The organism is Shouchella phoenicis (genome assembly GCF_047238345.1).
Lineage (GTDB): Bacteria > Bacillota > Bacilli > Bacillales > Bacillaceae_D > Shouchella.
The window spans coordinates 737,359-852,701 of sequence record NZ_JBDFMQ010000001.1; the positions used below are offsets into that span (position 1 = coordinate 737,359).

Consider the following 115,343-nt stretch of genomic DNA (forward strand, 5'->3'; position numbering starts at 1 on the left):
CAAAATACGATCATTTGGTTTGGTGGAGTGGGTGCAGGGGTTACAACCTTATTGTTATTCTACGCACCTCAGCTATTTGATGGAAACTTAATCGTTATCACTATTATAGGAATGTTATGGGGCGCATCTTTATCCGCGTATGTTCCTTTATCAGCGCTCGTACCTTCTTTAGTAAAAGGGGACAAAGGAGCAGCGATGTCTATCTTGAACTTAGGCGCCGGATTACCGGTATTTGTAGGTCCAGCAATTGTCGGGCTGTTTATTGGACTTGTTGGTGATGTGGGTGTCATGTGGATTCTTGCCTTGCTACATTTTGCTAGTTCTATCATAACAAAGTTTATTACATTGCCAGATAAAATAAGTGAACAAGAAATTGCTTGACGTTTTAAAAAAACGATAAGTCAGGTAGAATGAGAGAAAACGTGTGAAAGTAGGGATTGCGATGTTGGCGATTGAAAGGAAGCGCCATATTCTTGAATATGTAAAACAGCATCAACTGGCTTCCGTATCTGAATTAGCGGTCGTGTGTAATGTCCACCAAGCAACGATTCGGCGTGATTTAAATGAACTAGAAGATGAAGGGTTACTGCAGCGAACCCACGGTGGGGTGATGGGCGCTCGTGACAATATTTCGTCTGAGCCTAGTTTTTCTGAGCGTGAACAAAAGCATCGTGAAGAAAAAGAACGAATTGGTAAACAAGCTGCTGCATATGTAGAAGATGGTGATACAATTCTTATAGACTCGGGTACGACCACATTTCAAATGGTGCCGCATTTACTGCAAAGAAAACAGCTAACAGTCGTAACAAACGACATTAACATCGCTGCTGCTTTCCGTCATGCTCATTCAATCAAAACGTTTGTGACTGGCGGTGTGCTATTCCACGATAGCTATATGTTAAATGGAACCTATACCGATGACATGTTGGCGAAGCTACATGTTCAAAAAGCATTCATTGGTACGCCTGCCATTCATCCTGAATTCGGGATTATGCATTTTGACGATTACTTAGTTTCTGCAAAGAAAAAAATGATTGATGCAGTCGAACAAGTTATGGTACTAGCAGATCATACGAAAATGGATCAGCTCTCCATGCATGAAGTGGCACCTTTAACTTCTGTACAAAAAGTAATAACAGGGACTGACTTGGATGAGCGTGTAAAGCATGCATTTGAAGAGAAGGGTGTTTCAGTAGATCTAGTTTAAGTGATAAAATCAAAAGAAAAAAGCACATAAAGCAATGTTCGTTGTTGCTATGTGCTTTTTTGAATGCTCAATAAGAAATTCACACAATTAGAAAAAAGATATTGCTAAAAAGAAATGAGCCATATATAATAATTTACGAAAGCGGTTTCGGGAAGCGTTTTCTTAAATTTGTTCCTTTTCTATTTAGTTCCACCGTTGTTAGCAGAAAGTATTAAAAGACAGACCGTTATTGAAAGCGCTTTATTTTAAGGCATTTCTCGAAAGCGCTTTATGTTTAGAGAAGTGTGGTAAAAAACGTACGATAAACATTCATTAAGGGGGAAGATGCAATGACAAAATGGTTGAAATTTGGTGCTGTTCCACTTTTATCTGTATCTTTATTAGCTGCATGTGGTGGTTCAGATGGTGAAAATGGTGGTAGTAGTGAAGGGGTAGAAAGCGAAACAACAAGTGAAACAATTGGGTCCGGTGAAATCGAGCTCGTGTTTTGGGAGTTTGGCAACACCGGCTATGATAAATTAATTGAAGAATATGTAGAAGAAAATCCAGACATCTCCATTAATCTACAGAATAGTGACATGAACGATATGCATGATAATTTATTTACATCCATATCGGCTGATACAGGAGCACCAGATATTGCCTTAGTAGAAGAAGCGCAAATTGAGCGCTATCGTACAGCTGAAGATTCATTTAATAACCTCTATGATTTAGGCGCTGGTGATGTGCAAGAGGATTTCCTTGATTGGGTTTGGCATAACGGTGAAAATGCAGATGGCGATTTTGTATTCGGATTGCCGACGGATATTGGACCTACCGTCATGTTTTATCGAACGGATGTATTTGAAGAAGCAGGATTCGATTCTTCTCCAGAAGCGGTATCAGAGTTAATTCCTACTTGGGATGCTTATGAAGAAGTCGCATTGCAAATTTATGAAGAGACAGGCAAACTGATGACAGACGCTGGTGAACTAATCTATAATGCTCGTCGTGACCAAGCGTCGGAGCAGTATTTCAATACAGATGAAGAATTGATTATGGATGATCATCCGGAAATTCGTGAAGCGTATGATTACACAGCAGACTTCTTTGACCAAGATTTAGCTGGTGATATTCCACTTTGGACACCAGAATGGTTCGCGGGAATGGATGATGGTTCGTATGCAACGATGCTTGCGCCAGCTTGGATGCAAGGTGTTATTAAAGATAACAGTCCTGAAGAAGGGATCTGGTCGATTACGACAATGCCTGAAGGGGCAGGAAACTGGGGTGGCTCATTCTTAACGATTCCAAGTGAAACTGAGCATGCTGAAGAAGCGTATGATTTCATCTCATGGCTAACTGCTCCTGAACAGCAGTTAAAATCATTCCAAGATTATGGGCTGTTCCCATCAACGCCAGCTGTTTATGAAATGCCAGAGTTTATTGATTATGAAGATCCATACTTTGGTGGAATTCCAACTGCACAAGTATTCTCTGAAGCAGCCCAGCAAGTTATCCCAGTTTATAAAGGGAGAAACTATTATGCAGTGGATGATGTCATGAAAGAAGCGATTGATAATGTGTCTGCAGGCGATGACCGAGATGAGGAATGGGAAGCTTCTCTTGATACAATTGATCGAATCTTAGCGCGGTAATTTATCTCGATTTATTTAGGAGGATGGCTCTCTTGCGGGCGAGTCATTCTTTTTTTATAGGAACATTATGCGCAACATATACGTGAGGAGGTCACACGTTGAAGACATCTCAAGCAACACAATCCGCTCCCAGAAACCGTCCAAAAGGGAATCGAGAAAAAAGACGTACAGCATTATCTGCCTATTTCTTTGTCTCACCTTTTTTCCTCTTATTTTTAATTTTTGGTCTTTTCCCGATGTTGTTTAGTTTTTATTTAGCGTTTTTTAGATGGGATGGGCTAGGGGAAATGACATATGTTGGCCTAGCCAACTTTGAATTTATCTTTAATGATCCTGTTTTTTATTCGTCTATTTTAAATACGTTTATTATTGGTCTATTAGGAACACTCCCACAGATTGTGTTTGCGATTTTAATTGCATTTGCACTTAATTCTGCCTTAATTAAGTTTCGCAATACGTTTCGGACAATTATTTTCTTACCTTACATTACGTCGGTTGTAGCAGTTGCGATTATTTTTGGAGTCGTATTTAATAATCAGCCGTTTGGTTTTGTGAACTACATATTAAGTTTGTTTGAAGTTGATCCAATTAGATGGAATGCGGAATATTGGCCAGTGAAAATTGCGATTGCGACGATGGTGTTTTGGCGTTGGGTCGGTTACAACACAATTATTTTCTTGGCAGGGATGCAAAGTATTCCAAAAGAATTGTATGAAGCAGCGAAAATTGATGGTGCTACCATTAGCCAGCAAATTCGTCTTGTCACACTGCCAATGTTAAAGCCGATTACATTATTTGTTGTGTTTACAGCAACAATCGGAAGTCTACAGTTGTTTACGGAGCCGCTAATCTTCCTTGGTCGTAATTTACGAGAAGAAGGGATTACCATGGTTGCTTACTTGTGGAGAGATGCATTTGTCTACAATTCCTTTGGCACAGCGTCTGCAGCTGCCATTGCATTGTTCTTCATTATCATTGTTCTAACGGTGATCAATTTGCTCATTACAAGTCGATTGGGACGCTCAAAAAAAGTTGGTTAGGGGGCTAAACGATGAGTAAAGAAAAACATACTGGAAGAAGGACGTTTTCATTGAAGAAGCTTTTTGTTTATCTTTTTTTAATTGCTGGTTCGTTGGCGTCCCTTTTCCCATTTTATTATATGTTTGTGATGGCAACACGAGTAAATCGAGAAATTAACCAAGTACCACCTCCGTTTACACCTGGAGCGGACTTAGTCTCGAACTTTCAAAAGGTGCTCAATAACATAGATTTCTTCGGAGCCATGTGGAATAGCTTTTTCGTTGCGACAGCGGTAACCCTTGGTACGCTCTTATTGTGCTCTCTTGCAGGATATACCTTTGCAAAGCTTGAATTTAAAGGGAAAACCATCCTGTTTACGGCCATATTGATTACGATGATGGTGCCGCCACAGCTCGGGCTTATTCCACAATATTATATTATTACAACCCTCGGCTGGTTGAATGATTTTCGTGCCATTATCATCCCTGGTTTAATCAACGCCTTTGGTATCTTCTGGATGAGGCAATATATTAAGGAAGCTGTTCCTTTTGAAATTATTGAAGCTGCAAGAATTGATGGATGCTCACATTTTCGAACGTATTGGAATATCGTTGTGCCGACCGTATTACCTGCATTTGCCACGCTCGGTATTATTGTGTTTATGACCGTCTGGAATGATTTCCTCTGGCCGTTAGTCGTGCTAAGAGATCCATCCATGCATACCCTTCAAGTCGCGCTGCGTTCATTAAATGATGCAAGACAGCTCGATTACGGAATGTTAATGTCAGGAACATTTTGGGCAACAGTTCCATTACTAATCGTCTTCCTATTATTTAATCGCTTGTTCATTCAAAGTTTGTCAGAAGGCGCTGTAAAAAGTTAAACAATAGGATGGCTTAAAAAGACAATAGAAGAGAATCTTCATGAGTGAGAAAGTGTCATTCATAAAGATTCTCTGTAAATGAGATAGAAACGTATACATGTAGAATGAACATAGGGAAAACATCTGTTTAATTGAGGTGGAAATGTGTCGAATATCTTTATGAAACTAGCAGAACTTATCTATAAATTCGTCGTGCTTAATTTGCTATGGGGCGTATTCGTTGTGCTTGGGCTAGGTGTCTTTGGCGTGATGCCTGCAACGGTAGCGTTGTTTCGCATTATAAGAGAATGGAACAATGGTAGAGAAGAGATTCCGTTAGTTCGTAGTTTTTGGGTTTATTATAAAGAGTCGTTTGTGAAAGCAAACCTATATGGTGCAATGTTTTTTGTGATGTTTTATATTATATATGTGAACGTACGGTTTGTTTCTTTCTTTTATGATGAGTCCATCCACTTCTTTCTATATATCATCATGTTTGCTGTTGGCTCGATTATCATCATGACGTTTCTAAACTTATTTTCTGTGATGGCACATTTTGATCATAAGATGTTTCAGTATTTGAAGTTAGCATTTGGGATGGTTTTTGCACACCCCTTTAAATCATTTATGCAGTTATTTTGGGTCGCTGCATATGTATTAGTAGCGATTTACTATCCAAAAGCCTTTCTTTTTATTGGTGTAAGCGTGTTTGCTTACGTCATTATGAGTATAAATTACGCGACTTTTAATCAATATAAAAAAGAGATTCCTGCCCCGTAAAAAGGTGGAGAGGAGCAGAGATGATTACGATTTACGACATAGCAAAAAAAACCGGTTTTTCAATCAGTACGGTATCAAAAGTGTTAAATAAACGCGCAGACGTAAGCGAAAAAACAAAGAAAATTATTAATGCAGCTGTTGAAGAATTAGGGTATTTTCCAAGTTCTAGTGCCAGGTCGTTATCAACAAAAAAATCTTGGACAATTGGAGTTGTTTTTGTTGAAGATGCAGGAAATGGCCTCGAGCATCCTTTTTTTAACGCAGTTATTGAAAATTTTAAAAAGGTTGTTGAAATTGAAGGCTATGATCTCTTATTTGCTTCAAGAAAAATCGGCAAAGAGAAACGCTCTTATTTAGATCATTTTATGTACCGAGGAGTAGATGGTGTTGCCGTTGTTTGTTCTAGCGATACACCAGAAATTCAAAAGCTAATTGAATCTGACATCCCGTCCGTCGTGATTGATTTAGATACGCGTGGCGTTAGTGTTGTTTATAGCGATAACTGTTTTGGAAGTGAACTTGCTGTGAATCACCTCGTTTCCCTTGGTCATCGTCACATTGCTCATATTTCTGGACATCAGAGGCTTTATGTTGGGGTGGAACGATTAGAAGGCTATAAGCAAACGATGGCAAAACATAACTTATCTATTAATGATGCATACATTGTAGACGGTGGCTATTTCACATATGAAGGTGGAAAGCGTGCGATGAATCAATTGCTAGAGCTGAAAAGTATTCCATCAGCTGTATATGTAGCTGGTGATTTAATGGCGGTAGGCGCCATTTCAGCCATTCATGAAGCGGGATTACGTGTGCCAGAAGATGTATCCATCATTGGATTTGATGACATTCAGATCGCTCAATATTTAAACCCTGCTTTAACAACGGTTCGTCAAGATACTGCGTTAATTGGCAAGACCGCAGCAAACTTAATGATGGATCAAATGGCGAATAAGAAAAAGCAACACATGGCAGTGAAAATTCCAGTCTCACTTATTGTAAGAGATTCCTGTAAAAGCGTGTAATCACGGATTAACAGGAATCTCTTTTTTTAATGATTTGGTGTATAGCGAACCCATTCGTATTGCGCGCTTGTTTCCTCACCTGTGTATCGGCCTGCCCACTCGTCAATGCCGTAGATGCTCATTAAGGTTGTTTTCAATATACTCATCCTCTCAAAAAGGTTTAATCATCCTTGATCAGTGTACGAAAACGAAAAGGGACTTATGTGTAAATCTGACAATAAAAAATCCCTACAACAAATCCGTTGTAGGGAACATCACATCGTTTACAATTTATCGAGTAAATTAAGTGCTTCTTTATTGAAAGCCGGTAAGTCGTCGGGAACACGGCTCGTTACTAAGTTACGTGATACAACCACTTCTCTGTCGACCACGCTTGCGCCAGCGTTCTCTAAATCTTTACGAACAGAGACGAAGCTCGTCATTTCGTGCCCTTTTAGTAAGTCTGTATCAACAAGAAACTGTGGCCCGTGACAGATCGCAAACACTGGTTTTTCTTCTTTCATGAAATGAGCGGCGAATTCAGCGTTTTTGGCGTCAATTCGTAATAAATCTGGAGAAAAGCCTCCTGGAACGAGCAACGCATCAAAGTCTTCTGGCTTTACATCTTTTACATGTTTATCTGTTTTAAACGTTTCGCCGTTTTTCCCCGTAATCTTATTATCGTCGTTGGAGTTTAATAATGTCACGGTATGCCCAGCTTCCTCATAAGCACGAGCAGGATCTGTTAATTCAATTTCTTCTACCATGTCTGTAACAAGTACTGCTATTTTTGCCATCTTGTATCACTCCTTGTACTCATTGTTTACCCGATTGATTTTGAGAGAAACATCTTTATTTAGGGTCCTTATCTTCAACTTTCATTTTTCCTGTGTGGAAGACACCTAGGCACCAGAAGGCAATCATCAAGACAGTAGCGACAATAAGAACAGGCACGGGACCAAACTGAATAATAAACGGTATCGATGCTGCTGTGACGAGCCCTCCACCTACGAGGGGTTCAAATAAGATTTGTTTATACCCGAATGCATCCAATGCAGGTGATTTGTTTTCAGGATCAACAATGCGCATGAGCATAATGCCGGTTGCCGCAACACCCATCCCTTGACCAAAATCCCCAATTCCTCGTTCAAACCAGTAGTTGGGGATCATTTTTGGTCCTAACCATAAGAAGAAAACAATGTTACTAATAATACCAGCTGCAGCTAACAGAATAAACGGCACGATGTTGTCGCCAATGACAGTTAATGATAGAGAGGCAATGGCGCTAATAATTAGGATATCTAAAGCCAATCCTTGAATGCGAGAAATGGTTTTTCGGTCTACTAATTTCCGCTTATCAAACTTTGCTAAGAATAACTGAAGGATAATCCCCCCAATCATAGCCATTGGGAATAGTGGGACATATTCAAATAAATAGATGTCATATGCTTGCCCATATGTGACGTCTTCTAACCAGACGAATCCTTCAAGGAGGAGGTAGCCTATAAAGATCGCAATGGCAATAAAGCCAACATGTAAAGCTAATGGTTCAATTGAAACCGGCGACGTTGTTTGAATGCCTGATGCTTCTCGTTTTTGCTCAGCTACGACACCGCTTTTTTGATCGACGGAAATGTCATTAGGGTGTTGTAACGTTCTTGATTTTCCTTTACGAGCAGCCCAGTTTACTAAGATCATTCCAATTACTACACCGGAAAGCATACCAACTGTAGCTAACCCAATCGCTAAGTCGTATCCCTCTTCAAAGCCAATGTCTTCAAATGTACCTGATAAACCAGCTGCTGTACCGTGACCACCGACAAAGCTAATTTCAATCAATGCCCCTGCGGCAGGGCTAAGACCAAACAACGGTGTAATAATGGTAATAGCTAATAAAATACCGATGACATAGTGTGCCCACGACATCGTGTAGCCTAACGCTACTTGCGGTCCACCTGTTTGCCAAATTTCCTTCGGTTTCGGTAATACAAAACCGATAAACAAGGAAGCGAATACAACGTTAATTAATAAACCTGGAAGTTCTCCCCAAATCTCAACGATGTTATTGGTAAAAAGACCGCCGTCTCCGAGGAAGTCACCGCCAAAGCGGCCAATGACCTCAGGTCCAAGAAGTAACGCAACGAAGCCACCAATTAATGAGCTTGGTAAAAAAAGACCTTGAAATAAAGGTACTTTTAAACGAATCCATTTTCCAATTGCGAGCATCATCGCAATAATAATAATGGCCATCCCAATAACTTCAAGACTCATAAACATAACTCCTATCCAGTTGAATGTTGAAGCGAATCTCTCTTTTTATAGCGACATCATGTGCAAATAGGAGAATCGTTCGAATCGTAATCTAATTACGTTTTTTACCCTAGAAAGAATGGAAGAAAACCTTTTTAGTCAAATTGGGTGATTTTGGGTATTTATGACCGTAAAAAAGACAACGCGTCTGATTTTAATGCGCTGTCTTCCATCATTACTGTTTAAGCGAATAAGCGTGAAGTGTATGTGTTGTGGCAAAGCCTACGGATTTATATAGTTGGATGGTTCTTTTCTCTTTTGCAGAGACAGTCAATTCAAGCTTTGAAAGGTTGTATTCGTCAAATAATAAGGTAATCGCATGCTGAAGGATGGCCTTCCCAATTCCTTTGCCACGTTCACTCTCTTTAACCGCAATGTATTCAATATTCCCTTCTTCATGATCAGGGTTTGCTTCTATAAATGCGTAGCCACAAACACGCTCATTGTCTTTATAAACGAGTAAACGCCTCTTATGATTTAGACGTTGTAGAATGGTGTCGCTATTGTAGTAAGTTGTAGGAAAAGCTTCATCATGGATTGAAGCAAATGCGTGTTTATCATGTTCATTGTATACATGGACTTTCTTGTTAAAGGCAGCGTGATAATCATCACGATGGAGTGTCATGGCAACATGCGTCCCGGTTTGACTGGCACCTAGGTTAGAAAGGAAAGTGTGGGTCGATGTATTCTCTTTATTAATGAAAAAGTCATACGTAACACCTCGTTTCTTTTTAGGATGGCCATGCCAAAGTTGAATAGCGAGTAATTCATTCTCATGTATATGTAGAAACGGCCCCCAGACATAAGCCTCTTCTTCGTCAAAATCAAAAAACAAAATGCCAACAACCTGATCATCTTTAGATGCTATAAGCGCTTCTGAGAATGGGATAGCCTCTTCATTTAATGAATGCTCAATTTCAGTAGCTTCCGATCCGCAATAGCCAATATGTGCTTCAACAGGTCGATTCAAGCTTTCTAGATGTTGTGCCAATGTATCAGCGCTTTTTGCCCATTGTATCGACAGGGTCGGCTCTGCTACGATAAATGCCATCGTTTGAACGGCATTCCTCTCAAAAGCTGAAGGAAGTTGTTCCTGTGGTTGAATGGCTGCTATAAGAGCACCAATTACTGGCGAAAGACTAGGTGTTATAAATACGTATTGATCTTTTTGCTTACTAAGTGCAGATTGAATAAGAGACAAGAAAATGGCATTGTGTTCAAAAAGACCTCCTGTTAAGACAACGGGAATAACGTCTTGAAACGTAGCTTTTTTTGTAAGTTTAATGAGATTACGAGCGATTGCTTTTGCTTCATTTGCCATGATCATTGTGGCAGTAGAATCTTTTTGTTCGTAAGCCTTAAACACAAGCGGGCTAAGTTGGGCAACTGAGTGATGCCCATTTTCCTTGTAAATAACAGGAATAACATCTGAAATAGAAGAAGCATTAAAATGGTTTGTAATGAGGGAATGAAGAATGCTAGGGTTGTCATCCTCGTCTAAGGTGGCGCGTAAAGCTGCTCTGCCAATGGAAAAACCACTACCTTCATCACCGAGCAAATAGCCCCAGCCCCCGACACGATGTTCGAGGTGTCTATCGTCAAGGGCATAACTAACAGAGCCGGTTCCGGAGATTTGGATGATTCCTTGATTGCCGAGTGTACCGGAATATAGGGCTGCAAGTGCATCATGATTGACAACAAGTGTACATTCTTTAGGTAAAAGGGGCATTAATGCTTGTGAGATTGTTTGTTGATAGAGAAGTTGACTAGCTCCTGATATTCCACAATAAACAGATTGCACGTGTTCATAAGCAGGGGTATGTTGAGCTCTTAATTGATGGAGCAATTGTTGTAACCGTGAGATGCTCGTATCTAAACCAACCCGATTCGGATTAGTTGCATGAATTGTTTGATAAGCGAGAATGTGCCCATCTGAAGTGCCAATAACGCCTGTTGTGCTCGTGCCACCGCCATCAATTCCGATAAAATACATAGGTATCATCCTTTCTAGCTCTAATCATAGCTGAAGAAAAGAGGAATTGCCACACTTAACAGATAATTCTAATTTAAGGATCGGTCGTTGTGTGTTTGACTAATTTAAAGGTAATGAAATCCATTTATTTTGTATGATTCACTATAGGCATCCACATGCAATCACGCTAGGATATAGATAATAAATCATGGAAGGGATGAATGAATGTGATTACGAAGCAAATGAAAGAAGCATTTGTTCAGATCGTTGGGAAGGAAAATTATCAAGATTCACCAGCAAGCAAATTGGTTTATTCATTTGATGCAACGCCTGAATTCCAAGCAATGCCTGATGCAGTCGTATCACCGAGAACAAAAGAAGAACTAGCACGTGTAGTGAAAGTCTGTCATACATACGGGATTCCAATTGTACCAAGAGGGGCAGGTACGAATTTAAGTGCTGGTACAACGCCTTTAGCTGGAGGGATCGTTCTTCTATTTAAACATCTAGATCGTATTATTGAGCTTGATGAAGCGAATTTAACGGTTACCGTTCAGCCAGGAGTCAACACTTTGGAGCTCATTCAATATGTTGAAGACCGAGGCTTGTTTTATCCACCAGATCCTAGCTCGATGAAAATCTCACAAATTGGCGGAAACATTAGTGAAAATTCTGGAGGGTTACGAGGGTTAAAATACGGCGTTACGAGGGATTATGTCCTCGGGCTTGAGATTGTTTTAGCAGATGGAGAGATCATTCGAACAGGTGGAAAACTGGCTAAAGATGTAGCAGGTTATGATTTAACCTCGCTAATGGTTGGTTCTGAAGGAACATTGGGAGTTGTTACAGAAGCCATCCTTAAGCTCGTCCCTAAGCCAGAAACGATTAAAACGGCGCTGGCTTTATTTGAGGATATGGACGAGGCAGCAAGAGCTGTTTCCAAAATTATCGCCAATCGAGTCATACCAGCGACGCTTGAGTTTTTAGATCGACCAACTCTTCAAGTCGTAGAAGAGTATTCACAAATTGGTCTACCGACAGATGTAGAAGCGGTCTTACTCATAGAGCAGGATGGGGTCTATGATCAAGTCATACAAGATATGGAGAAGATTGTTGCCATATGCAAAGAAGAAGGAGCGCGTTCTGTAAGCTTGGCGCAATCAGCTGAAGAGGCTGACCAACTGAGAACAGCTCGTCGTTCTGCTCTATCTGCGCTTGCACGCTTAAAACCAACAACAATATTAGAGGATGCAACGGTCCCCCGTTCAGAAATTGCAACAATGGTAAAAAAAATAAATGAAATCGCGCTAAAACATCGTGTGCAAATTTGCACATTCGGTCATGCAGGTGATGGTAACCTTCATCCGACTTGTCTAACCGATGCTAGAGATAAAGAAGAAATGGAACGAGTAGAATTCGCCTTGGAGGAAATTTTTACGGCGGCGATAGAATTAGGTGGAACGATAACAGGGGAACATGGGGTTGGCGCAATGAAAGCACCTTATTTGCACATGAAGCTAGGTGCAGAAGGAATTGCGGTTATGGAGGCCATTAAGAAGGGACTCGATCCAAAAAACATCATGAATCCAAATAAACTATTTGCAAAATCAAATCGAAAGCGAGTGGTGGTGGGGGTAGAATGAACCAACAAGTGAAAGACCGTGTGCAAGAAGGATTTAAAGAGCGAATGGACTACGATGAACTTTTGAATTGTATGCGTTGTGGGTTTTGCCTACCTTCTTGTCCGACTTATATTGAATCTGGCAAAAATGAGCTTCATTCTCCTCGTGGACGAATTGCATTAATGAAAGGTGTTGTTGACGGGGATATTGAACCAGACGAGGAAGTGAAACGCTCGCTTGATATGTGTTTAGGGTGCCGAGCTTGTGAACCTGTTTGTCCATCTGGAGTGAAATACGGTCACTTATTAGAAGAAGCGAGAGATATTATCTATCAAGAAGAGAAGCAATCTTTACCAGTAAAAGGCTTACGTCACCTTGTCTTTGCACAACTTTTTCCATATCAGCAGCGTATGGTTGGGTTAATGGGGCTTGTTCGTTTTTATCAACAAACAGGCGTGCAGTCCTTTACCCGAAAGCTGGGCGTCTTAAAAGCATTTCCAGAAACGATGCAAATAATGGAGCATGTATTGCCTCCTATTCCTAAGCGAAAAGACATCAAGAATCGTCCGACTCAGTTAAAGAGCTTGCACAAGACAAGAAAGAAACAAGTCGCTTTTTTTAGTGGATGCCTGATGGATACTGTCTTTATGCAAACGAATGAAGCGACGAAAAAGCTCTTGCAATATGCAGGGTGTGACATTGTGATTCCAAAAACGCAAGCGTGTTGTGGCGCTTTGCATGGACATAGTGGTGAAAAGGAGCGCGCTAAAGAAATGGCGAAGCGCAACATTATTGCATTTGAAGAAGCTAGCGTCGATTACATTATTACCAATGCAGGTGGGTGTGGGGCATTTCTTGTTGATTACGACCATCTTTTAAAAGCAGAACCAGAGTGGGCACAACGAGCACAAGCTTTTACGGCGAAAATTAAAGATGTAACGGCGATTTTAGTAGAGCTGGACTTCCATAAACAGCCGCTCCAGTTAGATGATGAGATCGTGACGTATCAAGATTCGTGCCACTTACGTAATGGACAAAAAACCTTTAAAGAGCCACGCCTGTTGCTACAATCCATCCAAGGAGCTACTTATGTAGAAATGAATAATGCGGATCGGTGCTGTGGATCAGCTGGGATTTATAATATGCTTGAACCTAAGATGTCTATGCAAATCTTGGATTATAAAATGACCCAAACGAAGCAAACGAAGGCGCAAACAATTGTTACGGCTAACCCAGGGTGCTTGTTACAAATGATGGTCGGAATTGAGAAGCATGGTGATCCAGAAACAATGCGGGCTGTCCATATTGTAGATCTTTTGTTAGAGGCTGTTGAAAACGCTCGAGACCGACAAGAAAAAGGGTCCGTTCATCGATAGAAAGGCACCTTTTTACTGTTCATCCAGAAAGACAAGAGCGAGATAGGCGATTGTCATTCCTTTAGGTGTTCTCACGTTTATGCCCATTCGCTCGCTTATTTGTTGCAAACGATAATGCAAAGTATTTGTATGAATATGTAGGGAGGCTGCTGTTTCTTTGATCGATTGATCAGAGTTTATGTAGCCTCTTAATGTGTGAAGTAAAGCCTCGTCGCTAACGAAAGAACCAATTGTACGGTCAACGTAAGCTTGTTTTGTTTTAAGTGTCGTTTCGTCAGTAATCATCTCTAATAAGAGTGAATCGTAAAAGACAACGTGTTGCTTCTTTTTTGCGACATTTAGTGCTTTTTCCGCTTCGTCATAACTTTTTTTTATGTGTTGCTGAGCGAGGCTATGGCTAATGCCAATCGCACATGTTGCTGTTGGGTATCGCTCAGTAAATGCCTGCTGAATCATTTTCCAGTTTTTTGATCGGCTGCGTTCTCGCTGATCTCCTTCTTTCATTAAAAATAGGAATTGATTTTTCCCCCACCTTATAAAGAAATCTTCTTTCATAGGAAGTAGCTGCATACGTAACCAATCATTTGCGTACAAATGAACAGGTTCATCTGTAGAAATTGACACGTCGATTTTAATGACTGTATAGGGTGTTTCAATCGAGATCCCGAGAACGTGTCCCCGTTGAATAAACCTTTTTTCTAGTAAATCTCCAGATGAAATCCATTCAGATACGAATGCTTCAACACCGCGCGACTGCCACTCCATTTGCTCTCTGTGGTACGTTTCATTGATAAGCAATTCCGTCATTTTCAGAAGGAGATCTGCAAATGGTTCGATGAGACGAGGCTTACCAGTAACACCAATGACGCCAATTAATTGGTGTTGAAAGGTAATGGGTAAGTTGATGCCATGTCTTGTCCCAGGTAATTGATGTTGATTGGCTTCAGTAATGTAAAGTTTTTTTCGTGTTTTAAAAACGTGTGCTGCACCTGCATGAAAGTGGCCAATCCGTTCTGTTTCTGTAGAAGCAATAATGGTTGAAGTCTCATCCACAATAATGAAATCCTCATCTAACACGTGTTTTACTTCTGATATTAGTTTATGAGCAAGACCTGGTAAAAGGCGCATGGCGTCCTCCTCCGTTAACGTAAAAATTCAATTGCAGCACGAGTTTCATTTAAATGGGTAACCGTTTTATCATATTGTGAAGAAGCGACACACATAAATAAAATATCAATAACTTGTAGTTGCGCAATGCGTGATGATGTAGCACCACTGCGGAACGTGGGCTCTTTTGTTGCCGATGTAAATAACGGAATGTCGGCTTGTTCAGAGACAATGGACTGGCCGTACTTACATAAACTAATCGTTTTTAATTCCTTTGATTTTGCAATTTCCAGAAACTGTTTGACTTCATTCGTTTGCCCAGAAAAGGATATACCGATTGCGACATCTTCTTCATTTCCCGTCGAGACGAGTGTAGATGCCAGATGTATATCAGAAAAAGCGTAGGCGGTCTTGTCAATTCGAAGAAATTTTTGCAAAGCATCTTGGGCGATAATACTGGATGCGCCAATGCCAAAAAAGTGTATTTTGCGAGCTTTATGAAGAACGTGTACGGCTTTTTCAAGTTGGCGTATGTCCAAAAGTTCCGCCGTTTCTTGTATAGTCTGTATCGAATTGTTCGTCATCTTATCAATAATCGAAGCAGCTGACTCGTTTGGTTCAATATCTCTTAACCCCGAATCATGGTCTTTCTGAAGATCACCTGCAATTCGAAGCTTTAAATCAGGTAATCCTTTTAATCCTAGTGATTTACATAGACGAATAACGGCGGCACTGCTTGTCTCACTTCGCTTTCCAATTTCATTTGCTGTTAAGGAAATAACTTCTTTTGGGTGTTTTATCATATAATCAGCAATCTTCTTCTCGGAAGGGGGAAGGGATGAAAGCATTTCAGTTAACATGACAAGGCCACCAGTCATAAAGGCCATTAAGATCAACTCTTTCTACTTATTCATTGCTTCTAGTATACTAAAATTTTTAATTACACAACATCTTTTCAAGATGAACCACTGTACCTCCTATTGATAAAGGAGGTACGGAGCTCTTTGCTTTAAAAAAGCAGCTGTTTCTTTGGTGCTTTCTGAAAAATAGGAAGAGAGATTATCCTTTTTTATAGCATTTCGTAAGGTGTCCGTTCCAGCAAGTAAATCAAACATGAACCGACCATTGGAAGATTCAACAAATGCAAAGTCGTTCGGATAAAGTTGGGCGATACGATGAATGATCTTAATGCCATTTGAAACAGGTTTGTAAACGTCTCGGTCAATAAGGTGTAGTTGGATGCCGTGGCATTGCTCGCTATCGTATTTTTGATAGGTTGGAACGAAGGATGCCTGCCTCGCCATAACTCCTGGGAGTTGGAGCGCGTTGATTTCTTTCGCTAGTGTATAGCCATCCATGTACGGAGCTCCAAATTGTTCGAATGGCTTGGTTGTTCCTCTCCCTTCTGATACATTTGTCCCTTCTAGCAAGCAAGTTCCTGGATATAGAAGCGCCATATCGAGGCTAGGAGCATTAGGGGAAGGCGGAACCCAAGCTAGACCAGTGTCGTCGTAATACATCTCCCGAGACCAGCCTTCCATTTTCACAATGTCGAGATCGCATGTGTACCCAAACTCTGTTTGAAACAGACCGGCAAGTTCGGCAACGGTCATACCATGGCAGTTCGTTATAGGAAGCAGTCCCACAAATGAACGAAAGGCTTCCTCTACCAAATTGCCCTCGACATGAAGGCCGCCAGAAGGGTTTGGGCGATCAAGAATGATCAGAGAGATGTCGTTCTCGCCGCAGGCTTCCATCACATACGCCATCGTGTAGATATACGTATAATATCTGGACCCAATATCTTGCAAGTCGAATAAGAGGACATCTACATTTGCTAACATGTCTGGCGTTGGTTTTCTCGTTTCGCCATAAAGGCTGAAGACAGGCAAACCTGTGTGCGGATCAGTGCTCGAATCAATTTGTTCGCCTTCTTTTGCATCACCACGAATCCCGTGTTCAGGGGCATAGAGAGAGACAAGGTTTACGTCAGGGTGTTGATGGAGAAGGTCAATGCTCGGCTCCAAATGTTGGTTGACCCCTGTCAAATTTGAGACGAGCCCAACTCGCTTTCCTTTCACCCGTGTATATTCTGACTGTAAGAAACGATCAATTCCAAGTTTCATGGTAAAATCGACTCCTTGTTCTAAAGGGTTACAGGAGATGATCCTGTTAAATGAATCTTTCCAAATAAAGCAGCTGCTGCCACTTCTAAAGCTGGATAGCTGAATTCATAGGTATTGATATAACTACAAATGCTGTTTGGTAGATGAAGAAGGTCGTATGGACTTCTCATGGCAACAACATGGACAGGGAGTCCAGTTTTTGTCAATTTCTCAACAAGCTGACGTTGCTCTTCTTGAATAGAAGCAGACAGAACGCCAACGATTATGGTGTCGAATTGTTTGTGAATGTCTTTAATCATATGGTCTGACAGAGGCATTTGGACAACCGTGACACCAGGTTTTAGACTGTGAATAGCTTGACCGATGGCAGCCTTAGCATGTTGAGGATCTTCAGCACCTGTTTGTGTCGATGCAGGTGGTTCAATGACTAAAATTCGAGATGATTCACTAGTAATCGGTAACTGCTCATTTCCTTTTTCAAGCGTAACACTTTTTTCGTAAACCGCTTTTGCTTGTCGCTGATGGTTTCCGAAATCTATAGGTGGTCGATTTTCCGATGTTAGCTTTTGTTTTACTTTTTGAATGCGACAGTACGACTCATACAAACGGTCTTCGCATAAGTGGGAGGAGGCAACCGCTTGTTCAATGGCAGCAAAGGTACGTTGCTGTACATCGAGGGTATGAGAAATCATGACTAAATCGACTCCAGCTCTAAGTGCTTCCACACAGCCTTGTTCGGTACCGATTGTTTTACGAATAGCATCCATTTCCATATCGTCTGTTGTCGCAACTCCATTGAAGAATAAGTCTCTTCGCAGCAATTCAGTCATAATGGCATAAGACATTGTGGCTGGCATTTGATTTCGTGCATCAAGGGCTGGAAAATGAATATGCGCAGTCATAATGACATCTGTGCCTTGTTCAATGCTTTTTTTGAAAGGAACGAGTTCGACCTCATGTAAACGTTCGAGTGAATGAGGGATAACTGGCATACCGAGATGAGAATCAACGTCTGTATCGCCGTGACCGGGGAAATGTTTCACAGCTGTAACCATACCGCCGTCCTGTAATCCTTTTAGAGCGCGTTCCCCAAACTGCATCACTTTGTGAGGGTCTTCACCAAAAGATCGAACACCAATTACGGGGTTATCCGGGTTGTTGTTTACATCAAGTACTGGAGCTAAGTTCCAATTAATTCCTAGCTCTCGCAGTTCCATAGCCGTCATCTTATACATATCGTATGCGTTCTGCGGGTCTTCAGTCGCAGCCAGTGCCATTGCGCCAGGTACGGTTGTGGTTCCCTCATCTATTCGGCGAACAATGCCATTTTCTTGATCAACAGCAATGAGCAGTGGTGTTGGTTGATCTGACTCTTTTCCAATTCGTTGCAAGTGCTTCGTAAGAGCTTTTATTTCAACAGGGCTCCCCATATTCCGTGCGAACAAAATAATATTTCCAATTTTATGCTGTTTAATAAAGTCTGCTGTTTCTTGCGGCACAGTGGTCCCATCAAAACCAACCACAAGGGTCTGACCAATCATTTCTTTTAAACTAGGTTTACTCATCACGAGCTCCTTTCTCTTTCATATTAAAAAGGGAGAGCAAGTTTACCCATTGAAATCGCTTTTTTTGCTCCGGTAGCTTTAGGAACGTTATTCGGTTGTTGTCTTAAAAACTCATTCCCTAAAATCGCAAAAGCAATCGCTTCTTTTGCATCACTCGAAATCTTAAGTTCCTCCATTGACAAAACAGGTCGGTTAAGAGACAGTTCTAAGTGCTTCATGATAAACGCATTTCGTGCGCCACCACCTCCCACATACACTTCTGTTGTCGTCACATGTGGATCTAATTGGGTTACGATTGTTTCGGCAATCGTTTGAACGGTAAAGGCAGAAACGGTTGCGACGATTTCTTCAAAAGATAGAGAGCGTTTTTGTCCTTCTTCCCAAAGTGCCTCTGCTTTTTGTTTGTTGTATACTTCTCTCCCTGTACTTTTAGGATAAGGAAGAGTCAAAAAGGAATCGGTCGAGATCAGGTGGCTTAACCAGTCTTGATCAATAGTACCTATTAAAGCGTATGCCCCGTTTTCATCATAATGCTTCTCGTGATTTGTCCCAATTCGCACGATTTCATCAATTAATACATTTCCTGGTCCGCTATCAAACGCGACAACGCCAGCATTGTTTGAGATGTCATGTTTTTTCGGTAAAACTGTAAGATTGGCCATTCCGCCTATATTAAGCAGAATTCGCCCAACATCTTTTCGCTGGAACAGAAGCTGATCCACAAAAGGAACGAGGGGGGCTCCTTGGCCACCAGCGGCTAAGTCACTTGGACGGAAGTCACCAACGGTTAATCTACCGGTCTCATGGGCAATGACTGCTAGTTCACCAATTTGTAGAGTGGCTCTTTGTTCTGGTAGATGATAGAGGGTTTGGCCGTGTGAACTAATAAAGTCAATCATGGAAAGGTCCATGCCATTTTTGCTTACAACGTTCTTTGCGGCTTGTGCCATTAACTCACCAAGGGTGACATTTAACTGACAAATGGTGGATACAGAAGACGTTTCAGGGTGACAGGAAGCAAAAATAGCCTCTTTCGTTTTCTCATTAAAAGGAAATGTCTCAAAACCGAGTAATTCTACTTTTGTGTGATAACCTGATCCTATTAGCTTAACAAGTGCAGCGTCAATGCCGTCGACTGACGTACCAGACATTAACCCAACGGCATACACACTATCTTTCTGTAAAGGGATTGATATCATAGTGAAAATCACGTCCTATCGAAGTTTTGTGGAGAGAAATTCGTATTCTTAACTTATATGAGATCAACTTGGACTTGAGTCCATTTCATAAAACGATGTTGAATCCCTAACAATCTAATTTATCATTCAATGAATCTGATAATTGAAGAGGGTATATGGTATATTGTTCGTGTAATAGACAATTTTATCGTTGAGGAGTGTAGCATGAAATCTATTATCTCTTTTGAAGAATATGATAATCAGCAAGCAAGTGAATATCTCACCTTATCAATAGTCGTAAAACGCATCTTAGGTTCCTTACGAGAAACTTATGGTGATACATATGAACTTTTTTCAATCAACGAGTTTCATTTTGAACTTTGGACATTGTTTGAAGAGGATTTAAGAGTGAACAGCGAGATCGAACACGTGGCTATGGTGTATGATCAAATGGAACGTCATACTTTTTCATATGATTCTGAAAGCGAAATGCCAATTTATAAAGTGCAGCAGGCATTAAGTAATAATGTCTATGCATATCCAGAACAAGGTATTGCATTTGCACAAATCCCAACAATGGAAGGTGCTCACCTTACTAATATTGAATGTATCTTTGCAACGAGCCCTTCCGCGATGGAACGCTTCTTAGCAACTGTTAAGGAACGACTATGGCAGAAAAGCCGTCATGAATTGTTGATCTTCACTGATGGGATGGATGGACTGAATCACGAACAACAACCAATCACAAAAACAGTTCACCGTGAAGATGTGTTGTTAAACACAGAAATGAAAGACGAAATCTATCAAATGCTTGATTACTTTTTTGAAGAGGATCGTACGTTTTTTGAGACGTACGACATTCCGTATAAAAGAGGGATCTTGCTTTATGGACCGCCTGGAAACGGAAAAACGACATTAGCGAAATCAATCGCCCACACGGTAGATGCGCCGGCTGCCTATTGGCAAATAACAGAATTTACTTCTAGTGAATCGATTTCTCAAGTATTTCAAATGGCTAATCGACTAGCACCTATTATTCTTATTATTGAGGATATTGATTCAATGCCAGATGGCGTTCGATCTTATTTTTTGAATACGCTTGATGGCGCAACGTCAAAAGAAGGAATCTTCTTAATTGGTACAACGAATTATCCTGAAGACATTGATCCTGGGCTAATGAACCGAGCTGGACGGTTTGATCGTGGTTATGAATTTGCATTGCCTAATAAACAACTAAGAGAACAGTACATTCAAGATAAGAACTTCGCTTTAGTTCTCTCTAACGAACAACATTCGTTGCTCGTCCATCATTCTGAAGGTTTTTCGTTTGCTCAATTAAATGAATTGTTCGTTAGCTGTGCATTGGAAAAGCATCAAAAAGGAGATGTTGATCTTTATTCATTAATCCAACGAATGAAGCAGGATCAGAAAAAAGGCAAGACTGGGCAGTGGCAGTCAGAAGATCATCAGATGGGTTTTTATGAATAACAGCAAAAGCTTTGGCAAATAGCCAAGGCTTTTTTTATTGAATAGAATTGACGTGTCACCTATACGCTGTTATGGTTATATACATAACTATATAACCATATTGGAATATGGATTGTTGGAGGTGCTAATGAACCCTTTAAATAATGGTGATAAGCCGCTTTATTTACAAATCAAAGAGTTAATTGAAGATCAAATTGTTAACGATCAGTTAAAAGAGGGAAATCAGGCGCCATCTACAAACCAACTTGTGAAGTTTTATGGACTCAACCATGTGACGGTAGCAAAAGGCATTAATAAGTTGGTAGATGACGAGATTTTATTTAAGAAACGTGGGATTGGCATGTTTGTTTCTGAAGGAGCGAAGAAGAAATTGTTAAACAGTCGTAAATCAGAATTTGTTGATAAATATGTGTTGAAAATGGTTCAAGAGGCGAATCGACTAGGAATTTCTGAAGACGAATTAATCGAGTATGTAAGGCATGTAAAGAAGGAGGAACTCTAGTGCGAATCACTGTAGAGAATGTAGGCTTTTCCTATCGAAACCAGATGGTCTTGTCCGATCTAACGACACAATTTGAAGCAGGAAAAATATATGGTCTGTTAGGAAGAAATGGTGTAGGAAAGACGACATTTCTTTCTTTATTAATAGGAGCAAGAATGCCAAAAGAGGGCAAACTATTTTTTAACGGAGAACCTTTATATGAAAATGAGCAAGCGATGGCTTCCATTGGAATGTTCTATCAGCGGAACGATTTAGATCGAGAGTCAGACAATACGAAAGTGGAAGATTTATTTAAAAAAGCGCACCGTTTTAGAGAGAATTTTGACTTTTCGTATGCCCATGGATTAGCGAAGAAATTTAATATTGATCCATCGAAGCGAGTAAGTAAATTATCGAAGGGGAGTGAAGCGGCTGTTCAAGTCATTATGGGGTTAGCTAGTCGCTTACCTATCACGATCTTTGACGAAGTTTATTTAGGGATGGACGCCCCATCACGAACACTTTTTTATAACGAACTGTTAGATGAGCAAGAACGATTTCCTCGAACGATGATCATTTCAACCCATTTAGTATCAGAGATGGAGCATCTATTTGAAGAAGTGATGATTTTAAATAATGGACGATTAATGATTGATGAATCGTATCAGCAGTTAATAGAAAAAGGGCATACAATTACTGGAGACGCGGAGGCAGTCGCAGAGGTTATACAAGGCTATCAAGTCATTGGGGAGCAACTACTTGGACCAACCAAAGCGGTATCGATATACGGTGAGATAGATGACCACATGAGGCTTGAATGCGAAAATCGCCAACTTCGGATAAATCAAATCCCTTTACAGGAATTATTTATTGCCTTAACCGAAAGAGGAGGGACGGACAGTGAACTTGTTAACAACAGAACTCTATAAAGAAAAACTTACCTGGCTAGTATGGTTTCTCATTGTTATTGTGTTTTTTCAAGCAGTACTTATCTTTTTGGCTGCTTATTTTGGTGGGAGCGTCGAACCATTTGTTTTGTTCTCTTTTCAACCGTCTCGCATATTCATGCTTGTTTTAGGCATTATGTCGGCTTATCGTTTCCTAGACTATTATTATCATTTAGGACAAACACGAAAGAGATATTTCAAGAGTTCACTTGCGGCAACAAGCTTATTAACACTTACAATGCTGGTGTTGTTTTTCTTTGTTTCTCTTGTTGAAAAAGGAGTGTTTAGGCTATTCGGGTTACCAGGTTCTATGCTAAGTGCAGAGGAAGGAACTAATATTGTTAATGAGAACGGGCACCTGGGTATTCATATGCAGTTTTCGACAGAGGGAGTTGGTTTACTCGATTCACCTACTCTTTTTATCCTCTTTTTTGCCATTCAGCTCTTGTTCTTCTACGGAGTAGGATGGTTGATTAGCGTGGGGTTCTACCGATACGGCTGGCTCATTGGATTAGGGTTTGTTTTACTAGCGCTCGTATTCCTATCTTTAAATGAATGGATTTGGTCTAATCCTGTACGTGAGGCGATACCAATCTGGTTTATTTATATGGGGAGCGTTGCAATCACAATGCTTGCGCTTCGTTTCGTTTATCGTTTTGTTAAAAAGACACCTATAAAAATTAAATAAAAATTAAGAGAACCTTGTAGATCGGAATCTACAAGGTTCTTCTTACGTGTTACGTTGTGGTTGTAATAAGTGTTCCAGAGAATCCAGATGCAAATCGGTAAATCGACACATGACCTGCGCTATTTGCTTCGTTTGGTGCGTTTGCAATTGTAACCGCAAACGTTGAAAGATTTGTGATTGTAAATGTGTCGCCAGCTACATAGTTTTGGACACGAATAACATTTGTCTGTCCCGCTGTTCCAGCCGATGCCGCTGGAGCAACTGGGGTCACGGTATTTCCATTTAAAATTAAGCCGAATGAAGAACCGGTTGTTGTGCCCGTCGCTTTGTTTAACGTGACGCCAATATAATAGAGTCCTGGTGTTAAAATCGTAAATGCTCCTGTTGCAGCATTATAGCCAATTCCCGCATACTGACTTGGTGTTAACTGCGTAACCGCTGCTCCTGCTGCGATTGTTTGTGGCTGAAGATTACTATTAAAGAATGGTTGCAGTGGAGACGCCCCAGTCGGTCCAGTTGCCCCTGCTGGTCCAGTAGCGCCAGTGCCAGCCGGTCCAGTCGGTCCTTGGATACCCGTTGCACCAGAAGGCCCTTGAATGCCTGTCGCACCAGTAGCGCCAGTGCCAGCCGGTCCAGTCGGTCCTTGGATACCCGTTGCACCAGAAGGCCCTTGAATGCCTGTCGCACCAGTAGCGCCAGTGCCAGCCGGTCCAGTCGGTCCTTGGATACCCGTTGCACCAGAAGGCCCTTGAATGCCTGTCGCACCAGTAGCGCCAGTGCCAGCCGGTCCAGTCGGTCCTTGGATGCCCGTTGCACCAGAAGGTCCTTGAATGCCTGTCGCACCAGTAGTGCCAGTGCCAGCCGGTCCAGTCGGTCCTTGGATACCCGTTGCACCAGAAGGCCCTTGAATACCAGTAGCACCAGTAGTGCCAGTGCCAGCCGGTCCAGTCGGTCCTTGGATACCCGTTGCACCAGAAGGCCCTTGAATACCAGTAGCACCAGTAGTGCCAGTGCCAGCTGGTCCAGTCGGTCCTTGGATGCCTGTCGCACCAGAAGGTCCTTGAATACCAGTTGCTCCTGAAGCGCCAGCCGGTCCAGTCGCCCCGGTCGCACCTGATGCAGCAAGTAAGGTGTAGTCAGGGGACGTATCTGGGGTGCCGGTAGGTGGAGCTGTATTTACGATATACGTGCTGCCTTCGTACGTGACAACCTGACCAACAGGGTACGAAGGTGCGGCAGTTGGATCGTACGCAACAATTCCTTCTAATCCGACCCCGGTTGCGCCAGTAGGCCCAGTTGCCCCTGTCGCTCCTACACTAGCAAGCAGGGTGTAATCAGGAGACGTATCAGGTGTTCCAGTAGGTGGAGCTGAGTTTACAATATACGTGCTGCCTTCATACGTGACAACCTGCCCAACTGGATAGCCAGGAGCGGAGGTTGCGTCAAAAGGCACTTCTCCTGCTAAGCCAACACCTGTCGCTCCTGTAGGTCCTGTTGCGCCTGGGGCAGCAATGAGGGTATAGTCGGGAGACGTATCAGGTGTTCCAGTAGGTGGAGCTGTATTAACAAGATACGTTCCACCTTCATACGTCACGACCTGCCCAACAGGATAGCTAGGAGCGGTCGCTGCGTCGAAAGGAACAACGCCTTCAAAGCCAACGCCTGTTACGCCAGTGGCACCAGCAGGACCAGTTGCGCCTGTTGCGCCAGGAGCGGCGATTAACGTGTAGTCAGGAGACGTATCCGGTGTTCCAGTAGGTGGAGCTGAGTTTACAAGATACGTGCCACCTTCGTACGTGACAACCTGCCCAACAGGATAGCCTGGAGCTGCTGTCGCGTCAAAAGGAACAACGCCAGCTAAGCCAATGCCTGTTGCTCCTGTAGGACCAGTTGCCCCTGCTCCAGCAATTAACGTATAATCTGGTGATGTTCCTGGCGTACCGGTAGGAGGAGCCGTATTGACAAGGTACGTGCTACCATTAAAGGTGACGACCTGCCCAACAGGGTACGTAGGTGCTACAGCAGCGTCAAACGGAACGACGCCTTCAAAACCAACGCCTGTTACGCCAGTGGCACCAGCAGGACCAGTTGCGCCTGTTGCGCCAGGAGCGGCGATTAACGTGTAGTCAGGAGATGTGTCAGGCGTACCAGTAGGAGGAGCAGTGTTAACAAGATACGTGCCACCTTCGTACGTGACAACCTGCCCAACAGGATAGCTAGGAGCGGTCGCCGCATCGAAAGGAACAACGCCTTGGAATCCAATGCCCGTTGCGCCCGTAGCACCAGCACCAGCAATTAACGTATAATCTGGTGATGTTCCTGGCGTGCCTGTAGGAGGAGCCGTATTGACAAGGTACGTGCTACCATTAAAGGTGACAACCTGCCCAACAGGATACGTAGGTGCTACAGCAGCGTCAAAAGGAACAATCCCTTCAAAGCCAACGCCCGTTGCGCCAGTAGGCCCTGTAGGACCAGTGGCACCAGCTGGACCAGTGGCTCCAGTCGTGCCTTCTCCAGCAATAAGCGTATACTCAGGAGACGTGCCAGGTATGCCAATAGGGGAATTGGTATTAACGAGATACGTACTTCCATCAAACGTCACAACTTGCCCTACTTCATACCCTGGTGCTCTTGTAACATCAAATGGTTCAATCCCTTCAAAGCCAATGCCTGTCGCCCCTGTAGTCCCTGTTGCACCTGTTCCAACTGCACCGGTCGGTCCTGCTCCAGCAATGAGGGTGTAGTCAGGAGACGTGCCAGGTGTACCTTGAGGCGAAGCCGTATTAACAAGGTATGTGCTCCCATTAAACGTTACGATTTGTCCAACTTGGTATCCTGGTGCCGCAGCTGGGTCAAAAGGAACAATGCCTTCAAAGCCAATGCCCGTTGCACCGGTCGGTCCGGTAGGGCCAGTCGGTCCAGTTATACCAGTTCCACCACCTCCATTACCAGGTCCGGTAGGGCCAGTAGGTCCAGTTGGACCAACGTTGTTTGGAGAACCCCCATTTCTAGCTGTTCGTCTAAAACGTTGGATGTTCGATGGACATCCATCGTAAGAATCAAACATTCATCATCAGTCCTTTTCTCTAATTAAATTCAATAACAATCTTTTTCAACGTATGCTAAGTTTTGAAATGTTGCGCATGATCGATTAGAAAAAAGGCAAATGATGCTGTGAAGATGACTAGTTAATAGGGGTTTTCTATCGATATAAGGTAGAGATGAGTGAAATTTTTGCTCATAGCGAAGATTTTCTATGTGTTGACATGTATACTAGTACCCATATATAATTTGATTATTCATGAATAATAGTGAGTTGAATAAAGTGAAAAAATTATCTGTGGAAAGAAAGACATTAGCTGGTGAAGCGTATCATTACCTCTATCAGCAGATTATTACGTTGAAATACAAACCAGGCCAAATGATTTATGAGAACGATATTGCAAAGGAATTAGGTATTAGTCGAACGCCTGTAAGAGAAGCAATTCACTTACTAGCTTCAGAAGAATTCTTAGCAATTAAACCGCAAAAAGGCATTCAAGTTCAGTACATATCTAAAAAAAAGGTGCAAGAATCGTATCGTGTTCGAGAAAGTTTAGAAGTAACAGCTTTTAAAGAAGTGGCAAGTAATTGGGAACAAGGACATGACACGTATGAGTTGGCAAAAAAAGAGCTTCTAAAGATTATTGCGGAACAGCGGTTTGCGGCAGAGCATGATTATGTTGATGATTTTTATCAATATGATGAAGTGTTTCATGACAAAGTGCTTGATATTTGTGGCAATCAAACGTTAAGTGCGATTGTGCGCCAAGTTCGCGGTCATGTAAACCGAATGCGCTATCTAGAATTTTTTGAAACGAGAGAAATGGATAGGATTATCGACGATCATGACCAGCTTGTATCCTTGCTTGAAAAAAGAAACGTAAAGGAAGTGGAAACGTTACTCGTCACCCATTTACGTAATGTGTCAAATTACTACGATGATATTATGAGGAAGTACCCAGATTATTTTAATACCCAATATTAATTGGGTATCTTTTAAACCAATACTTGTATACTAGTATCACGAAAGAGGGAGTAATGATGAAACTAGCTGTTTTTGGACTGAATCATGGTTTTAAATTTGCTGAAGAAATTAAGAAAATGAAAGGGATTTCTTTAGTGGCGGTAGCTGGAAACGATCTTCTTTCACAAGAGAGAGCATCTTTGTTAGAAGTGCCTTTATACACAGATTATCAATCATTAATAGCTGAAAATTCGTTAGACGGTGCGATTATTACACTACCCAATCAACTTCATCATGAGGCTGTAAAAATGTGTGCGGATGCGGGTGTTCATTGCCTTGTAGAAAAGCCGATTGCCGATACGGTTTCAGAAGGAAAAGAAATGGTAGATTATTGCAAGAAAAAAGAAATCAAGCTCTTAGTCGGCCATCATCGTCGATACTCTAGTAAGCTTAATGCGTTAAGACGATTACTAGATGAAAAGAAGATAGGACAGTTAATCAGTGTGAATATGATGTGGGTGTTAGCGAAAGACAAGCCTTATTACAATGAGGCGTGGCGAATTGTAAAAGGTGGAGGTCCTTTACTCATTAATGGAATACACGATATCGATAATTTGCGCTATGTTACGAATGCCGAAGTTGAAAGCGTTTACGCATTAGGAAGAAATTTAATTCGTGGAAACAACGTAGAAGATTCCTTGAGCGCGATGATGGAGTTGAATAACGGGGCAACGGTCAATTATTTTTTATCCGATGGTGTGCCTGCACCGTGGTCTTACGAATTTACGATGAAGGAAAACGGTAAGTATCCTACATATGAAGAGGATTGTTATTACTTCTTTGGAACAGAAGGAAGTATTGCTTTTCCGAGTATGCGTATGTATCGCTATAAGGAAGAATCTTATGGATGGGAACATGCCCTTGTGGAAGAGACGACTGAATTTGAAAACCTTGTTGATCCAATTGTTGAAGAGTTGGTTCATTTCATTAAGGTCATAAGAGGTCTTGAAGAACCAAGAGTTCCTGGTGAAGAAGGAGTAAAAACGCTGGAAGTCATTGAAGCAATACGCTGTTCTATAAATGAGGATAAAAAAGTACACATGAGTTTTATTGGTGAAACCAGTTCTAGTCAATCGTAACGATTAAAAGGGGGACGCAACATGAAGCGTATCTTACTTTTTATAAGTTGTTTAGTACCGTTAGCAGCGTGCACGGTAACAGGGCATGCCGACGAACAGAAGATCATGAGAATTGCAAACACAACACCTGAAGATCGTTCTCTTAGTCAAGCGCTTTACCAGTTTGCTGAACGATTAGGAGAGGAAACAAATGACTCCATTCAAGTAGAAGTTTATACAAATGGACAAATAGGTGGGGACCGTGAACTTTTTGAAGGTATGCAGTTTAATACGATTCAAGGGGCTACGATGTCGACCGGACCAATCGCACAATTTGTCCCAACCTTTAATGTGCTAGAATTGCCATTTTTATTTGAGGATGAAGAGAATGCGTATGAGCTTTTAGATGGGCCGATCGGTCAAGATCTACTAGAAGAATTAGAGCCACAAAAAGTAATTGGAATTAACTATTTTGAAAACGGATTCAGAGTGTTGACAAATAATGAAAAAGAGATTGAGACGCTTGAAGATGTGCAAGGATTGGACTTAAGAACGTTAGAAAACAGATGGCATATGCAAATCTGGAGTGAGCTTGGTGCCAATCCTACACCGATGAACTATGGAGAAGTTTATATTGGCTTAGAGCAAGGGACGATTACTGGTCAGGAAAATCCTATTGGAAATGTTGTAAATAGTCACTTTTATGAAGTTCAACAGTATTTAACAATGACAAATCATATTTATAATGCGAGTCCGTTTATGGTAAGTGAGGCTTTTTGGGAAACGCTGACCGAGGATGAAAGACAAGCTGTTGAAAAGGTAGCAGATGAAGTCCAATACAATCAACGATTAGCCAATCAGCAAGAAGCGGAGGAGAGTCGCAGATATTTAGAAGAAAGAGGTATAATCATTTCTGAATTAACGAATGAGGAGCGTCAACGTTGGATTACGGAGACGAACCCTGTACGGGAAAAATTTGAAAATATTGAAGGGAACTATGGTTGGATGCAGCGTATACAGGAACATATACAAGCGACTAATCAGGAATAGGGAGGGGCTATGATGAAGGTCTTCCGAATGGTCGAGCAGCATATAGAAGAGGTGTTGTTAGTTATCATTTTATCCATAATGGTTCTAGCAATCTCGCTACAAATCTTTATGCGCTTTGTTTTAGGCACCTCTCTTGGCTGGTCAGAGGAGTTAGCGCGTTACTGTTTTATCTATCTCGTGTTTATCGGCATTAGCTATGGTGTGAAAGAAGAGCGACATATTAAAATTGATGCGATCCTCTCATTTTTAAATGAGAAGAGGCAACTCGTTTTTAATTTAATTGTTTACGGGTTATTTCTTTTATTTGCTCTGTTTATCGTCATCTATGGAGGCGCAATGAGTTTAGAAATTATTCAGCTTGGCCAAGTTACGCCTGGATTAGGGATGAAGATGGGTTATGTGTATGTAGCTGCACCTATCGGTATGCTTATGACGAGTATAAGGATTATTCAAAAGATTAAACAAGAATTGGAAAATTATTATAGAGCCAACCAATCTACTCATAATGAAGAACGAGAGACGTATCCGTTTTACTCAAAACGGCAGGAGGGATAACTGTGACAGCAGCTGTGTTGTTCGGTAGCTTTGCGGGCTTACTCGCTTTAAGTGCGCCTATCGGAATTGCCTTAATCTTAGCTTCCATATTAGCGCTAATCGTGGCAGGAACAATGCCGTTGGAATTTACTGTTCAAAGTTTTATAACGGCAATCGATTCATTTCCTATTATGGCTGTACCATTTTTTATTTTAGCTGGTGAGCTCATGGCAAAAGGGGGATTGTCGAGACGGCTTTTCGAATTAGCAAAAACCCTTGTTGGAAACTATACCGGTGGATTTGCAATGGCAGCCGTGATTACGTGTTTATTTTTCTCAGCAATCTCTGGATCAGGCCCTGCAACGGTGGCTGCAGTAGGGGGAATTATGATTCCTGCTATGATTGAAATGGGTTACGACAAGCGTTTTGCAACGGCATTAATTGCGGCAGCAGGCGCTTTAGGTGTCATTTTGCCGCCAAGTATTCCATTAATTGTTTACGGCGTCACGAGCGGTGTATCTGTAGGGGATTTATTTATCGCTGCAGTTATCCCAGGACTGCTTGTAACGGTTAGTTTACTTGTATATTCCTACCTTTACGCAAAAGCAAAGGGATATAAGGGTTCTAAAGAAAGTTTTTCAATAAAACAGGTAGGGAATGCGTTTTGGGATGCAAAATGGGCGCTACTTGTCCCGGTCATTATATTAGGTGGTATTTATAGTGGCTTCTTTACGCCGACAGAAGCGGCAGCAGTAGCCGTTGTTTACGGCTTAGTAGCAGGATTTCTCTTGTACAAAGAATTAAAATGGAACCAACTATATGATATTTTAAAAAACTCAGCGTTAACGACTGCAACAATTTTATTTATAATCGCAGCAGCGACTGTATTTGGTCGAGTGATGACGATTGAACAAATGCCGGAAACGATTGCTTCAACAATTCTTGCTGTATCCGATCAGAAGATCATCATTATCTTGTTAATTACAGCCATGCTCCTGCTTATTGGAACCGTTATGGATACAACGGCTGCAATTATTATTTTTACACCATTGTTAGTGCCTGTAGGGATGGAGCTTGGGTATGATCCCATTCATTTTGCGATGCTTGTCATTTTGAATCTAGCAATTGGGTTTATTACACCACCAATCGGTGTGAATTTGTTTGTCGCATCGAGTATATCAAACTTATCGATTGTGACACTATCAAAAGCAATTCTACCATTTGTCGGGGTGATGATTTTTAATCTCCTGCTTGTCATTTTCATTCCACAGCTGTCATTGCTTTTACTAGATAGATAGTAGAAGAATAATGAAAGGTTGTGTTACAATATACTTGTATACAAGTATAATCTAAAAATTAAGTCAAAGGGTTGTGTTGGTATGGCAGGACGAAGTGCGTTAGAAACCTATAAACAAGGTGGCGCTTGGTGGGAAACAGACATAAGCGACATTAAAAAAAATGAAATTACCATTCGTGGGAAAAAAGTTGAAGATTTAATTGGCAACGTTTCCTACACGCAAATGTTGTTCTTCCTTTTAGTAGGTGAGGAGTTGACTGAACAAAAAGCAAAGTTGTTTGAAAGCGTTCTTGTAGCAGGAGCGGATCATGGTCCTAGGGCACCATCAATTGCTGCTGCTAGGATGGCAGCGACTTGTGGGGTGACGTTTAATTCAGCGGTGGCTACAGGTGTCAATATGCTTGGCGATGTACACGGTGGCGCTGTAGAGGATTCAATGGCTATTCTGTATGACACGAAGGAGGCAATGCACAAAGGCACAGGTGACGTTGCACAACAGCTAGATGAAATCTTAGAAGCAGGAAAGAAATTACCAGGCTTTGGCCATCAATTACATGACAATGATCCGAGGGTGAAACGCCTCTATGAATTGTCTCAGTCTCTTATTGATGATGGTGAGATTACCGGGGATTACTTAACGATTTTAGAACAATACCGGCATGAGATTTCAACTCGTAAAAATCGAACATTTACGATTAATGTAGATGGCATCTCTGCCGCTATTCAGTGTGAATTAGGCATCCCAGCCGAAGCGGCGAAAGGCATTTTCGCCTTATCACGGGGGATGGGGATCGTGGCGCATGCGTACGAAGAACTGCAAAAAGGTACCCTTATTAAGGGACCTTGTCCGAATGAAGAGAACCTTGTTCGCTATACGGGCAAAGCACTTGTTAAAGAGGAGGAATGATTAGGTTGAAAACAGCCACATCGTTTATAAATGGTGAATGGGTAACACCAGTTGAAAGTGAAGGAATAGAAGTCAGAAGTCCATATTTAAATGAATTAATCGGGCATCAATATGAAACGAATGAGCAAGGAGTAGAAGAAGCATTAGCATCGGCTATTACTCATAAAAAAGAGATTGCTAAACTAGAGCCAATTGAACGATCAACCATTCTCTATAAAGCGGCAACATTAATGGAAGAGAGACAAGAAGAGCTTGCAAAACTGATCTCTTCTGAAGTTGGAAAAGCCTTAAAGAATACCCGGGATGAAGTGGGGCGATCTATCGAAACGCTCATTCAATCTGCCGAAGAAGCGAAACGTCAATTTGGCGAGACGATTCCTGGTGGCGCATCGTCTAGAGGGAAGGGCTCAACAGCCATTACGTTCCGTGTGCCAGTAGGCGTTATCGCAGCCATTACACCTTTTAATGCACCACTTAATCTAATCTGCCATAAAATTGGCCCGAGTTTTGCTGCTGGAAATGTAACCGTTTTAAAGCCTGCACCGCAAGCGCCGTTGATTGCAGCTGCGCTAGTGGAACTCTTACTAGAAGCCGGGATGCCTGCCCAAGCCATCCAAATGGTGCTCGGTGGAAGAGAAGTAGGCGAAAAAATCGTTGAAGATTCTCGTACCAATCTGGTTTCGTTTACAGGTGGGGTACCAGCCGGTCAACAAATTAGCAAAATATCAGGCATGAAGAAAGTACTGCTCGAACTAGGTGGGAATGCAGGCACAATTGTCCATGAAGATGCGGATGTAGACCGAGCCGCTACACTAGCAACAAAAACCGCTTTTAGTAACTCAGGTCAAAGCTGTATATCGGTTCAGCGGGTTTATGTGCATGAATCAATCATCGAGCCATTTAGTGAAAAAATGAAAGAGAAAACAGCGAAACTTTATGTAGGTGATCCTCGTGATGAACGTACTGACATCGGTTGCGTTGTTGCAAAAGATACTGCCGAAAGAATTACGAGCTGGATTGAAGAAGCGGTTTCTGATGGGGCAGAGGTCATTCACGGCGGTTCTGCGAATGGCGCGCAAGTACAACCGACCATTCTAATGAATCCGAAAAAAGAAAGCAAAGTTGTGTGTCAAGAAGTCTTCGGACCCGTCGTAAGTTTAATTCCTTATCGCGACTTAGATTGGGCGATTAATGAAGTAAATGATTCTGAGTTTGGCTTACAAGCAGGCTTGTTTACAAAATCGTTAACGGTTGTGAAGAAAGTGACACAAGCTCTCGATATGGGCGGAATCATTATAAATGGAACATCGAATTTCCGTCTCGACCATTGGCCATACGGTGGGGTGAAGCATAGTGGAATTGGTCGTGAGGGTCCAAGATTTGCAGTAGAAGAAATGAGCGAAACAAAAATGATTGTACTTCAAGACTTTCTGACACTATAAGGAGCGATGTACGGTGAAAGAGATCTATCTAGATCAACCTCAAGTCATGCAAGTCAGAGATGCGCTCCCGTTGCCGAACATCCAACATGGAGAAGTAAAGATAAAGTTACTTTATGGCGGTATATGTGGGTCTGATTTATCCGTATATAAAGGTAGGTTGCCTCATGCGCAATATCCACTACGACCAGGGCATGAAATTGTCGGTGAGGTTATTGAGAGCCGAGCGGAACACATTAAACCAGGCGGTCGTATCGTTGTCACACCAAATACGTTTTGTGGACAGTGTGAGTTTTGTTTGAAAGGCAAACCAAATATTTGCAAAGAAAAACAGTCGATCGGTATCACGTGTGACGGTGGATTTGCAGAAGAAATAATTATCCATTCGCGCTATTGTTTACCTATTCCAGATGAACTGTCTGATGAGGCAGCTGTGTTAATTGAGCCATTATCGGTCATTGTCCACGGGATCAAACAAATTAACATCCAACCTGGTATGCGGGTGCTTGTTGTTGGCTGTGGAACAGAGGGCTTGCTTGCATCTGCGTTAGCTCATCATGTTGGAGGGAATGTAACCGCTATCGATATTAATGCAAATAAATTAGCATTATTGCAGTCATTTGATGACATTATCCTCGGTCATCCGATGGATATTGTCGGCGAAACATTTGATATCGTCATTGAAGCCGCAGGTACAAAACAGTCGGTAGAATCATGCTTTTCACACTTGAAACCAGGTGGAGAACTACTATTGATTGGAATTACACCAGAAGCAACCATTCCTGTCGCGCAAGTTGTTCGAAATGAACAGAAAGTTGTTGGCAGCATTATCTACGAATTTCCAGCTGATTTTCAGACAAGTGTATCGTACTTATTAGAGGAAACCTTTGACCCAACGATCTTCATTTCAAAAATCAAACCTTTTTATGACTATGAAGAAGCGTATCAAATGGCATTAAGCGGCAATTATGCAAAAATCGTACTACAATTTAAAGGAGCTGTTGTTTCATGAAGAAGCTAGTATCAGAACAACTTGTAAAGTATTTAGAAAGTCGTGGAATTGAACATGTGTTTGGTTTGTGCGGTCATACGAATATTGCCGTGCTAGCCGAATTAGACAAAAGCCCAATTAAGTTTATTAATGTTCGCCATGAGCAAATTGCGTCCCACGCGGCAGATGGGTATGCACGAGCAAAGCGTCAAACCTCTGTAGTATTGAGCCACCTTGGACCTGGTTTAACGAATGCCGCTACAGGTGTAGCGAATGCGGCGCTTGATTCCATTCCAATGGTAGTGATTGCAGGAGACGTTCCGAGTCACTATTACGGAAAGCATCCACACCAAGAAGTAAACATGCATGCAGATGGCGCTCAATGGGAGATTTATCGTCCGTTTGTAAAACGCGCATGGCGTGTGGATCGTGAAGATTTATTTCCAGAAATTATGCAAAAGGCGTTTCAATTAGCAGAAAGTGGCCGTCCTGGTCCAGTTCTTGTGTCTGTACCGATGGACATGTTTTCAAAAGAAGTGGAAGAAGAGAAGTTTGCGATGTTAAATCATCATACACAGACGGTTGAAAAACCATCACTAGATGAAGAGACAGCGGAACGTATTGTCGAGACATTGGCACAAGCAGAGCGTCCTGTCATTTATGCAGGTGGGGGAGTCATTCTTTCACAAGCAGAAGAGGAGTTAAGAGCGTTTGTTGACCATATGAACATTCCTGTCGCGCATTCCTTAATGGGTAAAGGTGTCTTGCCAGATGATCATGATTTAACTATTGGCATGACCGGGTTCTGGGGGACAAAATTTATTAATGACCAGACAAAAAATGCAGATTACTTATTTGGAGTTGGTACACGTTTTTCTGAAGCCGACTCTAGTTCTTGGTACCATGATGTCACGTTTAATTTTCCAAAAACAAAACTGATTCATATTGATATTGATTCAAGTGAAATTGGTCGTAATTATCCAGTTGAAATTGGTGCGGTTGCTGATTTAAAACGAGCTTTCGTTGCCTTAAATCGTGTGGCAAAGCGCTTGTATCCAGTTGGAATTGACCGCAATGCCACGTTGAAAGAAGAGATTCAAACCTATCGTCAATCTTTACGAGCATCTATTAAAGACAACGCGACAAGTGACGCATTCCCGATGAAACCTGAACGCATTCTTGCGGATGTTCGCGACGTATTACCAAGAGACGCATATATCACAACAGATGTAGGCTGGAATAAAAATGGCGTTGGTCAACAGTTCCCGATTTATACACCAGGCTCCATTTTAACACCTGGAGGATACGCAACAATGGGCTTTGGGTCCTCTGCTGCGCTTGGGGCAAAACTTGCACAGCCGAACAAAGTAGTTGTATCGCTAATTGGTGATGGTGGATTTGGTCAAAATCCAGCTGTACTTGCAACGGCTGTAGAAGAAAACATTCCAGTTGTCTGGGTAGTCATGAATAATAGTGCATATGGCACAATCGCAGGGTTGGAGATGGCTCATTACGATACAACATACGGAACACTTTTTAAGAAAGATGGAGAAAGCTACACTCCTAATTTTGCTGAAATCGCAAAAGGGTTTGGTGTAAAAGGGGTCAAAGTTAAATCGGCGGATGAATTTAAACAAGAGCTCAAAGCGGCTATTGAAGCGAACGAGCCGGTTGTGCTTGATGTCGCAATGCGAAATGAACCCGTTCCGACTGACGGTCAATGGAACATCAATGACATTTACTCACCTGATAGTGAAAAATCACATGTGAGCATCCCTTAAAAAGAGTAAATAAAGGAGTGTACAAAGATGAAAACACCATTAGAAGGCGTCAAAGTGCTCGATGTGTCTACAATGATTGCCGCTCCTTATGGGACTGCATTACTTGGAGATTTTGGAGCTGACGTAGTAAAAGTTGAAATTCCAGGAAGAGGGGATACGTCAAGAAGCGTAGGGCCTTTTAAAGAGGACGAACCCCTTCGCTGGCCAGGCTTATCAAGAAACAAGAAATCGTTAACACTCGACCTTCATCAAGAAGAGGGCGTCACGATTTTAAAAAAATTAGCTGCGACTCACGATATTCTTGTAGAAAATTTTCGACCAGGTACGCTTGAAAAATGGGGAGTTGGCTATGATATCCTAAAAGAAATTAACCCAAACCTCATTATGATTCGAGTGTCTGGCTATGGTCAAACAGGTCCTTATAAAGAAAAAGCAGGCTTTGGGACGCCAGCCACAGCGTTTAGTGGCTACACGTATTTACAAGGCTTTACCGATCGTCATCCAGTCAGTCCACCATTCTCGTTAACAGACTATATCTGTGGAATCTATGTTGCGTTTGCAGCCGTTACGGCACTTTATCATCGTGATGCTCATGAAGATGGAGAAGGGCAAATGGTTGATATCGCACTCTATGAAACGGTCTTTCGCATGATGGAATTTCTTGTAGCCGAATACGATCAACTTCAAAAAGTGCGGGAGCGTGCGCCAGGATTAGCTGGCCACTCTTCGCCATCAGGAACCTTTCAAACAAAAGATGGCCATTGGGTTGTACTTGTAACGAGTACGGACACAACATTTAATCGCTTAGCGAAAGCGATGGATCGAGAAGATATGCTCATAGACCCGCGCTACCATACAAATGCGCGTCGCTTAGAAAACAACGATGAGACGAATGCAATTGTGGAAGCGTGGATTCACGCACAAGAGAGAGAAGCATTACTGGAAAAACTGGATAGTTACGGCGTTCCGATTAGTCCGGTTATGAGCATCGCCGATATTTTTGAAAATGAGCAGTATAAAGCGAGAGAGAACATTGTGGAAGTGAAACATCCACGTTTAGGAGCGATAAAAGTACCGGGAATTGTACCGAAGTTTGAAAAGACGCCTGGGAGTATTCGTTCCATTGCACCAGATTTAGGTGAAAATAACGAAAGTGTACTAATGGAAATTGGCTATAGTAAAGAAGAAATTGAACAGTTTCTGCAAAATAATGTGATTTAAGTCAATTTGATAACTCGAAATGGATGCAAAAAATACGTACGATTGATTTAAAGTGGCGAACGCTTTCCCACAGGCACAAGCCCGACATCCGTTTTCGCTGCGCGATGACTTGCACTCACGGTGTCTTCTTTGCCTCGGGTATGCCCTTTAACCAATCATTCAACTTTATTTACGAACGGCAGAAACGAGAATAGCGGACTCTTTTCTGAAATAAAGTTAATTCGCTATTTCATTCAAGCGCTTACGAAAAAAAAGGGATGCTACTAGCATCCCTTTTTAAATTGCCTATTTCTCATCTACGCCACACCAGCTCGCTAGAAAGTTTGCATACACTTTCGTCACATCGCGGACGCTTTTTAAATCTACCCATTCGTTGACCTCGTGAAAATGACCGCCAATAGGACCGTAGCACGTTGCATCAATATCGTAATAAAGCTGAAAAAAACGTGCATCTGTCGTAGAAGGTAATGTTCGTCTAGATGGTTGAGTGTTGGTTACGAGCTCGTGAGCTGTATCAAGCTCCTTAAACAACTCAGAAGACTCGTTACTTAATGTACCTTCTGCATGAAATCCGTAAAATTCAATGTCAGGTGGATTTTCAATAAACCACGCGTCTTTTTTCGTTTCTTGCATAATCCATTCAATTAATTCTTGTTTGCGCTCAGCAACAGATTCTCCTGGTAGTAAAGCGACACGACCTTCAATTTTTGCTCGAATCGGTTCGTTTGATGCAAAATCACCTGCTGTTACCTTACCAATATTCAGATCAATTGGCTTATCTTGATCTGAAAAAGTGAGGTGAGATCTCGTTTGATTTAAATGACGCTCAAACGCGAGAAGTGCAGACGTAATCATGTGTATTTTCTCAATAACATTGGTTTGGGTTTGGTTTATTTGATCTTTTTTTATCGTTCGAAGGGAAATCTCAAACCAAAGTGAGCCGACTTGTCCAGTGGAAGGTTGCAAGCCAAATGGCTCAGGAATAAGAGCAGCGTCCGCTGTGTATCCTGCTTCAAGAGCCGCTAGCGCACCGTTACCCGAGCGCTCCTCGTCAGGAACAATTTGAAGCATAAAATCGTTATTTGGCACGTAGCCACACTCAATTAAGGCACGATATGCAAAAATCATGGCAGAGAGACCGCCTTTCATATCGGCAGTTCCCCGTCCGTAAAGACGACCCTCTTTTTCAACTGGTTCCCAAGGAGACGTCTCCCACTCAATGGTCGGTTCAGCACTAACAACATCCGCGTGACCTTGAAAGATAAGCGTCTTTCCTTCAGATGGATTTGCGCCTTTCTTTGTGCCAATCACAATGTCGCTGTATTCATAGGACCAATTAACAGGGGAGAAGCCAGGGTGTTTTTCAATACGCTCTATGTCAGGGTAAAAACGGTCTACTTGCAAGTTTAATTTTGTCGATAAATAGTCTGCTAAGAACAACTGAAGTCGATGTTCTTTCCCGCTCAATGAAGGGAAGCGAGTGATCGTTTTTAGAAATTCTACTTGTTCAGTCCACAACTCGTCGATTTTATTATTTAGTTGTTCACGTAACAACTGAGAATCAATCATTGTTTATAGTATCCCCTTTGTTCTAATCGCTAAATTAATTCCTTGTGTGATGATGAAGATAATGTTCATCCTATCTGGTCCTATGAAATGGCGAGCATGAGAACAACACATCTAATCAACAAGGCTCATGTCATTCAATTATTATGGAAGAATCATGTTTTTCGTCTACGTTTTATTCAAATTTCCTATTCCCTATACATTCACTGGAAAAACATTGAAACCTTATATGAATCGGGTTAATCACATAAAAAACTTGCCAGCGACTACATTCGCTTGGCAAGTTCATAAAGCAATTATGTGCTGTACGTTAATTGTACCACGCAAAAGCTTTCTTGTTCTAATGAAAACGAAGAAGTGACAGACTCGTTTTTAAAAAGATCATAACCTTGTGCGTTTTTTTGTTGGAGAGAAAGAGTCTTTTGTTCTAAGGAACGATTATAGGCAAATAGCAATGTTTCTTCAGGTGTAGATGTTTGGTAAAGAAGAACATCATCATCTTCAGAGTCTAGAAATACAAGGGATTCGTACGTCCCAAATGCTGAATGCTTCTTTCGGAGTGCCACTAACTTCCGCAAAAAATTGAGCATCTCTACATCTTGTTTGTCTTCGTCCCAGATCATACAAGCACGGCAGCCTGGATCGTTTACTCCGGCCATACCGATTTCGTCACCGTAGTAAATACAAGGAGAACCAGGAAATGAAAACAGTAAGGTAAACTGTAACTTTACTAATGCTTTATTGGAATGACTTGTTGTTAAAATGCGAGCGGTATCATGGCTGTCGAGCATGTTAAATTGTGCAGCATTTACTGTATCAGGGTAGCTCATTAAATGCTTCGTTAGCGCCATTTTTGCCTCTTCACTTGTTTGCTTATGAAGCGCATAATTTTGAATCGCATCTGTTAGAGGATAGTTCATAACCGCATCAAACTGATCCCCTTGTAGCCATGCACTTGATTGATGCCAAATTTCACCAAGAATATAGACATCGTCTTTTGCACGTTTAACTTCCGAACGAAACGCGCGCCAGAAATCGTGATCGACTTCATTTGCAACATCAAGTCTCCATCCATCAATATTAAATTCCTCAATCCAATACTTCGCTACGTTTAAAAGATACGCGCGAACATCAGGATGTTTTGTATTTAATTTTGGCATAGACGAAACGAAAGCAAAGGTTTCATAGTTTGGACGTTCGCCGTCTGGTTTGAGTGGAAGGTCAAACGGGTGAAACCACTCTTTATATGCGGAATCCTCGCCGTTTTCTAACACATCTTGAAAAGGCGGGAAATAATAGCCGCTGTGATTAAAAACCGCGTCAAGCATCACGCGAATGCCGCGCTTATGACATTCTTTCACAAGTGTACGCATCGTTTCTTCGTCGCCAAAATGTGGATCAAGGCTTAAATAATCAATCGTATCGTATTTATGGTTAGAAAACGCTTTAAAGATCGGTGTGAAATAAACGCCGGTAATACCGAGGTCATGCAAGTAATCTAGATGATCGATGACACCTTGTAAATCGCCACCAAAAAAGGTATCCGGTTTAGGTGCCTCGCTTCCCCAACGTAACGTACCTTCAGGATTTCTTGCAGGCTCACCATTTGCAAACCGTTCAGGGAAAATTTGATACCACACTGTATTCGCAACCCAAGATGGGGGGGTGAATACGTCGGTTTCATGCGCATAAGGAAGACAGAAATAAGCGGAAATTTCCTTCGGCTGTTGCGTATAGAACCCTCTCTCGGTATAAAACATCGTCTTTTCACTTGTTTCTATTTTAAAGCCATAGCGCATACGAGAGTAAGGCATTGAAACAGAAACGGACCAATAATTATAAATGTCATCGCTATGAATGAGTGACATAGGGGAATTGCTTGATTGCCATTGTTCGTTTTGCCAATCATAAGGGTCCCCATGAATAACCGTCACGCGAATTCCTTCATCTAAAGGTGTCTGCAGACGAATAACGGCTTCATGTGAGGATGTTAAAAAAAGGTGGTGATGTTGTTGGGTGTGAATAATACCAGCTTGATTCATCATAACCCTCCTAGGTTGTTTTCTTAAATCATATAGTTGGTGTGGGATTGGTGTCAAACCTTTTTGCAAACGATTTCCTATATAAAAAAATAACTATTGCCTAATAATAAAATTACCCGTATACTATGTGTGTAATTGGTATGTAAACGGTTTAATTATTTTATGCAAACGTTTGCCTTTGCTTAAGCATATATAGGGGGGATACGAGATGAAAAAATGGCAGTTTGGTATGAGTATGACAGTAGCTGTTGCGATGCTCGGTGCGTGCGGTCCAGATCGAGATGGTGTGATGGAAGAGCTTGAAACGGAACCAGCAACAGAGGAAAATAAACCAGATTCGCTACATATATGGGTGAATGATGATGAGCGTGAACTTTTGGCGTATCGAGAAATTGGCGATAACTTTGAAGCTGAGACGGGGATTGAAGTAAGGATTACGCCCTTTAGTATGGGGGATCAATTAGAAGCGATGTCACTCGATGCACCAGCTGGTGGTGGACCAGACTTGTTTTATCAACCGAACGATATGGTTGGAAGTATTACACTTCAGGGTTTGGCAGCTGATATTGAACTAACGCCAGAACAAGAAGCGGAATATTTAGATGGAACATTGGAAGCACTTAGCTATGAAGGCGAGCTAGCGGGTGTTCCTGCGGCAGTTGAGACCTATGCGTTGTTTTACAACACGGACATTATTGATGAAGCACCCGAAACGATAGAGGATTTAGAGGCAATCGGTGAAGAATATACGAACGCTTCTGCAAATGAATTTGGATTTCTTCTAGAATCACGTGAAATGTATTTTGCTTATCCATTTTACGATGCGTACGGTGGCTACATCTTTGCTGAAGAAGGCGAAGACTATGACACACTGGATATTGGCTTAGCGAATGATGGGGCTGTTAAAGGTGGCGAAATGTTACAGCGCTTTCACCAGGAAGGGTACTTACCACAAAATCTAAATGCGGACATTTTGAATGGTTTATTTTTAGATGGAAGTGTAGGAGCAGTATTCTCAGGTCCTTGGAACATTGCTGAATATGGAGAGAACCTTGGGGATTCCTTGAAATCAGCACCGCTACCGACTGTGGACGGAAATCCGATGCGCTCTCTCGGTGGCGTGAAAGCGTGGATGGTGAACGGATATAGCGATCATATTAGCTGGGCAACGGAATTGGCACTTTTTATGACGAATGAAGAAAGCGCACAAATCTTTTTTGAAAACAAACGTGAAATTCCCGCTCGTGCCGAAGTGACGCTAGACGACGAGCTTTACGAAGGTTTCCAAGAACAACTTGAACATGCGTATTTTATGCCGAATGTACCTGAAGTTTCCGCTGTATGGGGACCAATGGGCGATGCAAACGTGTTTATCTCACAAGGAAATGATGTACGAGAAGTATTAGAGGAAACCGTTGAATTAATTGAAGATGAAATACAAATTATGGGGGCTGGTAGAGAATGAAAGACGTAGAGCCAATGAACAATCATAACCCCAAGCTTGCAGGGATCTTATCCATTATTCCTGGACTCGGACAACTTTATAACCGCCAGTGGCTCAAGGGAGCTTTGCTTCTTCTTGTAACAGCTGCATTTATCTTTGTATTTTACGACATCTTTAACATGGGCTATTGGGGGTTATTTACCCTTGGAACGTTGGATGGCGTTGATGATTCTCGTGTGTTAATTGGACAAGGCATCGTAGCGATCTTCTTAACAATTTTCGCAGCAATCATGGTGTTTTTAAATATAAAAGACGCGCGCCGTGTCGCAAAGATGCGTCTAGAAGGGGTAGGAATCCCAAGGCTACGTGAACGTACGAAGCATTCTTGGGATAAAGGATTCCCTTACCTACTTGTTTTACCAGGCTTGGCATTATTGCTTTTAGCAGTCGTATTCCCGCTTTTATACATGATTGTCCTTGCCTTTACAGATTACAACCTATTTAATTCACCACCTCGAAATGTGTTGAGCTGGGTTGGCTTTCAAAACTTTATTGATCTAGCGACGATTCCAATTTGGCGTCAAACATTCATTTCGGTTCTCTCTTGGACGATTGTTTGGACGGTTGTAGCGACAACACTACAAATTGCGTTAGCGCTATTCCTAGCAGTTATTGTGAATGATAAACGTATTAAAGCGAAGAAACTAATTCGTACTGTCCTTATTTTACCTTGGGCTGTACCAAGTTTCGTCACAATTATTATCTTTGCGGCAATGTTTAATGATGGGTTTGGTGCGATTAATACGGACATCTTTGTCCCGTTGTTTGATTTTGCGGTTCCATGGTTATCCGATCCGTTCTACACACGTATTGCGTTAATTATGATTCAAGTTTGGCTAGGGTTCCCGTTTGTGTTTGCCCTCTTTACTGGAATCTTGCAAAGTGTATCTGATGATTGGTATGAAGCAGCAGATATGGATGGCGCAAGTCGGTTTGCGAAATTCCGTTTTATCACGCTACCACACGTACTTTTCGCAACAGCACCATTATTGATTATGCAGTACGCGGGTAACTTTAATAACTTTAACTTAATTTACCTATTTAATGAGGGGGGACCACCAGTACGTGGTCAAAGTGCCGGAAGTACAGATATCTTAATTTCATGGGTATACAGCTTAGCATTTGAAAACTCTCAATACAGTATGGCGGCAGCAATCTCCATTATTATCGGTATTCTTGTAGCCCTGTTTGCAGTGTTGCAATTCCGTCGCAGCGCGTCATTTAAGGAGGACAGATAGACCATGAAGCATAAAACAAAATCAAAAATAGAAGTCTTTCTCATGTATGCGTTTATCTTCTTTATGTTCGTGATTATCGCGTATCCATTAATTTGGACAATCGGTCTTTCATTGAGTCCGGGGACGAATATTTACGGAGCAAGTATCCTGCCAGAAAACTGGTCATTGGAAAACTATCGCTGGTTGTTCTTTGACGAACAGAGTCAATACACAACGTGGTATATGAATTCGTTATTTGTTGCAACCGTTACGTCTATTCTCTCAACAATTGTTGTCTGTTTTACAGCGTACGCATTCTCGCGCTATAACTTCGTTGGAAAAAAGAACGGGCTTTATTTATTCCTTGTTCTTCAAATTTTCCCAGTAATTATGGCGATGGTTGCGATTTATGTTCTTTTAAACACAATTGGTCTACTTGATAACTTGTGGGGATTAATCCTTATCTATGTTGGTGGATCCATTCCAATGAATGCATTTCTTGTAAAAGGGTATTTCGATACATTGCCTAAAGATTTAGATGAATCGGCTAAACTTGATGGCGCCGGGCATTTTCGGATTTTCTTTACAATCGTCCTTCCATTGGCAAAACCAATCTTGGCGGTTGTGGCATTGTTCAACTTTATGAATCCATTAATGGACTTCATTTTACCGAGAATCGTCTTACGTAGTCCGGAAAACTACACGCTTGCGTTAGGGTTGTTCAATTTCGTTAATGATCAGTTTGCTACAAACTTTACACGCTTTGCGGCGGGGGCGGTACTTATTGCTGTACCAATCTCGATTGTATTCTTGTTCTTACAGCGCTACTTAATTTCAGGATTAGCGTCAGGCGCAACAAAAGGGTAAGAGACACGTTAAAGCAACATACAAGGAGATTTCTTTTAGAGATCTCTTCTTGTATAAACAAATGATGACATTCATTCAAATCAGTCAATCAACTTTGAAATTGGCGACGACTCCCGCGGGAACAAGACGTTTTTGAGAGACGATGTAGGATTGATGAAATTCATTTCAATGGTTAAAAAGGCGCTAAAAAGAGATTATAGCTGATATGTATAAAGATAGGAGTTTTGGAATTGTCAAAACAATGGTGGAAAGAAGCGGTATGCTACCAAGTCTACCCTCGTAGTTTTTACGATGCGAATGGGGATGGAATTGGAGATTTAAGAGGTGTTATTGAGAAGCTAGATTACTTGCAATGGATGGGCATTGATGTGATCTGGATGAGTCCAATGTATGATTCACCTAACGATGATAATGGGTACGATATTCGGGACTATAAAGCGATTATGAACGAGTTTGGTACTATGGCTGATTTTGATGAATTGCTTGAAGAAGTGCATTCAAGAGGAATGAAGCTTATTATCGATCTCGTCATTAATCATACGTCTGATGAGCACGAATGGTTTGTAGAATCTCGTTCGTCAAAAGAAAATGAAAAGAGAGATTGGTATATTTGGCGCGATGCAAAAGAAGACGGGAGTGAGCCGAACAACTGGGCTTCTATTTTTAACGGTCCGGCTTGGGAGTGGGATGATACCACACAGCAATACTACATGCATATCTTTTCTACAAAACAACCAGATGTAAATTGGGAGAATCCAGATGTGCGTGCGGCTCTATACGAGACGATGAACTGGTGGATGGATAAAGGCATTGATGGGTTCCGTGTTGATGCGATTAGCCACATTAAAAAAGTAGACGGATTTCCGGATATGCCGAATCCAAACAACGAGCCCTATGTTGATTCATTTGATGGCCATATGAACCGACCGGGGATTCACGAGTACTTGCAAGAAATGAAGGAGAACACCCTTGACCAGTATGATGTCTTTACTGTTGGCGAGGCGAATGGCGTTCGAATGGAAAATCCTGATGATGTAGCCGCGTGGGTAGGGGAGCAGCATGGTGTGTTTAATATGGTATTCCAGTTTGAACATTTAGGTCTTTGGAGTAAAGATAGTGAACAGAAATTAAATGTTCCAGCCGTGAAAGAAGCGCTATCGAAATGGCAATACGGGCTGGAAAGTCTTGGTTGGAATGCATTATTTATTGAGAATCACGATCAAACAAGAGTGGTATCGTCATGGGGCAATGATGAAGAATATTGGGCTCGTTGTGCAAAAGCGCTTGGAACAATGTACTTCTTTATGAAAGGAACGCCTTTTATTTATCAAGGTCAAGAAATTGGGATGACGAACGTCCAATTTGACTCGATTGATGAGTATGATGATGTCTCGATGCGTAATTTCTATAAACAAGAGATGGATAAAGGCGTCCCTCATGAAGAGATTATGCCAATTATTTGGGAATCTGGACGAGACAATTCACGTACGCCTCTTCAATGGGATGGGAGCAAAAACGGCGGATTTAGTACAGCCGATCGTACGTGGATGAAAGTGAATCCGAATTACCCAAGTATTAATATTGAACGGCAGCAGGACGATCCTGATTCAATCTTAAGTTACTATCGAAAAATGATTGAAGTTCGGAAGCAATTTGATACACTAGTATATGGAAACTATGAATTACTGGATACCGATGATCGTGTATTTGCATATGTAAGAAAAAGCCAGAACGAAACGTTTACCATTGTCGTGAATTTATCTGAAAACGAACGAGCGCTTCCTGCCATCAAAGATGCTGAACTTGTTTTAGCAAACGTAGATTCAGAAGTGAGCAGCACGTTAAAACCTTACGAGGCACGTGTCTACCGCACAAAAGAATAAGCGCAAGGCGGGACGATGTGAAAAAGGGTGGAGACTAGTGAGTACAATAAAAGATGTGGCAAAATTAGCAGGGGTGGCACCATCTACCGTTTCAAGGGTGATTGCCGATAGCCCAAAGATTAGCAGGAAGACGAAAGAGCGAGTAAGAGAGGTTATGGATGAACTAGGTTACTATCCGAATGTCCATGCTCGGAATCTTGTAAACAAAGCAACCAATGTGATCGGAATTATCATGCCAAGTGCATCTTATGCTCCTTTTCAAAATCCTTTTTTCCCAGAAGTGTTGCGAGGTATTACGGCACAAGCAAATGAAGACAAATATGGCCTTTATTTTTCAACGGGTCAAACGGAAGAAGATATTTTAGAAGAAGTGAAAGAGATGGTTCATAGTCGTCGAGTTGATGGAATTATTTTGCTGTATTCCACAACGAATGATCCTATTATTCCATTTTTGCTAAAAGAAAAGTGCCCATTTGTTGTCATTGGACGTCCGTCAGAACAATATGAACACGTTGTTTCATATGTAAATAACGATAATGTGAAAGCTGCCCGAACTATTACTGAATACGTGCTTTTGCTAAGACATGAGCGCATTGGCTTTATCGGTGGTAGGAAAGATGCTTACGTCACTCTTGATCATAAAGAAGGATTTGAGCAAGCGCTTCAAGCAGCTGGTATCGAAATAAACCCAACTTATATTGTCTACCATGATGAAATTTTTGATGGTGGGGAACAAGCAGTGATTGAACTGATGGCTCAAAAAACACCACCTACAGCTGTTGTCGTAGCTGATGATCTAATGGCACTCGGCGTATTGCGGATGTTGACAAGTATGGGGTATCGGGTTCCCGAAGACATATCCGTTGTTAGTTTTAATAATGTGTTAATGTCAGAACTATCTGCTCCACCGTTAACAACGATGGACATTTATATTTATGAACTCGGTTTTCAAGCAGCCTCGCTTGTACGTGAACAAATTGCTTCTCCACTTATGGAGGCACAAGCAAGGATTGTTGGTCACAAACTTGTACGCCGTTCTTCAACAAGCAGAAGAATAGACTGAAAACACGCCTCTCGTTTAGGGAGGCGTGTTTGTTTTACTCTTGAATTGTTTCTTTGTAATAATCTGCTAATAGATCCGCTACGACGTCTGCGCTCCGCAACGCTTCATCCATCGTGTTGTCAACACCGCCAAATTCAACAAGCATCGCTGTATCAGCAAGGTCTTGATTATAAATGCCGTTACCTTGTGACAAGTCTTTTTCAAAAACACCACGACTCAAGCCAGGGTAAGCCTCTTCAATTAGGTTATGAAACTCCTTAGCAGTCGCTAGTTGTGCATCTGCGTTTGGATGGGCTGTTCCTACAACGAAAAAAACACGTGCATAGGTTTCATTGTTAATCGTTACAGCTGTTACATCGCGACGTACCGAATCTCGGTGGAAGTCTAGAAGTAGATCATATTGCTGCGTTTCTAGTTTGTTTTCAATAATTTGTCGAGAAGCGGTGTAGTAATTGCTCATATTACGTTCTGCCATATAGGCATTCATATTCGTCTTATCCACATCTGCTACAATACCGTGATTGGAAAGCCTGTCCGCAAAATGCTTCCCGACATTAATAATGTTTAATTCAGGGTCACTGGAAATGGCTTGATCCGCATTTTCAGCACCTTCTAGACCAAGTTCAGGTAAAAAGGATTCGTAGCTATGGGTGTGGTAAATGAGCACAGATGGTTCTTGATCCTCAGCTGCTCTTTCATTTGATTCTTCCTCTTCTTCATTTGGGTGTTGCTTGGCTAGCTCAGCTAAAGAATCTTCAGGAGGCAACGTCTCTCTTGGCATGTTGGTCACGTCTGTACCTTGTCCGGCAAGAGCAATTCTCGTATCAAATGCTGCCATGGCAGGGATTCCTTGTGACAGAAGTGATAATGGATGGTTAAAGTCTAAATTCGTTGCTGCATTCATGAAGAAATTGCTTACCGACTTCGCTTCAAACTCATCTGGAAGTGCTTGTTTGTATACAGGGTTTTCCATAGAAATAAGGTGGAGCAAATCAACACCTTCTAAAGGAGAAACCATATCATTTAACCCTCGGTTATACCAGGTTTGATTTGTTGCTAAAATACTAATAATAAGTAATGTAGACAGAAGCATGATGGAGATGCTTCCTAACCATTTCATCACGTCGTTCACAACAAAATCACCTTCCTTCTTCTCTACTCTATGAAACTGTAAACGAAAATATCACTTTAAAATTAGGGGAGAGAGGGCACAGGTAAAGGGAGTAATGGATGATTTAATAGAAGTAGTGTATCGTGATTTACACAGAGATGTGGACTTTACTCAAAAAAAGAGCAACATAGCGTAAGCCATGTCGCCCTTATAGTAGACTATCCTTTTACTGCTCCGGAAGTCAGTGCGCCAACAATGTAACGCTGGAGAAGCAAGAATAAGATAATGACAGGTACAATAGACATAATGCTACCTGCAGCTAAGTAGTGCGTCGTTATTTGCGCTTGGGTAGACTGTAAATTCACGACACCTACAGATACAGGATAGAGGGCGGCATCGTCAATTAAGATAAACGGGATGACAAATTGAGACCAGCTTTGGACAGACACGAGGATAACGACGGATATGATTCCTGGCCGTGCAACAGGTAGCAAAATCTTCGTTAACAGTTGCCACTTCGTACATCCATCAATAATAGCAGCTTCGTCCATTTGTTCGGGAAGCGTGTCAAAATAATTTTTCATAAACCATGTAGCGAGAGGGAGCACGACGGCTACGTAGATTGCTAGAATGATAAGGAAATTATTAAGAAGGTCCCAGTTTGCAAAGAAACGATACAACGGAATTGAGATCACGACAGCAGAAATCATTTGTGTCATAAGCACAATCATGAGAAAAGCACCTTTTCCTCGCATTTTAAATCGTGATAACGCGAATGCGGCAGGAAGTGCAATGAGCAAAGTAAAAAGAACTGTTAACACAACGAGTCGAAATGAATTCCATAAATACGTTAAGACAGGCGTTGTTTGTAACACTTGTAAATAATTTTCGAACTGCCAGCTTGATGGCCAAAGCGAAGGTGGAACTTCGAACAATTCACTCTGTGTCTTGAGCGAAACAGACCCAACCCAAAACAACGGGAATAAAAAGATGACGACTATGAAGAAATATGCGGCATATAATTCGGCTTTTAAGAAACGTTCTTTCTTTTTGGGTGTCATCAATTCTCACCTCGTTTTCCTAATACTCGTAAATAAATTAATGTCATGACAATGTTGATCGTTAAGAGCACAACCGACGTAGCGGCACCGACACCTAAGTTAAATTCTTGGAAAATCGATGTGTAAATGCTTAAGGCTATCACTTCTGTGCTATTTCCTGGACCACCTTGAGTAAGTGCCATCACCATATCAAACGTATTGAACGTATCAATGGAAATAATAATTAAATTTACGAGAACAATAGGGGCAATTGCCGGAATAATTACGTTCTTTAAACGCTGAAATGGACCTGCTCCGTCAATTTTGGCAGCTTCAAGTACATCTTTTGATACGGTTTGTAAGCCTGCATACATGAGAATCATACTGAAAGCTGTTCCGCGCCAGACATTCGCAAGCGTGACTGAAAGGAGTGCCATCGTCGGATCAGATAAAAAGGTAACTGGGCCAAGACCGACGAGAGACAGAAAGTAATTCAAAATCCCAGCCTGAGTTTCCGTGTAAAGCATTTCAAAGATAATCCCGATGACAACTCCAGGAATCGCCCATGCAACAAGCACCGATGTCCGGACGATAACGGTACCTCGTAAATTTAATTCTTCTCCTCTAACAATTAGAAGGGCAACGATAAACCCGAAGAGTAGTTGCAGAACGACGCTGAAAAAAACAAAAATTCCAGTTGTACCAAGCATTGAAAAGAAACCAGGTAACGTAAATAAACGAACGTACGACTCAAGTGTGTAGTCAAATTCTGGGTCAACTAAGTTCATATCTGTAAAGCTCATTCGAATAATCTCAATAACCGGATAAAGAAAAATGGCCGCTAATAAGAGAGTTAGTGGAATGAGCCATGGATAAGGGGTATCTGAAAACTTTCGTCTCTTTCGTTTTGAAGTAGTCATGGTTGCTTTTGTTTCCAGCTTCATTCCTCATCCTCCAGTCCGAACGTGACGATTTCCCAAGCGTCTTCGAGTGCTTCTTCTGGAGTTTTACTTCCTGATACAACTTGAGAGATGGCCGTTTGCAATTGAACAGAAACGGTATTGTAAACGAGTTCTGGTGGACGTGGACGCCCCTCGTCTTCTAAAATATCTTGAAATTCATCGATGAATGGAATCGGTTCGTATTCAGAGGATTCATAAACGGATTGGCGAACAGGCATGGAACCATCACGGGTAGTAAAGCGAGCCATCCCTGTCTCTCCAACATACGTGCGCTGCAAATAATCAAATGCAGCCCGCTGTTTCTCAGGGTCTTCTGTAAAAATACCAAATGCCCAACCACCAACGGTTGTCGTATGTTCCCCGCCTTCTATGTACGGAAGGGACGCAACCTCCCAGTGTTCAAACTCATCGCCTAAAATATCTTGAAAGGTATTAATTTGCCAACTGCCTGGATAAAGCATTTTGACTAAACCAGTAGAAATTTCAGCATTTCCGTCATTTTCTTCGCCGTTGGTTGCCATCCGCTGTGAAATTGCACCAGACTCTACCCCTTCATGAATGGTAGTGAACACGTTAAGCATGTGATCACGGTTTTCTTCATTATAAAAAGCAGGTTGACCTTCCTCATCAATGAGCTCGCCTCCTTGTCCCCAAAAGAGAGGCCATAAACTTGTTACAGCAGTCCCTTCACCAACGCCAAGAGGGAGAGTTAACCCTTCAAACCCTTGATCGACTAGATCGTGAGAAATCTCCATGGCTTCCTCCCATGTGGTAGGCGCTTCTGGAACATAGCGAGTATCATAAAACACATAGCGAATATCTGTGCTTAAATATAGTCCATAGACGTGACCATCGTCACCGACCATTACTTCTCGTGCGAAAGGTAAGAAATCGTTGATATCCATATCAAATTCTTCCATTAGTTCGTCAAGAGGCTGTAAATAGTCTTCAAATCGCTCAATTGCGTACCCATCAATAAGCGCAAAGTCAGGGGCTTGTCCGCGAGTGGCTTGTTCTTGTAAACGAGCCATCGCTTCATCAATATTTGAAGTGTGGATACTATGTTGCATTGAAAAGTCGTACTCTTCTTCAATTGCATGAATGTTTTCTTGCACGTATGTACTCATTTCCTCATCTGGAGCATCTGGAGAAGAGTCAGAACCAGTAATCCACGTAATCGTATCGTCATCGGCAGCTGTTGTGCAGCCACTAAAAAATAAGAGAAAGCAGCCGGTTAAGAAACACTGTTGTTTTTTGCTGGACATACAAACGCCTCCTTCTTAGATTTATGGATCGTTAATGTTTTTGCACTTATCAAAATGGTAACGTTTTCATAAAATGATGTCAAATCATATCGAATTTTCTTTATTTTATAGTAAACATAATCTATTTTAATTTGAGTGGAAAAATGGGAATAACTTTCTGTATTGGTGTATGTATTATTCCTTTTCCATTAGATAACTGTAATCAGGTTATGTAAAAAAATGTACAACCGCATCTTCGCAATAATTTTTATTGCAATCCCTTTATGGACAACATAGTATTAGATTCATCTATTAACGTGAAAAGAATAAGGAGTCAACTATGAAACGAAAAAAGAGTAATCCTTTTCGAGTGATTCTCTTCGCATATTTAGTATCAATGCTTTTGTTTAGTGTTCTGCTCTATTTGCCTATGTTCCATGAACCTGGGATTGAACTTTCTTATCGAGATGCGCTGTTTACGTCTGTTAGTGCAGTAAGTGTAACGGGACTTGTGACGATTAATGTTGTGGAAACCTTTAATTGGGGAGGGATTATCGTCCTAGCTCTCGCCATTCAAATGGGTGGGATTGGCATCATGACTCTCGCAACGTTTGCATGGATGATGCTTGGACGCCGAATCAATTTATCACAACGGTTGCTCATTATCGTTGATCAAAACCGTGTGCAAAACCAATTTTCAGGTCTTGTTCGCTTAATGAGTAGCTTAATTGTCATCGCGCTATGTATTGAGGTGACAGGTGCGCTTATTCTTGGTACCTATTATTTGCAGTTTTTTGATCAGCCCTATGAAGCCTATATCCAGGGGGCGTTTGCGTCGTTAAGTGCATTTACCAATGCAGGCTTTGATGTAACAGGACAGTCATTAATTCCATTTGTTGATGATTATTTTGTTCAAGTCATTACCATCTTGCTTATTTTTGCTGGATCGATTGGATTTCCGGTTATCTTAGAATGTATTGAGTACATAAAAAGCAGGAGGCGAACGTTTAAGTTCAGCTTGTTTACAAAGCTAACAACGACAACGTATTTTGCAGTTTTTGTTATCGGAGCCATTGGGATTTGGGTTCTTGAGAGAGACCTTGCGTTTGCGAATCTTAGTTGGCATGAACAAATCTCACAATCAATCTTTTTTTCAGCTACAACGAGGAGCGCTGGCTTATCAACCGTTGATTTAGCGGCATTCCATGTACCTGTTCTTTTATTCATGTCGCTACTTATGATGATTGGAGCCAGTCCTTCAAGTGTCGGAGGAGGCATTCGGACAACGACGTTAGCGGTGATGATGTTGACGTTACGTAGTTTTGCTACTGGTAAGAAGCATGTGCAAGTGTTCGGACGGAACATTCATGAAGAAGACCAACAAAAATCATTTGTTGTTTTATCTATTTTTTCGGGACTCTTATTTCTTGCGATTATGCTTATCATGGCATTTGAACAAGATACGAGCATTACGCTTTTACAAGTATTAGTGGAAACCGCATCTGCATTTGGAACATGTGGACTTTCATTAGGGATTACATCTGAATTGTCATTGCCCAGTCAAATTGTGCTAATGCTTTTAATGATAATCGGAAGAGTGGGTATTATTGCGGTGCTATTCTCTTTTAGAGGGAACGAACAAAGAGGGAACTTACAATATTCAACAGAACGTATTTTAATCGGTTAATTAGGGGGCGTAAGGGCATGCGAAAAAAACAATTTTTAATTATTGGTCTCGGTCGGTTTGGTACGAGTGTGTGTAAAGAACTCTATAAGCATGGGCATGATGTTGTCGCTGTCGATGAAGATGAAGAAAAGGTGGAAGATGCTGATGGTTTTACGAATCGTGCCATTATTGCCGACACTACTCATGAGAAAACGTTACGTTCACTCGAACCAGATAGCTATGATGCCGTAATTGTTGCGATTGGTGATCATATTCAAGAAAGTATTTTAACAACGCTTTTATTAAAAGAGCTTGGTGTGCAAAAAGTGTGGGTGAAAGCAAGAAATGAGCAACACCATCGTGTGTTGGAAAAGATTGGTGCGGATCGAATCATTCATCCAGAGCTCGATATGGGGATTCGAATTGCCCATAGCTTAGATTCGGATAAGGTTATCGACTATGTAGAGATTTCTGTTGATCATAGCATTGTTGAATTAATCGCGACCAAAAAAATTGCAGGGAAGACGTTGGCAAAACTAAATGTGCGCAAACGATATAAATGCAATATTCTTGGCATAAAGTCAGGAAAGAGTTTAACGATTACGCCTATGCCTGACGACGTATTAAATATAGGGGATATTATTATTGTCCTCGGAGAAAATCGAGATTTAAAGAAATTGGAAGCGGATCTTTTATAACAGGGAAAACGGGCTCATCGATTGTTTACATCGGTGAGCTTTTTTATTTTTTAGAAGGAAGATGTATTTCTGAGGAGAACTAAATACATAGATGTAGGATAGTGATGGATGTTGTGAAAACAATCATTAGAAAGGGAGTGGCACATGATAACAGTCATGGTAATTGGGCTCGGTTCAATGGGAGAGGTTCATTTAGAATGCTTTCGGAAAATGGACAACGTTCACATCAAAGCAGTTGTTGATTTGGACGAAGAGAGGGCAGTTGCATACGGTCAGAAGTACGGGGCAAAGCCGTTTGTAACGATAGAAGAAGCGATGGAAGAAGAGGTAGATGTTGTATCAATCTGTTTACCAACGGATCAACGTTTTGAGTTTGTAAAGCAAGCGGCTGATAAGGGTGCTGCGATTATTTGTGAAAAACCGCTCGCACGAACGTTAGCAGAAGCAGATAAGCTTATGGCTTATTGTGAAAAGAAATCGGTACGTCTTTTTGTCGGTCATGTCGTCCGCTTCTTCCCTGAATATACCAAGGCAAAAGAAGCTGTACAAAATGGTGCAATTGGAAAGCTTGGGGTTGTTAGAACGGTAAGGAATCGAGCGTTCCCACATCGCGAAGTGGAATGGTATGGAAGCACGAGTCGCAGTGGAGGCGTCATTTTAGATTTGCTCATTCATGATTTTGATTTCCTGCGTAGTTGTTTTGGTGATGTGAAACGAGTTTACGCTCAAGAAACAACCTCTGGTAGCAGTGAAGCGGATTATGCGCTTGTCACACTACGATTTGAAAGTGGGGTCATTGCACATGTGGAAGGGTCATGGGCTCACCAGAAGGATCGATCCGCATTTGAGTTTGCGGGTGAAAAAGGAATTATTCAGTACGATACGTCACAAACATCCCCACTTGTTGTGGAAAGAGTCAATCATGATCACGTAGAAAGCCCGTTTAAACAGTCTGCCTTTCAAGCACAGCTCGAGCATTTTATCGCTTGTATTGAAAATGGTTCTACCCCACTTGTTTCAGCAGTTGATGGCTATCAAGCAGTAGCCATTGCGGAAGCTGCCGCTCGGTCTGTTATAAGCAAGCAACCTGTAAACCTGCAGTCAGTAATGGTTAAACGTTAAGGAGGAGGAACATAGATGAAAGTAGGAATTGTCAGCTTTGCCCACGGGCATGCCAATGCATATGCGTCAAGCCTTGTTAGCATGGACGATGTGGAGCTTGTCGGAATTTATGATGATGTACCTGAGCGAGGAAAAGAAGCCGCAAGCCGATTTCATACTGATTATCTGCCGTCTTATCAGGAACTTCTTAGCAAGAAGCTCGATGCGGTTATTGTCACATCTGAAAATGCGAAACACCTCGAACATGTGGAAGAAGCAGCAAAAGCCGGAGTAGCGGTTTTATGTGAAAAACCGCTTGCAGATACGATAACAGCTGCCCAAAAAATGATTCACGTATGCAAGGAAGCAAATGTTTTTCTGCAAACGGCTTTTCCCGTTCGCTTCAATGAAGTCGTTCGACGTGCGAAAGAGAGAATTGACAGCGGAGAATTTGGCAAGATCGTTGCGATAAAAGGAACAAATCGAGGGAAAAATCCTGGTGGATGGTTTACGGAGAAAGAGAAATCAGGTGGTGGAGCCGTCATCGATCATACCGTTCATGTCGTGGACGTGATGCGCTGGATTCTACAGGATGAAGTGGCCGATGTTTACGCCGAAATCGATCAGTTTTTTTCTGAAAAGAAGCTTGATGATGCGGGCATTTTAAATTTCTCGTTTACGAAAGGTGTCATCGCTACACTCGATTGTAGTTGGTCAAGAAACGAACATTTTCCGATTTGGGGCGATGTGACGATGGAGTTTATCGGCACGAAGGGAACAATGAAGATCGATGCACAAGGGCAGAAGCTCTCTGTGTATGATGCATCGGGCATACATTATCAAGTATTTGCAGATGATATGGATGACGGATTAGTTAAAGATTTTATTAGCAGGGTGCGCTCGAAGAAAGCACCATCTATTACTGGTGAAGACGGGTTACGCGCGTTAGAAGTAGCAATCGGCGCATATGCATCCAGTGAAAAAGGAGAGCGAGTGCAGCTGAAATCATTTCTACAAACGTAAAAAGAAGCGGTCATTCCGACCGCTTTTTCTTGTGTAGTGGATGAAAAACGCTAGGGGCTTGCGTATCAAGAATGCGGTATTCTGATCGTCCTATATACAACGGGAGATTAACATGGTCAAAATTTATCGTATGTTGGTCTGTAAAAGCTTTTGGAGATTCATAGCTTTGGATTACTTCTCCAACGATCCACTCATGGGTGCCATACGTATGCTGCCCAACTAGCCGACATTCGTAAGCGAAGTAAGCATCCTTGATGATAGGGACTTGGCAAATTGCACTAAGTTGATAAGGAATCTGATAGAACTCAAATTTATTCATATCTCGACCGCTATACGTTCCCGCAGCCTGAATCCATTCCGCTTTTTCGTGGGGAAGAAAATGCACGGCAAAGGTTTGGCTTTTTTGAATAAGGTCATATGTGTATGTTTCTTTTCGCAAAGCGATCCCATAGTGTCCTGGTTGCGTAGCCATAAATGTATGCCAACCAGAAGCCATGACATTGACATGGTCATTCCATTGGCTTGTGACAACCGCAACCATGCTTGGGTAGGTGTGCCATGAATCTTTTGATACAGGTTGTAACATCTTCATCACTCCTAAGTTTGGGATGTGTATTCTTATTTAGCGTATAACTAGTATCCTCTCTTTTTGAATGCTAAACTAACGAGAAAGGAGTTGATTAACACGTGGCGACATTCTATAAAGAACCGTTTTCTCTTCAGAAAACAGATGAACTTGAACAACGTTATCAAACGATCCTAAACATTCCTCTTGATTCAGTTGAACAAGTAGAAGTATTTCTGCAGAAGGAATCTGAATTGTCCGACCAGATAGAAGAAATGACGACTGGTCACTATGTTGATTTTAACAGTCAAAACGATTCAGAGGAAGCAAAGCGTAGGTTTGAACATGATCAGCAAGTGGTGATGCCGATTGTGAAGAAATACACGGCTCTATTAGATGATGCTTTTCTATCTTCAAAGGCGCTAAATCAGCTTCCTGAAGACCAATATGGCTATTTAGTAAAACGTAGAAAAAATGCACAAGCGCTTTTTCAAGAGAGCAATATTAATTTAGAAGTAGAAGAAGATCAGCTTGCCACTTCCTATTTTGAACATACAGGATCGCTAACCGCTGAATGGGATGGCGAAGAAATGACACTTCCTCAGCTGAGTGCTTACATGGAAAGCGATGATCGGGACCAACGTAAGCAGGCGATGACGAAATTAAGAGAAGCATTTATTGAAAAAGAAGAGCCGTTGCAAGAGATTCTGACGGAATTAATTCAACTTAGGCAGAAAAAAGCAGAAAACGCTGGTTTTACAAACTATATGGACTACATGTTTAAGAAGTATGAACGGTTTGATTATACTCCAGAAGACTGCAAACGTTTAGCTGCAAACGTGGCGACCTACGTGAAGCCGGTTGTGGAAAAAATACATAAACGACACCAGCGTGAGTTAGGTCTTGATTCATACTTGCCGTGGGATCGTAGCGGAATAAAGCAGGGTGAAAATCCGCTTAAACCCTTTCAAACAACTGAAGAGCTTGTGTCCAAGACCGAAACCGTCTTAAACCAATTAGATCCATCATTCGGGAAACTCTTAGCTGATTTAAATAAGGGGGATGCGCTTGACCTTGAAAGTCGAAAAGGGAAATCACCAGGTGGATTTTGTTCGCCGCTTCCTCTTTCACAGCTTTCCGTCATTTTTATGAATCATGCGAAGCAGCACGAGGATATGATTACGCTTGTTCATGAGATGGGACATTGTATTCATAATGATTTAAAAAAAGGTCTTTCTCTCGAGATGTACCGTGAAACGCCAATGGAATCGAGTGAGCTTGCGAGTATGTCAATGGAGCTATTTTCCATGCCGTTTTGGAACACGTATTATCCAGATCAACAGGATCACGAGCGAGCGACAAGAGATCAATTAGAATCAGTTGTGACGTTTTTGCCAGGTGGTGTTGTCATCGATCAGTTCCAGCACTGGTTGTATGAAAATCCGACCCATACAGTCGCAGAGCGAAATGAAACGTATCGAGCGTTAATGGAAGCACACCATTCTAGTATCATAGACTGGTCAAGTCATGAGAAGTGGCGTGAGACGCAATGGCTTGCGGTTCTTCACATCTTTGAAGTGCCTTTTTACTACATCGAGTATGTTATTGCCCAGCTCGGTGCTATTCAGATGTACAAAAATTATCAAGAAAATCCTGAGAAAACGTTAAAGCAATATAAAGAGGCATTAGCGCTCGGGAGTTCAACATCGTTATCGGAAGTATTTGAAACGGCGGGGATTCGTTTTGATTTTTCTGAGGAAATGATTCGTTCTTTGATGGCGTTTATGGAAAAGGAACTACAGGTGTAATAGAGAAAAGATAGCGCCAATTAGCTAGCGCTATCTTTTTTCTGTATGTATGTGTTTTAGGAGGCCTCGACGCTGAAGTTCTTGTTTTAAAATCGAAATAAAATCAGCGTTTAAGCTTAGATGGATCGCACGATTATACGTTTCGAGAAGAAGATCATCGGAAAGTTTCTGTAACATAACGAGGCTCTCCCTTTTAGTTAATAGATTTCTTGTATACATGTAATTTAACACAATATATAGTGTTAATCAATAAAATCTATCACTATATATACTTATTTTTGGAAAATCAAAAGCAGTTCGACAGAATGTGAGTCTCTTTGATTGGAGCAGTCATATTCAGTTAACTTTTTCGACAAACATCTTTAATCATTCGAAGATTAAGCCATTCATAATCGTCGTCAAAAAGGAGCTTTATGCGCTTGTTTAAGTCGTCATATTTTGTAATCACACCATCTAATGGAAGATAACGGCCTTCGTTCCAAATCGTTACCGTTACACAATGTTGTTCGCTAAGTGCTTCCATAATTGTTAAACCAAGCTCTTGCCAGTTATCTTCTGATAATGGTTCGTGAAGTGGAATATAGGATTCTTCTTGCTGTAATTTTAGCCAGCTTTCTTTATGTTCGGGAAGCATCATTCGACTGCCTTCCCAAAGTAAATTTCCACGTTTTACAAACAGTTCTTCTTTTCGCATCACGAACATCCTTTCGGTCTTTTCTTTTATTATATACGAATATGCGTTCGTTATACAATGGAGATTATTGGATAGGAGAAAAATTTTTGAACCTGTTAGAAAGCGTGTGTACGCCACGATTGACATTTGAGAAAAAAGCGATTCACTAATAGGATGTTTTCTCCGCAACTAAAGAGGGTAAGAAACCGTGATACTGATTTAGAGAAGGGGTTAAACATGAGATGGATTTTAGATAGGCCGAAATTAATGGTCTTATTCTTTATTATGCTTACAGCTGTGGGAGCAATTAGTTTTTCGCAGCTTTCGCAAAGAGAAATTCCAGAATTTGAACCACCGATTGGTCAAATTGTCACGCCATATCCGGGGGCCTCATCAGAGGAAGTAGAACGACAAATTACTGTTCAGGTGGAAGATATCCTTGGAAATTATGAAGAAATCGATTCATACGAATCAGTCTCGGCACCGAGTCTGTCTCTTATTACGGTCGAACTCGACGAAAGTGTCGAAAACAAAGAAGCGCTTTGGAATGATATTAGTCAACAAGTAAATGGGCTAGCATCTTCCTTACCTGAAAATGCGTCAAACCCGGAAGTGGAAACAGATTTAGGGGATCAAGGGTTAGCGACGTACCAAATAACGTACGACGATGATGTGGACGTAGAATCGTTACAGCAAATGATTGAAACGTATGAAGAGGATTTATCTTCACTCGTTGATATTACCGGTGTTGACGTGCAAGGAACAGTGGGACAAGAAATCGCCGTCACTTTGGATGCTGATGCAATGGAAGAAAACGACCTTTCTTTTGCACAGGTACTTGGGGTGTTACAAGGAGAAGAGAATGTCACGCCAATTGGCGAATGGGAAAATGAAGATGCCGTTGTGCCAGTCAACCTTGATACATATCAAGATGTTTCATCATTTAATGATCTCCCTGTTGGTGTAAATGATGAAGGGGACATTGTTCGTCTTGAAGACGTAGGAACGATGCAACAACAATTGAAAGCACGTGAAGAAGCCGTTCAATTTAATGGGGAACGAGCCATTTCTCTTACGTTTACCCTACAGTCAGGTAGCAGTGTTCCAAGTGCGCAAGACGAACTTGATGGCTTTGTGGAACAACTTGCAGCAGATTTACCTGAGGGGGCAGAAATTGAGCTTTTATACTCACAGTCTGACCTAGTGTCTGATCTATTTGCAGATTTGGCTTGGTCATTTGCATTTGCGTTTTTGGCAGTACTAATTGTCTGCTCACTTGGTTTACGAATTGGCTCCGCTATTAGTGTCGCAATAGCTGTTCCCGTATCATTGAGTATTGGCTCCATTGCGTTACCATTTTTCAACGTAGACTTAAATCAAATTTCATTGATTGCTTATATTCTTGTGTTAGCGATTTTAGTCGATGATGCGATCGTGGTGAATGACAACATTGAAAGACAATTAAGGCAAGGGAAATCACCGAAAGAAGCGGCAAGAAAAGGAACGACAGAAGTACTTGGTTCTGTCATTACGTCAACGATCATCGTTGTGTTTACGTTCTTTCCAATTTTATTCTTACCAGGTGGGGCAGGGGAATTTATCCGTCCACTTCCAGTTGTAGTAGTGAGCGCAATCATTGCTTCAACAGCAGTTGGGTTAATCGGTGTCCCTGTTTATCGCGTGTGGAAAGAAAACAGGAAGCCGTTAAAGCAAGATAGCCGCCCAGCAGGAATTGCAGGTCCTGTTTTAGAAAAAGGTGGCCAGTGGTACGGACGTAAATTAATGAAAGGTGTTGTGAATCATCCCTTTATCGTTGCTTTCACTGGTTTGTTTCTAGGAACCGCAGCGTATGGATTGATCCCGTGGATTCCGATTGAGTTCTTCCCGGATTCTGATCGAGAAGAAGTGTTTGTTGAAACGACATTAGAAGATGGAACGCCACTTGCGCAAACGGAAGCAGAAGCGGAAGAAATGGTGGCATGGTTGAGTGAGCATGAATTTGTTCGGTCGGTCTCCAGCTATTCTGGAACATCTATTCCACGTTTATTTAATTCTGATGGTGGGGGAGAGGAAAGTGAAAATCTAGCCAATTTCCTCGTCTTTATTGATAAAGAACAAATTGAAGCTAGAAGTGCGATGGATTTATGGAGCGAAACGCTACCAGAAGAGTTCTCAGTCATTGAAACGTATGAAGTGTCCATCATTGAGTCAGGTCCACCAGTAGGCGCACCAATCGCGATTGACATTAGTGGACCATCTGTTGAGCAATTAATGGAAAAAAGTACAGAGGCACAAAATCTTTTACTTAATGAGGATGGCGTCTTAAACGTCGATGATAACATCGGGAACCAAGTGGATTCCTTTTTGCTAGAAATCGATCGAGAAGCAATGGAAGAGAACGGAATTGTTAGTGACGACTTATCTCAAGCATTGGCAGCTTTAGGAGAAGGAATTCCACTCGGAACCTTCGATGAAGAGGGAGAGTTACTTGATTGGCGTCTCGTCTATGAAGGGGATGAAGTGACATTATTAGAAACGGTTACAATTTCTAGTGAAATAGGGGAAGCCGTCCCTTTAGCTGATTTAGTGTCAATAACTGAAGAAGAAATCCAACCCCGAATTCCTCGACAACAAGGCGAACGAATGGTTACGGTTCGAGCATTTCCATCTGAAGATCAGTCTGCAGATGAGATCATTGCAGGTGTTGAAGATGAACTACTCGCATTAGAAGAAGACGAATACAGCGTAGTGATAGGTGGAGAGACATCAGAACGTACGGACGTGTTTGTTCAAATCGGGCAAATCTTCATCATCGTCGTCTTCCTAATTTTAATTGCAATGGTGATTCAGTTTTATTCCATTACCATTCCGTTTATTGTCTTAAGTGCCGTTTACTTAGCATTCTCAGGTGCTATGATTGGCTTGTTTATTACTCAAACTGGTTTAGGATTTATGTCGTTAATGGGTGGAGTCAGTCTCGCTGGAATTGTCGTTCGAAACGGGATTGTTTTAATTGAATTCATTGAACAGCGAAGAAGAGAAGGACTTGTACCAAAAGAAGCTGTTATGCTTGCGGCCGAACAGCGTTTTCGTCCGATCGTGTTAACATCATTTGTCACGATTGCTGGCTTATTGCCGATCGCATTTGGAAATAGTACACTTTTCCAACCACTAGGCATAACAATTGTGTCAGGTGCGCTATTCTCAGCAGTCCTAACCCTATTTGTTGTACCCGCATTGTATTTAGTGAGAGTCCGATGGAAAGAAGGAAAAATAGAAGGGAAAGAGTAAAAAAAAGCTGTCTTTAAGAGGGATCAACAACGCCTCTGAAGACAGCTTTTTTTTTGAAAAAAACCCTTCAGAAGGCTAAAGCTTCCAAAGGGTTTAAGATTTGCTATTCTACACGATTTGAATCAGTACGTGATTTGGAACCAGAACGATTTTCATCAAACTCTTCTCTTGTGAATACATCGTCAACGTTCATATTAAACTCAATAAGCTCTAACCCAGTCATTTGTTTAATATTTCGTCCGACGCTTTCTTTAATGTCTTTGTAGATTTCGGGAATGCTTTTTCCGTATTCTACATACACTTCCAAATCGATGGCAACTTGCTTTTCACCAACGTCTGCCCGAATTCCTTTTGTGATGTTTTCATCACCGCCAAACGTTTCTCTCATACCTTGAAAGAAGCTGCCGCTCATTCCAAGAATGCCTTCTGTTTCAATCGTTGCTAAGGCAGCAATCTTTTTTATTACTTCATCATCATACGTAAGACGATCACGGTTTTCTTGTTGCTCTTGCTGATTATGTTGCTCCTGCTCAAGTTGTGCATTCGTTTTTTCTGTTGATTTTACTGTTTGTGCCATTGTGCATCTCTCCTTCTAATTCTTTAATGTTATAGGAAATTTGACTTGTTACTTATTTAACCGTTCTGAGTAAAGGTTAAACATCGTTATTTTATGGGAAGTCTGTGCTCCTGTAGGTAAGAGGAGAACAGGCTTACATCAAGAATAGTTAGAAAATAAGTAGTTGACAGTCTTTTTAAACAGGGGTAGAATTTCTTTAAATCATATAAAAATACACGGAATTATAATAAGGATATTTTTTTAAGAAAGGAGCGGCGATGGTGAGCTATCTTTATAAGGAAATGCAGGAAGAAGATTACGACGTACTCAATTCAAAGCTAAAGAGTCGGGACAGTCTTGATATCTTACGTTTCGCCCAACAAACATACGGTGAACATTTAGTCTATGCATGTAGCTTCGGAGCAGAAGCCATGGTCATGCTTGATCTATTATCCAAGGTGCAAAAAGACGCACACATCCTATTTTTAGATACAGATTTTCATTTTCAAGAAACATACGAACTGATTGAAAAAGTGAAGCAGCGCTATCCGGATATGCAGATTAAGCTCGCAAAGCCGCAGCTTACACCAGAGGAACAAGCACAACAGTTTGGTGACAAGCTTTGGCTCTCAAATCCTGACAAGTGCTGCCAAATTCGCAAACTGGATGTTCTTGAGCGAGAAATGGCTCCATTTGATGCATGGTTATCAGGTTTACGTAGAGAGCAATCACCAACCCGAGCAAATACAGAATTTATTAATCAAGATCAGCGGTTTAAAAAAGTGAAAATTTGTCCACTCATCCACTGGACGGAGGAAGAGATTTGGATGTATATCGAGCTTCACAAACTGCCTTATAATCCACTCCATGATCAACATTATCCAAGTATCGGCTGTACGTATTGTACGAATCCAGTTATGCCAGGTCAAGACAATCGAAGCGGCCGTTGGCAAGGAAATCAAAAGACCGAATGTGGGCTACATGCTCCAACGAAAGGAGAAGATTAAATGCTAGTTAAAGAAAAAGACTTAGTGCAGTTATATGATCCGAACTATTCAACAGAGGGTGTAGTGGCTGAAATCGAGCTTGATGGATTCGCTTTATCAGATTTAGAACTCATCGGAATCGGTGGGTTTTCACCGTTAACCGGTTTTTTGAATGAAAACGACTATCAAGCCGTTGTGGAGAACATGCGTCTTGTTAACGGGGCACCGTGGAGCGTCCCCATTACGCTACCTGTAGATGAGCAAAAAGCAGAAGCATTAAAAGATCACGCGAAAGCAAAACTTGTGTATAAAGGCGATGTTTACGGGGTTATTACGATTGAATCAATTTATGAGCCAGACAAAAAGAAAGAAGCTAAGCATGTGTATCGGACGGAAGATACGGCTCATCCAGGCGTAGCAAAACTTTTTTCACGACCCGCGTTTTACGTAGGTGGGGACATTGTGCTAACAAAGCGCTTGGAACGGGAACAGTTTGGTTCTTATTATCTTGACCCAATTGAAACACGCAAACAATTTGCAGATAAGGGCTGGAAAACCGTTGTCGGCTTCCAAACCCGTAATCCGGTTCACCGTGCTCATGAATACATACAAAAAGCGGCTTTAGAAACAGTAGATGGACTCTTCTTAAATCCGCTTGTTGGAGAGACAAAAGCAGGAGACATTCCAGCTGATGTCAGAATGGAAAGCTACGAAGTCTTACTGGCGAATTACTATCCTGAAAACCGAGTTCATTTATCGGTTTTTCCGGCGGCAATGCGCTATGCTGGTCCGCGCGAAGCAATCTTTCACGCCCTCGTCCGTAAAAATTATGGGTGTACCCATTTTATTGTGGGTCGAGATCATGCCGGTGTTGGTGACTACTACGGCACATACGACGCGCAAGACATTTTTAAGGAGTTTGAAGCTGAAGAATTAGGGATTAAGCCCCTTTTCTTTGAACATAGTTTCTTCTGCAAAACATGTGGCAACATGGCATCTTCAAAAACGTGCCCGCACGATAAAGAGCATCACGTGATTCTTTCAGGGACGAAAGTAAGAGAGATGTTAGCTAAAGGAGAATTACCGCCTGAGGAATTCAGCCGAAAAGAAGTGGTTGAGATTCTCATTCGCGGTCAAGAGGAGGCGAATGCATGAGCAAGTCAGTTGAAAATCTTGTTTGGCATGAAGCGACCATCACAAAAGAAGATCGCCAAAGAAAAAACAACCATAAAAGCTGCTTGCTTTGGTTTACAGGGCTTTCTGGTTCAGGGAAATCCACATTAGCGAATGCGCTTGACCAAGTACTTTACAACAATGGCTTAAATAGCTATGTCTTAGATGGGGATAATGTTCGACAAGGGCTAAATCAGGATTTAGGTTTTACAGATGAAGACCGTATCGAGAACATTCGCCGAATTGGAGAAGTTAGTAAATTGTTTGTGGATGCAGGTACCATTGTTTCCACTGCATTTATTTCCCCTTTTCAAGCAGATCGCGAGCGTGTGCGGGAACGATTTGCTGACCATGAATTTATTGAGGTTTATGTGCGATGCAATCTGGAAGAATGCGAAAAACGTGATGTGAAAGGACTTTATAAAAAAGCACGAGCTGGAGAGATTCCACATTTCACAGGAATTAGCTCGCCTTATGAAGCCCCTGAGCAACCAGATTTGACTGTCGATACAGCAGAAGAGTCAGTCGAACAATCGTTAGAGAAACTCGTAAACTATTTAAAAGACAAACAGATTGTAAGGTAGGGGAGATCAATGGCAAAAGGAACCGTTTCTCTTGTTGGTGCAGGCCCAGGCGACATTGGTCTGATTAGTTATAAAGGAATGCAACGCTTACGGCAAGCAGATGTGGTTTTGTATGATCGACTTGTGAATCCGCTCTTGTTAGAAGAAGCCAAAGAGGGAGCGAACCTGATTTATGTGGGAAAGCTTCCAAATCGTCATGTATTTCGACAAGAAGCCATTCATGATGAACTCGTGCGACAAGCAGAATCTCATCAAGTCGTGGTTCGTCTAAAAGGTGGCGACCCTAGTGTGTTTGGTCGAGTAGGAGAAGAGGCTTCCTTCCTAGAAAGCTATCATGTTCCGTACGAAATTATACCTGGTGTCACGTCTGGGATTGCTGCACCAGCTTATGCGAATGTACCTGTTACACATCGAACAAAAGGAACTAGTTTTGCTGTTGCAACAGGTCACAGTCAAAAAGAGAATTCCCTTGAACTTGATTGGGAAGGTTTGTCAAAGATTGATACCGTTGCATTTTATATGGGGGTAAAAAACCTTCCTAACATCGTTGATCAATTTCAACAACATGGGCGAGCTGCGGATGAATCTGTATTGTGTATTCAGTGGGGGACAACGAGTAAGCAAATAGTAGTAAAAGCCACACTGAGTACAATCGTCGAAGCTGTTCAGCAGCAGGGCATAGGGAACCCAGCTATCACTCTTGTCGGAGATGTTGCAGCTCTTTATGAAGGAAAAAGCTGGTTTGAACAGAAACCATTATTTGGCCATTATCCTCTTGTTCTCTCAGAATCTGGGTCTCAGCTAGTTGAACAGCTGCGCGAAGCAGGGGCAGAGGCGTATCAACCAAAAGTGGTTAGAAAACAGGGAATAAACCTAGCAAACCTTTTAACTGAAGGGAATTCACTTGTGTTTGAAACTGAGCAGGATGTCCATGCTTTTTTTCAGCAACTAATCGCAGAAAAAGTGGACGTTCGGTCGCTGAAAGTGAATGTTGTTAGCAAGACTTCAGAAGCAACAGAAGCACTGCGACACTATGGGTTTTTTCATCTATTAACGGAACCAGTTGGAGAGGTATTCACGTATGCAGCAAACGAAAGGGATCAAGTTGAGTGGACGGCTACCTCAGACATCATATTAAATCGTTTAAAAGAGGAAGAGTCCATTACAGATATCTTTGTCTCAACTGTAGAGAAGCTTCAACTTTTAGACAGATTACTAGACGATTATCCAGCATTGCGTAACCTGCCAATATACAGCTACTCACACAACGTCGTCTGTGAATTAGAAAAAAGAGCGTTGCAAGGTCTTTTAATCCATAGCCACGCACATAGTCGATTAGGGCAGTGGTTACATGATTGGCAAGGGCAGGTGAATCAACATGCAAGCCATTCTTTATGTCGGACACGGTAGTCGTGTTCAAGCAGGAAACGAACAATTTCAGACATTTATTAAGCGATTAGAACCAGTTTTTGAAGCGTTTCAAACGCACGCATTTATTGAGCTGACAGCGCCAACTATTCAAGAAGGCATTGATCGGTGTGTACAAGCAGGTGCAACCAAAATTGCTGTTGTTCCTGTTTTGTTATTAACCGCTTTTCATGCAAATAAAGACATTCCGAATGAATTAAAGGAAGCGCAAAAAAGGTATCCTTCACTACAACTAACGTATGGACGCCCTTTTGGCATTCATGACGATGTGATTCAAGTCGCTATTGACCGTCTGAAAGCTGCTGGCTTACAGGAATGGGATCACGACAGAGAAGAAGGAACAACCATTTTACTCATTGGTCGTGGTTCAAGCGATGGCAACCAACCGAGCGATGTGGCTAAAATTGGGCGGCTGCTTTATGAGCGAATGGCGTGCGACAACGTGGAAATTGCGTTTTTAGCAGCAACTACCCCAACAGTTGAAGAAGGGTTAAAGAAATGTGAGAGGTTGGGCGCGAGAAAAGTGTATGTACTCCCGTATTTATTGTTTACTGGTGTGCTCATGAATGAGCTCTCGCAGTCCATTCAAGAAAGAGAGAATGATACCGAAACGAACTACATTCTTTGCGATTTTCTTGGCTTTGACTTTGGCTTAGAGGCTGTCTTAGAAGCACGAGTGAAAGAGGCGTTGACGATGGACGTGATGAAACGATGACCGTTGCGCTGCCTTACATGATTCAAGTATCTCAACTAACAATTACCGTTGTAGGTGGTGGAACGGTTGCGCATAAACGTTGCAAAGCGCTCATCCACGCCGGTGCAAAAGTCCATGTACTTGCACCTCGTTTAGTGGGGGAGTGGGACGCATTGATACAAGAAGATGGCTTCCGCTGGGAACAGCGTAGTTTAACGGGACAAGAAAGCCTTCTTTCCGATTGGGTATTCCTGTGCACAACCGATCAAGCGCTCCATCGCTCAATCATGAACAATCGAGCTCCTCGTCAAATGATGTATGCGTGCGATGACGCTCAAGCAGGACAGTTTTACGTACCTGCTCAAATTGATAAGGGACTATTGAGTGTGAGTGTCTCGACCGCTGGTGCAAGCCCTTCATATACAAAACGAATTAAAGCAATACTTGAAGAAGTACTTCCTGAAAACGCTGAAAGGGACCTGGTGTTTTTGCAACAAGCTCGAAAAAAGTTATTAGCGCAAGACGGGCAAAGGGAAGAAAAGCTTGCCGTTTTAAAAGAATTAGCTCGACCTGAACGATTACGTGATCCAAACCGAGAAGAATGGTTCAACAACGCGTTCGCATCATTAGAAAAAAGAAGGTAAGAGGTGAATCACTTGCAGTTGCAAACAACCAACAGTCCATTTAGCAAAGAACAAGTTGAATGGCTTAATCAACTATTGCCATCTTTAACGCAAGAGCAAAAAGTATGGTTAAGTGGCTATATGGCTGCTTCAGGAAACACTGCTGTTCAAGAAATAGCGGCTAGTGTGGAAACCGAGCAGGCACAAGCTCAACGTCCGACTGCTGAAAAACGAGAGGCAACGATTCTCTATGGTTCGCAAACAGGAAATGGGCAGCAACTCGCTCAACAAGCAGCAGATCAGCTGAAGGAACAAGGTGTAGACGTTACCCTTTCATCGATGCATACATATAAGCCAAAACAGCTTAAAGATGTAAAGCACTTGCTCGTCATCGTAAGCACACATGGAGAAGGTGACCCGCCTGATCATGCCATCACGTTCCATGAATTTATGTACAGTAGAAAAGCACCGAAGTTAGATGGTGTGGCTTATTCGGTATTAGCTTTAGGCGATTCGTCGTATGAATTTTTCTGCCAAACAGGAAAAGACTTCGATGAGCGCTTGGCTGAATTAGGCGGCACACGCCTGTTTCCTCGCGTAGACTGCGATCTTGATTTTGATGAAGATGCAAATGAGTGGATTCAAGGCGTACTAAAAAGTTTAACAGAACAAGCTGGTGAACAGCAGATTAGTTCTACGCAACAAGCGGAAGCACCAGCAGTGGGAACAGCTGCTTATTCAAGGTCGAATCCTTATTTAGCGGAAGTGTTAACAAATATTAATTTAAATGGACGCGGATCTATAAAAGAAACTCGTCATCTTGAATTATCCCTTGAAGGGTCTGGCTTGTCTTTTGCACCAGGAGATAGTGTAGGGATTTTCCCGGAAAATGATGACGTATTAGTGAACCAGTTGCTTGAAGCAACCAGTTGGGATCCGCAAGAAGCAGTCCCAATTAATAAAAAAGGCGACGTCCTCCCATTAAAAGAAGCGTTACAACGACAGTTTGAGCTAACCGTATTAACAAAGCCCTTACTAGAAAAAGCATCTCTTCTATCTGAAAATGATGCCATCTCACAGCTTCTTCAAGCCGAGTCCTCAGAACAATTAAAAGCGTATCTGGAAGGGCGTGACTTGATTGATCTTTACCGAGATTATGGACCTTGGAAAGGTGGCGCAGGTGATTTTGCAGCTATTTTAAGAAAGATGCCGCCACGCTTATACTCGATCGCAAGTTCGTTTGAAGCGGAGCCAGACGAAGTGCATCTAACAATTGGTGCGGTTCGATATGATGCACATGGACGTAGTCGAACAGGCGTCTGTTCCGTTGAATGCGCTGAGCGAAAAGAGCCAGGCGATACACTGCCAATTTTTATTCAAAAAAATGAAAGCTTCCGTTTACCTGAAAACCAAGAAGCACCAATTATTATGATTGGCCCTGGAACGGGTGTCGCGCCATTTCGTGCCTTTTTAGAAGAAAGAGAAGAGCTCGGCGTGGAAAGCCAAGCATGGTTATTTTTCGGGGATCAGCATTTCACAACCGACTTTCTCTATCAAACAGACTTTCAGCGCTGGTTGCAAGAAGGGGTCTTAAGCAAAATGGACGTGGCATTTTCACGTGATAGTAAAGAAAAAGTTTACGTCCAGCATCGGATGAAACAGCATGCAGACGAACTATTTTCATGGTTAGAAAAAGGTGCCTATGTGTATGTATGTGGAGATGAGACACGAATGGCAAAAGATGTTCAGGACACCTTGCTTGAGATTATTAAAGAACAAGGTCAAAAAAATGACGATGAAGCGAATGCTTATTTAACAGCAATGCAACAAGAAAACCGATATTTGCGAGACGTATATTAATGGAGGGATGGCAGTGAAAAAGATTGATGAAATTCAAGCACAGGATGGACCTCCGAGTGACGTAGAGCGGATAAAAGAGGATAGTCATTATTTACGAGGCACGTTAACAGAAGCATTAAACGAACCAATTAGTGCTGGTATCAATGATGATGATAATCGCTTAATGAAATTTCACGGTAGTTATTTACAAGATGACCGTGATCTAAGAGATGAACGAAGACAACAAAAGCTCGAACCTGCCTATCAATTTATGGTGCGTGTTCGACTTCCGGGAGGAGTAGCGACACCTGAACAATGGTTGAAAATGGATGAACTTTCCCAAGAGTATGCCAATGGCACGTTACGATTAACAACGAGGCAAACGTTCCAGCTTCACGGCATTTTAAAATGGAATATGAAAAAAAGTATTCAAGGGATCAACGATGCGCTCATGGATACAATTGCAGCGTGTGGAGATGTTAATCGAAATGTCATGATCACACCAAATCCGTATCAATCAGATTATCATCAAGAAGTGTATGAATGGTCACGGAAATTAAGCGATGATTTGTTGCCGAAGACTAGAGCCTATCATGAAATTTGGCTTGATGAAGAAAAAGTCGCTGAAACACCGAAACAAGAAGAGATTGAACCGATGTATGGTCCACTTTATTTGCCAAGAAAGTTCAAAATTGGTGTAGCGATCCCACCAGCCAATGATGTGGATGTGTTTTCTCAAGATATTGGCTATATTGCGGTTATTGAAGATGGAAAACTAAAAGGGTTTAACATTGCAGTAGGTGGCGGGATGGGCATGACTCATGGCGACCAGCAAACCTATCCTCAGCTGGGGCGTGTAATAGGTTTTTGTAAACCGGAGCAAATGGTTGATGTAGCTGAAAAGCTCATTACCATTCAGCGCGATTATGGAAATCGTTCAGAGCGTAAATATGCACGATTTAAATATACAATTGATAAACGTGGTTTAGATTGGCTTGTAACGGAATTACATGAACGCTTAGGGTGGAAGCTAGAAGAGGCGACGGCGTTTCAGTTTGATCATAATGGTGATCGATATGGGTGGACGAAAGGCGTACGAGGCCGTTGGCACTACACGCTTTTTGTACAAAATGGCAGAATTAAAGATGATGGTGACTATCAACTAATGACTGGATTACGGGAAATTGCTAAGGTCCATTCTGGTGATTTTCGCTTAACAGGAAATCAAAACGTCATTATTAGTAATGTCTCGTCAGCGAAGAAAAAGCAAATTACAGCGTTAATTGAAGCGCACGGATTAACAGACGGTGCGTACACATCAGGCTTACGAAGAAACTCAATGGCGTGCGTAGCATTTCCTACATGTGGCTTAGCGATGGCTGAATCAGAGCGGTATCTGCCCTCACTCGTTTCCAAGCTTGAATATGTATTGGACGATGCAGGATTAAAAGATGAGGATATTACGATACGCATGGCTGGGTGCCCAAATGGCTGTTCACGAGCAGCGCTAGCTGAGATCGGCTTTATCGGTAAAGCGCCAGGTAAGTATAATCTTTATCTAGGTGCTGGTTTTGCTGGTGAACGTTTAAGTAAAATGTACAAAGAAAACATTGGCGAAACAGAAATTCTTGATACCCTTGCACCGATCATTCATGATTATGCAAAAAATCGAGTAGAGAAAGAGCATTTCGGTGATTTCGTTATTCGCTCAGGCTACATTTACAAAACAGAATCAGGTCTCGATTTTCATAAAGAAAAAGCTGATGCTTAAACGCAAGAACCCGACATCCAATATGGATGCCGGGTTTCTCTATTTCCTGCCGCCTCTGACTAACTGAATAATTAGTACTACGAGTGCAACAATAAGTAGTAAATTAATGAATCCACCTGCAACATCAAGCACGAGTCCTACAAGCCAAACGGCAATAATAATACCAATAATTGTCCAAAGCATGATTTTGACCTCCAATGGTTAAATAAGTTGAACAATAGTATCTTTCCCTATTACAAAGGAGAATAAACGCTAGTTGCTAGAATCGCCCTCGATTAAAAGGAGAGCTTCCGTATATCCTTCTTCTTCTCCTATGAGCTGTACAGTTATTGTTGCATCTTCATGGTTTGACTCAAATTCAGGAACAAATTCAAGGATTTGTTCACTACGATAGGTTAGCTCGGAATAATCTGATTCATTGCTGCGATCTTCTTCCGTGACATCATCCGGCAAATGGGAACGAACTTGTTCAACCGCATCTTCTTCAGAAAAAAACGCATCTCGCTCTAATGCTTGTAAGTCTAGATGAATTTTTGTGGCACGGTCATCATCAAACGAAACAGTTAGATACCCTGTGTAATCGGTATAATCATAGGTTGACTCGTCTTCAGTGATTTCATTATCTCCGTACTCAGCTTCAAAATCTTCCGTCGTATTTCCAAGACCCGGTACAGACGTATTTTGATTACACCCTGCGATAAAAAGAACGGACAGGAAGACAGTTGCTAAAGTGATGTGCTTCATGGTGTTGCCCCTTTCAGAACGTTTGATATTCTACAAGTACCCTGTCAAATCGATCATAAAACGAACAAAATCTTACAAAAATGATAGGCATATTCACTGTCTGTGTTTCATAGAATAGTAGAAGAACTCTTTTTGAAAGCAGGTGAAGCGATGCATAAGTGGCTAGTAGCAAGTCTATTGTTTTTTCCATATTTCTTAAGTGGGGAAACAATAGAACAGCATGTGGACGAGGTGAAACCAATTGATCATTTGTGGACAAGCTCTTCAATTGAATATGACTACCATGTAGGGGAAGATTTAATATCGAAAGCTTACTCCACGCTTATAACGGATGATGAAGACCAGGCCAGGATTTTAATTGAAATTGATACTTCTGTCGTTAATGGAGACGTTCTTCTTAGTGTCGCCGAAGAGCTTCACCAGGAGCTTGAGCAGACTCAGCCTGGTTTAAGCAGAGGCATTTTTGCTCGTTCAGATGGTAAAGCTCAAGGTGACGAGAACATCAACCTTTATATCGGTGGCGTGGAAAATACGGATGAAGAACTGGAGACAACTGTAGAACTCGTAAAAAACATTATTCATCAAATGAACTAGATTAAGATGCCCATCATACACAGCTTATCGTTCAAGCGATGAGCTGTTTTTAACGTTTAAATGGTATAATTCAAAATAAGAGGCGCGTAGGGATTCAGTTATTAATCAGACACTATGCTTCTGTCAATAGGAGTATTTTTACGATGAGGTGAAGACGATGAGTGAAAAATGGCTTTATTGGGCTAATCGTATGCAAGCCATTGCCCAATCAGGAAAAGCTTTTTCAAACGATCCCTATGATTTAGAACGTTACGATGAATTGTTATCCATGAGTGCGGACATCCTTGCTCATTACGGCGATGTGGATACGAAACTTGTAAAAGCATTATTCGAAAACGAATCAGGCTATCAAACACCGAAACTTGATGTAAGAGGTGTTGTGTTTCAAGATAATAAAATCCTGCTTGTTCGCGAAAAAAGAGATCAGCTCTGGTCATTACCAGGAGGCTTCTGTGAGGTTGGTTCGTCTGCAAAAGAAAATGTAGAAAAAGAAATCTATGAAGAATCAGGCTATCAAACAAAAGCGAAAAGATTGTTAGGATTGTATGATATGCAGAAGCATGGCCATCCCCTTCAGCCATTTCATTACTACAAAGTGTTTTTACAATGTGAGATAACAAAGGGGGCAGCAAGTAAAGGGTTGGAAACAGACCAAGTCGGTTTTTTTGCGAGCGATTCGTTACCCCCATTATCTGCGAAGCGGAATACAGAAGAACAAGTAAAAACAATGTTTCGTTTTTTAGATCAGACGCAGGTGGAAGCTTATTTTGAATAATGATGGTGAAACCTTTTTCATGAAAAAGCAGTATAGAGAATATGAAAACTTAACTATGGAGTGTGAAGGATGAAAAAAATGTATGCGGTCACACCGGCTAATTTTGTAGAAGTGTTAATTCATAAGGGATACGAATCGATCTATCAGCAATTAAGCGACACGTCTCGAGAACAAATCAGTCTTGAAGCATTTACTGCTTTCTGTGAGGAACAGCTAAACGAAAAACTACAGTTTATGCAGGTTTCAACAATGGAGATTCAAGGTTTCACAGAATACCAATGGCTGTCACATGAGGAAACGTTAGGGTTACGAGTGTTATTTTCTGAAGATCATATTATTTATGGGTTCCAAATTGTACCTGCTAGGATGGCTTACCCATCAGACAAGCTGTGGTCAAAAAATACGTACGCTTTTCCGTTTAAAGGTAGTTGGTTGACGCTTTGGGGAGGGACAAACGAACTGGTTAATTACCATTACCCCCTCGAACAACAGCGGTATGCTTACGATTTTGTAGTGAGTCGCAACGGCTATACGTTTGATGGCGAACCTGATCAAAATGAAAATTATTTTGCATTTGGTAAAGAAATCTATGCGCCTTGTAAAGGAACTGTGGTTCAGTGTGTATCAACAGAAGAAGATGTCCAGCCAGGTATTCAAACGAACGAAGATCAGCCTTTTGGAAACTATGTCATTATCAAACATGATTTCGACGAATATAGTCTAACTTGCCATATGAAACAACATAGCATGATGGTTAAAGTAGGGGACGTTGTTGAAAAAGGAGCTCTTTTGGGGCAATGTGGCAACTCTGGTCATACAACAGAACCACATATTCATTTTCATGTGATGAATCAGCAAGACCCTTTTTCTGCACAGTCGATTCGCATAAAACGAGGTGATGAGCCAATAAGAGGGGAAATGGTCAAGAACGCTTAATGTAAATAGACAGAAAGTTTTAATGATTCTATTCTAAAGGGAACGAAAGGATTGATTGGATGGTAACGTTTAAAAAACCAGATGTACGAGCATTTTTGAAAACAGTTAAGGTAACGCGATTTGCGGTAAGTCCAGATGGGAAGACGATTGCATTTCAGGCTGACTTTACAGGCGTACCAGAAATTTGGGCGATGGACGTTGAGGTTGGATTCCCGTATCAATTAACCTCTGTTGGACAGGTGGCATACGATTTACGTTTTAGTACGGATGGATCATTTATTATCGTCAGCTTTGACCACGATGGAAATGAGAAAGCACAATTGTATGGTCTGTCTGTTGAAGGCGGAGAGCTGACCCCAATTCGAACAAGAGAGAATACGCATTTTAACGTGTGTGCGCAATCAAAGGATGGGCAAACACTTTACTACACATCTGATCAGGACAATAAGACTTATTTTAACTTATACACATATCATTTTGAAACAGAAGAGGAGTCAATGGTTTTAGAGGGAGAGGGGGCAAGATTATCTTTATCCGCGTTAAGTGAGGATGAACAATCGTTTACCTATGCAAACGTATATGGAAATACATCGAGTGTCGGGTACCTGTATAGAAATGGAACGAGTGAACCTCTTATTCCAGGCGCTGATCGCGAGCATGTTACCTCGGATAGTGTGATCTTAAAAGACGGAACAGTCTACTTTACAACAAATGTTAATCAGGAGTTTAGTTTTTTAGCACGTTACAGTCCACAAACGAAAACATTTGAAGAGCTTTTGACGATTGATGGGGAAGCGATCACAAGTCTTACATTAACGGAAGATGAAACTTCCATGTACCTGATTGCAACAGCAGGCGTGCTAGATAAATGCTATCACTATCATCTCGACACAGGGGTCTATGAAGAACGAGCATTACCGGTTAAATCTGTGGAACAAGTCGAACTTACTACTTCAGGGTCACTCGTTGTGCTAGGTTCAACGCCAACAAGACCAAGCAACATTTACATGTATCATGAAAACAAATGGAACCAGCTAACAGAAGTGCGTGTGACTGGTATACATGAGCAAGAATTAAGTGAGCCTGATGTGATCCGTTATTCTTCGTACGACGGGTTAGAGATTGAGGCGTTATTGTATAAGCCACAGCCTGATAAAGCGAATGGATACACGGTGCTTATGCCACATGGCGGACCGCAATGGGCAGATCTGCTAGATTATGATGCCAACAGCCAAATTCTTGTTTATGAAGGCTATCAAGTATTTATGCCTAATTACCGTGGATCAACTCGATATGGAGCAAGCTTTACAAAAATGGTCGAAGGAGACTGGGGCGATGGGCCACGTTTTGATATTCTTCAAGGATTGGATGAGTTAGCAGTACAGAAAAAAATCGATCCAGAAAAACTGGTTGTCCTAGGGGGAAGTTATGGAGGCTATATGACGCTTTTATTGCATGGGCGCCATCCCGAAAGGTTTAAAGCTGCAGTCGATATCTGTGGCGTATCCAATTTATTTAGCTTTGTTGAGACCGTGCCAGAATCATGGAAACCCTTTATGAATCGGTGGGTTGGCGATCCGGAAAAGGATAAGGAACGATTAATAAAAGATTCGCCGATCACGTATTTAGAAACAATGACAAAACCAATGCTCGTTATTCAAGGCGCAAATGATCCACGAGTTGTTAAAGAAGAATCAGATCAAATTGTCGACGCGCTTAAGAAACAAGGTACAGATATTGATTATCTTGTCTTTGAGGATGAAGGTCACGGTTTTACGAAAGTAGAAAACCGAATCACGATGTTTGAGACGATTATTCGCTTCTTACATCGTCACTTACATGGATGAGAAAGTGGAAGCATCCAGCGATACTCCTTGGTACAACAGGGCTTGCTAACATCGGTGACTTCATATATTTAATTGTGATTAATATTCTTGTTTTTCAACTAACAGGGTCGGCAACAGCTGTTGCGGCCCTGTGGATGATTGGACCGCTTGTTAATATATTCACAAAGTTGTGGACAGGTAGTTTTATCGACTACAGGAGCAAGCGACTCATTATAATGGCTACGTATATCATTCGTGCAATAGGCATCGCGATGATTCCGTTTGCGCCAAACCTCTTCGTCATTTATTTCATTTTAATTGGGTTAAGTTTCGCACAATCCTTTTTCTTTCCCGCATCCATCACGTATACGACGATGCTCGTACCTGTGGAACTTAGGAAGCGCTTTAATGCCATTCGTTCTTTTACGTCATCTAGTGCGTTTATTATTGGTCCAGCCATTGGTGGTTCGGTTCTTCTAGCATTTTCCTCTTCCGTTACGTTGTGGATAAATGCACTTCTATTCGTTTTAGCCGCAAGTCTTTTATGTTTTTTGCCGGAAGAATACGAGGGGCAACGTTCCAAACCACCAGCTTTAACGTGGTACCAAATAAAGACTGACTTTACAATCGTTCTAACTTTCATCAAAAACGAATCGTTTTCAATGGGGATTTACATCGCTTTTCAACTAACGCTTTTATTTACTTTTGCGATGGATGTGCAAGAAGTTGTATTTGTGCAAAATGCGGTAGGGTTATCTGAACTCGATTATAGTTTACTGGTCAGCATAACTGGAATAGGTTCGCTTGTATCAGCCATCATTCTTTCTTTTTTTGCCAATCATTTTACATTAAGGTGGATGATTGCGAGTGGCATGTTTTTTATGACGATTGGGTATGTTCTTTACGCATTTTCGTGGTCGTTTGTATCCATCGCTGTTGGTTTTATCATTTTAGGATTCTTTAATGTCATTGTGAATGCAGGCATGACTACGTTCTATCAGAATCATGTGCCAACACCAATGATGGGAAGAGTTACAAGTATGTTTCAGCTTGGTCAAAGTATTGGGCAAATTGTACTTGTATTCCTAACAGGTCTCATGATTGATCTTTTCTCGTTGCGCCTAACAATTGTTGTTCTTGCACTTTCAATGACGCTAGTAGCGTTTTTGTTTGCGTTTCCCGTACTAAAGAAGAAAAACCGAGTCTATTTTATTGAGAATACGCAAGAACAAAGAGCAAAAGATGCTAAGTAAAGAGGCTTCTTGTATTTTACCAATAATTAGCGTTTTATGAAGGTTGAAAAAGGGGAGAGGTGATAGAAGCAATTAAAAGGGGGACGAACCGTGACGACAATAAAACAGAAAAAGGCAGAATCTTACGTGAACAATGTGATCGAACAGGTGAAGGAGAAAAATCCAAATCAGCCTGAATTTTATCAAGCGGTACAAGAAATGGCGCACTCATTAATTCCATTATTTGAACGAGTGCCTCACTACATGGATTATGCGATATTAGAGCGTATGGTTGAACCTGATCGGATGATTACGTTTCGAGTCGCATGGAGTGACGATGATGGGGTCATTCATGTAAATCGTGGTTTTCGAGTCCAATTTAATAATGCGATTGGCCCTTATAAAGGAGGCTTGCGATTTGACCCTTCTGTAAATGAAAGCATTGTTAAATTTCTCGGGTTTGATCAAATTTTTAAAAATGCGTTAACGGATCAAGCGATTGGTGGAGGAAAGGGTGGTTCAGATTTTGATCCTAAAGGAAAGTCAGATATGGAAATCATGCGGTTTACCCAAAGCTTCATGAATGAGCTCTCCAAATACATTGGACCAAATGTAGATGTGCCTGCTGGAGATATCGGTGTTGGAGGGCGCGAAATTGATTTTATGGTCGGTCAATACAAACGGTTACGTGGTGCTTTTGAAAAAGGCGCATTCACTGGAAAAGGGATCGATGTCGGTGGAAGTTTAATGCGAACCGAATCAACTGGATATGGAGCTGTATATTTTGCCGAACAGATGCTGAAACATGAGGAAAGTGATGTAGAAGGGAAAAAAGTGATTGTATCAGGTGCCGGAAAAGTATCGCTTTATGCAATGGAAAAAGCAGTGGAGTTAGGTGCGACTGTTGTTGCCTGTAGTGATTCAAGTGGTTATATTTTTAATGAAGATGGCTTAGATGTTAGCGCCATTAAACAAATAAAAGAAGAAGAGCGGAAACAAATTTCTTCGTATTTAGATTACGATGAAAACGCAACGTTCCATGAAGAAGGGCGTATATGGGAAGTGAAGTGTGATCTTGCCTTTCCGTGCGCGACACAAAATGAATTAGATGAAGACGATGCCAAGCAACTTGTCGAGAATGGTGTCACCGCGGTCGTTGAAGGCGCAAATATGCCGTGTACAGAAAAAGCGATCCAGTACTTACAAAACAACGATGTGCGGTTTGGACCTGGTAAAGCCGCAAATGCAGGTGGTGTTGCCGTATCTGCGTTAGAAATGGCGCAAAATAGTTCAAGAGTGTACTGGAGCTTTGATGAAATTGATGGCATGTTAAAAGATATTATGGCGGATATTTATAAAAAAAGCGCTTCAGCCGCCAAAGAATATGACGTAGAGGGTGACTTGATTTCAGGTGCCAATATTGCAGCATTTAAAAAAGTTGCAGATGTAATGGTCGCGCAAGGAATTATTTGATTAAATGACTTGTGTGGGAAAAACGTCTTCATGAATGAAGGAAGTTCATTCATGAAGACTATTTATCGTGACAATTGTTGTCAGGTTCTTTGGTTAGAATAGAAAGGACATGAAAGGAGTGACAAAAAGGTGGACAATCGAAAGCTTATCTTATTTATAGCAACAAGCCTGGATGGGTATATTGCGACTAAAGAAGAAAAACTAGATTGGTTATTTGAAGTTGACGGAGAAGGTGATAATGGATTTGCCCGTTTTTATGAGACTGTAGATACAGTTGTGATGGGCAGACGTACATTTGATTGGGTTAACCAAGAAGTTGTTGATTACCCGTATCAAGATAAGTCTAGTTATGTATTTACTCGTTCAAATGAACGATCCCATGAACATGCAGTATTTCTTAACGATCATGTAGGGACGGTTATGAGGGATTTAAAGCAACAGAAAGGGAAATCCATTTGGTTAATTGGTGGAGGAGAATTACTCTATACTTGTCTAAAAGAAAGGCTTGTTGATGAAGTAATTCTTACTGTCGCGCCAAAATTAATTGGTAAGGGTATTCCTCTGTTTCGAGAAGGGTTTGACCAAATCGATTTGACGTTAAAGCATGTCCATACGTTTAATCAATTTGTTGAATTGCATTATGTCGTGGATCAGAAGGCTTGAGTGATGTTGCTCAAGCCTTCTTTTTGGGTATTAATAACGAATTAAAAACGAACATTTATTATCGGTTATTGATTTAAAGAGTCAGTTGAGTTTTTTTATAGGATTACAACAATCAATTCTCTGTCGCATATGGAGAGTGTTCTATAGTAGACACTGACTTAAATTTACGACTGAGTAAGTGTCATAATTGCTTTTGAAATTGCCGACGAATCCTACGAAAATAGGACGTATTTGAAGCGATTTCAACGAGGTTTTAAGCGGAAATATCTAAGGACGTGCCTGGAAAACGTGTTCGCCAATTGAGGTGAATGTTGGTTTTTTATAAGACGATGTAAAGGTTATGAAATTGATTCGATTCATATAGAGCAGAAATGAAAAGATTCAGATAAAATATTTGACAGCGCTTTCATATGGTGGTATGTTCTTTTATATAACAAATAAATGAATTCCGTTTTAATAATGTTAAATAATAAGATGCGAGGAGATGAAAGAAGAGTGTTTAGTCCTCAAGTTGAAACTGCTAGTCGAGAAGAACTGCACAAATGGCAATCGGAAGGTCTAATCCGAACGGTAGAAGCTGTTTATAAACACGTGCCTTTTTATCGGGACAGATTCGTTGAAGCTGGTGTTCAGCCTCATGACATTCAATCCATCTCAGACATTACAACATTACCGTTTACAAAAAAACAAGATTTACGTGATCATTATCCATTTGGCTTACTTGCTGTTCCGAAACAGAAGCTAGCCAGAATTCACGCTTCATCTGGTACAAGCGGAAAACCAACAATTGTTGGGTACACAAAAAAAGATCTAAAGCATTGGGGAGAGATGACTGCACGAGCCATTGTGGCAGCAGGAGGAAGTGAGAGTGACCTTATACACAATGCTTATGGGTACGGTTTATTTACTGGTGGTTTAGGTTTACACGGAGGCATTGAAGCACTTGGGGCAGCAGCGATTCCGGTATCAGGCGGGAATACAGAAAGACAAATTCTTCTACTTCAAGACTTACAGCCAGACGGTATTTGTGCGACGCCTTCGTATATGATTAGCCTGATTGAAAAAATGGAGCAGATGGGCTGTTCTCCTGCATCGATTGGGTTGAAATATGGCATTTTTGGAGCTGAGCCGTGGTCAGAAGAAATGCGGACTAAACTAGAACAAAAGCTCGGAATAAAAGCAATTGATATCTATGGTTTAAGCGAGGTGCTTGGTCCAGGCGTATCGGCGGAGTGCCATCAAGGGCAGAACGGACTACATATCGCAGAAGACCATTTTCTAGTAGAAGTGATCAATCCAGAGACATTGGAGCCAGTAGAAGAAGGAACGTTTGGTGAACTCGTGTTTACAAGCTTAACAAAAGAAGCGCTTCCAATCATCCGCTATCGTACAGGTGACATTGCCGCACTTACAACCGCACCATGCTCATGTGGACGAACGACGGCTCGGATGACAAGAGTCAAAGGTCGTACAGATGATATGTTCATCATTCGAGGTGTAAATGTGTTTCCATCTGAAATGGAGCGTGTGTTGCTAGAGATGGAAGAACTTGTACCACATTATCAGATTCATCGTATACAGCAGGGCTCAATGGAAGCGGCACGTGTCCATGTAGAAGTATGTGAGCAGTTTTATCAACAAGTAAATGGTGATCTCATGCATGACCATGTCCACGTGTTGAAAAAAACAATCGCGAAACAGCTTAAATCTACCTGCCTGATTTCTGTTGAGATTGTGTTAGAGAAACCAGGTGGAATTCCACGGTCAGAAGGGAAAGCAATTCGTATTATTGACCACCGTCACAAACAGCAGGAGGGTGTGGCCAAATGAGAAAGGAGTCTGTCGATATAATCGTAATTGGTGGAGGACCTGTTGGCTTATTTGCTGCCTTTTATGCAGGAATGCGAGGAATGTCCGTAAAAATAATCGAAAGTTTACCTCAATTAGGTGGACAGCTAAGTGCCCTTTATCCTGAAAAATATATTTATGATGTGGCTGGCTTCCCGAAAGTTCGTGCCCAAGCGCTAGTAGATGGCTTAGTGGAGCAAATGAATCCATTTCAACCGATTGTCTGCTTAGAAGAGGAAGTAACAGATGTGAGGAAAGATGAGGATGATCTTTTCAACATTACAACAAATCACACGACCCACATAGGAAAAACCATTTTAATTACAGCAGGAAACGGTGCCTTTCAACCAAGAAAAATGAAGGTTGAACGAGAAGGCGCGTTTAAGGGAACGAACATTCATTATTTCGTTCCAGATATGAGAGCGTTCGCAGACAAAGACGTTGCTATTTTTGGTGGTGGCGATTCAGCTGTAGACTGGGCGCTTATGCTAGAACCAATTGCTAAGAGTGTGAGACTGATCCATCGACGTGAGGCGTTTCGTGCCCACGAGCATAGTGTTGAGTTACTAAAGAACTCATCAGTAGAAACGCTCACTCCTTATGCGCCGATTGAACTAATTGGAGCAGACCGAGTCGATCGTGTTGTACTTCAACATGTTAAAACAGAAGATGTTTTGCCAATTGAAGTTGACGATATCATTGTAAATTACGGGTTCGTGTCGACGCTTGGTCCCATTAAACATTGGGGACTACACATTGAAAAGAACTCAATTGTTGTAAACGCAAGACAAGAAACATCGATACCTGGAATCTATGCAGCTGGTGACATTTGTACATTTGATGGAAAAGTAAAATTGATAGCAAGTGGTTTTGGTGAAGCTCCGACCGCTGTTAGCAATGCGAAAGTGTATATTGATCCGAAGGCGAGAGTTCAGCCTCCACATAGCACGAGTATTATGGGGTCAGGAGACGAGAAAGCGCCTGTTCGATCATGATTGAAAAGGAGTGTACACAATGGCGAAATTTGTATGTGTGAACCAAGAAACATGTATTTCGTGTGGGTCTTGCGGAGCGATTGCCCCTGATGTATTTGAGTATGATGATTCAGGTTTAGCCTATGTTCACCTTGATAACAATGAAGGGTCTACCGAAGTACCCGAGGCGTTCCATGATGATGTAGATGATGCTTCTGAGGAATGTCCTACTGGCTCCATAAAAGTAGCAGTTGAACCAATTTTGGTTGATCAACGATCATAGTCTTTTATTAGAAAGGGTGACGAACATGTATGTGACGACTGAATCTATGACAGAAGAAGAGCGAATGGCGATGTTCATGAATCGAATTGAAGCAGGAGAAAAAATTGAAGCAGATGACTGGATGCCTGAAGAATATCGCTTAACGTTAATAAAGTTAATCTCTATGCATGGAATTAGTGAGATCATGGGGGCACTTCCAGAAAAAGAATGGGTTCCACGAGCACCTTCTTTGCATAGAAAACTCGGAATTATGGCGAAAGTTCAAGATGAGATGGGGCATGGTCAGCTATTAATTCGAGTGGTGGAAGATTTAATGAAACCATATGGACGAAATCGTGCCGATATGATGCAAGATCTCTTTTCTGGAAAACTGAAATTCCATAATGTGTTTCATATGAAGACAAAAACCTGGGCAGATGCGGGTATTATCGGCTGGTTAGTGGATGGTGCAGCGATTATTACACAGACAAACATGCTTGGTGCTTCTTATGGGCCTTATGCTCGTGCATTAAAGCGAATTTGTGCAGAAGAAGTGTTTCACGCTCAACATGGAGAAGCGATTATTATGGCGTTGGCAGAAGGAAACGAGAATCAGCGCGAAATGATTCAAGAAGCATTAAATCGTTGGTGGGAGCCGCTGTTAATGTTCTTTGGTCCAGCAAGTAAAGAAACAACAGGTTCTTCAAAACAAGATGTCACGATTAAATATAAGATTCGGACCGATACAAACGAACAGCTTCGTCAACGATTTTTGTCAAAGTACATTCCGCGTGTATGGTCATTAGGTTTAACCATTCCTGATCCAACGCTCTCTTATAATGAAGAAACGAAAGTATGGTCCTATCAGCAACCAGACTGGAATGAGTTTAAGAAAATCACGCGAAATGAAGGGCCATTTTCACAAGAGCGACTGAACTTAAGAAGAGTATCGTATGACAATAACGCGTGGGTGAGGCGAGCGTTAGCTCAATAGGAGGTTAACTAAATGAGTGATCAAGGTTTTTACAAAGAATTTGAAGTGTTTAGTAAAAGGAATGATGCGTCGCCATTTACTCATCAATTTAGCTTAACTGCGCCTAATCAGGAACTGGCGCTTGTAATGGCACAAGAAAATTTCATGAGGAGAGAACCGGTTGCAGATATTTGGGTCGTTGAACGAGCAGATATACGAGGGCTGTCCGAAGGGGAGAAAGCAAGCCTTCAAAGACTTGATAATAAGGATTATCGAAATACAAAAGGCTACGGGTATTTAAAAAAGAAATGGCGTCAGTATGAGCAAGGAGTATTAGACGAAAAAGAAATTATGTCTTGGCAAGGAGGGGAGAAGAAATGAATATAGCGGGAATGACAGATGTGGAAAGAGAAGCGTTAGTTGAGCTGTTGCTTCAACTTGGAGATGATGATTTTATTTACGCGTTTCGAGGGGCAGAGTGGCTCGGTCTCGCTCCTCATATTGAAGAAGATGTGGCATCTGCATCGATCAGTCAAAATAGTATGGGCCATGCGGTGATGTTCTATGAATTAGCTGAAGAATTAGGGCTGGAAGAAGCAAATGTGCTCGCTCATGGCAGGTCGGCTAAAGAAAGACGCAATAGTGTGTTAGTAGAGCGAGTGAACGGCGAAGGTTCTTATATGGGAACGCCAACGTTTGATTGGGCGTATACGGTTGTCCGCAACTATTTCTATACGTTAGCAAAAAAATTAAAAATGGATGCGCTGCAAAAGAGTTCATATGAACCACTTGTGGATGTTGCAAAAAAAGTGAACATGGAGCTCCATTATCACCTCATGCATTGGCGTACATGGTTTGTGCAGTTGCTCCAGTCAACCGAAGAAGCTAAGGAAAAGATGATTCATGCGATTGAAGCGGTCATGCAAGATTTTGGCGACTTAATTGATTATGGTCATTTGTCTAAAGAAATCGAAATAAAAGCGTATATTGCCCCTGCAAATGATGTGGAAACACGCTGGATGGAAATCATGAAGCCAATCGTAGAGTCACTCGGTTTATCAAGTCGTCTTTTGCAGTATGAGCAAAAGCAAAATGGACGGAATAATGAGCATACTGCTGATCTAGAAGAAGCCATTGCTACTTTATCTGAAGTATACCGAGCGGACCCGGTTGCAAGTTGGTAAAGACAAATAAGGAGAGGAGATGTGTCATGACCTACACCGAAATGAACATAGTCGGTTTTGAACAGATAATGGAACAACTTGAAACCGTCAAAGATCCAGAGATTGATACGGTTAGCATTATCGATTTAGGGATGGTAGAGCGTTTAGATCGAGCGGGCGCAACGATTGACATTGACATCTTACCGACCTTCTTAGGATGCCCAGCGTTACCCATTATTCAAAAGAATATTAAACAGGCGTTGTTACGCATTACAGGTGTTGAGTCGGTGAATGTCACGTTTGTTCATTCTCCCCCTTGGACATCCGATCGAATTAATGAGAAGGGTCAACAAGGATTGAAAGCATTTGGGATTGCCCCGCCGCCAGAATTTTTAGAAGCAGATGGGTCATGGCACATCGATTGTCCTTATTGTTCATCAACCTATGTCACACTGGATAATTTATTTGGTCCAACTGCGTGTCGAAGTATTCTTTATTGCAAATCTTGTAAGAACCCTTTCGAAGCAATGAAACCAGTTTCCACACTTTAACCAAATTAGAGGAGAGATGTACACATGGCAAAATTAGTAGCGTTATACAAACAACCCGAGGATAAACAAGCATTTGACGAGCATTATTTCAATGTGCATGCCCCGTTAACGGAAAAAATTCCAGGGCTAAAGGAAATGAACGTAACAACATTTAGCGGCACCCCAATGGGAGATGCATCCCCGTATTATTTAATGTGTGAGATGAAGTACGACAGCATGGAAGATCTCAAAAATGGTATGCGTTCAGATGAAGGAAAAGCGTCTGGAAAAGATTTAATGTCGTTTGCTGGAAAGCTTGTGACGTTAATGATTGCTGAGGATGAGTAATTGTGTCCTTCACCTTTATCGATGCAACTGTTCAAAACCGTGTCGGTCGTATTGAACTAAATCGACCAGATCAATTAAATGCACTTAACCGGCAAATGATAAATGAAATCGTTACAGCATTAGAGGACCACGATCGGACTGACAAGGTAAACGTCATTCTCATAACTGGCAAAGGGAAAGCGTTTAGCGCTGGAGCAGATATTGATGAGATGAAAGATTTATCGCCTGTTGACCTTGAGTACTTGAATCAGTTTGCGGACTGGGATCGGATGGCGATGATTAAAAAGCCGATCCTTTGTGCTGTTCAAGGAGTCGCGTTAGGTGGAGGGTTCGAGCTCGTTTTAAGTTGTGATCTTGTCCTTGCAACGGAAAAAACGATGTTTGCATTTCCAGAGGTGAACATCGGTGTCATGCCAGGTGCTGGAGGGACACAGCGCTTAACGAAGCTAGTTGGAAAGACAAAAGCACTCGAATGGTTGTTAACTGGAGACCGCATTTCGGCTACGGAAGCATTACAGTATGGCATAATTAATAAAGTTGTGCAACCGGAATTACTAGAAGAGGAAGCCATTGGCTTTGCCGAACGGTTAGCAAAACAGCCTGCGCTCTCTCTTCGTTTGATAAAGGATGCGGTTCAAGTCGCTCAGCATGCATCTGTCTATGATGGCATGCAACAGGAACGAAAAAATTTCTATCTTCTTTTCGCCTCCCATGACCAAAAAGAGGGAATGGAAGCGTTTGTTGAAAAACGGAACCCGAAGTATGAAGGGAGATAACGATGAGCGAGATTCTTTATGAGGAGCGAGACGGGTTAGGGATTATTACACTCAATCGACCAAAAGCGTATAACGCATTAACAAGCTCCATGTTGCAGCAATTAAAGAAACAGTTAAGCGTAGCAGAGAGATCGTCGAGCGTCCGCTGTGTTGTGTTAACAGGAGCTGGGAAAGCATTTTGCTCGGGGCAGGATTTACATGATGTGAATGACGATGCTGACCATGGTGAGATGCTTCGTCAGTTTTATGCACCTGTTATTCAGCAAATGAAAGCAAGTGAAAAACCGCTCATTGCTAATGTAAATGGTGTTGCCGCAGGTGCAGGCTTTAGTCTTGCGTTAGCGTGTGATTTTCGTTTATTGCATGAAAGAGCGAGCTTCATTAATGCGTTTATTCACGTCGGTCTCGTCCCTGATTCTGGCAACCTTTACTTCTTACGTCGACTCATTGGTGAAGCAAAAACCATTGAGCTTGCCATGCTCGGTGAAAAAGTCTCAGCGAAAGAAGCGGAACGGTTGAACCTCGCCACGAGAGTCTACGAAGATGAAGACTATCAAAACGAGGCGCTCGCTTTTGCAAAGCACGTCGCTTCTCTCCCTACAAAAGGGTTGGCTTTCATAAAACGCGGATTAAACAAAACGGATGGCGAGTTAAATGATTATTTGGAGATGGAAGCACAATTACAACGGCTAGCAGGTCAAACGAACGATCATCTAGAAGGTATCCAGGCATTTAAAGAAAAGCGCAAACCCACGTTTAACGGTTATTAAGTTTTGCACGAGATAAGAAAGGAGTGCTTACATCGTGAAATCAATCGCTGTCATTGGATCGGGTGTGATGGGAAGAGGCATTGCGTATGTTGCGGCCAGAGCTGGTTTTAGAACCAACTTGGTAGATATTGATGATCAAGCGCTTGTACAGGCAGAATCGTCTATTTATAGGCTTGTCCAAAAAGGACTTGAACGTGGCAAGATTACAGAATATGAGAAAGATGTGATTCTGAACGGACTTCAGTTTTATTCTTCCGTTGAATCCGCTGTATCGGATGTCGATCTTGTCATTGAAGCCGTTCCAGAAATAAGGGATATTAAGCAAAAAGTGTTTGAGCAAATCGAATATTATGCGCAAGCCGACTGCTTATTTGCATCAAATACTTCAACAATGAGTCCAACAGAAATAGGTTCTTATAGCAAGCGTGCAGAAAAAACAATTGCCATGCACTTTTTTAACCCGGTACATCAAATGAAACTCGTCGAAATTGTACGCGGATTGGAGACAAGTGATGAGACCGTTGCAGCCGTTAAACAGGTCGCCGAAAAAATGGGCAAAGAAACGGTTGTAATTAATGAATTTCCTGGCTTTGTGACGAGTCGAATGAGTGCGCTTGTTGGAAACGAAGCGTTCTTTATGTTGCAAGAAGGCTTAGGTACGCCTGAAGAGATTGATAAAGCAATTAAATTAGGATTGAATTATCCAATGGGACCGTTTGAATTAGGCGATCTTGTGGGTCTCGACACCCGACTTAACAACTTAAAGTATTTACACGAAAAGCTTGGAGAAAAGTATCGTCCTGCACCATTACTTGAACAATATGTGCAAGCAGGGAGACTTGGAAGAAAGTCAGGAAAAGGTGTGTTTGATTATACAGAGGATGAGGTGACGACATGAATGAAGTGGTCATTGTAGATGCAGCTCGTACACCAATTGGTCGCTATAAAGGCGGGTTAAAAACCGTTCGTCCTGACGACTTGGCGGCTACCGTGATTAAAGCACTTGTAGAACGAAATCGGTTGGTACAACCGGATATGATAGAAGAAGTAGTAATGGGCAATGCCAATGGTGCTGGAGAAGAAAATCGAAATGTAGCTAGAATGTCTGCTCTATTAGCTGGTTTACCGCAAGAAGTCGCAGGTACAACGATCAATCGCTTATGCGGGTCTGGCCTTGATGCTATTTTGTATGCAGCGAGATGTATCGCTGTTGGTGATGGGGACGTCTTTATTGCTGGTGGAACCGAAAGCATGACAAGAGCACCTTACGTGATGGCAAAGCCGGAAATGGACTATCCAAGAGGCTCGATGGAGTTGCTAGATACAACCATTGGCTGGCGATTTACGAACTCAGCTCTAGAAGAAAAATACGGCGCAGATTCTATGCCGAAAACAGCAGACAATGTAGCCGAACGGTTTACCATTTCCAGAGAAAGACAAGATCAGTTTGCTTATACGAGTCAACAACGCGCTCACCAAGCAATGGAATCAAATCGGTTTGCAGATGAACTAATTCCTGTGTCATATAAAGACAAAAAAGGGAATACCCTCACGATTGATCAAGATGAGCACCCACGTCCACAAACAAGCATGGAGAAGCTACAAAGTCTAAAGCCACTCTTTCCAAATGGAACGGTTACGGCAGGTAATGCATCTGGTGTAAACGATGGGGCGAGTGCGGTCCTATTAATGTCAGCTGCGAAAGCAAAAGAACTAGGTTTGAAACCAATTGCGCGCTACAAAAGTAGCGGTGTTGCAGGTGTCGAGCCAGCGATTATGGGAATAGGTCCAATTACAGCAACTGAAAAAGCTTTGTCCCGAGCGGATTTAACGGTAAAGGACCTCGATGTCGTTGAGCTTAATGAAGCCTTCGCGGCACAAGCACTAGCCTGTATAGATGGTCTAAAGCTTGATTCTACTAAGGTGAATGTGAATGGTGGCGCCATTGCGTTCGGTCACCCGCTTGGTGCAAGTGGAGCGCGGATCGTGACGACTTTAGTACATGAAATGAAGCGTTCGCATGCTCGATATGGATTAGCTACGATGTGTATTGGTGTCGGTCAAGGAATTGCGGCTATTTTCGAACGAGTAGAAGAAGAATAAAATGAATCTGATTGTTTCAAAATCAAGACTTTTCCAAATCCTCCATAAGCGATATAATAGATCTTAAGGAACCGTTTTAAATCTGTTAGAAAGAGTGAAGGATATGAGTGCAAATACACAATCTATGATCTTTACAATCTATGGAGACTATATTCGTCATTATGGAAGCAAAATTTGGATTGGAAGTTTAATTAAACTATTAAAGGAATTTGGACATAATGAGCAAGCCGTCCGTGTTGCCGTATCACGTATGGTAAAGCAAGGGTGGTTGTTGTCAGAGCGAAAAGGCACAAAAAGCTTTTATTCATTAACAACTCGAGGGATGGCTCGCATGGATGAGGCAGGAGATCGAATTTTTAAGTTTGAGGATCATGAATGGGATGGGAAGTGGCGGATGTTGCTTTATAAAATCCCTGAAGATCAACGTCAAATTCGTGACGAGTTAAGAAAAGAACTCTTATGGAGTGGCTTTGGTAGTTTTTCAGCATCCTGTTGGATCTCTCCCAATCCGTTAGAAGAGCGTGTGCAGGCGTTAATTACTAAATATGACATTAACGAGTATGTCGATTTTTTTGAGGCGGTTTACAAGAGCGAAGACAATCTAAACCTCGTTGAAAAAAGTTGGCAGCTTGCAGAGATTGAACAGAAGTATGAAGCGTTTGTTGCCCAATATTCACGTTCGTTTATTGCCCATCAGGCTGCAATTAAACAAAATGTTCTAAATGACGCAGATTGTTTTGTTGTGCGAACGAATCTTGTCCATGAATATCGTAAGTTTCTATTCATTGATCCTGGTCTACCAAAGGAGTTACTCCCGACTAATTGGAATGGACGAGAGGCGAAATTACTCTTTAGTCAGTACTATCGCTTACTAGCAGAGCCGGCAAGTCGCTTTTTTGAAGCCGTGTTTGAAGAAGACAACGACCTGGCTTCTAAAGAGTCTGGCTATGATGCTCATAGTCATCCATTAATTGTAGAAGAATAGGAGGGCTGGAATGGTAACCCGATTATTAAATATACAGTACCCGATCATTCAAGGGGGAATGGGAAACATTAGTGATCCCATTCTCGTGGCTGCTGTTTCTGAAGCTGGTGGGTTAGGAACAATTGGTTGTGGAACACTTCAAGCCATGGAAGTAAAAGAAAAAATTGTCGCGACAAGAAAGCGAACAACGAAGCCGTTTGCGCTAAATATTCCGCTCGCTGTTAATGAAGATCGAGAAGAATTGATTAATTTGGCAATTAACGAAGCAGTACCTGTTGTCTCACTATCTGCGGGCAATCCTCAACCCTTTATTTCACGGTTAAAACAGCATGGAATTACGGTAATATGTGTGGTTGCGACAGTTAAGCAAGGAAGAAAAGCAGAAGAAGCCGGTGCAGATCTTCTTGTAGCTGAAGGGTTTGAAGCTGCAGGGATTAACGCAATGCAAGAAATGACAACGCTTACATTAATCCCGCAACTAGTTGAACGTGTTCAAGTTCCCGTTGTAGCAGCAGGAGGCATTGGGAATGGGAAAGGGTTGGCGGCTGTATTGATGTTAGGAGCGGTAGGTGCCCAGATGGGAACACGCTTTATTGCCACTCAAGATGCACCTTATAGCCAGCGCTATAAAGAAAAACTCCTCAACGCCACGGATCAATCCACGCTCGTTTTAGGGCGAGCACATGGGCAGGTAAGACGTGTATTAAAAGGGGTTTATACTGAAAATTTACACAAACACGAACGACACCATAGTGCTAGTGACTATCAAATCTTCACTTCCGAGGATGCACACAAAAAAGGGGCAATTGACGGCAATGACGAGCAAGGCTTTATGAACGGAGGGCAAGTGGCTGGTCTCATTAACGATTTGCCAACTGTAAAGGACTTATTAGACACCATGATTGCAGAAGCGAAGGCTGTCATGCAAGAAAAAATGTCGCTCTTGGACTAAATGAATCCAAATAAGGAGGCTTTCATGGCTAAAAAAAGAGAATATGGTGCAATTCATCCCGGAATCAAATGGGGACCATTTACAATGAGAATTCCTGGGGTGCATATTGGTTGGACGCCAAGTCAACTATTCCAAGGAGGGCTGCTTCTTCTTGCAACAAGTGGTTCTGTCACACCACTTGTGATGCAATATTTTGATGTGTTATTTGAAGTTGCATGGACACTCGGTTTAATTTTCTTGTTCTTTGTTGTCGCACAAACGATTTTCTTTGGAGATGTATATGCGGCAGGAGCTATAACGCCAGCTTTGCCAATAACACTTGCCTTCGTAGCAACACTCACGCCTGGTGTAGAAGTCATACATGCCTTGACAGCACTTTATATTATGTGCGCACTTATCTTTTTATTTTTTGGGGCGACAGGTCTTGGGTTGAAATTTAATCAGCTCGTTCCCAATGTGTTAAAAGCAGGGATCATTATGGGCGGTGCGATTGCTGCATTCCGAACGGAGTTAGATCGACTTCCAACGATGCCCTTTACATTAGTAACAGCTTGGGCGATTACGTTATTCCTCTTATATTCTCTACCTTTTAAACAATTATCGAGTACAAAACTTAAAATCTTTGTTGCAGGGAATGCGATGTTAGTAGGGCTTGTGTTCGCAACAGGCGTTGGTCTTCTTACAGGGGAACTTTCGTTTTCATTGACGTGGGGATTCTTTATTCCGCCAATTGCTGAGACATTCAGCACTTTATCAATTTGGTCAATTGGGGTACCATCATGGGGAGTCTTTCTTTCTGTCTTACCACTTGCTATCTTAATCTATATTTTGGCTTTTAGTGATCTTTTAATCGGTGATACGTTAATGAAAGGAGCTGACCAAATTAGGAAGGACGAAAAAATTGACGTAAATGCGACGAGAAGTCACTATGCACTAGCAGCTAGAAATTTTTTACAAGTCATAACCGTTGGGCCAATGCTATGGATGCACGGTCCCATTTGGGTAGGCGTTCAAGTGTTTATTATTGAACGATACAAGCAAGGTCGCAAGATTATGGATACGATATTCGCTGGACCAATGAATTTTTACATCTTGGCGATTCCGCTTGGGTTCCTCTTACCTGTAATCTCAATTATTACGCCATTATTTCCTGTTGCCTTATCTGTTGCGCTTCTACTCACAGGGTTTGCGTGTGCTTATGTGGCAATGTCAATGGTAGAAGATCAAACCACAGGTGGAATGATTCTAATTATTGGGATGGTAACGGCCTTTCTCGGTGCGGCTTGGGGACTAGGTGTTGGTCTTGTGTTGTACATATTACTTATTGGACTAACAGGTAAAAAAGAAGAAAAAAGAAAAATGGAGGCAGATAAAGAAATCTCGTAGAATAGATAGAGTATCGGTTTTAATAGGAAGGAGTCGAAACATGGAAAAACAACAGTGGTCCTCAAAGTATGGCTTTATATTAGCTGCAGCTGGATCTGCAATTGGGCTTGGTGCAATATGGAAATTCCCTTATGTAGCTGGAGAAAATGGTGGGGGCGCGTTTTTCCTAATCTTTATTTTGTTTACACTGCTCGTCGGTTTGCCTCTCTTAATCGGTGAGTTCGTCATTGGTCGAAGTACACAAAAAAATGCTGTCGATTCATACAAAACGATTGCTCCAGGGACGTCATGGTATTTACTAGGGAGACTTGGAATGGTAACGGCCTTTCTCTTACTCTCTTTTTACAGCGTCGTCGGCGGTTGGATTTTACTTTACATTTGGAAAGTGATTACAGGTCAGCTTTCAGGGCTTGATGGTGCTGAATATGGGGACATTTTAAACCAAACAATTGCCGATCCGGTTTTAGCGATAGTCGGACATTTGATTTTTATGGTTCTGGTTATGGCGGTAGTCTCAAGAGGTGTGCAAAAAGGAATTGAAAAAGCCAGCGTCATTATGATGCCAGCCTTATTTATTTTATTCCTTGTGATTGTTGTTCGCTCTGTCACATTAGATGGCGCGATGGAAGGGATCTCGTTTTTACTCGTGCCTGATTTCAGTTCTTTAACCGGTGAAGGGGTCTTGTTTGCCATGGGGCAATCATTCTTCGCCCTAAGTTTAGGGATTTCGGTCATGGTGACGTACAGTTCATATTTATCAAAGCAAGAGAATTTGGTGCAGTCTGCAAGTGCGATTGTCATTATGAATTTCCTTGTAGCACTTCTTGCAGGGCTAGCGATATTCCCTGCTGTCTTCTCATTTGGACTAAGTCCTGCCGAGGGACCAGCACTTATTTTTGCTGTCTTGCCGACTGTATTTAGCCAAATGCCGTTTGGGATGGGCTTCCTCTTAATCTTTTTGATTTTATTCTTATTTGCAGCGTTGACATCCGCGTTTTCAATGATTGAAATTATTGTTGCGGCTCAAACGAAAGGTGATGAGCGCAAACGTGCGAAATCAACATGGTTAATTGGACTTGCAATCTTTGTTGTAGGTGTTCCTTCTGCATTGTCTTATGGTGTTTGGTCAGACTTCACCATTTTTGGGCGAATCATATTTGATGCGGTCGACTTTTTAGTCAGTAATATCTTATTGCCTGTAGGGGCATTATTAATTGCCTTATTCATCCCGTTAAGAATGAAGAAAGAAGTACTATTAAAAGAATTTACTTCAGGTAATTCAAAAGGTCGCAAGTTGTTTGCTGCATGGTTGTTGTTTATTCGAATTGTTGTACCAATCGCGATTATTTTCGTTTTTATCCACGCGTTAGGTGGCTTTAATTGGTTAATAGGAGAATAAGAAAGGATGAATCATGATGGAATTAACAAGTGATCAAGCTTTGCTTCAGTGGGATATTTTTCAGGAAATGTCTGAACATGAACAAGTCGTTTTTTGCAATGATCAAGAAAGTGGTTTAAAAGCCATTATTGCCATTCATGACACAACACTCGGCCCCGCTCTTGGCGGGTGCCGGATGTTTCCTTATCGTACGACAGAGGAAGCATTAGAAGATGTCTTGCGCTTATCTCGAGGGATGACAAAAAAATGTGCCGCAGCTGATGTAGATTTTGGTGGAGGAAAGGCCGTTATTATTGGTGACCCAGCCAAAGATAAGACACCCGAGCTATTTCGGGCCTTTGGTCAGTTTGTAGAATCACTTGGTGGACGTTTTTATACAGGTACAGACATGGGCACGACAATGGATGATTTTGTTCATGCGATGAAAGAAACGCGCTGTATCGTGGGTGTACCTGAAGAGTTTGGTGGAAGTGGTGATTCTTCTGTACCAACTGCTGAAGGTGTCATCAATAGTGTGAAAGCAGTGAATTACGTGTTGTATGGGGATCAAAATCTCTCAGGAAAATCGTTTGCCATTCAAGGGTTGGGAAAAGTAGGGTATAAAGTAGCTGTTGCGTTACTTCGAGCTGGAGCTGACTTGTACGTAACAGATTTGCAACCGGCGATTTGCGTAGAGCTAAAAGAATTAGGAAAGCCCCTTTTCCAAGATGTGCAGATTGTGGATGGAGACGACATCTATCGTGTGAAGGCAGATGTGTTTGTTCCTTGTGCAAGAGGGGGAATCTTAAATGATCATACGATCTCTAAATTGAATGTTCGTGCAATTGCCGGTTCTGCCAATAATCAGTTAAAAGAAGCGCGTCATGCAGAGGTATTGCTGCAAAAAGGAATCCTGTATGCACCGGATTATATTGTGAACGGTGGTGGGCTTATACAAGTCGCTGATGAGTTGTATGGAAGCAACAAGAAGCGTGTTGGTGCAAAGACACAGGCAATTTATCACACACTCGTTGATGTGTTAACGACGGCAAAAGAAGATCAAATTTCGACGGAGAAAGCCGCTGAACAATTTGTTGAACAGCGAATGTCTAGCCGCTCAAAGCGGAATAATTTTTTCACAGGACAACTACGACCAAAGTGGACCATTCGACAAGAGAAAGGACTGTTCTAATATGAATGAATTTCCAATGGTGCAGTATATCGACCAAGAAGGTAAGTGGGTTAGTGATGAGGAAAAGCTGAGTCAAGAACAGGTAAGAACGTTCTATTATCATATGCTGAGAATTCGAACGTTCGATAAAAAGGCCGTAACGTTACAACGGCAAGGAAGGCTTGGGACGTACGCTCTTTTTGAAGGCCAAGAAGCAGCTCAAGTTGGAAGTGCGCTCGCATTAGAAAGTAACGATTGGGTATTTCCGACGTATCGCGATCATGGCGCAACCTTAACGTTTGGTGCGGACATGGCAAAGACATTCCTTTATTGGAACGGAAGACTTGAAGGCTGTGTGCCACCTGAGGGAAAACGAATTTTTCCACCAGCTGTGCCAATTGCGACGCAAATCCCCCACGCTGTAGGTGTAGGAATGACCGAAAAACGAAAAGGAACTGGCGCCATTTCGATTGCTTATTTTGGAGATGGAGCGACATCGGAAGGTGATTTTCATGAAGGGCTTAATTTTGGAAGCGTATTCAAAGCGCCGACGATCTTCTTTTGCCAAAATAATGGATTTGCCATCTCCGTCCCGTTCGAAAAGCAAATGAACTCAGAAACCATTGCCCAGAAATCTGTTGCCTATGGCATACCGGGAATACGCATTGATGGAAACGACTGCGTGGCTGTCTATCAAACGGTAAAAAAAGCAGCAGAACGAGCGAGAGCTGGTGATGGGCCAACATTAATTGAGGCGATGACGTGGCGCTATGGTGCACATACCACAGCAGACGACCCGACAAAATACCGCGATCAAACGATAAGTGACGAACGGAGAAAAACAAACGACCCTGTAACAAGACTAGCGCTTTATATGAAGAGTGAGGGCATATGGGATGATGCCTGGGCACAATCGCTAGAAGAAGAGATTACGGCAGAGGTAAATGAAGCAGTCGAAAAAATGGAAGCGTTATCAAAACCCGATGTGAATGATTTGTTTGATTATGTATTCGCAACGCCTGTTTGGCCAATTGAGGAGCAAAAAACAAAGTACTTAAACCATTTAAAAGGAGTGAACGCATAATGGAAGCAACAAAAGACGTGAAGACCAAATCCATGACAATGGTTCAAGCTGTGAATGATGCGTTACGTGTTGCGCTTGAACAAGATGACAACGTCCTTTTACTAGGTGAAGATATTGGTCGCAATGGAGGGGTGTTTCGCGCAACGGATGGTCTGCAAAAGCAGTTTGGGGAAGATCGTGTCATTGATACGCCGTTAAGTGAATCAGGTATCGTTGGTACGGCAGTTGGTTTAGCCATTTCTGGATCTAAGCCGATTGTGGAAATGCAGTTTATGGGCTTTGTGTACCCAGCCTACGAACAAATTATGACGCATGTGTCACGCATTCGAATGCGCTCAATGGGGAACTATTCTGTGCCGATGGTCATCCGAGCACCGTATGGAGCGGGCATTCGGGCACCAGAGATTCATTCGGATTCCGTCGAAACATTGTTTACCCACATGCCCGGTATAAAAGTCGTTTGCCCATCCACACCGAGGGAAGCAAAAGGGCTATTGCTTGCGTCCTTAGCTGATCCTGATCCAGTTCTTTTCATGGAAGCCCTTCGTCTTTACCGTGGAGAGCGTGAAGAAGTGGAAGTGGATGGCTACGAAATTGAAATTGGAAAAGCAAACAAAGTCGCTGATGGCAATGATGTCACGTTGCTTGCATGGGGAGCGATGGTGCCTGTTACGAAGAAAGCGGCAGCAGAAGTAGAGGCAGAGGGCATCACATGTGAAGTGATCGATTTACGTACGCTATTTCCATTAGATAAAGAGATGATTGCTGAATCTGTACAGAAGACAGGACGCGCTGTCATTGTTCACGAAGCACATGCAACAGGCGGACTTGGGAATGATCTTATTAGTTTAATAAACGATACATCATTTTTGTCCATGCGTTCACCAATTGAACGGGTAACAGGGTTTGATGTTCCTGTACCGCTTGGTTCGTTAGAAGACCATTATATCCCGAGTGTTTCAAGAGTGGTGGAAGCGATTCGGAAAACGGTTCAATTCTAGAAGGGAGCTTACGTGTATGGTTGAAGTAAAACTTCATGATATAGGTGAAGGAATGACAGAAGGAGAGGTTCTCCATTTTTATGTGAACGTCGGTGACGAAGTGAAGCTGGATCAACCACTGCTTGAAGTACAGACAGATAAAGTAGCTGCTGAACTGTCTGCACCGAAAGCCGGAATCGTGAAAGAAATTTTAGCAAAACAAGGGGAGACGGTAACGGTCGGCACGACATTAATTGTATTAGAAACTAGTGTCGGTCAAGCAATTCCTGTTAAAGAAGAAAAAAAGCAACCAGTTGCTTCATCAGCACGATCAAGTGAAAAGCAGCCATCCTCCTCTCTTCGGCGAGTGCTGGCGTCACCTTACACAAGAAAAATTGCTCGTGATCATGAGATTAACATTGAAGATGTAAAGGGAACAGGGGTAAATGGTCGCGTCATTGATGAGGATTTGTACGCCGTTTTAGAAGGCTATCAAAGAACACAACCAACGGCAACGGTTAAAAAAGAAATGGATAAAAAACCATCGCCAGATCTGCGTTCTAGCTCGTATTTTACATCTGGCAAAGAGTCATCCGAACGAACGATTCCATATACAGGGCGAAGAAAACAAATCGCCACTAAGATGGCTGAATCGGTTTATACGATTCCCCATGTAACGCATTTTGAAGAGGCCAACTTGACTGACTTGATGGAATGGCGAGCAGCATGCAAAGAAGCTGGAATGGCGTTTTCCCTAGGCGCTTACTTTATTAAGGCGCTTGTCTTAGCGTTAAAAGATCACCCGATTTTCAATTCGGTTCTAGATGAGAAAAACGGCGTCATACGACTGCAAGATTTTTATAATATTGGCCTAGCTACAAATGCACCAGATGGACTGATTGTGCCAGTCTTAAAAAATGCTGATCAGAAATCCATTATTGAGATTGATAAAGAAATGAAAGAGCTCACGCGGAAAGCACAAGATAATGAGCTTAAAGGCGATGACCTTCGCGGCGGTACATTTACAGTTAGCAATGTCGGTCCACTCGGTAGCACTGGGGCGACACCAATTATTAACGCTCCACAAACAGCGTTGCTTGCGATTCACAAAACAAAGCGTCGTCCGGTTGTGACGAAAGACGATCAGCTTGCGATCGGGGACGTGATGACCATGTCCATGTCATTTGATCACCGAATTGCTGATGGTGCCCAAGCGGTCGCATTTACAAATCGATGGGTGGAGTTATTGGAAGATCCAAAGCGCCTCATATTGGAGTTGGTTTAAATGGTTGTAGGAGAATTTGTGCAAGAACGTCAATTAATCGTGATTGGTGGTGGACCTGGTGGGTATCATGCTGCGATTCGAGCGGCTCAACTCGGTATAGACGTCACATTGATTGAAAAAAATCAGCTAGGCGGCATTTGTTTAAATGAAGGGTGTATCCCATCAAAAGTTGTCACACAGGCGGCAGAACGGTGGCAACAAACCTTAAAAGGAAGCAAGCTAGGCATTCCAACTCAACAGGAGTCATTTCAATGGGACGTCCTTGTTTCTCATCAACAGACTGTCGTGAAGCAATTGCGGCAAGGCGTAAAGCAACTTTGCAAAGCGAACAAAATTGAACATGTTATTGGTGAGGCAAGTTTTATGACAGAAAATCGCATTGGCGTTACAAATGACCATCAATTTGACGTGTATCAATTTCAGCATGCGATTATTGCGACTGGTCACCAACCATTGTTAACGGAAAAAAATGAGCGCCTGCTCAGTCCATACTCACTGTTCCAACTCAAAGAGCTACCAGCATCACTTGTGCTCGTAGGTCACAAACCTTACGTTTTAGAAGCAGCGTTCGCCTATCAAACAGTAGGTGTCGATGTGACACTTTTACTAGATAATCCCCTGTCATTAGAACCTGCCATTGAAAAAGAGCTGCTTCGTTCAGCAAAAAAAGCAGGCATTACAGTAAAAAAAGAGATCACCTTTGAACAGGTAACGGTTCAAGAGGATCATGTAACGATTGTTTTTATAAAAAATGAAAAGCAAGAAGATGTTCAAGCTACTTATGCGTACTGTTCACCTAAGTGGAAAGCGAATACGGATGAATTAAGCCTTAATCGTGTTGGCGTTGAAACCGATGCAGATGGCTACATCACAGTATCTGAATCGTTCGAAACGACTTTAGCAAATGTCTATGCGATTGGCGATGTCAATCGTGAAGCCGATTCAGCAACTGCCGCGATCAAGCAAGGTAAGGTTGTCGCTGAATGCCTAGCAGGTAAAAAGTCAGAGTGGGACCCAACTTTCTTGGCTACGGTTTACCGCACGCAACCGCCTATTGCCACAGTGGGATGGACGGTAAGCGAAGCAAAAGCAAAAGGGGTAAATGCGGTTGTCGGCTCAGCACCTGTTCGTAGCAACGGCTTTGGGATGCTTAATCAATCACAAGATGGGGTAATGGTTATTGTAAAAGAGGAACATACAGATGAAGTCATTGGCACGCAGATCATCGCCGATGGCGCAGCTGAACTCATCGTTGCCGCAACTGTTGGCCTTGAATTAGGGATGCGGGATGAGGATCTTATTTTTCCTATGTATCCACACCCTAGTATCGGTGAAGTCATGATGGAGGCAGCAGAAGACCTCCAAGCAGTAGCGGTTCATAAACCACCTGTAAAGAAGAAAGCAGAAAACGTTTAATGATTGGAGGCCAGCGCATGTCGAATCCTTTAATGGATGTGATTCATTTAAAAAAAGAGCCGCCACCGTGTGACACGTTAATAGGAGTAGAAATGATCGAGGCACAGGGGGGAATCGCCCGAGCCATTTGGCGACCAACTGATCAAATGTTGAATGGGAACGGTGTCATCATGGGTGGCTTTGTTTCCTCTGCCGCCGATGTGGCGATGGCCTACGCGATCTCTTCACTCATTAACGATAAGCAGGTATTTGCATCTGTTAATCTGAATGTTGCCTTCCATCGACCAGCGCTTCCAGGGGAGATTGAAGTCAAAGCTGTTGTTGAAAAATTCGGGCGGACAATGAGCTATGTAACAGCTGATTTATATCAAAACGACAAACTAGTCGCAAGCGGTGTTTCATCGGTCCTTGTACATGAAGTGAATGATTAAGACGTTGTAACCTTTCCTTTCATACGGGAAAGGTTTTTCGTTTGAAAAAAAAGAAATGGTGGTATTTTATACATATAGGAGGAATGCATCATGAAGAAAAAACTACAAGATAAAGTCGCTTTCGTAACAGGTTCAGCAAGTGGGATTGGAGAGGCATCAGCGAAAGAATTCGCTGAACAAGGTGCTCGTGTCGTACTTGTCGATGTGAATGAAGAAGGAAAAACCCTTGAGCAAGAACTTAAAGAAAATGGGCACGACGCCTTATTTATAAAGACCGACGTAACCGATGAACACTCATTAAAATCAGCAATCGACCAAGCGGTTGAACATTATGGCCAATTAGATATTATGTTTGCCAATGCAGGAATTGGTAGTACAGGTGATATCCATGAGTTGGACTCGGCAGACTGGCAAAAAGTCATCGACTTAAATTTAACGAGCGTATACTTATCAAATAAATTTGCGATCCAGCAATTTTTAAAACAAGAAACAGGCGGAGCGATTGTCAACACAGGCTCCATTCATAGCTTAGTGGCAAAAGAAGGAATTGGCGCCTATTCAGCCGCAAAAGGGGGCGTCAAACTTTTAACTCAACAGGTTGCTTCACGCTACAGCCGTGATGGCATTCGTGCCAACGCAGTGGCTCCTGGCTATATCGAAACCAACTTACTTAAATCTGCCGGTGAAGAAGGTTTGGCTGAACTCAAGAAGCTTCATCCGATTGGTCGTTTAGGGCAAGCAGAGGAAGTTGCGAAAGTGGTAGCATTTTTAGCTTCAGACGATGCTTCTTTTGTTTCAGGTGCATTAGTTCCTGTTGATGGTGGGTACACAATTGTATAACGATAAAAAAACGAGCCGACGTTGCGTTAGCTCGTTTTGTTTTAATAAAAAATTAAGTAAAAGGATGCAATGGCACCTGCAATGATTAAATGTACATAACGCATGTTTCCTTTCTCTTCTTTGAAGAAAAGAAATAGAAAATAGACAACAATGCTTGAAATAAAGAAACTCGTTAACGTGGAATGATTATACCAAACCGCTAAAATGCCTATCACAATCAGAAAGGCTCGAAAAATGTAATCAATAATCTTCAATACTTGCCCCCTAAGCTACGTCTTTACAGAAAGAATCGTATCAAGAAGCGAGCATGCTGTCAAAATGAGGTGGCTGAATAGGGCGTTCATTGGTAGACTTAAAAGGGAGCTTTTAAATTGACGGAAGCTCGCTTCGGAGTAACGGTGAAGCTTTTATGTCTCAGTAGATAATGGGAAATTTCTCATTTCTTAATGGCGAGGTCTTACATAACCACGTCTGAATTGTTTATATTAAAGAAAAAGACACCTTAGAAAAAGCGGAGGAACAATGAAAAAAACATTTATCATCACAACGGTTTTTCTCCTTGCTTTGACAGCATGTGGACAAGAAGAAACACCTTCTGAATCCATTCAAGATCAATCGTTTGAAGCGAACGAGGAACTACTAGATGTGCATTTTATTGATGTCGGGCAAGGAGATGCGTCCCTCGTCACGTGGGAACATGAAGAGGAAACCTTTAGCCTTCTTGTTGATGCAGGAGATTGGAATGATCGTACCGCTGTTGATTATTTACATGACCAAGGAATTGAAGAACTTGATTTACTTATTGGTACGCATCCCCATGCCGACCACATTGGTCAAATGGCAGATGTGATGAACGAATTTCATGTAGCAGAAGCGTGGATGTCTGGAGATGAAACCGATACGCTCGTGTTTGAGCGTACGCTGGATGCCATTTTGGAAAATGATGTTGATTACCATGAACCTCGAGCAGGAGAAGAATTCGATCTTGGTGGTGCAACGATTGAGGTATTGCACCCTGAATCTGTATCTGGTGACTTGAACAATGGTTCCATTGTGATGAAACTAACGTATGGGGAAATTTCTTTTTTATTCACTGGTGATGTCGAACATCAAGCTGAACAAGATATGCTTGAGCGCGGAGCGAATTTAGAAGCAACGGTGTTAAGTGTGCCTCACCATGGCTCAAACACTTCTTCATCAGAAGCATTTGTTGAAGCCGTACAGCCTACCTACGCCATTTATTCAGCTGGTCTAGAGAATGCGTACAATCACCCGGCAGATGACGTATTACAATCTTACCAATCCATCGGCGCAACCATTTATGGAACCGATGAAAACGGTACTGTTATTGCATCAACAAATGGACAAGAATTGAAGATCACAACAAATCAAAATCATGCTGAAAACCGTACAAGCTGTATAAATGTGAATACTGCCACTGCTGAAAAGTTGGAGGGGATTTCAGAAATAGGTCCTGACCGAGCCCAGCAAATCATAGAGTTACGACCTTTTTCATCTGTAGATGAATTAATGAAAATAGATGGAATTGGTGAGGCACGGCTAAATACGATTAAGGAAGAAGGGATCGCTTGTGTCGGAGAATAAGTATCACGGAGTTGTTGATCGCGTCACAAACGATTTAGCCATCATTCTTGTTGACTCGATAAAGAAACAATTTGAACGAGGTGTTGAAAAGCTACCAAAGAACATAAAGGAAGGTAGCTGGCTCCTATTGACGCTAAATGATGACCAAACAGAGATAATCGATGCAACACTGGATCCTGCTAAGCAAGAACAGAAACACCAAACCATTCAAGACAAACTCAACAAAGTAAAAGCAAAATCCAATAAAAAGAGCAAACTCAAAAAGAAAAACCAGTAGCCCTCAAGGAAGAACCTTGAGGGTTTTTTTTGTGTGTAGGAATTGCATTTAAAATTTTAGGAAAAATTAAGAAATTATAGCGATATTTCGGTATATAATAATCTTCACTGAACCTATCTGCTATTGTGAACTAAAATTACTGATGGGAGATAAAAGTACTTTTACGAAAGCAGGGACTATTTTGATCCAGAAATGCCCAAAATGCCAAACGCCTTTTTATAAAGAAAATCTAGTAGAATCAATAACCCCATTTTCCTTTAAATGCTCATGTTGTAGAGTACGTGTATATGAATTTAAATCATCTATTGTTTTACTTCTTCCAGGTACAGCATTTGTTGTAATGGTCTTCTTATTATGCGACTTGTTGCGTGCTTGGTTGACTCCCATTTTTCCCTTTATTAATAACTGGTCTGATTTAACAATAATTTATACTTTATTGTTTCCACTTTACTATTATGGTCAGAAAGCAATGGTTTATTATACGTATAATTATGGCAAGTTTTTTATTCGTAAACAACATATAGAAGAAGAAATTGAGAAAGGCAAAAAACATTAATTTTTGTCAAAGAAAAAGAAAAAACCTGCTAATATGTGACTCTTGAAAATGAAATAAATTTTATAAAAACTTTAGAATTTAGGCTTTGAATTGGTTGTATAATGGATATAAATGTTACTACAAATAGGTCAAACATATTCTATTTTAGAAAGCAGGAGCCCTAATGAGCCAACTTTGTCCCATTTGCGAAAAGCCCTTTACTGAAGAAGATCTCTACGATGCAAAGATCCCCTTTTCATTTAAATGTCGTGGATGCCAATCTCGTGTATATGAAGTGAAAACATCGCTATTTTTACTTTTACCAGCACTAGGGTTCACCGGTTTACTTATCGTTTTAAGTGAACAAATTCGTGGATGGTTGCTACCTTTTCTACCATTTATCGAAAATTGGCCAATTGCCATAGTTACAATAGTTTTCTTATTTCCGATTTACTATTTTGGCGAAAATACGCTTGTTAAATTAACGTATAAGCACGGAAAGTTTTTCAGCCGAAAACGTGTTGCATAATGGTTAACGATAAGCCCGCATATGAGTGCGGGTTTTTGCACTGTCAATAACAGGATGTGGAATTTGGTTAAATAAAGCGAAAAAATAGAGATGGAGGGAAGATTACCATGGAGATGAATTTAACTATTGATGCAAAACGGCGGCACGAACAGTTTGTGAAAAGAGTATTGGAAAAAGAGGTCATTTGGGGGTTAGAGGACGAAAATGGTTGGTGTGTTTGTGAATCAAATCACTATGAAGACACGCCAGTGATGTTGTTTTGATCCGATGAAGCGTATGCAAGACGATGCGCAGTGGAAGAATGGTCTCATTTTAAGCCCTCACCCCTTACGTTAACAGACTTTAAAAAAGACTGGCTGTATGGCCTGAATGAAGATGGTCTATTGGTGGGAACCAATTGGAATGCAAAGCTTATTGGTCTTGAAGTAGAGCCAAGTGATTTATTTAATGAACTATCAGGTTTGACGAAGTAAATGTGTTAGGAGGAATGGGAACGTGCTTATTAACGGTTGCTGCGGTAGAAAGGAAACAAAATGAATATCTTGCATGTAGAAAATGATGATTTTTCAATTAAGATGATAGTAGATCGCCTTGAAGCGTTTGAAACTCGGACATTTGATGCAACGTTAACCGTAAGAGTTATCACGAGTTCGCTTCACCTTTACTGCCATGGTGGTCCGTACGATTTTACGTTTTCATACTTAAAGTCTTTCTGTAAGCAGTTAGACGCACCAAGCAAGCTTTTTTCGTAGATGATTATGGAGCATTTACGTTATTTATTGAGCCAAAAGAAGGTGGTTATCGGCTAAATGTTGAACTGACACCCACTGGCGCTCAGCAGTGCTATAACGCTACACATGAACTTACATTAGAGGATGTCAGCAAGTTTGAACAGCAGATTAAAGATTTTCTCCTGCTTTATACATAGGAACTCAATTAAAAGAAGCTCAAAAATACTCGAATCGCTAGAATCGTTACGAGTCCAATGATTGCTAGATTAATGATGTTGCTAGTGAATGTGTTTTTAAACCGCCCCATGCGGTCTTTTTTATTTGTTAAAACAAACAGGACAATGGTGAGTACTGGTAAGAGTAAACCATTAATTGCTTGCGCTGAAATAATGAGCTCGACGGGAGAACCACCAAAGGTCCAAACGAGTGCAACAGGGATGAAGCCTGTAATGATCAGAATTGTGCGGTTAATTGGTGCATTTGGCTTTTCAGATTGTTTAAAAGCATGTCCGAATAACATCGGTTGTACGGTCAGATTAAACAAACCTGAAGAAAACCCTGCTGTCCATAAGCCAACAGCAAAGAAGATGGTGGCGAATGAGCCGAGAATGGGGGTTAACTGAACAGCCATATCCCCAGCGCTTGAAATGGTTTGTCCTGTTCCATAAAAGGCTGTAGCAGCTGAAAGTAAGATTGCAATTGAAATAAGGGCGAGTAAAGTAAAGTTCATTTTCAAGTCGTTGAACGAGCGCTTGCGGATTTGTTCCTGCGTATAGGTGGACTCTTGGTATTTGTTCTTCATAAAACCAGATAGTGCTACGAGCGTGTTCGGTACGAGAATGGTGGCGACAAGTGCCAAGACAATAAGTAGATCGCCTTCGGGAATGGAGAACGTAAGGGCTTGACTCATAATTCCTTGAGAACGTGGTAAGGCGGCAAGTGCTGTTAAACAGAAAGTGAGGACGAGCATGACCATCACAACACGATTAATGTTTTCGAGTAATTTGTATACACCAAACCATGCGATACTCATTGCTGATAAGGAAAGCAAGGATACCCAAACAATCATGGGGACAGCAGGGAAAATAAGGTTCATGGCCATGGAAGCCCCGATAAAGTTTCCAGCTTGGAAAGCGAGCGCTCCTAGCCATAAACCGAAGAAAATTAATTTTGACCAGATTACTCCAATTTCATCGCGAATGCCTTCCAATACACTCGTTCCTGTCGCGGCCGTCCAGTTCATAACCGGGCGTTGAATAAAATAGCCAACCAGGCACGCTAAAACAAGAATCCAAGCAAGACCAAAGCCAAATTGTGCACCAGCGACAGATACGGTGGTGACAGTTCCAGGGCCAATAATACATGCAGCGACAATCGCTCCTGGACCCCAAGATTTCCACCAAGGGAGGGATGGGGCTTGTAATGGCGGCTTAGCCATTTTTTCTCTCAATAAATTGGTCATCATTCACACTCCTTTTCTATGACATGATTGTACCAATGAATTGATTATTTTTTCTGATTGTTGTGAAGTTATCTACGTAAAGTTTTTTAGACAAATGAAATGAGCTTGCTCAAAACTAAATAAGCAAGCTCATTCTTTTTACCAATTAAAGATTGCCTTTAATGTTAGTAACGAGATGGCATAAACGAGAGAAGCAATTAAGAAGGTTGGCAAATGGGCGTAGTCTTCTTCTGGAAGTTCTTTACTTATGACGTTGAAAATCATGGCTCCCGAACTAAAAGCAATGAGAGAATCAACGAATAGTCCAGTTGAAGGGCCGAATGTTCCAGCTGCAGCACCGATAAGTGTAGTAGTGGCAAGGATATAACGACCATAGCGACGGTGAACACGCTCATTATCACGTCCAATATGGTAGGAAATTCCGATAAAGTGAAGCCCTACCGCAACGCCGTAAAAAAGGGCTTCGACTGTTTTTACGTCGGATGCAAAGACAATATAAGAGATCATAAACGTATAAATCGCAAAAAAAGCGACTTGCACAAAATAGGATGCGTCGGCATTCATTGATTTTGCACGGTCGGTCTTGGCGAATTTATAGACACTGTAATAGACAATTAAGCCTAATAAACCAAGAAAATAAAGCTCTGAATCTAAGGCAAGGTCGCCACCTAGTTGGTCTTGTTCTTCGTGCATAGTCGGTAAGATGTAAACAAATACATAAGCAATCGCAACGCCACCTGATAGAGAGAGAATTTTTCTTTCTGCAATCGGTGTTCCGCGAATGATTGTTAACGCAAATAGTTGTATGGTAATCAAAATTACCCCAATGATGATGGATTCTAATGTCATGTTGTTTCCCCCTCAAATTTCACTCCATTCCATACCCGTTTTTCCGTATCGATAAGGTTACAGTTGTGTAAAGAAAACGTGAAAAACGGTGTACTTGTCTAAAGTGAAGTCATTTTGTCCATGCTGAAAAGAGATGTTTATGTGAGGTGGGTGCATTGTGGAGAATTTGCTGCAAACGACAGTAGAATTAACAGTTGGGTTATTTGCGTTATTGATTTTAACAAAAGTGATGGGAAAAACATCTTTTGCACAAATTACGCCGTTTGATTTTATTTCTGCACTTATTTTAGGGGAACTTGTGGGGAATGCGATCTATGATGATGAGGTTCGAATAGGAACGATCTTGTTTTCCGTTTTTATTTGGGGGCTTTTACTTTTTATTATTGAATGGGCGACCCAACGTTTCCGTAAAACAAGGAAGTTTTTCGAGGGCAATCCGTCGATTATTATTCAAAATGGTCATTTAAATCGTAACGAAATGAAACGGAATAAGCTTGATATGAATCAGTTGCAGCACTTATTAAGACAGAAAGACGCTTTTTCAGTGCGAGAGGTAGCGTATGCAGTTTTGGAAACCGATGGACAAATTAGTGTGTTAAAAAAACAAAAATACGACCAGCCTACATTTGAAGATTTTAAGTTGAAAGAGAATCCCGTTCATCTACCAGTCACCTTCATTAACGACGGGATTGTTGATTGGGAGAACATAAAAAAAGCGGGTCTTGATGAGAATTGGTTAGACAAGCAGCTGTACGAACAACGAATTGATCATTACCGCGATGTGTTTTACTTGGAATGGAAGTACGATGAGGGTATTTACCTTGAGAAGATGTGATTTAAAGCCAATCACATCTTCTTTTTTTATGTACATGCTTTCGGAATCCAGCCGATATAGCCGTCTTTTTTAACAAGATCATAGCCGCTGCACTGGTCATCCAACATATAGACCGTCTCTCCTTCTCTGACGGTTAAAAACGTAGCACTAACGTCGCCTTTGCATTGCCAAGTTTCATCTTCAAAGACTAAATACTCATTTTTTATCCAGTAAGATGTCTCGTGAATTCTGTGGGAACACAAGGTGAAATGCGTCCGCTCTTCTTTTTTCTCTACAGCATAATGAGGCCAGCTGATGGTTCCACGATCTGTGTTATTTGCATAAGGTTGAATAATTTGCTTAACGCGAGTGAGGTGATCCACATACGTTGTGTGAAAGATCCCATTTTCAAGTGTAACGCCGTTTAGCTGTCCATATTGTTTAATGTGCAGTCCACCATCAAGTGATAAAATTCGCTGTTTGTGGTCAATAATTGGATTGTGGTGGCTACCCTCATCGCGTAAATAATTGTTCGTCGGCCAATGACCAACCACAACCATTTTGTGTTCCAAGTGACCTTCTGTGTAAAAAGACGGCAGGGCATATGCGTTCATCAATGTTGTTTGTCGCCAATCTGCTCGTTTTTCAATTCCCGCGTGAATGATAATAAATTGTTCGGACTCATAGGCGTGCGGAAGATTGTTTAACCAATCAAGTTCTTCTAAGAAATGCTGTTTACAAAAACGAGATACTTCTTTAATAGATGAAAAATTTTCTAGACGTTGCTGTTTTTCAGCGAGCATTTCATGAATAAGAGAAAACGGTTGTCTTTGTAAATAGGGCATGAGTTTTTCATTTTCATGTAGTAGGTGAAGCATAATGGCATCGTTATTTCCGAGCGTTATATAAACACTCTGTTGATGACAAAGATCCATGACATAGCGAATGACGCCTAGGCTATTTGGGCCTTTCTCGCATAAGTCGCCATTCATCATCAGTATATCCTGTTCGCGAACATTCATTTTTACTAACAATTTTTTAAGTAAATCGAGATCGCCATGAATGTCAGACATAAAATGGGCTCGTCTCCCAAGTAATGAGATGTTCTCAGTTGTTAACAGGTGGAGGTCCCCCTAATATTGTCAATTGTGTATATGATTCTTTTCTCGGTAGGTTAAAAAAATCCTGTTAATGTACGAAAAAAAATGACCCCGAAAGGTCATCTTTTTCTTACTCGTTTAGAAAGGCGAATTAGCAGTATCCGCCGCCACCTACATAAGAAGCTCCGATGATGATAAGCAAAATGAATAGTACTACTACTAATGCAAATCCGCCACCAGCTCCAGCTCCGTAACCACCGCCTGCGTATGACACTTGGCATGCCCCCTTCCTGCGTTTCTCTATATCAAGGTATGCAGGTGTACCCTAAATGGTTTGTAGTTTCTTCAAAGAATTTCAAAAGCAGGGCATTCGCCTAGATGTTTTGGCTTACGTGAAAATCGTGTTAAAGTAGGAGGGTTAAGGGATGGAGGCGCATAGGCGTGGGTAGTTTTTTATTTCTTTTAATCGTATTTTTTGCATCTATTCTTCAAGCGGCAACGGGCTTTGGTTTCTCCATTGTGGCAACGCCGTTTTTATTGTTTTTATTTGTGCCAGATGTGGCGATACAAGTGAATTTACTCGTATCGATCGTCATCTCGTTATTTTTATTTATTCAAATTCGTCAAGATGTGTACGTGCCTCTTGTTAAAAGACTGGTTGTTGGTAGTATCATCGGAGCGCCTTTAGGTGTTTTACTTCTCCAACTCGTCAGTGAAACGGTTGTAAAAGCAAGCGTAGGTATCCTGTTAATATTGGTCACAATTCTTTTGATTCTGCCATTTACTATGCGGCAAACAAATGGGCGAGATGTTGGGATAGGCGGTCTTTCTGGTACGTTAACCGCAAGTATTGGGATGCCTGGGCCTCCTTTACTCGCTTATTTTGCCGGCGTAAAGATGACGAAAGAACAAACTCGCGCAACGACACTGGCATTTTTCTTGATTATTTATCCAATTAGTTTCGGATTACAGTGGGTGACGCTCGGTATTAGCGGAGATGTGTGGGGACTCGTTGGCATGGCGCTGCCAGTAGTGGTGATCGGGCTGGTTGTTGGCCAACTGTTGTTTAAACGAATGAACCAAGTGTTATTTCGCAACGTGACGTATGTGTTGCTTCTGTTAGCAGGGGTCGGACTGCTTGTTGAAACGTTTCTATGAAGTGGCATCATGAAGAGACGAATGATCTAATTGAGGATGATTCGTCTTTTGCACGTCTTATAGTAATCATGTTTTGTTAAGGTAGTAAAATTGTAGTAAGCCCATATGAATGATGTCGACCCATTCGCCATTTCGAAAAATCGCTTCTTTACTCCGGCCTTCTTGAACAAAGCCTAACTTTTCATAAACGTGAATGGCTCTTTCGTTTGTGGAAAAGACACGTAACGACACTCTGTGTAAGTTTAATTCTAAGAAAGCGTACGACAGGAGAATCGAGAGCGCCTCAGTCCCATATCCCTTACCCCAATAACTCTTCTCACCAATATCTAAGATGCATTCAGCATTCCGGTTTTTCGTATCGATTCCAATTAATGCGGTTACCCCGATGGCAACACAATCGTACATTTGTTCAATGATGTACGATTTGGAGTGTGTTCCGGATAGCATGACGTTTTCGACAAATGCCTGTGTTTCTTCATATGTATAGAGGTCGAGTGCAAGACTTGTTGAAGCCATAACGTCAATGTCATTTCGCCATTGGTGATAAGTTGGTACATCGGTAGTTTCCATTTTCCTAAGTCGCAAGCGCGTTGATTGGAACATCTGTAATCTCCTTTTGTTAAATGATTTACTGAAAATTTTAGCATTATTTAAGTAGAACGACAAAAAAATTCTGAAATCACGTACAAATAGATTAGTAGACTGTATTTTGTTCGTATTTAGAATGGTTTTTTCTATTTTTTTTCGGAAGTGTGTGCTAAAATAAACAAAAACGTAAAGACTCTATGTGACTGGCGCAATGTGGATGACCACGAGGGAGCATAGAGCGTACTTGCCGTGCGCCTGGGCAGAGGGTAGAAATGTACCCTTTTCACGTTCAAATAAGGAAAGGATGGTTTGAATGAATACGCCCTTACTGTTAGATGGAGTAGAAGTATCAAATCAAATTAAACAAGACCTTGCAAAACGAGTCGAACAACTCAATCACAAAGGAATTACGCCTTCACTTGCAACGATTTTAGTCGGAGAGGACCCTTCTTCTGCAACTTACGTGCGCATGAAAGGAAATGCGTGTCGCAAGCTTGGTATGGAATCCAGAAAGATTGAAATGCCGACAGAAACCACAACGGAAGAGTTGCTTGCGACAATCCAACAATTAAATGAAGATGATTCCGTTCACGGTATTTTGCTGCAACATCCAGTTCCCGATCAAATTGATGAGCGTGCCGCATTTGATGCGATAGCAATCGAAAAAGATGTGGATGGGGTGACGACTTTAGGTTTTGCGCAAAATGCATTCAACTTTGCACAATATCCGTCGTGCACACCTGCAGCGATTATGGCGATGCTCGATCATTATGATTTGCCGATTGAAGGCAAACACGCTGTGGTTGTTGGAAGAAGTCCTATTCTCGGCAAGCCAGTTTCCATGATGCTTCTTAATCGGAATGCCACCGTTACGATTTGTCATTCTCGAACAAATGATTTAGAAACCCATGTGAAGCAAGCAGATATTGTGGTTGCTGCTGTTGGTCGACCAGAATTTATTAAAGGTGACTGGATTAAGCCAGGTGCTGTTGTTCTTGATGCAGGTTATAATAAAGGAAACATTGGTGACTGTGATTATGAGGCATGTGCAGCGAATGCGTCTGCGATTACGCCGGTTCCAGGCGGCGTAGGTCCTGTCACGATTTCTATGTTGTTAAAGCATACGGTTGATGCAGCAGAACGTGCACAAGCATAAAAAAGAAGTGAGAGATTAAGGGGAAATGATGACCCTTGATCTCTTTTTTTGATAGGATAAATAGAGGGGGTGAGAACGTTGAACGCTGTGATCCAAGAAATCGCAAAGAGGTATCAGTTTGATTATCGTCAATTTGTATGCGTAGGTGGTTTTTACAATCAAGTGTTTTCCAATGGCGTCCAGATTATAAAATACTTTCATGAAAGCCAAGTGGATATAGCGCAAATGGAGCATGAAGTCGATGTGATGACCTATATGAACAAGCGAGGCATTTTGTCCGCAAACGTTATTTATTCAAAACAACAACGAATGATTGAGGAGATTGATTGTCAGGGCTCGTTAAAGAAAAAGACCAGTTGCCTATGAATGAAGCAAACTGGTCTTTTTCGTATGTTTGTATAGAAAATCTTGCACATGCTGCCATGTTTCTCTAGCGGCATCGGCATTTCCTTTTTTTGTACCACCAAAGTCCATCACCATGCCACCACCAACATGCATATAAGCAGATGTTGGCATACCTGGAATGCCATATGGAAATGCAAGAAAATGACCGCCTTCTTCATAATAAAGATGTTCATTGTCTGTACGTTTATCGTGAAGTTCATGCTGAACGATTCTGGCATAGTCCGCTGCTGGCCAACATTCATCTTTTTCACCGGCAATCGTTAACAGGGGTGCATGAATGTGTTCAACAGGAATACGAACGTCGTGCAAATTGTTTGCCTTCATTTGTGAAAGGGCCCAAATCGGTAAAAATGAAAAGGGTTTTCTTGTTAGGATACTTGTTCCCATTCGAAAGAAATGTTTTGTTGTATATGCAAATTTTAAATAAGGAATAGGTTTATTGCCTAGCGTCCATGCAGGGATAGGCGCATAAATCGTATTACGCAAGCCTGACGTCACATACGCACTAGGTGCGCCTGCAATGACCGCGTGAAAACAATTGTAAGTAGATGCGAGCAGAAGGGCGAGTTCTCCTCCTCGAGAATAACCGATAAGTGAAACGGTTTCGTCTACGGACGAATGGGCTTTAAGCCAGTTTGTCGCATGCTCAAAGTATTCTAGCGGCACATTTTCTAGATCTTTTGCGACGCCCTCAGCCCCAAAATAGGCGAGGGACAGAACCGAGTATCCCTTGCTCGCAAGGAGAGCAGCTGCATGTTCATTTACGCCTCCGTCTGAGCCACCTAATAAAAGAATACCAGGAAACGTGTGGTCGGTATCTGGGTAAAAAAGTGTTCCTACTACGTCAGGCTCGTGGACTTGCACACGTTTGACGGTTTCATCATAAAATTTTCTATGTACTTGAACGAGATCGAGGGTGACGTTCTTGTTGTCCTTTAATGTAAATTCATAGGTGAGTGGGTGTGATGTGCTTTTGTTAAAGTAATCACCAAATTTCTTATCTTTTCGATCCATTGACCAAATTAAGCCTTCAGGGTCAACTCCTTGATAGGACCCAGATACAGGTGCATGATGTGCAAGGTGAATATTGCCATCTTGGTTTGCCTCGTATGTGGCACCTGCTGTGTATACAGCTTCCGTATCATCAGATGTACTTACCTCAATCGTCATCTTTTGGTGCGGGCTACAATCATAAGCCGAGATTTGTAACGGTTGATCAATAAAAGCATGTTGAGACGTTATGACGAGTCGGGGATTCATAAATAAGCTCCTTTCTAAGTCGTACTACCCAATATATACGTGTGAAGTTCAAAATTGTTCCAAAAAATGTTTTAAAAAAGAGAAAGCCCAGGTGCATCTACACCTGAGCCAAAATCTCTTAAACTTCTACTGCAACGATATCGTCACAACAAATTGTGATGATACGAACTTTTTTCTTATCACATTTGCACTCTTTATGAGAATGACAATCAGCATTCGCTAATTCTACTGTGTCGCCTTTAACATTTACGAAACTACCAGATACACAGTCTCCACCTTTTAAG

The 115,343-nt window shown here is 41.7% G+C and carries 110 protein-coding genes, 1 pseudogene and 1 riboswitch (2 of these 112 only partly in view); of the genes and pseudogenes, 82 read left to right on the forward strand and 29 right to left on the reverse strand.

What is annotated here, in order from left to right; all coding sequences use genetic code 11:
- The 7 genes from ABC361_RS04195 to ABC361_RS04225 all read left to right on the forward strand — a co-directional run.
- On the forward strand, positions 1-381 hold the end of the coding sequence (locus tag ABC361_RS04195) for an MFS transporter (protein WP_413072822.1). 873 nt of this gene lie to the left of the window's left edge; the window shows 381 of its 1,254 coding nt (coding positions 874-1,254); its start codon lies beyond the left edge, outside the window; its stop codon occupies positions 379-381.
- A 43-nt stretch (positions 382-424) separates the two neighbouring features.
- On the forward strand, positions 425-1,207 hold the full coding sequence (locus ABC361_RS04200; protein WP_413072823.1) for a DeoR/GlpR family DNA-binding transcription regulator: 783 nt from the start codon (positions 425-427) through the stop codon (positions 1,205-1,207).
- 329 nt (positions 1,208-1,536) lie between these two features.
- The gene (locus tag ABC361_RS04205) at positions 1,537-2,844 is read left to right on the forward strand and encodes an ABC transporter substrate-binding protein (protein WP_255224731.1); all 1,308 of its coding nucleotides are present in this window, start codon (positions 1,537-1,539) and stop codon (positions 2,842-2,844) included.
- Between the two features lie 98 nt (positions 2,845-2,942).
- The gene (locus ABC361_RS04210; RefSeq protein ID WP_413072824.1) at positions 2,943-3,884 is read left to right on the forward strand and encodes a carbohydrate ABC transporter permease; all 942 of its coding nucleotides are present in this window, start codon (positions 2,943-2,945) and stop codon (positions 3,882-3,884) included.
- Positions 3,885-3,895: 11 nt separating this feature from the next.
- A complete protein-coding gene (locus ABC361_RS04215) occupies positions 3,896-4,747 on the forward strand; it encodes a carbohydrate ABC transporter permease (protein WP_413072825.1) in 852 nt (283 codons plus the stop codon).
- A 144-nt stretch (positions 4,748-4,891) separates the two neighbouring features.
- A complete protein-coding gene (locus ABC361_RS04220; protein ID WP_413072826.1) occupies positions 4,892-5,506 on the forward strand; it encodes a YesL family protein in 615 nt (204 codons plus the stop codon).
- 20 nt (positions 5,507-5,526) lie between these two features.
- On the forward strand, positions 5,527-6,531 hold the full coding sequence (locus tag ABC361_RS04225) for a LacI family DNA-binding transcriptional regulator (RefSeq protein WP_413072827.1): 1,005 nt from the start codon (positions 5,527-5,529) through the stop codon (positions 6,529-6,531).
- 263 nt (positions 6,532-6,794) lie between these two features.
- Here ABC361_RS04225 and ABC361_RS04230 read toward each other — a convergent pair whose 3' ends face one another.
- The 3 genes from ABC361_RS04230 to ABC361_RS04240 all read right to left on the reverse strand — a co-directional run bounded on the left by ABC361_RS04230 (position 6,795) and on the right by ABC361_RS04240 (position 10,813).
- Complete coding sequence (locus tag ABC361_RS04230) at positions 6,795-7,307, reverse strand: type 1 glutamine amidotransferase domain-containing protein (protein WP_413072828.1); 513 nt, start codon at positions 7,305-7,307, stop codon at positions 6,795-6,797.
- A gap of 55 nt (positions 7,308-7,362) precedes the next feature.
- On the reverse strand, positions 7,363-8,781 hold the full coding sequence (locus ABC361_RS04235; RefSeq protein WP_413072829.1) for a sodium/glutamate symporter: 1,419 nt from the start codon (positions 8,779-8,781) through the stop codon (positions 7,363-7,365).
- 214 nt (positions 8,782-8,995) lie between these two features.
- Positions 8,996-10,813 carry a GNAT family N-acetyltransferase gene (locus ABC361_RS04240; protein WP_413072830.1) on the reverse strand — a complete coding sequence of 606 codons (1,818 nt, stop codon included), beginning with the start codon at positions 10,811-10,813 and terminating at the stop codon, positions 8,996-8,998.
- 200 nt (positions 10,814-11,013) lie between these two features.
- Between ABC361_RS04240 and glcD the strand changes: the two genes are divergently transcribed.
- Positions 11,014-12,435: a glycolate oxidase subunit GlcD gene (gene glcD, locus ABC361_RS04245; protein ID WP_413072831.1), complete on the forward strand. Its 1,422-nt coding sequence runs from the start codon at positions 11,014-11,016 to the stop codon at positions 12,433-12,435.
- Positions 12,432-13,790, forward strand: coding sequence for a (Fe-S)-binding protein (locus tag ABC361_RS04250; RefSeq protein WP_413072832.1), 1,359 nt, complete (start codon positions 12,432-12,434; stop codon positions 13,788-13,790). The genes glcD and ABC361_RS04250 overlap by 4 nt, the downstream gene beginning before the upstream one ends.
- Positions 13,791-13,802: 12 nt before the next feature.
- Here ABC361_RS04250 and ABC361_RS04255 read toward each other — a convergent pair whose 3' ends face one another.
- From ABC361_RS04255 to ABC361_RS04275, 5 genes are all read right to left on the reverse strand, one after another.
- Positions 13,803-14,918 (reverse strand): CdaR family transcriptional regulator, encoded by a 1,116-nt coding sequence (locus tag ABC361_RS04255; protein ID WP_413072833.1) that lies wholly within the window; start codon positions 14,916-14,918, stop codon positions 13,803-13,805.
- Positions 14,919-14,932: 14 nt separating this feature from the next.
- The gene (locus ABC361_RS04260) at positions 14,933-15,784 is read right to left on the reverse strand and encodes a MurR/RpiR family transcriptional regulator (RefSeq protein WP_413072834.1); all 852 of its coding nucleotides are present in this window, start codon (positions 15,782-15,784) and stop codon (positions 14,933-14,935) included.
- 90 nt (positions 15,785-15,874) lie between these two features.
- Positions 15,875-17,023 (reverse strand): exo-beta-N-acetylmuramidase NamZ family protein, encoded by a 1,149-nt coding sequence (locus ABC361_RS04265; protein ID WP_413072835.1) that lies wholly within the window; start codon positions 17,021-17,023, stop codon positions 15,875-15,877.
- 20 nt (positions 17,024-17,043) lie between these two features.
- The gene (gene nagZ, locus ABC361_RS04270) at positions 17,044-18,588 is read right to left on the reverse strand and encodes a beta-N-acetylhexosaminidase (RefSeq protein WP_413072836.1); all 1,545 of its coding nucleotides are present in this window, start codon (positions 18,586-18,588) and stop codon (positions 17,044-17,046) included.
- Positions 18,589-18,611: 23 nt separating this feature from the next.
- Positions 18,612-19,787 carry an anhydro-N-acetylmuramic acid kinase gene (locus ABC361_RS04275; RefSeq protein ID WP_413072837.1) on the reverse strand — a complete coding sequence of 392 codons (1,176 nt, stop codon included), beginning with the start codon at positions 19,785-19,787 and terminating at the stop codon, positions 18,612-18,614.
- 204 nt (positions 19,788-19,991) lie between these two features.
- On the opposite strand from ABC361_RS04275, the gene ABC361_RS04280 reads away from it, so the two are divergent.
- The 4 genes from ABC361_RS04280 to ABC361_RS04295 all read left to right on the forward strand — a co-directional run bounded on the left by ABC361_RS04280 (position 19,992) and on the right by ABC361_RS04295 (position 23,370).
- Positions 19,992-21,254: an AAA family ATPase gene (locus tag ABC361_RS04280; RefSeq protein ID WP_413072838.1), complete on the forward strand. Its 1,263-nt coding sequence runs from the start codon at positions 19,992-19,994 to the stop codon at positions 21,252-21,254.
- Between the two features lie 127 nt (positions 21,255-21,381).
- A complete protein-coding gene (locus ABC361_RS04285; RefSeq protein ID WP_413072839.1) occupies positions 21,382-21,756 on the forward strand; it encodes a GntR family transcriptional regulator in 375 nt (124 codons plus the stop codon).
- Complete coding sequence (locus ABC361_RS04290; protein WP_413072840.1) at positions 21,756-22,664, forward strand: ATP-binding cassette domain-containing protein; 909 nt, start codon at positions 21,756-21,758, stop codon at positions 22,662-22,664. The genes ABC361_RS04285 and ABC361_RS04290 overlap by 1 nt, the downstream gene beginning before the upstream one ends.
- Positions 22,636-23,370: a hypothetical protein gene (locus ABC361_RS04295; RefSeq protein WP_413072841.1), complete on the forward strand. Its 735-nt coding sequence runs from the start codon at positions 22,636-22,638 to the stop codon at positions 23,368-23,370. The genes ABC361_RS04290 and ABC361_RS04295 overlap by 29 nt, the downstream gene beginning before the upstream one ends.
- 49 nt (positions 23,371-23,419) lie before the next feature.
- Here ABC361_RS04295 and ABC361_RS04300 read toward each other — a convergent pair whose 3' ends face one another.
- Positions 23,420-26,437 (reverse strand): beta strand repeat-containing protein, encoded by a 3,018-nt coding sequence (locus tag ABC361_RS04300; protein WP_413072842.1) that lies wholly within the window; start codon positions 26,435-26,437, stop codon positions 23,420-23,422.
- 258 nt (positions 26,438-26,695) lie between these two features.
- Here ABC361_RS04300 and ABC361_RS04305 point away from each other — a divergent pair, with 258 nt between their 5' ends.
- The 10 genes from ABC361_RS04305 (at position 26,696) to ABC361_RS04350 (ending at position 37,714) form a co-directional block, all read left to right on the forward strand.
- Positions 26,696-27,397: a GntR family transcriptional regulator gene (locus ABC361_RS04305; RefSeq protein ID WP_413072843.1), complete on the forward strand. Its 702-nt coding sequence runs from the start codon at positions 26,696-26,698 to the stop codon at positions 27,395-27,397.
- 56 nt (positions 27,398-27,453) lie between these two features.
- Positions 27,454-28,515 (forward strand): Gfo/Idh/MocA family protein, encoded by a 1,062-nt coding sequence (locus ABC361_RS04310; RefSeq protein ID WP_413072844.1) that lies wholly within the window; start codon positions 27,454-27,456, stop codon positions 28,513-28,515.
- A 21-nt stretch (positions 28,516-28,536) separates the two neighbouring features.
- A complete protein-coding gene (locus ABC361_RS04315) occupies positions 28,537-29,544 on the forward strand; it encodes a TRAP transporter substrate-binding protein (RefSeq protein ID WP_413072845.1) in 1,008 nt (335 codons plus the stop codon).
- A 12-nt stretch (positions 29,545-29,556) separates the two neighbouring features.
- Positions 29,557-30,099, forward strand: coding sequence for a TRAP transporter small permease (locus tag ABC361_RS04320; protein WP_413072846.1), 543 nt, complete (start codon positions 29,557-29,559; stop codon positions 30,097-30,099).
- A gap of 2 nt (positions 30,100-30,101) precedes the next feature.
- On the forward strand, positions 30,102-31,376 hold the full coding sequence (locus tag ABC361_RS04325) for a TRAP transporter large permease (protein ID WP_413072847.1): 1,275 nt from the start codon (positions 30,102-30,104) through the stop codon (positions 31,374-31,376).
- A gap of 81 nt (positions 31,377-31,457) precedes the next feature.
- Positions 31,458-32,282 carry a citryl-CoA lyase gene (locus tag ABC361_RS04330; RefSeq protein ID WP_413072848.1) on the forward strand — a complete coding sequence of 275 codons (825 nt, stop codon included), beginning with the start codon at positions 31,458-31,460 and terminating at the stop codon, positions 32,280-32,282.
- Entirely contained in the window at positions 32,279-33,724 is a 1,446-nt protein-coding gene (locus tag ABC361_RS04335; protein WP_413072849.1) for an aldehyde dehydrogenase family protein, read from the forward strand. Before ABC361_RS04330 ends, ABC361_RS04335 begins: the two co-directional genes overlap by 4 nt.
- A 13-nt stretch (positions 33,725-33,737) precedes the next feature.
- Positions 33,738-34,733, forward strand: coding sequence for a zinc-dependent alcohol dehydrogenase (locus ABC361_RS04340; RefSeq protein WP_413072850.1), 996 nt, complete (start codon positions 33,738-33,740; stop codon positions 34,731-34,733).
- Positions 34,730-36,493 carry a thiamine pyrophosphate-binding protein gene (locus tag ABC361_RS04345; RefSeq protein ID WP_413072851.1) on the forward strand — a complete coding sequence of 588 codons (1,764 nt, stop codon included), beginning with the start codon at positions 34,730-34,732 and terminating at the stop codon, positions 36,491-36,493. Before ABC361_RS04340 ends, ABC361_RS04345 begins: the two co-directional genes overlap by 4 nt.
- A 27-nt stretch (positions 36,494-36,520) precedes the next feature.
- Positions 36,521-37,714 (forward strand): CaiB/BaiF CoA transferase family protein, encoded by a 1,194-nt coding sequence (locus ABC361_RS04350; RefSeq protein WP_413072852.1) that lies wholly within the window; start codon positions 36,521-36,523, stop codon positions 37,712-37,714.
- A 285-nt stretch (positions 37,715-37,999) separates the two neighbouring features.
- Here ABC361_RS04350 and ABC361_RS04355 read toward each other — a convergent pair whose 3' ends face one another.
- Positions 38,000-39,283, reverse strand: a complete 1,284-nt coding sequence (locus ABC361_RS04355; protein ID WP_413072853.1) for an ArgE/DapE family deacylase — start codon at positions 39,281-39,283, stop codon at positions 38,000-38,002.
- Between the two features lie 293 nt (positions 39,284-39,576).
- On the reverse strand, positions 39,577-41,322 hold the full coding sequence (locus tag ABC361_RS04360) for a glycoside hydrolase family 13 protein (protein WP_413072854.1): 1,746 nt from the start codon (positions 41,320-41,322) through the stop codon (positions 39,577-39,579).
- Positions 41,323-41,530: 208 nt separating this feature from the next.
- On the opposite strand from ABC361_RS04360, the gene ABC361_RS04365 reads away from it, so the two are divergent.
- The 5 genes from ABC361_RS04365 to ABC361_RS04385 all read left to right on the forward strand — a co-directional run bounded on the left by ABC361_RS04365 (position 41,531) and on the right by ABC361_RS04385 (position 47,856).
- Positions 41,531-42,787, forward strand: a complete 1,257-nt coding sequence (locus ABC361_RS04365) for a sugar ABC transporter substrate-binding protein (RefSeq protein ID WP_413072855.1) — start codon at positions 41,531-41,533, stop codon at positions 42,785-42,787.
- Positions 42,784-44,064, forward strand: a complete 1,281-nt coding sequence (locus ABC361_RS04370; protein ID WP_413072856.1) for a sugar ABC transporter permease — start codon at positions 42,784-42,786, stop codon at positions 44,062-44,064. Before ABC361_RS04365 ends, ABC361_RS04370 begins: the two co-directional genes overlap by 4 nt.
- 3 nt (positions 44,065-44,067) lie before the next feature.
- The gene (locus ABC361_RS04375) at positions 44,068-44,910 is read left to right on the forward strand and encodes a sugar ABC transporter permease (protein ID WP_413072857.1); all 843 of its coding nucleotides are present in this window, start codon (positions 44,068-44,070) and stop codon (positions 44,908-44,910) included.
- A 230-nt stretch (positions 44,911-45,140) separates the two neighbouring features.
- The gene (locus tag ABC361_RS04380; RefSeq protein WP_413072858.1) at positions 45,141-46,793 is read left to right on the forward strand and encodes a glycoside hydrolase family 13 protein; all 1,653 of its coding nucleotides are present in this window, start codon (positions 45,141-45,143) and stop codon (positions 46,791-46,793) included.
- A 37-nt stretch (positions 46,794-46,830) separates the two neighbouring features.
- Positions 46,831-47,856: a LacI family DNA-binding transcriptional regulator gene (locus ABC361_RS04385; RefSeq protein WP_413072859.1), complete on the forward strand. Its 1,026-nt coding sequence runs from the start codon at positions 46,831-46,833 to the stop codon at positions 47,854-47,856.
- 34 nt (positions 47,857-47,890) lie between these two features.
- On the opposite strand, the gene spoIIP is transcribed toward ABC361_RS04385, so the two are convergent.
- From spoIIP to ABC361_RS04405, 4 genes are all read right to left on the reverse strand, one after another.
- The gene (gene spoIIP / locus ABC361_RS04390) at positions 47,891-48,988 is read right to left on the reverse strand and encodes a stage II sporulation protein P (RefSeq protein ID WP_413072860.1); all 1,098 of its coding nucleotides are present in this window, start codon (positions 48,986-48,988) and stop codon (positions 47,891-47,893) included.
- Positions 48,989-49,185: 197 nt separating this feature from the next.
- Positions 49,186-50,028, reverse strand: a complete 843-nt coding sequence (locus ABC361_RS04395; protein ID WP_413072861.1) for a carbohydrate ABC transporter permease — start codon at positions 50,026-50,028, stop codon at positions 49,186-49,188.
- Positions 50,028-50,951: a carbohydrate ABC transporter permease gene (locus ABC361_RS04400; protein ID WP_413072862.1), complete on the reverse strand. Its 924-nt coding sequence runs from the start codon at positions 50,949-50,951 to the stop codon at positions 50,028-50,030. Before ABC361_RS04400 ends, ABC361_RS04395 begins: the two co-directional genes overlap by 1 nt.
- Entirely contained in the window at positions 50,948-52,234 is a 1,287-nt protein-coding gene (locus tag ABC361_RS04405) for an extracellular solute-binding protein (RefSeq protein ID WP_413072863.1), read from the reverse strand. The genes ABC361_RS04400 and ABC361_RS04405 overlap by 4 nt, the downstream gene beginning before the upstream one ends.
- Positions 52,235-52,553: 319 nt before the next feature.
- Between ABC361_RS04405 and ABC361_RS04410 the strand changes: the two genes are divergently transcribed.
- The 4 genes from ABC361_RS04410 to ABC361_RS04425 all read left to right on the forward strand — a co-directional run bounded on the left by ABC361_RS04410 (position 52,554) and on the right by ABC361_RS04425 (position 56,701).
- The gene (locus tag ABC361_RS04410; protein ID WP_413072864.1) at positions 52,554-53,900 is read left to right on the forward strand and encodes a TrkH family potassium uptake protein; all 1,347 of its coding nucleotides are present in this window, start codon (positions 52,554-52,556) and stop codon (positions 53,898-53,900) included.
- Positions 53,901-53,917: 17 nt separating this feature from the next.
- Positions 53,918-54,577 (forward strand): potassium channel family protein, encoded by a 660-nt coding sequence (locus ABC361_RS04415; protein WP_413072865.1) that lies wholly within the window; start codon positions 53,918-53,920, stop codon positions 54,575-54,577.
- Positions 54,578-54,721: 144 nt separating this feature from the next.
- A complete protein-coding gene (locus ABC361_RS04420) occupies positions 54,722-55,699 on the forward strand; it encodes a Gfo/Idh/MocA family protein (RefSeq protein WP_413072866.1) in 978 nt (325 codons plus the stop codon).
- Positions 55,700-55,714: 15 nt separating this feature from the next.
- Positions 55,715-56,701 carry a Gfo/Idh/MocA family protein gene (locus tag ABC361_RS04425; RefSeq protein WP_413072867.1) on the forward strand — a complete coding sequence of 329 codons (987 nt, stop codon included), beginning with the start codon at positions 55,715-55,717 and terminating at the stop codon, positions 56,699-56,701.
- Positions 56,702-56,711: 10 nt separating this feature from the next.
- On the opposite strand, the gene ABC361_RS04430 is transcribed toward ABC361_RS04425, so the two are convergent.
- Positions 56,712-57,287: a flavin reductase family protein gene (locus ABC361_RS04430; protein ID WP_413072868.1), complete on the reverse strand. Its 576-nt coding sequence runs from the start codon at positions 57,285-57,287 to the stop codon at positions 56,712-56,714.
- A gap of 101 nt (positions 57,288-57,388) precedes the next feature.
- Here ABC361_RS04430 and ABC361_RS04435 point away from each other — a divergent pair, with 101 nt between their 5' ends.
- Positions 57,389-59,074, forward strand: a complete 1,686-nt coding sequence (locus tag ABC361_RS04435; RefSeq protein WP_413072869.1) for a M3 family oligoendopeptidase — start codon at positions 57,389-57,391, stop codon at positions 59,072-59,074.
- 30 nt (positions 59,075-59,104) lie between these two features.
- On the opposite strand, the gene sda is transcribed toward ABC361_RS04435, so the two are convergent.
- On the reverse strand, positions 59,105-59,293 hold the full coding sequence (gene sda, locus ABC361_RS04440) for a sporulation histidine kinase inhibitor Sda (RefSeq protein ID WP_369682428.1): 189 nt from the start codon (positions 59,291-59,293) through the stop codon (positions 59,105-59,107).
- A gap of 121 nt (positions 59,294-59,414) precedes the next feature.
- Entirely contained in the window at positions 59,415-59,768 is a 354-nt protein-coding gene (locus ABC361_RS04445) for a YolD-like family protein (RefSeq protein WP_413072870.1), read from the reverse strand.
- A gap of 216 nt (positions 59,769-59,984) precedes the next feature.
- Between ABC361_RS04445 and ABC361_RS04450 the strand changes: the two genes are divergently transcribed.
- Complete coding sequence (locus ABC361_RS04450) at positions 59,985-63,038, forward strand: efflux RND transporter permease subunit (protein ID WP_413072871.1); 3,054 nt, start codon at positions 59,985-59,987, stop codon at positions 63,036-63,038.
- A 103-nt stretch (positions 63,039-63,141) separates the two neighbouring features.
- On the opposite strand, the gene ABC361_RS04455 is transcribed toward ABC361_RS04450, so the two are convergent.
- Positions 63,142-63,615 (reverse strand): Asp23/Gls24 family envelope stress response protein, encoded by a 474-nt coding sequence (locus tag ABC361_RS04455; protein WP_413072872.1) that lies wholly within the window; start codon positions 63,613-63,615, stop codon positions 63,142-63,144.
- 281 nt (positions 63,616-63,896) lie between these two features.
- On the opposite strand from ABC361_RS04455, the gene ABC361_RS04460 reads away from it, so the two are divergent.
- From ABC361_RS04460 to cysI, 8 genes are read left to right on the forward strand one after another with little or no spacing between them, the layout of a single operon-like run.
- On the forward strand, positions 63,897-64,601 hold the full coding sequence (locus tag ABC361_RS04460; RefSeq protein ID WP_413075714.1) for a phosphoadenylyl-sulfate reductase: 705 nt from the start codon (positions 63,897-63,899) through the stop codon (positions 64,599-64,601).
- Positions 64,602-65,735: a sulfate adenylyltransferase gene (gene sat / locus ABC361_RS04465; protein WP_413072873.1), complete on the forward strand. Its 1,134-nt coding sequence runs from the start codon at positions 64,602-64,604 to the stop codon at positions 65,733-65,735.
- A complete protein-coding gene (gene cysC, locus ABC361_RS04470) occupies positions 65,732-66,337 on the forward strand; it encodes an adenylyl-sulfate kinase (protein ID WP_413072874.1) in 606 nt (201 codons plus the stop codon). Before sat ends, cysC begins: the two co-directional genes overlap by 4 nt.
- A 9-nt stretch (positions 66,338-66,346) precedes the next feature.
- Entirely contained in the window at positions 66,347-67,747 is a 1,401-nt protein-coding gene (gene cobA / locus ABC361_RS04475; RefSeq protein WP_413072875.1) for a uroporphyrinogen-III C-methyltransferase, read from the forward strand.
- Entirely contained in the window at positions 67,716-68,480 is a 765-nt protein-coding gene (locus ABC361_RS04480) for a sirohydrochlorin chelatase (protein ID WP_413072876.1), read from the forward strand. Before cobA ends, ABC361_RS04480 begins: the two co-directional genes overlap by 32 nt.
- On the forward strand, positions 68,477-69,103 hold the full coding sequence (locus ABC361_RS04485; RefSeq protein WP_413072877.1) for a precorrin-2 dehydrogenase/sirohydrochlorin ferrochelatase family protein: 627 nt from the start codon (positions 68,477-68,479) through the stop codon (positions 69,101-69,103). Before ABC361_RS04480 ends, ABC361_RS04485 begins: the two co-directional genes overlap by 4 nt.
- A gap of 12 nt (positions 69,104-69,115) precedes the next feature.
- A complete protein-coding gene (locus tag ABC361_RS04490) occupies positions 69,116-70,942 on the forward strand; it encodes an assimilatory sulfite reductase (NADPH) flavoprotein subunit (RefSeq protein WP_413075715.1) in 1,827 nt (608 codons plus the stop codon).
- A 22-nt stretch (positions 70,943-70,964) separates the two neighbouring features.
- The gene (gene cysI / locus ABC361_RS04495; protein ID WP_413075716.1) at positions 70,965-72,692 is read left to right on the forward strand and encodes an assimilatory sulfite reductase (NADPH) hemoprotein subunit; all 1,728 of its coding nucleotides are present in this window, start codon (positions 70,965-70,967) and stop codon (positions 72,690-72,692) included.
- 39 nt (positions 72,693-72,731) lie between these two features.
- Here cysI and ABC361_RS04500 read toward each other — a convergent pair whose 3' ends face one another.
- Positions 72,732-72,875 carry a lmo0937 family membrane protein gene (locus ABC361_RS04500; protein WP_413072878.1) on the reverse strand — a complete coding sequence of 48 codons (144 nt, stop codon included), beginning with the start codon at positions 72,873-72,875 and terminating at the stop codon, positions 72,732-72,734.
- 69 nt (positions 72,876-72,944) lie between these two features.
- The gene (locus ABC361_RS04505) at positions 72,945-73,436 is read right to left on the reverse strand and encodes a hypothetical protein (RefSeq protein ID WP_413072879.1); all 492 of its coding nucleotides are present in this window, start codon (positions 73,434-73,436) and stop codon (positions 72,945-72,947) included.
- 132 nt (positions 73,437-73,568) lie between these two features.
- Here ABC361_RS04505 and ABC361_RS04510 point away from each other — a divergent pair, with 132 nt between their 5' ends.
- The 30 genes from ABC361_RS04510 (at position 73,569) to ABC361_RS04655 (ending at position 102,590) form a co-directional block, all read left to right on the forward strand.
- A complete protein-coding gene (locus tag ABC361_RS04510; protein WP_413072880.1) occupies positions 73,569-74,030 on the forward strand; it encodes a stage II sporulation protein P in 462 nt (153 codons plus the stop codon).
- Between the two features lie 157 nt (positions 74,031-74,187).
- Entirely contained in the window at positions 74,188-74,805 is a 618-nt protein-coding gene (locus tag ABC361_RS04515; protein ID WP_413072881.1) for an NUDIX hydrolase, read from the forward strand.
- A 69-nt stretch (positions 74,806-74,874) separates the two neighbouring features.
- Positions 74,875-75,741, forward strand: coding sequence for a M23 family metallopeptidase (locus ABC361_RS04520; RefSeq protein WP_413072882.1), 867 nt, complete (start codon positions 74,875-74,877; stop codon positions 75,739-75,741).
- 59 nt (positions 75,742-75,800) lie between these two features.
- Positions 75,801-77,588 (forward strand): S9 family peptidase, encoded by a 1,788-nt coding sequence (locus ABC361_RS04525; protein ID WP_413072883.1) that lies wholly within the window; start codon positions 75,801-75,803, stop codon positions 77,586-77,588.
- On the forward strand, positions 77,585-78,820 hold the full coding sequence (locus ABC361_RS04530) for an MFS transporter (protein WP_413072884.1): 1,236 nt from the start codon (positions 77,585-77,587) through the stop codon (positions 78,818-78,820). The genes ABC361_RS04525 and ABC361_RS04530 overlap by 4 nt, the downstream gene beginning before the upstream one ends.
- A 90-nt stretch (positions 78,821-78,910) precedes the next feature.
- A complete protein-coding gene (gene gdhA, locus ABC361_RS04535) occupies positions 78,911-80,272 on the forward strand; it encodes an NADP-specific glutamate dehydrogenase (RefSeq protein WP_413072885.1) in 1,362 nt (453 codons plus the stop codon).
- Between the two features lie 129 nt (positions 80,273-80,401).
- On the forward strand, positions 80,402-80,935 hold the full coding sequence (locus ABC361_RS04540; protein WP_413072886.1) for a dihydrofolate reductase family protein: 534 nt from the start codon (positions 80,402-80,404) through the stop codon (positions 80,933-80,935).
- Positions 80,936-81,430: 495 nt separating this feature from the next.
- Entirely contained in the window at positions 81,431-82,765 is a 1,335-nt protein-coding gene (locus tag ABC361_RS04545) for a phenylacetate--CoA ligase family protein (RefSeq protein ID WP_413072887.1), read from the forward strand.
- Positions 82,762-83,778, forward strand: a complete 1,017-nt coding sequence (locus tag ABC361_RS04550; protein ID WP_413072888.1) for an NAD(P)/FAD-dependent oxidoreductase — start codon at positions 82,762-82,764, stop codon at positions 83,776-83,778. Before ABC361_RS04545 ends, ABC361_RS04550 begins: the two co-directional genes overlap by 4 nt.
- Before the next feature lie 19 nt (positions 83,779-83,797).
- Entirely contained in the window at positions 83,798-84,040 is a 243-nt protein-coding gene (locus ABC361_RS04555; protein WP_413072889.1) for a ferredoxin, read from the forward strand.
- A gap of 25 nt (positions 84,041-84,065) precedes the next feature.
- Positions 84,066-85,013 (forward strand): 1,2-phenylacetyl-CoA epoxidase subunit PaaA, encoded by a 948-nt coding sequence (gene paaA, locus ABC361_RS04560; protein WP_413072890.1) that lies wholly within the window; start codon positions 84,066-84,068, stop codon positions 85,011-85,013.
- A 12-nt stretch (positions 85,014-85,025) separates the two neighbouring features.
- Positions 85,026-85,373 (forward strand): 1,2-phenylacetyl-CoA epoxidase subunit PaaB, encoded by a 348-nt coding sequence (gene paaB / locus ABC361_RS04565; protein ID WP_413072891.1) that lies wholly within the window; start codon positions 85,026-85,028, stop codon positions 85,371-85,373.
- On the forward strand, positions 85,370-86,176 hold the full coding sequence (gene paaC, locus ABC361_RS04570) for a 1,2-phenylacetyl-CoA epoxidase subunit PaaC (RefSeq protein ID WP_413072892.1): 807 nt from the start codon (positions 85,370-85,372) through the stop codon (positions 86,174-86,176). The genes paaB and paaC overlap by 4 nt, the downstream gene beginning before the upstream one ends.
- 26 nt (positions 86,177-86,202) lie before the next feature.
- The gene (paaD, locus tag ABC361_RS04575) at positions 86,203-86,706 is read left to right on the forward strand and encodes a 1,2-phenylacetyl-CoA epoxidase subunit PaaD (protein WP_413072893.1); all 504 of its coding nucleotides are present in this window, start codon (positions 86,203-86,205) and stop codon (positions 86,704-86,706) included.
- Between the two features lie 24 nt (positions 86,707-86,730).
- Positions 86,731-87,033, forward strand: coding sequence for an EthD family reductase (locus tag ABC361_RS04580; RefSeq protein ID WP_413072894.1), 303 nt, complete (start codon positions 86,731-86,733; stop codon positions 87,031-87,033).
- A complete protein-coding gene (locus ABC361_RS04585; protein WP_413075717.1) occupies positions 87,033-87,809 on the forward strand; it encodes an enoyl-CoA hydratase/isomerase family protein in 777 nt (258 codons plus the stop codon). Before ABC361_RS04580 ends, ABC361_RS04585 begins: the two co-directional genes overlap by 1 nt.
- A 2-nt stretch (positions 87,810-87,811) precedes the next feature.
- Positions 87,812-88,579 carry an enoyl-CoA hydratase-related protein gene (locus ABC361_RS04590; protein ID WP_413072895.1) on the forward strand — a complete coding sequence of 256 codons (768 nt, stop codon included), beginning with the start codon at positions 87,812-87,814 and terminating at the stop codon, positions 88,577-88,579.
- Positions 88,580-88,610: 31 nt separating this feature from the next.
- Positions 88,611-89,477 carry a 3-hydroxyacyl-CoA dehydrogenase gene (locus ABC361_RS04595; protein ID WP_413075718.1) on the forward strand — a complete coding sequence of 289 codons (867 nt, stop codon included), beginning with the start codon at positions 88,611-88,613 and terminating at the stop codon, positions 89,475-89,477.
- Entirely contained in the window at positions 89,474-90,682 is a 1,209-nt protein-coding gene (locus ABC361_RS04600; RefSeq protein ID WP_413072896.1) for a thiolase family protein, read from the forward strand. The genes ABC361_RS04595 and ABC361_RS04600 overlap by 4 nt, the downstream gene beginning before the upstream one ends.
- Before the next feature lie 103 nt (positions 90,683-90,785).
- Positions 90,786-91,667 (forward strand): phenylacetic acid degradation operon negative regulatory protein PaaX, encoded by an 882-nt coding sequence (paaX, locus tag ABC361_RS04605; protein WP_413072897.1) that lies wholly within the window; start codon positions 90,786-90,788, stop codon positions 91,665-91,667.
- Positions 91,668-91,677: 10 nt separating this feature from the next.
- Positions 91,678-92,619 (forward strand): NAD(P)H-dependent flavin oxidoreductase, encoded by a 942-nt coding sequence (locus ABC361_RS04610; RefSeq protein ID WP_413072898.1) that lies wholly within the window; start codon positions 91,678-91,680, stop codon positions 92,617-92,619.
- 24 nt (positions 92,620-92,643) lie between these two features.
- Positions 92,644-94,005 carry a hypothetical protein gene (locus tag ABC361_RS04615; protein ID WP_413072899.1) on the forward strand — a complete coding sequence of 454 codons (1,362 nt, stop codon included), beginning with the start codon at positions 92,644-92,646 and terminating at the stop codon, positions 94,003-94,005.
- A 40-nt stretch (positions 94,006-94,045) separates the two neighbouring features.
- Positions 94,046-95,404: a sodium-dependent transporter gene (locus tag ABC361_RS04620; RefSeq protein ID WP_413072900.1), complete on the forward strand. Its 1,359-nt coding sequence runs from the start codon at positions 94,046-94,048 to the stop codon at positions 95,402-95,404.
- Positions 95,405-95,417: 13 nt separating this feature from the next.
- Positions 95,418-96,575, forward strand: coding sequence for a Leu/Phe/Val dehydrogenase (locus ABC361_RS04625; RefSeq protein ID WP_413072901.1), 1,158 nt, complete (start codon positions 95,418-95,420; stop codon positions 96,573-96,575).
- Between the two features lies 1 nt (position 96,576).
- Positions 96,577-97,638, forward strand: a complete 1,062-nt coding sequence (gene pdhA / locus ABC361_RS04630; RefSeq protein WP_413072902.1) for a pyruvate dehydrogenase (acetyl-transferring) E1 component subunit alpha — start codon at positions 96,577-96,579, stop codon at positions 97,636-97,638.
- Positions 97,638-98,639, forward strand: coding sequence for an alpha-ketoacid dehydrogenase subunit beta (locus ABC361_RS04635; protein ID WP_413072903.1), 1,002 nt, complete (start codon positions 97,638-97,640; stop codon positions 98,637-98,639). Before pdhA ends, ABC361_RS04635 begins: the two co-directional genes overlap by 1 nt.
- A gap of 16 nt (positions 98,640-98,655) precedes the next feature.
- The gene (locus ABC361_RS04640; RefSeq protein WP_413072904.1) at positions 98,656-99,903 is read left to right on the forward strand and encodes a dihydrolipoamide acetyltransferase family protein; all 1,248 of its coding nucleotides are present in this window, start codon (positions 98,656-98,658) and stop codon (positions 99,901-99,903) included.
- Complete coding sequence (locus ABC361_RS04645; RefSeq protein ID WP_413072905.1) at positions 99,904-101,319, forward strand: dihydrolipoyl dehydrogenase family protein; 1,416 nt, start codon at positions 99,904-99,906, stop codon at positions 101,317-101,319. It abuts the gene before it with no gap.
- A 17-nt stretch (positions 101,320-101,336) separates the two neighbouring features.
- On the forward strand, positions 101,337-101,750 hold the full coding sequence (locus ABC361_RS04650; protein ID WP_413072906.1) for a PaaI family thioesterase: 414 nt from the start codon (positions 101,337-101,339) through the stop codon (positions 101,748-101,750).
- A gap of 90 nt (positions 101,751-101,840) precedes the next feature.
- The gene (locus ABC361_RS04655; protein WP_413072907.1) at positions 101,841-102,590 is read left to right on the forward strand and encodes an SDR family NAD(P)-dependent oxidoreductase; all 750 of its coding nucleotides are present in this window, start codon (positions 101,841-101,843) and stop codon (positions 102,588-102,590) included.
- A gap of 41 nt (positions 102,591-102,631) precedes the next feature.
- Here the strand turns inward: ABC361_RS04655 and ABC361_RS04660 are convergent, their stop codons facing one another.
- Positions 102,632-102,844 (reverse strand): hypothetical protein, encoded by a 213-nt coding sequence (locus ABC361_RS04660; protein ID WP_099302295.1) that lies wholly within the window; start codon positions 102,842-102,844, stop codon positions 102,632-102,634.
- 268 nt (positions 102,845-103,112) lie between these two features.
- Here ABC361_RS04660 and ABC361_RS04665 point away from each other — a divergent pair, with 268 nt between their 5' ends.
- From ABC361_RS04665 to ABC361_RS04685, 6 genes and pseudogenes are all read left to right on the forward strand, one after another.
- The gene (locus ABC361_RS04665) at positions 103,113-104,195 is read left to right on the forward strand and encodes an MBL fold metallo-hydrolase (RefSeq protein ID WP_413072908.1); all 1,083 of its coding nucleotides are present in this window, start codon (positions 103,113-103,115) and stop codon (positions 104,193-104,195) included.
- A complete protein-coding gene (locus ABC361_RS04670; RefSeq protein WP_413072909.1) occupies positions 104,182-104,472 on the forward strand; it encodes a DUF3006 domain-containing protein in 291 nt (96 codons plus the stop codon). Before ABC361_RS04665 ends, ABC361_RS04670 begins: the two co-directional genes overlap by 14 nt.
- Before the next feature lie 142 nt (positions 104,473-104,614).
- Complete coding sequence (locus ABC361_RS21515) at positions 104,615-105,028, forward strand: hypothetical protein (protein WP_488199660.1); 414 nt, start codon at positions 104,615-104,617, stop codon at positions 105,026-105,028.
- A gap of 163 nt (positions 105,029-105,191) precedes the next feature.
- Positions 105,192-105,536: a PHD finger domain-containing protein gene (locus ABC361_RS04675; RefSeq protein WP_413072910.1), complete on the forward strand. Its 345-nt coding sequence runs from the start codon at positions 105,192-105,194 to the stop codon at positions 105,534-105,536.
- Between the two features lie 113 nt (positions 105,537-105,649).
- Positions 105,650-106,009, forward strand: a pseudogene (locus tag ABC361_RS04680) (DUF2750 domain-containing protein).
- Between the two features lie 60 nt (positions 106,010-106,069).
- The gene (locus tag ABC361_RS04685) at positions 106,070-106,288 is read left to right on the forward strand and encodes a hypothetical protein (RefSeq protein ID WP_413072911.1); all 219 of its coding nucleotides are present in this window, start codon (positions 106,070-106,072) and stop codon (positions 106,286-106,288) included.
- Positions 106,289-106,472: 184 nt separating this feature from the next.
- Here ABC361_RS04685 and ABC361_RS04690 read toward each other — a convergent pair whose 3' ends face one another.
- Both ABC361_RS04690 and ABC361_RS04695 read right to left on the reverse strand, forming a co-directional pair.
- A complete protein-coding gene (locus ABC361_RS04690; RefSeq protein WP_413072912.1) occupies positions 106,473-107,729 on the reverse strand; it encodes an Nramp family divalent metal transporter in 1,257 nt (418 codons plus the stop codon).
- Positions 107,730-107,867: 138 nt separating this feature from the next.
- Positions 107,868-108,578 carry a DUF3270 family protein gene (locus ABC361_RS04695; RefSeq protein WP_413072913.1) on the reverse strand — a complete coding sequence of 237 codons (711 nt, stop codon included), beginning with the start codon at positions 108,576-108,578 and terminating at the stop codon, positions 107,868-107,870.
- Positions 108,579-108,735: 157 nt separating this feature from the next.
- On the opposite strand from ABC361_RS04695, the gene ABC361_RS04700 reads away from it, so the two are divergent.
- Positions 108,736-109,413, forward strand: coding sequence for a DUF421 domain-containing protein (locus ABC361_RS04700; RefSeq protein ID WP_413072914.1), 678 nt, complete (start codon positions 108,736-108,738; stop codon positions 109,411-109,413).
- 26 nt (positions 109,414-109,439) lie between these two features.
- Here the strand turns inward: ABC361_RS04700 and ABC361_RS04705 are convergent, their stop codons facing one another.
- The gene (locus tag ABC361_RS04705; protein WP_413072915.1) at positions 109,440-110,465 is read right to left on the reverse strand and encodes a metallophosphoesterase; all 1,026 of its coding nucleotides are present in this window, start codon (positions 110,463-110,465) and stop codon (positions 109,440-109,442) included.
- Positions 110,466-110,643: 178 nt separating this feature from the next.
- Positions 110,644-110,766, reverse strand: coding sequence for a YjcZ family sporulation protein (locus tag ABC361_RS04710; RefSeq protein ID WP_141556782.1), 123 nt, complete (start codon positions 110,764-110,766; stop codon positions 110,644-110,646).
- A 167-nt stretch (positions 110,767-110,933) separates the two neighbouring features.
- Between ABC361_RS04710 and ABC361_RS04715 the strand changes: the two genes are divergently transcribed.
- The gene (locus tag ABC361_RS04715) at positions 110,934-111,650 is read left to right on the forward strand and encodes a sulfite exporter TauE/SafE family protein (RefSeq protein ID WP_413072916.1); all 717 of its coding nucleotides are present in this window, start codon (positions 110,934-110,936) and stop codon (positions 111,648-111,650) included.
- Positions 111,651-111,716: 66 nt separating this feature from the next.
- On the opposite strand, the gene ABC361_RS04720 is transcribed toward ABC361_RS04715, so the two are convergent.
- Positions 111,717-112,253 carry a GNAT family N-acetyltransferase gene (locus tag ABC361_RS04720; RefSeq protein ID WP_413072917.1) on the reverse strand — a complete coding sequence of 179 codons (537 nt, stop codon included), beginning with the start codon at positions 112,251-112,253 and terminating at the stop codon, positions 111,717-111,719.
- A 174-nt stretch (positions 112,254-112,427) separates the two neighbouring features.
- Positions 112,428-112,506, forward strand: a riboswitch (ZMP/ZTP riboswitch).
- Between the two features lie 45 nt (positions 112,507-112,551).
- On the opposite strand from ABC361_RS04720, the gene ABC361_RS04725 reads away from it, so the two are divergent.
- Positions 112,552-113,394, forward strand: a complete 843-nt coding sequence (locus tag ABC361_RS04725; RefSeq protein WP_413072918.1) for a bifunctional 5,10-methylenetetrahydrofolate dehydrogenase/5,10-methenyltetrahydrofolate cyclohydrolase — start codon at positions 112,552-112,554, stop codon at positions 113,392-113,394.
- Positions 113,395-113,472: 78 nt separating this feature from the next.
- Positions 113,473-113,760, forward strand: coding sequence for a hypothetical protein (locus tag ABC361_RS04730; protein WP_413072919.1), 288 nt, complete (start codon positions 113,473-113,475; stop codon positions 113,758-113,760).
- On the opposite strand, the gene ABC361_RS04735 is transcribed toward ABC361_RS04730, so the two are convergent.
- Positions 113,755-115,059, reverse strand: a complete 1,305-nt coding sequence (locus ABC361_RS04735; protein ID WP_413072920.1) for an acyl-CoA thioesterase/bile acid-CoA:amino acid N-acyltransferase family protein — start codon at positions 115,057-115,059, stop codon at positions 113,755-113,757. The two genes, ABC361_RS04730 and ABC361_RS04735, sit on opposite strands and share 6 nt — an antisense overlap.
- A gap of 118 nt (positions 115,060-115,177) precedes the next feature.
- Positions 115,178-115,343, reverse strand: partial view of a hypothetical protein gene (locus tag ABC361_RS04740; RefSeq protein ID WP_413072921.1) — the 3' portion only. 137 nt of this gene lie beyond the right edge of the window; 166 of the gene's 303 nt are visible here — the last part of the coding sequence; its start codon lies beyond the right edge, outside the window; it ends in the stop codon at positions 115,178-115,180.

Excerpts from the sequence above, each read along its gene's own strand:
- ABC361_RS04205 (WP_255224731.1), top strand. The coding sequence starts at position 1,537 with ATGACAAAATGGTTGAAATTTGGTGCTGTTCCACTTTTATCTGTATCT.
- ABC361_RS04215 (WP_413072825.1), top strand. The coding sequence starts at position 3,896 with ATGAGTAAAGAAAAACATACTGGAAGAAGGACGTTTTCATTGAAGAAG.
- ABC361_RS04225 (WP_413072827.1), top strand. The coding sequence starts at position 5,527 with ATGATTACGATTTACGACATAGCAAAAAAAACCGGTTTTTCAATCAGT.
- ABC361_RS04230 (WP_413072828.1), bottom strand. The coding sequence starts at position 7,307 with ATGGCAAAAATAGCAGTACTTGTTACAGACATGGTAGAAGAAATTGAA.
- ABC361_RS04235 (WP_413072829.1), bottom strand. The coding sequence starts at position 8,781 with ATGAGTCTTGAAGTTATTGGGATGGCCATTATTATTATTGCGATGATG.
- ABC361_RS04240 (WP_413072830.1), bottom strand. The coding sequence starts at position 10,813 with ATGTATTTTATCGGAATTGATGGCGGTGGCACGAGCACAACAGGCGTT.
- glcD (WP_413072831.1), top strand. The coding sequence starts at position 11,014 with ATGAATGTGATTACGAAGCAAATGAAAGAAGCATTTGTTCAGATCGTT.
- ABC361_RS04250 (WP_413072832.1), top strand. The coding sequence starts at position 12,432 with ATGAACCAACAAGTGAAAGACCGTGTGCAAGAAGGATTTAAAGAGCGA.
- ABC361_RS04255 (WP_413072833.1), bottom strand. The coding sequence starts at position 14,918 with ATGCGCCTTTTACCAGGTCTTGCTCATAAACTAATATCAGAAGTAAAA.
- ABC361_RS04260 (WP_413072834.1), bottom strand. The coding sequence starts at position 15,784 with ATGGCCTTTATGACTGGTGGCCTTGTCATGTTAACTGAAATGCTTTCA.
- ABC361_RS04265 (WP_413072835.1), bottom strand. The coding sequence starts at position 17,023 with ATGAAACTTGGAATTGATCGTTTCTTACAGTCAGAATATACACGGGTG.
- nagZ (WP_413072836.1), bottom strand. The coding sequence starts at position 18,588 with ATGAGTAAACCTAGTTTAAAAGAAATGATTGGTCAGACCCTTGTGGTT.
- ABC361_RS04275 (WP_413072837.1), bottom strand. The coding sequence starts at position 19,787 with ATGATATCAATCCCTTTACAGAAAGATAGTGTGTATGCCGTTGGGTTA.
- ABC361_RS04280 (WP_413072838.1), top strand. The coding sequence starts at position 19,992 with ATGAAATCTATTATCTCTTTTGAAGAATATGATAATCAGCAAGCAAGT.
- ABC361_RS04285 (WP_413072839.1), top strand. The coding sequence starts at position 21,382 with ATGAACCCTTTAAATAATGGTGATAAGCCGCTTTATTTACAAATCAAA.
- ABC361_RS04300 (WP_413072842.1), bottom strand. The coding sequence starts at position 26,437 with ATGTTTGATTCTTACGATGGATGTCCATCGAACATCCAACGTTTTAGA.
- ABC361_RS04310 (WP_413072844.1), top strand. The coding sequence starts at position 27,454 with ATGAAACTAGCTGTTTTTGGACTGAATCATGGTTTTAAATTTGCTGAA.
- ABC361_RS04315 (WP_413072845.1), top strand. The coding sequence starts at position 28,537 with ATGAAGCGTATCTTACTTTTTATAAGTTGTTTAGTACCGTTAGCAGCG.
- ABC361_RS04320 (WP_413072846.1), top strand. The coding sequence starts at position 29,557 with ATGAAGGTCTTCCGAATGGTCGAGCAGCATATAGAAGAGGTGTTGTTA.
- ABC361_RS04330 (WP_413072848.1), top strand. The coding sequence starts at position 31,458 with ATGGCAGGACGAAGTGCGTTAGAAACCTATAAACAAGGTGGCGCTTGG.
- ABC361_RS04335 (WP_413072849.1), top strand. The coding sequence starts at position 32,279 with ATGATTAGGTTGAAAACAGCCACATCGTTTATAAATGGTGAATGGGTA.
- ABC361_RS04345 (WP_413072851.1), top strand. The coding sequence starts at position 34,730 with ATGAAGAAGCTAGTATCAGAACAACTTGTAAAGTATTTAGAAAGTCGT.
- ABC361_RS04350 (WP_413072852.1), top strand. The coding sequence starts at position 36,521 with ATGAAAACACCATTAGAAGGCGTCAAAGTGCTCGATGTGTCTACAATG.
- ABC361_RS04355 (WP_413072853.1), bottom strand. The coding sequence starts at position 39,283 with ATGATTGATTCTCAGTTGTTACGTGAACAACTAAATAATAAAATCGAC.
- ABC361_RS04360 (WP_413072854.1), bottom strand. The coding sequence starts at position 41,322 with ATGAATCAAGCTGGTATTATTCACACCCAACAACATCACCACCTTTTT.
- ABC361_RS04365 (WP_413072855.1), top strand. The coding sequence starts at position 41,531 with ATGAAAAAATGGCAGTTTGGTATGAGTATGACAGTAGCTGTTGCGATG.
- ABC361_RS04370 (WP_413072856.1), top strand. The coding sequence starts at position 42,784 with ATGAAAGACGTAGAGCCAATGAACAATCATAACCCCAAGCTTGCAGGG.
- ABC361_RS04375 (WP_413072857.1), top strand. The coding sequence starts at position 44,068 with ATGAAGCATAAAACAAAATCAAAAATAGAAGTCTTTCTCATGTATGCG.
- ABC361_RS04395 (WP_413072861.1), bottom strand. The coding sequence starts at position 50,028 with ATGACACCCAAAAAGAAAGAACGTTTCTTAAAAGCCGAATTATATGCC.
- ABC361_RS04400 (WP_413072862.1), bottom strand. The coding sequence starts at position 50,951 with ATGAAGCTGGAAACAAAAGCAACCATGACTACTTCAAAACGAAAGAGA.
- ABC361_RS04405 (WP_413072863.1), bottom strand. The coding sequence starts at position 52,234 with ATGTCCAGCAAAAAACAACAGTGTTTCTTAACCGGCTGCTTTCTCTTA.
- ABC361_RS04410 (WP_413072864.1), top strand. The coding sequence starts at position 52,554 with ATGAAACGAAAAAAGAGTAATCCTTTTCGAGTGATTCTCTTCGCATAT.
- ABC361_RS04415 (WP_413072865.1), top strand. The coding sequence starts at position 53,918 with ATGCGAAAAAAACAATTTTTAATTATTGGTCTCGGTCGGTTTGGTACG.
- ABC361_RS04420 (WP_413072866.1), top strand. The coding sequence starts at position 54,722 with ATGATAACAGTCATGGTAATTGGGCTCGGTTCAATGGGAGAGGTTCAT.
- ABC361_RS04425 (WP_413072867.1), top strand. The coding sequence starts at position 55,715 with ATGAAAGTAGGAATTGTCAGCTTTGCCCACGGGCATGCCAATGCATAT.
- ABC361_RS04430 (WP_413072868.1), bottom strand. The coding sequence starts at position 57,287 with ATGTTACAACCTGTATCAAAAGATTCATGGCACACCTACCCAAGCATG.
- sda (WP_369682428.1), bottom strand. The coding sequence starts at position 59,293 with ATGTATACAAGAAATCTATTAACTAAAAGGGAGAGCCTCGTTATGTTA.
- ABC361_RS04445 (WP_413072870.1), bottom strand. The coding sequence starts at position 59,768 with ATGCGAAAAGAAGAACTGTTTGTAAAACGTGGAAATTTACTTTGGGAA.
- ABC361_RS04450 (WP_413072871.1), top strand. The coding sequence starts at position 59,985 with ATGAGATGGATTTTAGATAGGCCGAAATTAATGGTCTTATTCTTTATT.
- ABC361_RS04455 (WP_413072872.1), bottom strand. The coding sequence starts at position 63,615 with ATGGCACAAACAGTAAAATCAACAGAAAAAACGAATGCACAACTTGAG.
- ABC361_RS04460 (WP_413075714.1), top strand. The coding sequence starts at position 63,897 with ATGCAGGAAGAAGATTACGACGTACTCAATTCAAAGCTAAAGAGTCGG.
- sat (WP_413072873.1), top strand. The coding sequence starts at position 64,602 with ATGCTAGTTAAAGAAAAAGACTTAGTGCAGTTATATGATCCGAACTAT.
- cysC (WP_413072874.1), top strand. The coding sequence starts at position 65,732 with ATGAGCAAGTCAGTTGAAAATCTTGTTTGGCATGAAGCGACCATCACA.
- cobA (WP_413072875.1), top strand. The coding sequence starts at position 66,347 with ATGGCAAAAGGAACCGTTTCTCTTGTTGGTGCAGGCCCAGGCGACATT.
- ABC361_RS04480 (WP_413072876.1), top strand. The coding sequence starts at position 67,716 with ATGCAAGCCATTCTTTATGTCGGACACGGTAGTCGTGTTCAAGCAGGA.
- ABC361_RS04485 (WP_413072877.1), top strand. The coding sequence starts at position 68,477 with ATGACCGTTGCGCTGCCTTACATGATTCAAGTATCTCAACTAACAATT.
- ABC361_RS04500 (WP_413072878.1), bottom strand. The coding sequence starts at position 72,875 with ATGCTTTGGACAATTATTGGTATTATTATTGCCGTTTGGCTTGTAGGA.
- ABC361_RS04505 (WP_413072879.1), bottom strand. The coding sequence starts at position 73,436 with ATGAAGCACATCACTTTAGCAACTGTCTTCCTGTCCGTTCTTTTTATC.
- ABC361_RS04515 (WP_413072881.1), top strand. The coding sequence starts at position 74,188 with ATGAGTGAAAAATGGCTTTATTGGGCTAATCGTATGCAAGCCATTGCC.
- ABC361_RS04520 (WP_413072882.1), top strand. The coding sequence starts at position 74,875 with ATGAAAAAAATGTATGCGGTCACACCGGCTAATTTTGTAGAAGTGTTA.
- ABC361_RS04525 (WP_413072883.1), top strand. The coding sequence starts at position 75,801 with ATGGTAACGTTTAAAAAACCAGATGTACGAGCATTTTTGAAAACAGTT.
- ABC361_RS04530 (WP_413072884.1), top strand. The coding sequence starts at position 77,585 with ATGAGAAAGTGGAAGCATCCAGCGATACTCCTTGGTACAACAGGGCTT.
- ABC361_RS04550 (WP_413072888.1), top strand. The coding sequence starts at position 82,762 with ATGAGAAAGGAGTCTGTCGATATAATCGTAATTGGTGGAGGACCTGTT.
- ABC361_RS04555 (WP_413072889.1), top strand. The coding sequence starts at position 83,798 with ATGGCGAAATTTGTATGTGTGAACCAAGAAACATGTATTTCGTGTGGG.
- paaA (WP_413072890.1), top strand. The coding sequence starts at position 84,066 with ATGTATGTGACGACTGAATCTATGACAGAAGAAGAGCGAATGGCGATG.
- paaB (WP_413072891.1), top strand. The coding sequence starts at position 85,026 with ATGAGTGATCAAGGTTTTTACAAAGAATTTGAAGTGTTTAGTAAAAGG.
- paaC (WP_413072892.1), top strand. The coding sequence starts at position 85,370 with ATGAATATAGCGGGAATGACAGATGTGGAAAGAGAAGCGTTAGTTGAG.
- paaD (WP_413072893.1), top strand. The coding sequence starts at position 86,203 with ATGACCTACACCGAAATGAACATAGTCGGTTTTGAACAGATAATGGAA.
- ABC361_RS04580 (WP_413072894.1), top strand. The coding sequence starts at position 86,731 with ATGGCAAAATTAGTAGCGTTATACAAACAACCCGAGGATAAACAAGCA.
- ABC361_RS04590 (WP_413072895.1), top strand. The coding sequence starts at position 87,812 with ATGAGCGAGATTCTTTATGAGGAGCGAGACGGGTTAGGGATTATTACA.
- ABC361_RS04600 (WP_413072896.1), top strand. The coding sequence starts at position 89,474 with ATGAATGAAGTGGTCATTGTAGATGCAGCTCGTACACCAATTGGTCGC.
- paaX (WP_413072897.1), top strand. The coding sequence starts at position 90,786 with ATGAGTGCAAATACACAATCTATGATCTTTACAATCTATGGAGACTAT.
- ABC361_RS04610 (WP_413072898.1), top strand. The coding sequence starts at position 91,678 with ATGGTAACCCGATTATTAAATATACAGTACCCGATCATTCAAGGGGGA.
- ABC361_RS04615 (WP_413072899.1), top strand. The coding sequence starts at position 92,644 with ATGGCTAAAAAAAGAGAATATGGTGCAATTCATCCCGGAATCAAATGG.
- ABC361_RS04620 (WP_413072900.1), top strand. The coding sequence starts at position 94,046 with ATGGAAAAACAACAGTGGTCCTCAAAGTATGGCTTTATATTAGCTGCA.
- ABC361_RS04625 (WP_413072901.1), top strand. The coding sequence starts at position 95,418 with ATGATGGAATTAACAAGTGATCAAGCTTTGCTTCAGTGGGATATTTTT.
- pdhA (WP_413072902.1), top strand. The coding sequence starts at position 96,577 with ATGAATGAATTTCCAATGGTGCAGTATATCGACCAAGAAGGTAAGTGG.
- ABC361_RS04635 (WP_413072903.1), top strand. The coding sequence starts at position 97,638 with ATGGAAGCAACAAAAGACGTGAAGACCAAATCCATGACAATGGTTCAA.
- ABC361_RS04640 (WP_413072904.1), top strand. The coding sequence starts at position 98,656 with ATGGTTGAAGTAAAACTTCATGATATAGGTGAAGGAATGACAGAAGGA.
- ABC361_RS04645 (WP_413072905.1), top strand. The coding sequence starts at position 99,904 with ATGGTTGTAGGAGAATTTGTGCAAGAACGTCAATTAATCGTGATTGGT.
- ABC361_RS04650 (WP_413072906.1), top strand. The coding sequence starts at position 101,337 with ATGTCGAATCCTTTAATGGATGTGATTCATTTAAAAAAAGAGCCGCCA.
- ABC361_RS04655 (WP_413072907.1), top strand. The coding sequence starts at position 101,841 with ATGAAGAAAAAACTACAAGATAAAGTCGCTTTCGTAACAGGTTCAGCA.
- ABC361_RS04665 (WP_413072908.1), top strand. The coding sequence starts at position 103,113 with ATGAAAAAAACATTTATCATCACAACGGTTTTTCTCCTTGCTTTGACA.
- ABC361_RS21515 (WP_488199660.1), top strand. The coding sequence starts at position 104,615 with ATGGGAGATAAAAGTACTTTTACGAAAGCAGGGACTATTTTGATCCAG.
- ABC361_RS04675 (WP_413072910.1), top strand. The coding sequence starts at position 105,192 with ATGAGCCAACTTTGTCCCATTTGCGAAAAGCCCTTTACTGAAGAAGAT.
- ABC361_RS04685 (WP_413072911.1), top strand. The coding sequence starts at position 106,070 with ATGAATATCTTGCATGTAGAAAATGATGATTTTTCAATTAAGATGATA.
- ABC361_RS04690 (WP_413072912.1), bottom strand. The coding sequence starts at position 107,729 with ATGACCAATTTATTGAGAGAAAAAATGGCTAAGCCGCCATTACAAGCC.
- ABC361_RS04695 (WP_413072913.1), bottom strand. The coding sequence starts at position 108,578 with ATGACATTAGAATCCATCATCATTGGGGTAATTTTGATTACCATACAA.
- ABC361_RS04705 (WP_413072915.1), bottom strand. The coding sequence starts at position 110,465 with ATGTCTGACATTCATGGCGATCTCGATTTACTTAAAAAATTGTTAGTA.
- ABC361_RS04720 (WP_413072917.1), bottom strand. The coding sequence starts at position 112,253 with ATGTTCCAATCAACGCGCTTGCGACTTAGGAAAATGGAAACTACCGAT.
- ABC361_RS04725 (WP_413072918.1), top strand. The coding sequence starts at position 112,552 with ATGAATACGCCCTTACTGTTAGATGGAGTAGAAGTATCAAATCAAATT.
- ABC361_RS04735 (WP_413072920.1), bottom strand. The coding sequence starts at position 115,059 with ATGAATCCCCGACTCGTCATAACGTCTCAACATGCTTTTATTGATCAA.